Raw genomic sequence first — 115,343 nt, forward strand, 5'->3', positions numbered from 1 at the left:
CCTATTTTAAATAAACCGTTCGACTGACCTAAATACAGCCCTTTTATTTTTATAAAAACTGACCGGCCAATATCAAAAAATAAATGTGAATCTCTTAATTCCAATTCTATCTGCAAACCCTCTGTAGGATTACTCGATGCGTCTTGAAAATGAAGTACATTGAAAAAATTACCTGACTTGTCAGAAGAAACAACATATCCTTTAATAACCCAATCTTCTTGAACTTGAACAGTCTCGCCAGCGTATAAATTTTTTAGTTCTGATATACTTACAATACTGAAATCTTCATCAGAACAAACTAATTCAGGTTCATCAAAGTCTCTATTTTTTACACATGCGTTAAACACTAGCATAATGCTTAAAACATAGATTTTAAATAAATAATTGTTTTTAAAAATCATCTTTATCATATCAAATTTAGAAACTAAATGCCATATTTAAAAAGTAGGTTCTACCGAAACCATACCAATATTTTGGAGCAAAAGATGGGTTGCCACTAAAATTATCTTGCTTCAATTGACCATAATTTCCATTTCTACTTTGTTCATACCCACCAGTTCTAAAGGTGGTATCAAAGACATTGTTGACACTTGCGAAGACACTAAAATATCTCCCCTTCTTTAACCAAGACTTACCTCCAACTAGGTTTAATAAATAGAAATTATCTAACCTATTTTGTTTTAAAAGCTTTTGAACATTTTCATTAGTAGCATCTGGGAATCTTTGTCCCGTTTCTGGATCTATTAAAAAACTTTTAGTTCTGGTTATTGTTGAAATATTTGCATAATTATTGGCTAAATAATTAGCAGTCATGCTTACCCACCAATATTTTGGGTCTCTATATTCAATACCTACAGCAATTGCTTTTTGTGGCCCTTGAGCCAATTTATATCCTTTAATAGCAGACTGGCCCAAGAACTTTGAGCCAGAAACGTCAATTAAATCTTCACTAGCCCCAGCAGTATCAAAGTTAATTGTTACAAAAGGGTCACTAGCATATAGATACTTCGAAACCGATGTTACTAAAGATAATTTTACCGCGCTTGATAATTGATACTCTAAACCTAGTTCTGTTCCTAAATGCAACTTATCTAAATCGGTTAACACCTCTTGCACAAAATCTGAACCTATACCAGAATCAACGAAAAAAAAATTAACATCTGTACCATCTTGAAATCGCGTATAGAAACCTGTTAGTCTACCGGTAAGTTTTGGCATTCTAAGAAAATAATTTAAATCTATACTAGTAATTTTTTCACTTTGCAAATTAGGCACTACCGTATTATTCTCCCTTGGATTTATAAAGACATTTTGAAGCAACGGCGCCTTATTTATAAAGGCTGTATTAGCAGTAGCCCAATGTCTTCCTGTAATATTATAAGTTAACCCAGATTTGCCCGACCAATTTGAAAATTGTATTGGTTCGCTTTCTCCAAGGGAAGTATCCGGAAAGCGGTCATTTTGAAACAATCCATTTCTTTGATAATCTACTTTGCTGTATTTACCAGATATAAATGCATTTACTTTATCATAGTTTAAATTTAGTTGGGCATACATGTCCGTCATATTCCCTTCAAAATTATACTTGTAATTAAAATTATCGCCATTCTGTTTATTAACATTTCCAACAACATCGTTGAGTGTTTCAGAAAATGTGTCGATATCTCTGTGATATTGAGCACCAATCAAATCATCGATTATAGCATAATTTTCAGACGTTAAATGTTTATAGGTTAGTCCAAAATCAACCCTTAAATGACTATTAATATCAATGTTGGCATTTACCCTAGCTGTAAACTGATTATCTTTTGTTGTATCATCATACAAAACATATGCGGCTTCACCTTCTTGGCCTAAACTGGTATTAGCCTTAAATATATTGTCCCAATTCATTTGCGGATTTTGAATAAAACCTTCCTCAGCCAAAACCGCACTTTCAAAATTTGCCCCAATTGGACTATTCAAATAAAAACTCGGCAAATATCTATAGTAGGTAGGGTCAGGATTTGGAGCATTAAAATAACCCAACCTACTTCTTTTATAGATACCAGTTTGGTAAGCCAAGCCTGCCTTTATCACTAATCCGTTAGATTCATGATTATAATTCAATAAAAATAGTGGTTCCCGTATATTTCGCTCTCTAGAATTTCGAATTTTACCGTTTTGAAACCCCCAATATGGATTGTATCTATTTCCTTGAATTTTATACACTTCTTCGGTGATTGCAGAAGAACGACCTCTTCTGTTCGAGGCTACGATAGCAGTTGCAGATAGTGTATTTTGCTCATTTAGTAGATATTCAAAAGAGCTATATAGAGAGTATGAATCATATAAAGTTCCAGCGATGTAACCTTCCCTAGCCCATCTTCTAGAAGCCGAAAGTATATAGGCATATTTATCCTTTTTAAGTCCAGAATTGTATGTTGCCATAAGCCTACCACTATATGTTCTGTTCGATACAGATGATGATAGCCTAGTGCCAGGTCGTAATCCTGATGGACGTAAATCTATATTTGTATTTCCAAGAATACCACCAAAAGAGAAATCTGAAGCACTTAACCCATTAGCATATTGTTGATTTCTGATCACATCATTTAACCCTCCCCAATTATTCCATTGCGGTCTACCATCATACATTTTGTTCATGGGCATTCCGTTTAGATATACCTCTCCATATTGTGAATCATATCCTCTTACCCTAAAAAATGCTTGTCCGAAATCAAAAGCAGCTCTATTAAGAAAAATGTCTTTCGTAGATTGAAGCAATGCCAATGCATTTGAATTAACCTCATCATCAAGCAACTCATCGTCAGTAATGTTTACCAAATTAATAGTTTTCTCAAAAATTATATCACGCTCTAAATGTATTGTTCCTAAGTCTAAATTAACACCATCAAGAAAAATAGGTATTCGCTTGGTAACATAATCTTGTGCAGTAATATTTAAAATAAATTGTCCTTTCTTTGAAGTAGTTATGCTAAACTCTCCCATATCATTGGTGCCAATTGAAAAGACGCTTCCCTCAACCATTACTACTGCATTAGTAATTTTCTCACCATTGGTCGTCTCTTCAATAACTCCTGCAATAGTAGAATTGACCTGAGATTGTAGGATGCTAATTTTAAAAACAACTAATAAAAACAGTAAATGTTTTATCATTTAAAAGCTCACCGTATTGTTAATAAGCCATTAAGATACATTTTAAGAAATAATTAACGCGAAAATTCCGTATACTAGCTAATAATTAAGACATAATGCCCTCGATGAAGCTATTTCTATTCTATTTCTTACTTATCTCTCAAATAAGTTTATTTGCACAAGAGGCCGCTACTTATCAAATTAGAACCGTTGCCTTTTATAATTTGGAAAATCTTTTTGACACGAAAAATGATACATTAATTTTTGACGACGACCGGACGCCAACAGGGAAAGATCACTGGACGGAAGAACGCTACAAAGAAAAAATTACTCAGATGTCTAAAGTAATTTCTGAAATTGGTTCTACAGAAAACAAAACAGCTCCGGATTTAATTGGTGTTTGTGAAGTTGAAAACATAAGGGTCTTACATGATTTGGTTCACCATGATAATTTATCACAAACCAATTATGGAATTATACATTTCGATTCGCCGGATGAACGCGGTATTGATGTAGCGCTGTTATATAAAAAAGATGCTTTTATTCCTGTAAATTTTAATAGTCATCGACTTTTGCTTTTCGATTTAGCTGGAAAACGCAACTACACTAGAGATCAGCTTATCGTTGAAGGATTATTAGATAACGAAAAGATATATTTTCTAGTAAATCACTGGCCTTCTAGAAGTGGCGGTGAGGCCAGAAGCAGACCATATAGACTAGAGGCCGCTAAACTTAACAAACGCATTATAGACTCTGTAAGAAGGCAAGATATCAATGCTAAGATAATTAGTATGGGCGATTTTAATGATGACCCAATAGACCCTAGTTTTAAAAAAATACTAAACGTGCAGAAAAACTATAAGAATCTAGATTCACTTAGTCTCTATGGCCCTATGGAAAAACTTTTTAGAAAAGGTAAAGGTTCTTTGGCATATAGAGATAAATGGAACCTTTTTGACCAATTATATATGACCTCTAGCCTTTTAGATATGCAAAAACAAACGTATAGTTATTGGAAAGTAGGCATTTTCACACCCAGCTATTTAATGGATCCGAAAGGAAAATATAAAGGCTACCCATTACGAACCTATGCGGGAGGTAGCTATATTGGTGGATATAGCGACCATTTTCCCGTCTTTCTTCATTTGATTAAAAAAGTAAATTAATCCAATTCCTCAATTTCGATATTTTTCCACTTTACTTTTATACCGCCACCAGAATGTATTTGTAATAAAATAGCTCCTTCTCCTTTACCAATAAGCCTATCCTTTAAAGAAACCATTTCGACACCATTTACCCAAGAGGTTACTACTTTGCCGTCCACTTTAATTTTCATATGGTTCCATTCACCAAACTTTAATGCCTTGTCTTTTTCTAAGGGAGGTTTAATCAACCATTGTCTACCATAAGATTCATATATGCCGCCTGTGAACGCACCAGGAGGAGCAACTTCTACTTGCCAGCCACTTACAGTCGTACCATCTACCGTCGACCTAATAAAAACCCCGCTATTACCGTCTGCTTCTTGTTTAAAATCTAGATCAAGAATGAAGTTTTTATAATGCTTGTCTGTACCTAAATATCCATATTCTGCGTCAGGACCGCTTTCACAAATTAAAAGCCCATCTTCAACATACCAATTTTCAGTGCCATAAACAGACCAGCCTTCTAAGCTTTCACCATTAAACAATTCTTGTTTTTGAGCTAATAATGAGGCACTAAATAATAGCACCAATAATGTAGATGTAATTTTATTCATTGATAAATTTTAATTGATTAATTAAACCATTGTCCCCACGGTATTCTACTTAATATAAGCACTAAGCCAATTCCGTAGAAAATTGCGATACTTTTAAATTTTTTATCTCCTTCTACAAACTTCTTATGTCTGGACCAACCAATAGTTATTAAAACGATGGCTAAAATATTAATAAATAGATGCTCTACTGCAAGTAATCGAGCTGCCGAAGTTAAACCTCCCATTCCGAATTCTTGAATAGCACTTAATCCACTTGGCGAAACGAAATAAAGTAACAACCCAACCAACAATTGAATATGGCACAAAATCAAGGCAAAAAGACTTAATCTTAAATCTTTACCCATATTAAAAATTCTTTTACTCATTAAACCAGTTATTGCATTTGCAACAGCCAAAATCAATACCGCTAATGCGATATAAGCCAAATAAGAGTGTAAAGAGTGTACCCAAGTATACGCTAATCCTGTTTCTTCCATGATTTCATTTATTAAGATTTAAAAATAGTCAATTTTATGCATAAAAAAACCCTGCCAATTGGCAGGGTTTTGAATAATCTCGAAGAACTAGTTTAGAAGTTAAATCTAGCACTTAAGTTCCAAGTAGTACCAAAACCGAAGAAAACACGGTTGCTAGTATTAATACCATCATAAGTATCATCACCTGGTTGTGCGAAAATATTAGTATCAGATTCTGCGATATACGTTGTATCGAACAAGTTATTTACATTTAATCTGAAGCTTAAATTTTTATCATCGAATGGAATGCTATATGTTGCACCTGCATCTGCAAGACCAAAAGAAGGCAACTTCAAAGCGCCATCAGGACCTACATCAGTGGCGTCAAATTGCGCATATAAATTACCCGCAAAACGATATCCAAAATCAACATTTAAGTTATTAACTACATTATAATCAGCACCTATAAATGCAGTGAACTGTGCTGCATCACCAACTTTAACACCATCTAAGGCTAACGTTTCAACCTGCTCTACACCACCTATAATAATAGGAGCTTGATCATTATCAAAATAAGTAGCAGTAACATCATCTTTATATTCCCAGTTGCCAATTGACATCATACCAGTTAGTGCAAATTTGTCACTAGCTTGAAATCTACCATCAAACTCAATACCCGTGTGAACCTGAGTAATACCTAAAATATTAGCGGTACCACGAATTTCATCTGGCTGACCAGCATTAAAGGTTGCCCCGGTAGATTCAAACCTATCCTTCCAGCTTGTATAATACAAGTTTACATTTGCTCTAAACTTTGAACTTCTGTAACCATATCCTAATTCGAAGCCAGTGATTTTTTCATTAGTTAAATTTGGATTCAAGTTATTTCCAAAATTGATATAGACTGCATCAAATAATGGTTGTTTAGAATAATATCCTGCATTAGCAAAAAAGTTATTTCTTGCGTCTACGTTCCAGTTTACCCCACCCTTTACGTTTCCACCAAGAATATTTTCAAAATCAGTTTTTGCAGCTGGCACTTCATTAAAGAACTCTTCTCTTGCAAAACCTTGGTTAGATAATGCACCTTGAACGAAACCTGTGATATCTTCAGTAAAGTTATATTCAACTTGACCAAAAAGACCTAACCAATTTACCAAACCTGTATTGTAATAATCAATTTTTTCCTCATCATCAATGTTACCAAATACCCACCAAGGTTGGTTTGCATTATAAGTTTCAGAGAATAACTGATTTGGATTGTTTCTATTATCTGTTTCTTGATAGACATCTCCACCTAAACGATCATTCACTCTTCTATAGTGATACCCTTTATATTTTCTAAGATCAACACCAAAATCAATAGTTAAATCACTAGAAATACGGTTATTGAAGTTAGCCAAAATTCCATACCAGTTATGAGAATTCACAGAAGCCCTTCTTGAAATACCGTTAGTGTTATTTTCATTAGCATTTTGATCACTATTATTCACATATTGACCATTAATTTGCTCTCTTGGTGTATCACTGAAATCTGACACCAATTGACCACTGTTGTAAGCAATAATATCATCAACCCTTATTAAACCATCAGCAGTTCTAGGTAATGCAAATTGTCTTCTTCCATTAATTTCACCTATTTCACCAGTACCACCACCACGGCCAAAAGAAGCATATGTAGAGGTTTCTAAAGTAGTTTTCTCACTTAGCTTCCAGTTCCAGTTTAAACTGATAACAGGTTTGTGATAGAAATTACGACGAAAGCTATATTCCTCACCATTTCTATAACCCCAATCTTCGTTATATTTTCTGTTTGGCTCACCATCACCATCACCATAAAGAATTTGAGTGTCAATTGATGTAGCTCTACTTCTTTGGTTGTGCCATTGAGGAGCACCTGTAACCATAAACTCTAAACTGTGATCACCCGCAGTATAACCCAATCCCATAAAGAAATTATACCCTTCAAATTCAGTACCATCAGCATACATACTACCACCTGTTCTACTAATTAACATAGAAGCAGAAAACCCATTATCTAAAAGTCCGGAAGAATAAGAAGCTAATGTTTTAACATAACCATCGTTACCTACAGTTGCGCCTATTGCTCCACCTTCTGCATTTAAAGAAGTTTTAGTGACAACATTAATTGTACCACCAACAGATGATACTGCCAATTTAGATGATCCTAGACCTCTTTGAACTTGAATTGCAGACGTTACATCTGAAAGACCAGCCCAGTTACTCCAGTATACTTGACCGTTTTCCATATCATTTACTGGAACACCGTTTATCATTACCGCTGAGTTATTAGTGTCGAAACCACGAATATTTACACGTGCATCACCAAAACCACCACCTGATTTAGTAGCATATATAGATGGAGTAGTATTTAACAACTCTGGAAATTCTTGAGAACCTAATTTCAATTGAATCTCTTCTGCTTTAATGGTAGAAACTGCAACAGGAGTTTTACGATCCTTTGCAATATCTTGTACACCAGTTACAATAACACCCTCTAACTCTTCAGCATTAGGCTCCAGAACAATTGAACCAATATTACCTGAAGCAGTAAAAGAAATCTGTTTAGAATCAAATCCAATGTAAGACACTACTAAAGTTCCAGTTGCTGAACTTACGTTAATTGTGAAATTCCCATCAAAATCAGATGAAGTACCATTCGTGGTACCTTTTACCATTACGGTTGCACCAGGTAAAGGTGAGTTAGAATCACCATCTAGAACAGTACCAGTAATAGTTCCTTGTGAAAAAGCAGTTACGGTCATTAAAAATACCGCAATCGCAAAGTACATTTTTTTCATTTTTTCAAGTATTTGTTAGTTTTTAACTTGCTGCAAAAGTCTTCTAATTTTTGTCCTCTAGCGTTAAGATAACGTTAAATCAGCATTGCAAAAATACTTGAAAAAATGATATAATAGAACTGAAAATGAAATAGTTATCTCCTCTCTAAAGATCTTATCAAAACTCTAAATTATTTCTTAAAATATTGAAGAAGTCTCAGTGTTGAACTATCATGTGCTGAAATTTCTAAATTCTCAATATCATTAAGTATAGTTCCCGCTAGTTGTTTACCTAATTCCACACCCCATTGGTCATAACTAAAAATGTTCCAAATCACACCTTGCACAAAGATTTTATGTTCATAAAAGGCAATCAATGAACCTAAACTTCTTGGTGTTAATTTATCGATCAGCATCGTATTCGTTGGCTTATTACCTGTAAAAACCTTAAACGGTGCAAGTTTATCAATTTCTTTTTTCGCCACGTTTTTAGCTTCAAGTTCGGAAATCACTTCTGCCTTAGTTTTACCGTTCATTAAAGCTTCAGTCTGTGCAAAATAATTTGCCATCAATTTATTATGATGGTCCTTATCGCCATACAATGAGTTCTTGTACCCAATAAAGTCAGTAGGTATTAATTTGGTGCCTTGATGTATTAGTTGAAAAAATGCGTGTTGCGAATTTGTACCTGGTTCACCCCATATAATGGTACCTGTTTCATAACCAACGACATTACCAGCGCGGTCAACACTTTTACCATTGCTTTCCATTATACCTTGTTGTAAATAAGCAGAAAATCTACTTAAATATTGTGCGTAAGGAATTATTGCTTCAGTCTCCGCACCATGAAAATTATTATACCATACACTTAACAATGCCATTACAACGGGAATGTTCTCAGAAAACTCAGTTTCATTAAAATGTACATCAGCCTCATTCGCACCTTGTAATAGGGCATCAAAATTATCATAGCCAACCGCCAAAGCAATCGTTAGACCTACAGCACTCCATAATGAAAATCTACCTCCAACCCAATCCCACATAGGAAATACGTTTGCCGCATCTATTCCAAATTCAGCAATTTTTTCACTATTTGTTGATACCGCCGCAAAATGTTTGGCAATATCATCTTGAGTCGCGTACTTTAAAAACCACTTTTTAATAGTAGTAGCATTACTTAATGTTTCTTGCGTAGTGAACGTTTTCGATACTACAACAAATAAGGTTGTTTCTGGATCTAAGGTTTTTAGAACTTCATGAACATGATCACCATCTACATTACTTACAAAATGAATTGATAGATGATTCTTATAAAACTTTAAAGCTTCGGTCACCATAGCCGGACCAAGATCCGAACCACCAATACCTATATTTACTACATCGGTAAATTTTTTACCCGTGTACCCTTTTAATTCACCATGAATAACCTTATCGGTAAATTTTTTAATATGTTGCTTAACCTCATATACCTCTGGTATAACATTGACACCATCTACTAAAACCTTGTCAGATTTTTTAGCCCGCAATGCCGTATGTAATACTGACCTGCCTTCTGTTTCATTTATAATGTCACCATCATAATATGATTTAATTGCGCCTTTTAAATTAACCTCCTCTGCCAATTGAAGTAGCAACTGCATAGTTTCTGTAGAGATTCTATTCTTAGAATAATCAAAAAGAAAATCTTTCCATTGCAACGAAAACTTTTCCGCCCTTTTTGCATCCGAAGAAAAAAGATCTCTTAAATGTGAACCTTTAGTTTCTTGATAATGAGTAGTTAGCTTTTTCCAAACCTCAGTTTGAATTGGATTAATTTTGTTCAATGCCATCTTCTTGATTAAGTGTTAGTAAATCTTCTTCCCCTTCTAATAAAACCTTAGGGTATATAATACAATCTAACTGTTCTTTTAAAGGGGATATATAAGCGAAATATTCTTGTCTTAAAGTTTCATGTAAAGGTTCTGCCTGCGGTAGTTCTTCTCTTAAAGGATCCACTTGTTTTCCATTTTTCCAAAAGCGATAGCAAACATGAGGCCCTGCTGTACTGCCGGTCATTCCAATCCAACCAATTACATCTCCTTGACGAACAAACTGACCTTTTTTAACCTTTTGAGCTTTCATATGTAAATATTGTGTTGCATAAGTTCCATTATGCCTAATTTTAACATACTTACCATTACCACCCCGTCGAGTTGATTCTATAACCGTACCGTCTGCAGTTGCCATTATAGGAGTACCGATCGGTGCAGCATAATCCGTTCCTTTATGTGGCCTTATTTTGAAACCGTAATGTTTTATTCTTCTTTTAAGATTATATCTAGAAGACAATCTACCATATTCAACAGGCATTCTTAAAAATGTTCTTCTTAAATTATTCGCATCTTCATCAAAATAATCTACAATACTTTTTAGCGAATCATTCTCATACGCAAATGCATAAATGGGCTTTCCGTTATGTTCAAAAAAAGCCGCTTCTATTGGTTCTGCTCCTGCATAAATTGTATCGTTAATGTACTTTTCATTGTAGATTACCTTGAATTTATCTTTCTTTTGCAGTCTTGAAAAATCTATCGTCCAAGCATATACATTGGCTAGATTATGAGTTACATTATAATCTATACCTTGATCTAAAATTGCTTCTGACAAACTAGTTTCAATTACACCAGAGACTTCTCGGCGTACATATTTTACTTTTCTTTTGTCTGTATAAACTTTTACGCTATCTCTCATATCTATGACCGTATAGTTTATAGGGTCATTCTCATAGATGAATATTTGCGCTTGCGCAATAGTATCCTTCGATTTTAAAATAACATATGGTTTACCCACTCGTATTTTACGAACATCGAACGTGTCTCTATAATTCTCCGAAATAGTTGCTATTTTTGGGTAGGTAACTTTATTTTTCATCATTAATTCCCCAAAACTGTCTCCATATTTTATAGTATCTAACTGAACATTAAATTCATTTAGATTAAAGCCAAATTGTTCATTAACTATATCAACTTTTGGCACACTAATTTCTTGTGCTATGTCATTTTTCTGCTCTACACCATCTTTACAAGATGCTATAACAGTGAATGCCAATATTATGCCCCAATATTTCTGCATTACTTCATTATCGATTTATCTGGATTTAGCATATGTTCAACCCACTGCTTGCCCCAATTATTTAATTCCTTATCTGAATATAATTCTGGAAAGAATACAATCTTCTGAAAACTAGGCGGCAAATATTCTTTCCAATTTGTGCCTCCAGTTGCTTCAATATCACCAGACTCTCTTCTTAAATACCTATGAGCAGAACCCATATGCATTAATTGCCAATTGATATTAGCATTAACATCTAAAATCTTTAGTGCTTCAACCAATGACTTATTTTGTTTTAAGTCGTTAGGTAAATTTAGATATTTATGATAGATAGTTGTGCTTTTTACTTGCTTTGCTATTCTAATCAATCTAGGTGTATACCTATATTCAAATTGTTTTAAAGTGAGTGTCTTTTCACCGGTACTCACATCAGTTGCACCTTTTTTCCAATATATATGTTCATACAATTCTTCCACTGTATTCTCTGAAGAGTATTGAGCTCGTTCAGAAACATGAACCAAATTTTCTAAAGGTGTTGCGTAAATTTCAATCATTCTAAACTGTGCAGATTGAAAACCGCTTGCAGGAAGTAAAGCCATACGATATTGCAAAAACTGCTCACGCTCCATTCCTTTAATCATAATACTAAAGGAAGATATTAAGACAGTATAGTAACTGTTTATTCTTCTTACTTTTTCAATAAAAAAATCAAGATTTCCACTTTTATCGTCTACCAACTGCTTTTGCTCATGTAGGATCAATTTAAAATAGAGTTCAGTAATTTGATGGTACATGATGAAGATCTCTTCATCGGGAAAATGTGTTCTAGGAACTTGTAAGCTTAAAAGGGTATCTAAATGAATATAGTCCCAATATGTTAAATAACGTTGATATAATAAACCGTCTAAATAAGAGCTAAGATCTTGCCCAGAATTCTTATATTTTTCTTCAAGTTTAGATATTTGGGATTTAATCTTCTCTTTATCTTCCATTTATCTGCTAATCCATTATAATTTTAAACTGATGCTTTAGTCCGTTATATCCATCCAAATCGGCTTTTATCGCCCCTACCGCTAAATCTGCCTTAATCCTAATTGGAATTCTATTATCATCATTAGAAACCCAAAGAGACAAACTCTCTTGTTCTTTAAATACACGACCAGATTGTACTAAAGGCCTAAATTTTAGGCACTCTACCTTTCCGTATTTTGTATTGACAATCTCCTTGCCTAAATATTTAAGTTTAAAGTTAAAAACACCATCATCATCATAAAGCATTTTTAAGGTAATTGCTTTCCCCTCTTCAAGGTCTTCCGTTTTATAGTTGTTCCTTAAGAAGTAAAAAGCAGATATTAAATCTTGTATATTGTCCTGTAATGTAAAATTAAGCTTTTTCTTGTTTTTTCTATCATTAAGTTCAGCATTAGACTTCTTATGATCAAAGTTTATTTCAACGTCTTTCGTATAACCGCCTTCATTAATTTTTCTAATAAATCGATATGGTTTTCCGTCATTTTTATCAAAGTAACTTTCATAAGTATCATCAACTTTAAAAAACCAACTAGCAACACCAGTTGTCTCACCATGCCCAACAACATGATAGACTGGCTTCTCATTAATGGTCGCTGAATTAACTTGCAATGTGGCATAACTAGCATTCAAAAATCCATAATGCATTCTAAACTTTAACCACTCTCCTACGTTAAAAGCAGAATTTTCATTTTGACTTTGAGCAATAAAAAAAGAAAAAAGAAAGATAAGTATAATCGATTTTCGCATAGCCTTCAATTTAAAGTAAAAGTAGTAATTGATAGATTTCAATTACTATTGTTACAATATCTTAAACAAAATTTATTCCAAAGTATTGCACAAAAAAAGCCCAGTGTAAAAACTGGGCTTTTCCTAAATAACCAACCAAACTTTAAATTATGAAAAACCACTACTTAAAGTTGTAAGGGAACCACCCCTTAGCTGATGTAAATTTAAGGCACAATATCATTCCCAACGCACGGTTTAACTTACTTTAATGATAACCTTAACAGTTATTCACACTTCAATTTAATATTTGGGAAATTATTAAGAATTACAGGCAGTTTAGAAAACTATTATTCAACCTAGAACCAATAGCCTACACTCACGAAAAATTGTGATCTTTCAGTTTCTGGCGACCAAGAGTACAAAAGATTAACAGGGCCTAAAAACGATTCCCAACCATACCCAAATCCATAGCCCGAATATGTTGGTGCTTTGAACCAATCACCTGTTCTAAAAAGGTCGTCATCTACATTGGCAAAATTAGCTGTGAACAATGCGTGGTTTTTTTTTGCGAACTCAAAATCTAATCTTGCATATGCTTTAACAAAACTATTACCTGGCAGGCTTAAAAAATCATACCCAACAAATTGAGTGAAATTATTTATAAAATCTGTACCGTAGCCTCCAAGAACAAAATCATATGTTGTTACATTAGAGGTTCCCAATTTAAAACCCCCTTCAGTTTCTAGATTTAAGGATAGATTTTTTGCGAAAGGAAAGGCCACGCCCATTCTAGCTTTGGATACAGAGAAATCTTTAAAGTTATTATTAAAATCTGAGGATAAAACATAATAATGCATGTCACCGTTAAAATACAACCCTCTAGATGGAAAATACTTATCATCATAAGTATCTAGCTTTAACGACCCATATGCACTTACATAATTACTTTTCTCAAAATATGTTCGCCCATTGTCTGTAGTGGTGTTTATAGAAATATCAGCATCGGGTATATCACCAAATGTTCTAGTACTGTACTGCAAATGCTTAAATTCAGCACCAAGAGTAAAAGCAAATTCCTCTTTTATAACAGTTTGAATATATAACTGATTAGTAAAATCAGACACAGCAAGGTTTATCGTATTAATTCTCGAACTTGGGGTAACATCGAAATTGTCTCCTATAAGGTCAAAATCTATCTCCTGTTCAAAATCATTAAATCTAGAATTAATCCCAAAACTCCAATACGAACCCTTATCTACATAATATTCAAAATTGTACCTAATATTATCACCTAAAATCAAATCAAAAGACGCTACATCATCCTTAGATAATATTCTACGCTTGGTAAGATTAATTATAGCTGCACTTTTATATAAATCATCAAAATGAGCTCCTAATCTTAAAAAAGAGGTGTTGGGAGTTTCATCTAGGGGCAAAATTAAATCCTCACCATCATTTATATTTTTTAATAATTTATATTTAATAGTTTTAAAGTTACCTGTTGCCGCCAAATTACCAATACCTTGCTGTAATTTCTTAAAGGTTATAGATTCATCTAAATCAAACCTTAGCTTACCTTTTACATATCCTCTAGTATGACTTGTGTTGCCATCAATCAACAATCTGTTCACAGTTAGCTGCTGATTCGCATCGACGGCAGGTATTGGACTTTTATCTTTTTTAGATTTTGTCCCCAATTTCCTAAGCTCATCTATTTTTAAATTTGCAGCATCTACCCCTGTTTGAATAATAGCATTTAATTTATTGAATTCAATTACAGAATATTTTTCTATTTGTGGCTTTATATAGACATCGGTTTTTGCAGATTTTATTTTCATATCTGCCACTGTTCTATAATTATTAATTTGCAATAAAATTTCTGTCGCAGACAAAAGAGCCTCCCTTTCAGATAAATCATGCTGCACATCTACACCTATAATAATATCTGCACCCATCGCCAGAACCTCATCGATTGGATAGTTATTGACCACGCCACCATCTATTAAGACCTTATCGTTTATTACTGAAGGTTCAAACAGTGAAGGTAATGTTCCACTGGCCAAAATTGCTTCTGGCAAATAACCAGAATCTAAAACAACCTGTTTACCTGTTTCTATATCCGTAGCCACACAAACAAACGGAGTAGGTAATTCATCAAAGTCTTCAATATCTTTCACGTGATACAAAAGTCTAACCAATTCATTATATATATTTTGTCCACCTGAGTATGCAGGTGGAACGGAAACCTTAAAATTATTGAAAGGCAAGGTTAACGAATATCGCTCAGAGTCATCTTTTTCATAAAATGTTTTAGCACTTCTTGGAAGGTTATCTTGAATAAGCGTACCGAAATTAGTTGCGTTAAACATGGAATCTAACTCCGTAGCCGTATAACCGGCAGCATACAAAGCACCAACAATTGCCCCCATACTTGACCCTCCTATATAATCTAATTCTATACCAGCCTCCTCAATTACTTTTAAAGCACCAATGTGCGCCATTCCTTTTGCTCCACCTCCGCTTAACACTAAACCTATCTTTGGCCTTTCTTTATATGAATCTGTCTGCGCGATCAGGCACAAAGAGTTAAGCAACAATACTGTCATTACCATCATCACTTTGTTGAAATCGAAACTATTCTTTACGAAAAGACTCATATATTTTTTTTGCTTTTGAGACTCCAACTTCTTGGCTTAGGTTTTCTATAGTAGCCTCTTTTATGCGTTTAACAGATTTAAATTTTTTCAATAATTGTTGAGCTGTTTTTTCACCTACTCCATCTATACCCTCTAATTGGGAATTAATAGCCCCCTTACTTCTTTTATTTCTATGAAATGTTATACCAAACCTATGCGCTTCATTCCTTAAAAATTGTATAATCTTTAAACTTTCAGACTTTTTATCTAAATAAAGCGGAATCGGATCTTCTGGAAAATAGATTTCCTCTAACCGTTTTGCAATTCCTATTATAGCAATTTTTCCTCTTAACCCTAAAATATCAAGACTTTTTAACGCAGATGACAATTGCCCTTTTCCACCATCGATTACAATAAGCTGTGGAAGTGGCTGCATTTCTTCTTGTAACCTTTTATATCTGCGATAAACAACTTCTTCCATTGAAGCGAAGTCGTCTGGCCCGGTTACCGTTTTTATATTATAATGTCTGTACTCTTTTTTAGAAGGCTTACCATCTTTAAAAACAACACATGCAGCTACCGGATCGCTCCCCTGTATATTACTGTTATCGAAACATTCTATATGCCTTGGCTCTGCAGATAATCTTATATCTTTCTTCATTTGAGCCATAATCCTATTCGTATGACGATCAGGATCAATTATCTTAATCTGATTAAAGCGTTCTTGCCTAAAGAATTTGGCATTACGTTCAGACAAATCTAGTATACGTTTTTTATCTCCTAATTTCGGTACAGTAACTTTCAACCCCGCAGGCACAGCTAATTTAAAAGGAACATATAATTCTTTAGAATCTGATTTAAAACGCTCCCTAATTTCAACTATAGCAAGCTCTAGTAAATCTTCATCTTGCTCTTCAAGTTTCTTTTTTATTTCCATCGTATGCGACCTAATTATAGAACCATGGGCCAATTGCAAAAAGTTTACATAAGCGAAAGAATTGTCAGAAATTATACTGAATACATCAACATTACTAATCTTAGGATTAACTATAGTTGACTTTACCTGGTAGTTTTCCAGTACATCTATTTTGTCCTTAATTATTTGAGCCTCCTCAAACCTCATTTCCGCAGCCAACATCTTCATCTGCCCTTTAAAATAGGTAATTGACGATTTAAAATTTCCTTTTACAATTTGACGAATGTCTTCTATCTGTCGGTCATATTCTGCAATAGTTTGGTGGCCTTCACATGGGCCTTTACAATTACCTAAATGATATTCTAAGCAAACTTTATACTTCCCCGCATTTATTTTCTCTGTAGACAAATCATAATTACACGTGCGCAAAGGGTAAACACTTTTTATTAAATCTAAAAGAATTCTAACCGTTTTCATGCTAGTATACGGACCGTAATACTCTGACCCATCTTTTATAACTCGTCTGGTAGGAAAAAATCTTGGAAAACGCTCATTCTTTAAACAAAGCCAAGGGTACGATTTGTCATCCTTTAGTAATACATTATACCGAGGCCTTAACTCTTTAATCAAATTATTCTCTAGCAATAAGGCATCCGACTCTGTTGGAACAACAATATGCTTGATAGACCTTATTTTTTTTACCAACACCCGAGTCTTACCATACTCATGATTTTTATTAAAATAAGAGGAAACCCTTTTCTTTAAATTCTTTGCCTTGCCAACGTATAGAATACCGTCAGTACTATCATAGAATTGATAGACCCCTGGACTAGAGGGCAAAGAACTTAATTGTATGTTTAAGGGGATTTCAGACATATTTTTTCACTACTAATTTAGTCTATAAAAATCAGTTTAAATTACACTACAATACTATAATCAACAAACAAAATTCTGTAAAATACCCTTGTCACCAAAATTGTGAACATGACATTATTTTAATTAAATACCGCTATATCTTAAAATTATTAACCCTTATTTTATTGTATCGCCAATTCGCATTTGGAGTTGAAAATTTAATTCATTGAATATCAATAATTTATATAAAAATTGTTGTCCTAATATTTACTAGTATGTTAATTTTTATTAAAATATGTGCACTTAAACGATAAAAAAGTACTTTTCATAGATTGATATTAATTATTTTACTTATTTTTAACTCAATAACAACGCAGGTTAGTTCAATTTAATACTAGAATATCATGGAAAGCTATATAATTACCTTAGGAACATATCTTATTTTAATGTTATTCTTCAAAGTGTTTTTTGCTGTTGCAGGTAAAGATTAAATTAGTAACTACTAGAGCTAAAATTACTTCACAATGCTGAAGAAAGATTTACGCTTAAAATATTCAAGATTACGCAATTCAATTACCCCCCTTCTTTTAGACCAACAAAGTATAGCTATTGCAAATTCTGTTTTGCAATTACCCATATGGGAAAATCAATATTTCCACATATTTCTTCCTATTGAAAAAAACATAGAAATAGATACAGAAGGTATTATTTCTATTCTTCTTGGTTTTGATAAAAATGTTATTGTACCAAAAATTATTTCGAATACCGAATTAGAACATTACTTACTTACCGATAACACAAAATTCAAAACCAATTCATTAAATATACCAGAACCCGTTGATGGTATAACAGTACCTCCTAATAAAATTGATGTTGTTTTTATACCGCTTTTAGCATTCGATAAACTTGGTAATAGAATTGGATATGGCAAAGGTTACTATGACCGTTTTCTAAGTCAGTGTAAGACTAATGTAATAAAGATAGGCTTATCTCTTTTTGAGCCAGAAGATTTAATTGAAGATATCGTACCAACTGATATTCCACTAGATTACTGCGTTACCCCGAAAAAAACCTATACCTTTTAATATTCTTGATTCCTTAATGAATCATTTTCCAATTCGGTTGAAGTTTCATCTTCTTTGTGAAAGGCCTTTTTGTTAAAAACCAGTAGAATACCAACCCCAGTACTTATTGCAGTATCCGCAATATTGAAAACTGGCTCGAAAAATCTAAAGTTTTGTCCGCCAACTCCCGGCACCCAACTAGGCCATGTGGTATCTACCATAGGAAAATATAGCATATCGACCACCTTACCATAAAATAATTCACCATAAGGCTCCTCAGAAAAAAGAGTGGCAACCTGATTGTAGCTATCATTAAAAATGATACCATAAAATAAAGAGTCCAAAATATTACCTAATGCGCCAGCAAAAATCAAAGACACGGCCCAAATTAATGTAGAAGAAGCTTTTTTCTTAATTACATCAAAAAGCCAATACCCTATTCCAAAAATCGCAAACAATCTGAAAATTGTAAGCACTAATTTTCCCATATTATCGGAAATTGGTAAAATGTCACTCAACTTGGCTCCCCAAGCGGCGCCTTCATTTTCAATGAAAAGAATTTTAAACCAGTTCAATACATCTACTGATTCACCCAACACAAAATGGGTCTTTATATATATTTTACTCCATTGATCGATTATAAGAATCAATAAAATAAATAGTACAGATTTTTTAATATTCATAGGAGTAATTCAAAGAGCGCAAAAATATAAATATTATTCGGTTTTACTTAATTCTATATTTCCAGTTACCGTTTGTAGTTTATAAATGAATAATCCTTCAGGAATTGGATTAAATGAGACTATACCATATTTGCTGTTCGCATTTATTTGTGCAGATCTTGCGAATACACGGATAGATCCACTTTGCGTCTTTACATTGGCATTGCCCACAATATTATGCAACTCACATTCCCCGTCGGATAAGGAAACATCTAATTCCTTATATTTTCCTTCTAATATAACTCTTGAATTAGTTCCATACACTTCTAACTTCTTGAAGTAGGGAATAGTAATCTTCAAAAGAATTGAAACAACTTTATGAGCGCTTAATTTATCATTAGGATTTTCAAAACTTGGTGCAAACCCAGCCTCAATTAAAACAGTGGTACCGTTAGTGTTAACTTTTAAATCTAGATCTTGACTATACTCACCTTCAATTTCAGCTTCAATATTAATTTCATTGCCGTCACCTGTATGAAATTCAACCTTAAAACAATTAGCAGCATTCACTTGAACCAAGCTTATGTCATTTGCTCCTATCGTTCTATATAAATTCTTCTGCCCTTTTAGACTTAAGGAAAGCAAGAGTAAACAACAAACAAAACAAATCTTCAAAGTATAGTTATTAAAAAAACGCCTCTAAAGGCGTTTTAATTATGATTGCATGTTTTTAGCTTCAATGCTTAGCGTAGCGTGCGGCACCAGTTTTAACCGCTCTTTATTAATAAGTTTACCTGTAACACGGCATATACCGTAAGTTTTGTTTTCTATACGCAATAATGCATTTTTTAAATCACGAATAAATTTCTCTTGTCTAATCGCCAATTGCGTATTCGCTTCTTTGCTCATTGTCTCCGACCCTTCTTCGAAGGCTTTAAAAGTAGGTGACGTATCATCCGTACCATTATTACCATCGTTCATATAGGCGCTTTTCAAAAGTTCTAAATGACTTTTAGCCTTTACTATTTTATCTTCGATCAATACTTTGAATTCTGCCAAATCTTTGTCAGAATACCTTACTTTTAAATCTTCTGCCATCTTTTTAATATTTTTCAATATACAATTTAGTGTTCACCTCGTCAAAAGCAATTTCGACACCTTTGTTCAATTCTTCTTCAATACTTAATTCAGCCGTTAAAGTCTCTGTTTTAATATAATCTAAATTATCCATAATAGCTACTTCAACAAAACCGTCCTTTAATATTTTAATCGCAATTTTATCAGTCACTTCAAAACCTGAGTCTTTTCTCATATTTTGAATTCTGTTGACCAACTCTCTAGCGACACCTTCGTTTCTCAATTCTTCATTAATAGTTACATCTAACGCAACCGTCAATTTACCAGAGGTTGCCACCATCCATCCTTCAATATCTTGAGAAGTGATTTCTACATCCTGTAACTGTAAATTAATACTTTTATTTCCTAATTGGATTGTTAATTCGCCATCCTGCTCAATTTTTTGGATATCATTCTGAGTAAAAGCACCAACTTTCTGAGCGATTTCTTTCATTTCTTTACCAAACTTAGGGCCTAACGTCTTGAAATTCGGCTTTATACGCTTTACAAGAATACCAGAAGCATCATCCAGTAATTGAATCTCCTTTACATTCACTTCAGATTTAATTAATTCTGAAACCGCTTCTATTTCTTCTCTATCCTTATCGTCCAATACAGGAATCATTATTTTCTGTAATGGTTGACGCACTTTTATTTTCTCTTTCTGACGGATAGATAACACTAAAGAAGATATTATCTGTGCTTTCTGCATTTTCACCTCCAAGTTTTTATCTATTAGTGATTCGTCAGCAACCGGAAAATCTGCCAAATGCACACTTTCGAAACCTTTCTTCACGGTAGCTTTATTTAAATCTAAATACAAACGATCCATGAAAAAAGGAGCGATTGGAGCAGATAATTTAGCTACAACATCTAAACATGTATATAAAGTTTGATATGCAGCAATTTTATCTTGAGCATATTCGCCTTTCCAAAAGCGTCTTCTACACAAACGTACATACCAGTTACTCAAATTTTCTTGTACAAAATCTGATATTGCTCTCGCTGCACGTGTTGGTTCATAATCATCATATGCATTGTCCACAACTTTTATCAAGGAATTTAATTCAGATAATATCCAACGATCTATCTCAGTACGGTCAGCCATAGGTATATCGTCTTCGGCGTATGTAAAATTATCTAAATTAGCATATAGGCCGAAAAAGGAATACGTATTATAAAGTGTGCCAAAAAATTTACGCTTAACTTCTACTATACCTTCGGTATCAAACTTTAAATTATCCCAAGGGTTGGCATTGCTAATCATATACCACCTTGTAGCATCTGCTCCATGCTCGTTCATAGTCTCAAAAGGATCAACCGCATTGCCCAATCGTTTAGACATCTTTTTGCCTTCCTTGTCTAAGACCAGTCCGTTAGAAACTACATTTTTATAAGCAACAGAGTCAAATACCATAGTTGCAATAGCATGTAATGTATAAAACCAACCACGAGTTTGATCAACACCTTCTGCTATAAAATCTGCCGGAAATGTCTTTCCTTCATCTATTAAATCTTTGTTTTCAAATGGATAATGCCATTGCGCATACGGCATAGAACCACTATCGAACCAAACATCTATTAAATCGCTTTCTCTCTTCATTGGCTTACCTGAAGCAGAAACCAACGTAATCTGATCTACTATATTTTTATGTAAATCTATTTTATCATAGTTCTCTTCGGACATATCGTTCACAATGAAATCTGCATAGATATCTTTCTCTAAAACTCCCGCTACTACAGCTTTTATCATTTCAGATTTCAACTCTGCTACAGAACCTATGATTATTTCTTCCTTACCATCTTCTGTTCGCCAAATTGGCAATGGAATACCCCAATATCTAGATCGGGACAAATTCCAATCATTGGCATTGGCCAACCAATTACCAAATCTACCTTCTCCGGTAGCTTTTGGTTTCCAATTAATGGTTTGGTTCAACTCGAACATACGATCCTTAACATCGGTTACTTTTATGAACCAAGAATCTAATGGATAATATAAAATTGGTTTATCGGTACGCCAGCAGTTAGGATAACTGTGCACATATTTTTCAACCTTAAATGCCTTATTCTCTTCTTTTAATCGTATGGCTATCTCTACATCTACAGAGCGTTCAGGCGCTTCACCATCCTCATAATATTCATTCTTGACGTACTTGCCACCCAACTCCTTTAATTCAGGTCTGAATCTACCTTGTAAATCAACAAGAGGCACCAAGTTTCCATTTTCATCCAATACTAACATTGGTGGAATTTCTGGCACTGCTTGTTTGGCAACAAAAGCATCATCAGCACCAAAGGTCGGGGCCGTATGTACTATACCCGTACCATCTTCAGTAGTAACGAAATCTCCGGTAATTATTCTAAACGCATTTTCCGCATTTTCATACGGAAGTACATAATCTAACAACTGCTCATATCTGATTCCCAATAGATCTTCACCCTTAAATTCTTTTACGACGTAAAAAGGGATTTTCTTGTCACCCGCGGTATAATCTAATAATTCTGACTTATTAGAAACTTGCTTAAACTTTCCTGCGAATTGCTTTCCTACCAAATTTTTGGCAAGTATAACGTTCATCGGCTCAAAAGTGTATTGGTTATATGATTCAACCAATACATAGTCTATTTTAGACCCAACGGTCAATGCCGTATTCGATGGCAAAGTCCAAGGTGTAGTCGTCCAAGCTAAGAAATAAATAGTGCCTTCATTCTGTAAAAATTCAGGCAATGTTTCTTCTACCGCTTTAAACTGTGCCGTTACCGTTGTATCCGTTACATCTTGATAGGTGCCTGGCTGATTTAGTTCATGCGAGCTAAGTCCTGTTCCTGCTTTTGGCGAGTATGGCTGTATGGTATAACCCTTGTAAATTAATCCTCTTGAATAGATTTGTTTTAGTAACCACCAAACGGTTTCCATGTATTTGGATTTGTAGGTGATATATGGATCTTCCATATCTACCCAATACCCTACTTTTTCAGTCATGGAATTCCAAACATCGGTATACCGCATTACCGCTTTCTTACAGGCAGCATTATACTCCTCGACCGATATCTTAACTCCTATATCTTCTTTTGTAATACCCAACTCCTTTTCAACCCCTAACTCAATTGGTAGTCCGTGTGTATCCCAACCGGCTTTTCGCTTAACCTGAAAACCTTTCATGGTTTTGTACCTAGGAAATATATCTTTTATGGTACGCGCCATTACGTGATGTATACCAGGCATACCGTTTGCTGATGGTGGACCTTCATAGAATACATAACTATCCTTACCCTCACGGGTAGAAATACTTTTTTCAAAAATGTCATGCGCTGACCAGTAGTCAAGTATCTCTTCTGCGACCTTTGGTAAATTCAAACCTTTATATTCTGCGAACTTCATACGAAATGCTTATTGTACTGGATTTTTAAGGCTGCAAAATTATAAAATTTAGTTTTAATTTAAGTGAAATGACGACACTGATATACCTCTAACTAACTGATTAGATTAAATAAGAGCAAGTTTAACGTCTAAAAAGCAAGTTGAACCGTAAATAACATCAAACAATAACCATTTTAACGTAACACGATGAAAAAAGTAATTTTAGTATCATTAACAATTTTAGCACTAAGTATGTCATTTTCTTGTAGAGATACCGTTGATAAAGCTAAATCTGCAACTGAAGAAGCTGGCGCTGCATTAGAAGAAGCAGGAAAAGATTTAGAAGAGGCTGGCGAAGGTGCAATGGATGCCGCTAAAGAAGCAAGCGAAAATGCAATGGAAGCTGCTGAAGGTGCTGCAGAATCAGTAAAAGAAGCTGGTGAAAACGCAATCGATGCCACTAAAAAAGCAGGTGAAGAAGGTATAGACGCAGCAAAAAAAGCTGGTGACGATCTAAAAAAGGCAGTTAAAAACTAAATTTAATTACCCTATAATTTTAAAAGACCCGTATAAAACGGGTCTTTTTTTATTTAAAAATGATACCCTATTCCTAATATTAAATTTTTTCCCGGAGCTACAATACCAGATGAATATGTTCTATATCGCTGGTCTGTTATATTCTCTAAACTAGCAGTAGCTTTTAGGCGATTGGTAATATCGTATTGCGACCGAAAATTTAAGGTGTACCAAGAAGGAGCATAAGGATTACCGTTTTCATCTAAAGCATAGATATATTCTTTAGATTGTTCTGACATTGCGAGATCCTTATACTCAATTTCGCCATTATAATTCACAAATAAATCTGTTCGCAGTCTTTGGTTTTTCCATACAATATGAAAATCTCCAAAAGTCGGTGCTGCATGACGAGCAGGTGTTTCAGTGCCATCATCTTCCTCTTCTACACCTTCAGTTATGGTAAGGTTAGACGATAAAGACCATTGTTCAGTAAGGTATGCCTCTAAACCAAATTCAAAGCCATACACATAAGCCTTAGCCGCATTCTGTATTGCTTGCACATTACTAAGCTCGCCTCCATATTCAAATTCAGAAACACCATTGTAACTAAAATCTCGACGTACCAAAGCATCTACCAAATACGTGTAGTAAGCCGTTCCTTTCAAAATAAACTTATCGTTAATATTTCGTTGGATACCAATTTCAGCATTATACGCATATTCAGGCTCTAAATCTGGATTAGGAACTACTACCGACCCTGGCTCAGAATCAAATATCTTGCCTACATCATCTATATTTGGAGCTCTAAAACCAGTAGAACCATTTAAAGTGATTTGAAAATTAGCTCTTGGAAACCAGCTGAAACCTAAACTACCGGTTAATGCTCCCGTACTTAAATCTGCAGTCTCAAAAGGAAAATTATAATAGGTGCCATCAAAAACGGCATCTACCCAGACGTGGCTGTAACGCAAACCGGACATAATCGTGAAATTTGGTTTTGCTTTATATTCACCATTTACATAACCTGCCAAGCTTTGCCAAGTAGAACCATCTGGATATCTAGATGCAGCATCGGTTTTATTATCAGTATCGATATTTAAATCGAACCCATAAGACCTTACTTTGTTATATATATACTCTGTACCATAATAGAGTCTAAAATCACCCATCTTCTTATTTTCAAGATCAATATTCATATTCAAAGCATCAACTTTTTCCATCGTGGTATTTAAGACCACATCTTGAAAATCTCGATTACTTCTACTTTCTTCAAAATGTTGGTAAGCAAGTCCTAATTTTAATCCATCATAAAATTTTCCATTCCCTTTTTTTTGAAGTTGTGCATTGCCCATAAACCATTTTTGAGGTCCATAATACCATTTAGCCGAACGAAGTCCTAATCCATCACTTGTTGGCCTAATCAATCTGTCATATCTAGAATAATCTGAAGTTTCTGAATAGTATGCGCCAAGGTTTAAATCCCATTTCGTATTGGGTTTATAAAGAAACTTTTGCATTAGGTTTATTTGATCGTAGCCGGTAGGAATTTGTTTTTCAGGTGAGTCATTATTCACTAACTCATCTACGCCGTTAACTGTTCTAACATATGCATTTCGTAAATATGAATCAGGGCCATGTAAACCCATTCTTAAATCTTGAAAATTATTGTAGGTAATACTTGTTAAAGAGGACCAATCCTTTTTGCCAATATTAACATCAGCGTGCACCGTGTTTTCCATATTTGCAGACGCAAACCTATAATTGCCATTACCTTGTACCAAAAGACTATCGTTCTGACTTAAAATAGGCTTCTTGGTATAAAAATTCATTACCCCACCAATGGCATCACTACCATAAATAACCGACCCAGGGCCAAATATAACCTCGGTATTTTTTATAGTAAAAGGATCAATAGATATTACATTTTGAATATTCCCTCCTCTAAAAATTGCATTATTCATTCGAACCCCATCTACAGATAGTAATAGCCTATTAGTTGCAAAACCCCTAATCATAGGACTTCCACCTCCTAATTGACTTTTTTGCACAAAAATTTTACCGCTATTTTGAAGTAGATCTGCAGAAGATTGTGGCGATGAAAAAGCAATTGACCTTGCATCTAAAGAAATAATTCTATTAGGAATATCTCTTTTCTGTTGCTCCCATTTAGAAACTGACATTACAACTTCATCCAATTGCTGGGCCTTCATAATCAAATACACCTTTTGACCCTGTCTCCTAATTTGCTGTATGGTTGATTTATACTCCTCATAGCCTAAGTGTCTTAAAATCAGACGCTCTTTATCAGTGAAAATTGAACCGTCGATTACCCCGTCAAAATTTGATAATGCGATTTTCGACTTATCTTTATTAAAAACGGCTACGTTTGAGATTACCTCACCACTATCCGCATCTAAAACAGTTATCTCTTGGGCATGACTAAACAAAGTCATCAAAAAAAATACGGCAAACAGAAATTTATACATATGTATTGAAAACTTCATTTAACACGGCAAGTGATTTTGGTTTCCTGAAACCTTGTAAGTGTAATTCAAAATAAAGTATCAGGGATTTCAACAATTCTTGGCGGTTGGTTTTTTTCATCTTTACGTTGTGTATAGTATCAAAATTTATGCCCAAGAAGGTCTTGAAATAATAAATATTTTCACCTCTCAACATCGGATTTAATGATTCTACCGAAACAAATTCACCTTCTAACAAATCAAAATATGGCTTATCTATCTGATACACATCAGGATAAAACCCTAAAAATTTCGTGATTGATAACATAAAAAATAAATGAAAATTAGCAATATCCTTATGTATATCCAACCACTGTAATGAAGCTTCTAAAAATTCGAATAATTCTTCGTTTCGTTCTTCTTCCCGAATACTATTCACCAAAAGCTCTGCTAAAAATAGGGTCATAGCATTTTTAGCCATATCTGCGTAAAGGGATTGATAATGATAGTAAACCTTAGCTTCGTGTAGTGTTTCTAATGTACCTTTATTTCTATGGTTTGCGACAATTTCTAATTGTGTTAAAGGTTGAAAATAAGCGGTCTTTAATTTCCCCTTTTTAGATGATAACACACCTCGCAACAAATAGGATTTTATACCGTCTGAGGCGGTAAATACTTTAACGATAAGACTCGTGTCGCCATATTTTAATGCAGAAAATACTATCGCTTTTGTTGTTACCTGCATAATAAACCATCTAATTCAACAAATATAATAGTTTGCATATTGGTTACGATATAACCCACAAAAAATGCGAGGCTCTAAAATAGAACCTCACATTACAAATTATACACTAAAATATTAGTTATCCGTTAAGAATCAAATAACCCCTTGGGCAAGCATTGCATCGGCAACTTTTACGAAACCAGCAATATTGGCTCCTTTAACGTAGTTACAGAATCCATCCTCTTCTTTACCGTATTCGATACAAGAATCATGAATGTCTTTCATAATATCTTTAAGACGCTCATCAACCTCTTCACGGGTCCAGCTAATTCTCAGTGAATTCTGGGACATTTCTAAACCTGATGTTGCAACACCACCAGCATTAGATGCTTTACCTGGTGCAAACAATATTTTTGCATTATTAAATTCATGAACAGCATCTGCATTACAAGGCATATTTGCACCTTCTGCAACACACATACATCCATTTTTCAATAAATTTTTAGCATCCTCTTTATTCAACTCATTTTGAGTTGCACAAGGTAATGCAATATCACATTTAACATTCCAAGGAGTTTTACCTTCATGAAATTCTGCAGAATCATATTTATCTGCATACTCAGAAATACGTCCTCTTCTATTATTTTTAAGATCCATTACAAAAGCTAGTTTTTCATCATTTAAACCATCTTTATCGTATATATATCCACTAGAATCTGAAAGAGTTACCACTCTAGCTCCTAGTAAAATAGCTTTTTCTGCAGCATATTGAGCAACATTTCCTGAACCAGAAATCACAACGGTTTTACCGTCGAAAGTTTCATTTTTGGTCTTTAACATACTTTCGGCAAAGTACACAGTACCATAACCTGTTGCTTCTGGTCTAATTTTAGAACCACCCCATGACAGACCTTTTCCTGTAAGGACACCGGTAAACTCATTACGTATCTTCTTATACATACCAAATAGGAAACCTATTTCACGAGCACCAACACCGATATCTCCTGCAGGTACATCTGTATTTGGACCAATATGTCTATTCAATTCTAACATAAAGGCATGGCAAAAACGCATTACCTCATCATCAGATTTACCTTTAGGGTCAAAATCAGAACCACCTTTACCACCACCCATAGGCAATGTGGTAAGACTATTTTTAAAGACTTGTTCAAAAGCCAAGAATTTAAGAATACTCGCATTTACAGTTGGGTGAAAACGCAAACCACCTTTATAAGGGCCAATTGCAGAATTCATTTGTATTCTATACCCACGGTTTACGTGTATTTCACCATCATCATCTACCCAGGCTACTCTAAAAGAAATTAAACGCTCAGGCTCAACCATTCTTAAAAGAATATTCTTACCATTATATATCTCTTGTTTTGCGATATAAGGTATTACCGTTTCTGCTACTTCTTGTACCGCTTGTATGAATTCAGGTTCGTGACCGTTTCTGGCGGTAACCTCATCCATAAATACTTTTATTTTATCGTCCATAAAGCTATTTACACTTAGTTAAATTATTGATTTCAAAATATAACGGCAAAATTATGGTATTTATGTAATTTGATTGCTTATTTTTTTTAAAATCGATAAAATTTGTTGTTTTAGCAACAAAGAGCCGATTCTTAATGTTTAAAATATAACGAATTACGCTTTATCCTATTGCTTGCTCTAAATCTGCTATTAAATCTTCCGAATCTTCTATTCCTACACTAAGTCTTATTAGCGCATCTACTACTCCACTTTTTTCACGTTCTATTTTAGGTATGCTCGCATGAGTCATACTCGCTGGATGACCAGCTAAACTTTCAACACCACCTAATGACTCTGCTAGAGTAAAAACTTTTAAACGCTCTACAATCTTAATAGCATCTTCATAGTTACTCCCTTTTGGCACAAATGAAATCATTCCACCAAAATCTTTCATCTGTTCTTTTGCTACTGAATGATTAGGATGATCACTGAAACCAGGCCAATACACTTTTTCAACTTTAGTATTATCCTTAAGATACTCAGCTACTGCTCTTCCATTTTCACAATGGCGTTGCATTCTTACATGCAGCGTTTTTATTCCTCTTAAAACCAAAAAGCTATCCATTGGTCCACAAACTGCACCACTTGCATTTTGTATGAAATAAAGCCTATCTGCTAGTTCCTTATCTTTTACCACCAAAGCTCCAACCACGGTATCACTATGACCACCAAGATATTTAGTTGCTGAATGCATTACAATATCCGCCCCTAATTGCAGTGGCATTTGCAAGTATGGGGTTGCGAAAGTATTATCGACCGCTAAAAGAATTTTCTTATTATTAATTAACTTTACAACTGCTTTTATATCTATGATATTCATCATAGGGTTGGTAGGTGTTTCAACCCAAATCAATTTAGTTTTTGAATTCATTTTGTCACGAATGGCATCGGTGCCTTGCATGCCAACAAAATGAAAAACGATTCCAAATTTCTCAAATATCTTTTTAAATATTCTATAAGAACCCCCATAGAGGTCATTTGTAGAAATAACTTCATCACCTGGTTCTAATAACTTTATGACCGCGTCTATTGCCGCAAGACCACTACCAAACGCCAAACCAAATTCACCATCTTCGATACTTGCTAAAGCATTTTCCAAAGCAGTTCGGGTCGGGTTCGCACTTCTCGAATATTCATACCCTTTATGACCACCAGGGGTAGTTTGCGCATAAGTTGATGTTTGATAAATAGGTGGCATTACCGCCCCATATGCCTTATCTGGTTGTTGACCACCATGAATGGTCTTTGTATTAAACTTATAATTTTTAGCGGCCATTTTTAAAGTATTTAGTACACAAATGTATCGTTATCTTTTGGAGAATACAATGAAGGTGTATTTTTACATGAAATCTTATTTTTCATGAAATTAAAGCTATTCTACCTACTAATATGTATTTCTCTTATTGCTTGTAATACTGAGGAATCTCTCACATTTGAGACACTAACGATATCTAACGATACCTGTGAGAATTGCACTTCAGTATCTATTGAAATTCCAAAAGCATTAGGTCAAATTAAATTAAGTGAGACCATTAATACCGCCCTACAAGAAGAGATTATTGCATTGTTGAATTTTGATGAAGAAAGTAATGCCCAGACTATTGAGGGAGCTACTGAAGCATTTGTAAAGGATTATGAAGAACTGAATGACAAATTTCCGGAAGAATCTATGCCTTGGGAGGCTAAAATAAATGGCACGATAATTTTTAAAAATAAGGATGTATTAACCATTAAACTGGAATCATATATGTACACAGGTGGTGCACATGGCTACGGCACCAATCGATATTTGAACTTTGACAAAATAAATGAAGTGGAATTAGACCGCCAAGAATTATTCAAAAATGAAGATGAATTCAAAGAATTCACAGAAACTATATTTCGAAAACAAGAAAATGTACCAGCAGACGCAACCATAAATAGTACTGGTTTTATGTTTGAAACGGAAAATTTCTATTTGCCAGAAAATATAGGCTATACTGATAAGGGCCTATTACTATTTTACGAGCCTTACGAAATTGCCTCTTTTGCCGATGGCCCCATCATATTGACCATTCCTTATAATGATGCTAATAATTTTTTAAAGATTTCGGTAAAGCCTTAACCAACCTTTCTTAACAATAGAATGATTGCCCCAATATGTAAGCCTTCATGAAATAAATTAAATGCAATCGCATCATCAATGTTTTTAAGCGTTACCCGCGCACTTGTGGTATACTCTTTATAATTTTGAAATAGCTCCGTATCATAATCTTCTTTTAACCATTCTATTGTAGAGATTAAAAAATCTGCCACCATCATAATCTCCTCATCGGTCGCCGTACCATCTGGGATTGTCCCTTTCATAAACTTAGCTACCAATTCATCGGGCACACGCATTTGAAGTCCGCTAAGTTTGTATTGTAAAATTTGCTGAGTGACTACAGTGTGCGCTATATTCCAAAATATATTATTATTGAAGCCTTCTGGTATCTTAAGAAGTTTTTCTTTTGGAGTTTTTGTTAGTATCGCATGTAAGTTTCTTCGATTCTGTAAGGTGATTTCAAATAAATTCTTAGGCATTATTTCACATTTAAAGGAGCATAAAAATAGTACAATTAACGGGAAATAAGTTTCTTTGTAAACCTTAAAGCCGATATCAAATTTGTGATTTACACCATTTTTAGGTTTAAAAATCAATTAAAGCAATACCGCAAAGCATGAAAAAAATATATCACCTAAGCACTTGTTCTACTTGCCAACGAATTATTAAGGAATTGCAACCACTTAATGATTTTAAATTACAGGATATAAAATCTGAACCCATTACGGAATCTCAGTTAGAACAAATGCATTCTCTATCTAATAGCTACGAGGCATTGTTTAGCAAAAGAGCCATATTATATCGTGAGCGAAACTTAAAAGAGCAAAATCTTACCGAAGATGATTACAAGTCTTTAATTTTAGAACAGTACACTTTTTTAAAGCGTCCGGTAATAATGGTAGACGAACAAATATTTATTGGCAATAGTAAAAAGGTTGTAGAGGCCGCTCAAAAGGCCATTCATTCGTGAATAAACGTCTACTAGCTATAATCGCTGCAATTGGGGCCACAACTATTTATGGTATAAACCATACCATTGCAAAAGGCATAATGCCACATTATGTACAACCTTTTGGTTTTATTATTTTAAGGGTTCTGGGTGCTGCAATTTTATTTTGGCTCATATCTCCTTTTGGCCCTAAAGAGAAAATCGATCGCAAAGATTATTTAAGAATGATTGTTTGCGCCTTTTTAGGAATGGGTTTAAACATGCTGGTTTTCTTCAAAGGACTTTCACTATCTACACCCATTAATAGTGCCGTTTTAATAACCACTACTCCTATAATTGTTCTTGTCTTATCGGCAGTAATTCTAAAGGAAAAAATTTCAAGCAGAAAGATATTGGGCATCGGAATAGGTCTTTTAGGTGCTTTAGGCCTTATTCTATATGGATCTGAAGTACGCCAAGATGCACCAAATATACCTATGGGAAATTTCCTTATTTTTCTTAATTCTATGTTTTATGGCTCCTATTTAGTTGTTGTAAAAGCATTAATTACGAAATATCACCCATTTACCTTTATGAAGTGGTTATTCTCATTGGGTATCCTTATCTGTTTACCTTTCGGATTAGAAGAATTTATGCAGATAGAGTGGAGCACCCTACCATTCGAAGCCTACCGCGGAATCGTTTTTGTAATTTTAGGCACTACATTCTGTACCTATCTTTTTAACATTTTTGCATTGACCCACCTAAAGGCTTCGACACTAAGCGCCTTTGTTTATGTTCAACCATTGGTTGGTATCGGGTATGCCATTATTACCGGCCAAGACAACCTCACCTTAGTGAAAATCGTTGCAGCATCATTTGTGTTGGTAGGCGTATATCTTGCCAGCAGACAACCAAAGAGATTTTACACAAAAAAATAGCACAACCTTAAAGGTTAAATCCTAATAAGTTAAATATGTGAATTTCTAGCTTTCTCAAGATGCGTTTGTATTGCCTTTACGGCCATTTCTTCATCTCTATGATGCATAGCTGAGACTAAATTTAAATGCTCTTGCATTATTAATTTCAATGGTCTCACTAGACCTACAAGATCCATGAACGGTAATATTTTGGCAGTCTTAAACAATTCATACAACATTCTATTTCCACAATTTTTGGCAATATATTCGTGAAAATATCTATCTATTTTATGAAAAACATATGCATTTTGTGGTCCATTCTCGAACGGAACCAAAAGATTTCGCAAATCGTCAATTCTCGACTGTGAGGCATTACGTGTAAATAGTTTTACGGTCATTGTCTCTAAGGCAATTCTGCAATCGAACATTTCAGAAATATCATGTTCACAAAGCTCACGAACGGTTAGGCCATTAGAAAGCGTACCTACCAATAAAGATTCTTCTCGCAATTGTAGCAATACCACTGGTATGGTATCATCTTTAATATTAAGTGCATGAGACAATCTATGCTGCGTAATTAACTGACCTGGCGCCAATTTCTTGGTAACAATCAATTTCTTCACTTTCCCATATGTCTCTTGAAATAATTCTTCTGGCAAGCTGACCATTTCGTAAATATACTAAAATAGCTTTATCAAAATATAATTAAAATTTTATAAAGAAATCGATTACAATTCAGTTGCTAAATCACAATATTAGCCTTTTATATTTTTAGGATGTCTAGCAAATTTGCGTGAATCTTCTTTAGTAAGAACTCTAAAACCCTTCGCTTTTTCTACTCCATTAAATGATTTTAGAAATTCATTCGTTAAGCCTGTCAGCTTTCTAGTCTTTAAATCCATCCATGCACCCATCATTTCACAATGGGCAATATTCTCCCCTTTATGATTATAAAAATTATGATGAAATTCAAAAAATTTGCAATCCTCACTCATTCCCATTATTTCCAATGACACTTTAATAGGTTTGCCTATAAATGCTTCCTTAAAATAATACAAATGCTCATAAAACGCAACAGGTCCTATTTCATGAACTTCCATTGTTTTATGGTCAAAACCTAATTCCATCAAATATGAAATACGTGTATGGCTCATAAAATTAATATATGCTGAATTTGCCAGATGACGATTTGCATCCACGTCACTCCATCTTATTTCAAAATCTTTCAAGTACATCTTCTGCTTTTTTTACTATGCATGCATAATACCCCATAAAAATAACATAGTTTTGAAACGTAAGAGATAAAGAACATGGTTTTTTATACTTATTTTTAATTCGAGTCGAAAAAATTTATTTCAAAATGTCAAACAAGCCTGCTTTCATTAAAGAATTATCATTACCTATAGTTGCCGCCCCCATGTTTTTAATATCTGGACCGCAATTGGTAATAGAATGTTGTAAAAATGGTATTGTTGGCACTTTTCCCGCTTTAAACCAACGCTCAAGCGAAGGTTTTGAAGAATGGTTGATCGAAATTAAATCTAAATTAAAGGAATTTGAAGAGCAGACTGGTAAAAAAGCGGCACCATTTGGTGTTAATTTAATCGTGCACCCTACAAACCCACGGTTAGAGGCCGATGTTAAATTATGTGTCAAACATAAAGTACCATTAATAATTACCTCTTTAGGTGCGGTGTCTGAAGTTGTCGATGCCATTCATAGTTATGGTGGTCTCGTTTTTCATGATGTTATTAAAAAGCGTCACGCAGAAAAAGCTGCTGAGGCTGGGGTTGATGGGTTAATTCTAGTTGCTGCAGGGGCTGGTGGTCATGCAGGCACAATAAACCCAATGACTTTAGTTGCTGAAATAAAGAAATTCTTTCATAAAACTATTTTGCTATCTGGATGTATCAGTACTGGTAGAGATATTGCATCGGCATTGCAGATGGGTGCAGATTTAGCTTATATGGGAACTCGTTTCATTAATACAAACGAAAGCAAGGCTACACCAGAATATCGCCAAATGATTATTGATGCTGGCGCTAGTGATGTAGTATATACTGCTGCAATTTCTGGAGTTCACGCGAATTTTCTCGGAGCTAGTTTAAAAGCTGCCGGAATAACCGAAGAAGATCTTAAAAAGGACCGAAAAATTGATTTTGGCAAAGAATTGGATACCGAGGCAAAAGCATGGAAAACCATTTGGTCGGCAGGCCAAGGTTCTGCTCTTATTACAGATAGCCTACCTGTAGCTGAATTGGTATCACATTTAAAGTCAGAATTTAAAGAGGCTATAGAAGGGCAAATAAAAGTGCTTGAACACTATCCAAAATAAAATTTATAATACAGTTTTAGTGCCTTTGGTTTATTTTAAAATGCAGATTGACCATTAACTATTTCAAAATATCTCATAGAAATTGTAATGCCCTTACTTAACTCGACATACAATCCACCCCTATTTTTTAAAAACGGACATTTGTCGACGATTTATTCCGGCTTAATTCGAAAAATTGAGCCTCTAGAACAAATAAGAATACGGCTAACTTTACCCGACACTGATTTTCTAGATTTGGATTGGAGTTATTCAAAAACTCCAACTAAAAAACTAGTGCTAATTATACATGGCCTTGAAGGAAGCTCTAAACGCGCTTATATACAAGGAAGTGCCAAAGCATTAACCGAATCAGGTTTCGATGTCTGTGCCATTAATCTTAGAGGTTGCAGTGGTACAATGAATAATTTGTATCGATCATATCATTCTGGCGCTACTGAAGATTTACAATCAGTCATAGACCATGTACTTCTACTAGACAAATACTCCTCTTTATTTTTACACGGATTTAGTCTCGGTGGCAATCTGCTACTAAAGTATTTAGGTGAAGAGCGTATACTGCCTAAAGAAATTAAAGGTGCAGTAGCTATTTCTGTACCCTGTCAATTGGCAGATTCACTTGATCAGTTATTACAATTTAAAAATTTTCTATACGCGAGAAGATTTAAGGGTAATTTGGTTGAAAAACTTAAGTTGAAAAAACAGTCATTTCCAGACCTGATATCAGATTTGGACATTGAAAAAATAATAACATTGAAAGATTTTGATGATATTTATACAAGCAAAGCACATGGGTTTAAAGATGCTATGGATTATTATGCGCAATGTAGTAGTCTTCAATTTTTAAACACTATTGAAATACCTACCCTAATAATTAACGCTGAAAATGATACATTTTTGGGAGAGGCTTGCTATCCAATAGATATTGCCAAACAACATAAAACCTTGTTTTTAGAAGTTCCGAAATACGGTGGGCATGTTGGTTTTTATGGTCCTGACAATTTTACGTATGCCGAGCGTCGTACTTTAGAGTTTTTTTTAAATTGTCATTAATCTCTGATAAACATTTTAAAAAAACAATGTATCACAATACTATTGTTAAAAATCTCTTTAAAGTTAAATTGTACATTATTTAAAGATAGCGCTACACGCAAAAATCCCTATCTTAGTCGTTCAATTGACTCACAACATTTAAATTATAAACGTATGCGTAAATTATTTACTTTATTAGCTCTTAGCACCATTATCATTAGCTGTGGCGAAAAGAAAGAAGAAAAAAAAGAAGGTTTTGAAATGAACAGAGCCAAAAAAGAAGTTAAAGCTGAAACAGCAAGTGAAGGTGTACCTGTTGACCTTGATAACAAAGGAGTAGGTCCAATAACAGATGTCACATTTTCTGATGCTATTAACGAAGAAATGGCTGCGGCAGGTAAGGAAAAATTTCAAGCAATTTGTACGGCATGCCATATGGCAGAGCAACGTATGATCGGGCCAGCATTAAAAGGTGTCTTCGAACGTAGAAGTCCAGAATGGGTTATGAACATGATTATCAACCCAGATAAAATGTTGAAAGAAGACCCTATTGCAAAAGCATTATTGAAAGAATACAATAATGCCATCATGCTTAATCAAAACTTAAAAGAAGAAGACGCTCGTAATTTAGCAGAATACTTACGTACGCTCTAAGTTAATTTATACACATTATAAAAAAAACCCTTTCAATAGCTTGAAAGGGTTTTTTAGTTATAAACACATTTCTATATCTAGATTTAATAATTAAAACCAATCTTTAATTTTACAAATAAATCGTATAATTGAGCAAATTACGTAGTGTAGGTTTTAGCCGGTTTTTTCGACCAAGAAGATATAATTTGAAATTAAAAATCTAATGCAAAACGATAAAATAAAGATTGATATAGTTTCTGATGTTGCATGTCCTTGGTGTTATGTTGGTAAAAAAAGATTAGAAAAAGCAATTAAACAATGGGATGGTATTCCAATAGAAATAGAATGGCATCCATTTCAACTAGATCCCAATATGCCAAAAGAAGGTTTGGATAGAGATACTTATTTAACCAATAAATTTGGAAGCTTAGAAGGTCCGCTAGAAATGACAAAACATTTAGAAAAAAGTGGAAAGGAAGAAGGCATTACTTTTAACTTCGGACAAGAATGGCTTGCAGTCAACACACTTCAATTACACCAACTATTACATGTAGCTGGTGAAGAAGGATTTAAAGATGTATTGAAAGAGCGTTTAATGAAAGCTTATTTTGATGAAAACCTTCACTTGAATACCATTGATGTATTAAGCTCAATAATGGCTGAATATAATTGGTCTACCGAAAAGACAAAACAAGTTTTAGATGATGACAGCATCGCGTATGCAGTTAAACAAGAGATCGCTCATTATCAACAGCGTGGTGTCAATAGCGTACCCTATTTCATTATTAATGACAAATATGGTATTAGTGGTGCACAGCCGGCATCGGCATTTTTAAATGCATTTCAACAAGTATCAACATTAAATATCATAAGTAAAGGTAATAGTTGTAATCCGGCAACTGGAGTTTGTTAACCTTGCACTAAAAAGATAGACGTTATTCGATATTAAATTTTGAACATTAAAAAGCAAGAACTATGAAATCATCATTTTCTGAAATAATAAAAGGAGATACACCTGTATTGGTAGATTTTTTTGCTGACTGGTGTGGGCCATGTAAATCATTGGCCCCAATTCTTAAAGACGTAAAAAGTGATTTAGGAGACTCAATAAAAATTATTAAGATAGACGTTGATAAGAACCAAACATTAGCCACGCAATATCAGGTTAGAGGAGTGCCTACCATGATTTTGTTTAAAAATGGCAAACAAGTTTGGAGACAATCGGGCGTAGTACCTAAACATGACCTTTTACAAATTATTAAAACTTCTTAATAAAATTTCAAACAAACTGGACTAGGCAAATCAACTTGGCTCACAAAACTTAGGGTTCCATTCTCTGGATTCCTATTAAAAACAACAATATTGTTACTTCGTTGATTTGCTACAAGTACGTATTTTCCTGTTGGGTCAATTGTGAAATTTCTAGGCCAGTCTCCCTTTACAGATTCTCTACCTAATAGATTCAGTTTACCGGTTGCTTGATCAACCTTAAAGATAACTATGGTATTTTCTCCCCTATTTGTACCATAAAGAAACTTACCATCTGAAGATAAATGAATATCGGCACAAAAACTTTCACCCTCAAAATTAGAGGCTGTGGTTTCCTGATTTTCAATTGCATAGTACTTTTCGTCATCCAAACCAAAAACCGTAATGGTTGAATTCAATTCATTTATTACGTAAATAAACTTTTCATCCATAGAGGTAACAAAATGTCTTGGACCTGCACCTTCCGCTTGAACTAGTTCTTTCTGTTCGCTTGAAGAAAATTGACCATCAGTTTTACTGTATTTTTTAATTCTATCCAATCCTAAATCAGACACAAATAATTCGTCATTTATAAATTCAGCCATATGGGCATGAGCCGTCTTGGTCGTATCTAAAATCTTATGGTCTATAATTTGAGGTGAAGGATTAAGGTTACCATTATCTGTAGCATTATAAACTGCAACATTTCCTCCTGTATAATTTGCTACTGCCACCATATTGCCACTTTCACTAACGCCAACATAACAAGGATTAGCACCATAGGTAGACTTTACATCTACTTCTGTAAGTACTGTATCTTTAATCCTAAACGTGGTAATTGAGCCATCATCTTCTTTAAAATCATCAACCTCGCTAACTGCATACATGGTATTCTTATCAGGTGACAAAGTTAAATATGAAGGGTTTTTAATAGCCGCAGCTAAGATCTTATTCTCTAACAGTCCTGTTTCAAGATTGAAGTTATACCTATAAATACCTTCACTCCCATTATTCGTATATGTACCAACAAATAGAATCTCTTCCTTATGTATTTCCTTCATCTTACAACTATTTACCAGGCTCAATACTATTCCTAAAACAACAACTAAAGATTTGTATTTCATATTCTAAAAATAAGCACATTTTAATTCTGTCTAATACTAAACGCCAAATATTATACCTACACAAATGATATTGAATACTTTTATTTAAAAATAATTGTAAATATTAGTATTTAGCTTCTAAAAGCATTGTAAAATCTATAAGGTCTAATGTTTTCTTATGAGTAGCTTCTAAAATTACAGGAGGCGCAACACCGGCCTCAGCAGCTTGTTTCCAACGTAACGCGCAAAGGCACCACTTATCACCCGCTTTAAGTCCGGGGAAATTATACATTGGCTTAGCAGAACTTAAGTCATTTCCTTGTTCTTTAGAGTATTCTAGAAATTCTGTTGTCATAACTGCACAAACCGTATGCGTCCCAGAATCCTCTGTATTGGTTTTGCAGAAGCCATCTCGATAAAAGCCAGTTAAAGGCCCATAACAACAAGAAATCAAATTTGTTCCTAAAACATTAAGGGGCATAGTTTTGCATTTTAAAAAGCAAGTAGTGCTAACATAAAGATAATATTCTTACTTATCCCAAAAGACTGCTAATACTCTATTTTCATTCTGTGATACAATTTAACAAATTACTAAAGATCCTATCAACTTATTCTAATTATACGGTTATTTGTTGACTACTTATTCTCGAATCGAATTAAAATGATAAACAGTATCATATTTAGTATCGTGTAGAATAATGATGGAAAAGACAATAAAAATGAATCCTTGATTTTAATTCTTACCATAAACCCAAAAGCCATTAAAATAGCTAAACCTAAGCTTGCCAATATTGCCCAGTTTTCAAAAAACAGCCCTATAAAAAGACCTACCGAGCCTAATAATTGCAGTATACCGACCAAAACTCTAAATTTATCTAAATCATACCGTTTAAATTCAAGCACCATAAAATTTGAATACAAACAACTAACCCCAAAAAAAAGGAATGAAATACCTGAAAAAACAATTATTACATTGGTAACCCACAAATATTCCTTAAAATCAGAGAACAATATATTCACTTTAATATATTTTGTTTAATTTTATTTCAAATATATTAAACAATATGGATTTTATTATCATTTTAGCCAAAGTAATTATTTTCGTAGCCATCATTAATGTTTGGTTCTTTCGATTCAATAAAAAAACGAAATATAGAGGAGGAGACGCTTCTTCAATGAAGGCTGAGTTTGCGAATTACGGACTGCCCGAATCAATGGTTTACATTATCGGAGGACTCAAAGTTATAAGTGCCTTTGGGTTAGTGCTTTCAATATGGTTTCCACAATTTGCACTACCAGCCGCGGCAGTTATGGCCATTTTGATGGTCGGTGCAATTATTATGCACCTTCGTATAAAAGATGATTTTATAAAATCGATTCCCGCATTATTGTTTTTACTGCTATCCCTGCTTATTATAAATTACTCCTTTTCAATCCTTTAACAAATTGAGTATTATTAAAAAACAGTAAACACGTTATAAAGACCAAATCTGGTTAAATTTTATCTGCCAGTACTTTATACGTTGGATCTTCCATGACATTAACGTCTATAATTTCTTCTGCGTTCTCTAATAAACGAATACAATCATTACTTAAATGGCGTAAATGAACTTTCTTACCAACCTTGGCATATCTTTCCGTAATCTTATTTAAGGCCTCAATACCACTCATATCGGCAACCCTACTTTCTTTAAAATCAATTATAATTTCGTTTGGATCATTTACGACGTCGAACTTTTCGCTAAAAAGTGTTGTAGACCCAAAAAATAAGGGGCCGTATATCTCGTAATGTTTTACTCCATTCTCATCGATATGCTTTCTTGCCCGTATTCTCTTCGCATTCTCCCAAGAATAAGCCAGTGCAGAAATTACCACACCTAAAAGTACTGCAACGGCTAAATTGTGTGTTACTGCAGTAATTAAGGTTACTAAAATCATTACAACAACATCTGAATTTGGCATTTTTCGAAAAGTCTTAAAACTAGCCCACTCAAACGTACCAATGGCAACCATAAACATTAACCCGACCAATGCGGCCATTGGTAAACGTTCAATAACACTAGACCCGAACATAATGAACACCAACAACATTACTGCTGCTGTTATACCAGATAATCTTGCTCTAGCACCAGAAGATGTATTAATTAAACTTTGACCGATCATTGCACAGCCACCCATACCCGATAAAAATCCGGATAGAATATTAGCAGACCCCTGCGCTATACATTCTTTATTACCATTACCTCTTGTTTCGGTAATCTCGTCTATTATGTTCAATGTTAGTAAACTCTCAATTAAACCAACACCAGCAACAATTGCAGCATACGGAAAGATTATTTTAAAAGTTTCAAATGTCAATGGAATCTGTGGGATGGATAATGGTGGAAATCCACCTTTAATAGATTCTCCTTCTCTCATGGTATCTGCAACTGTCAAAGTATCGATTCCAAAGCCTATAACAATTGTAGAGACTATAACGATGGCTACCAATGAGGATGGTATTGCTTTGGTGAGCTTAGGTAGCCCCCAAATAATAAGCATTGTAAGAAGGGTAAGACCTAGCATCATTGCCATGTTCATGCCCGTTAACAAATTATCGGTTCCTTTTTGATAGAAGTTCGGAAATTGAGCCATGAATATAATAATGGCCAAACCATTAACAAAACCGAACATTACCGGATGGGGTACTAGACGTATAAACTTTCCTAATCGTAAGACTCCGGCTAATATTTGTAATATACCTGCGATTATGACCGTAGCAAAAACATAATTCAATATAGTTTCAGGTTCAATACCCGGGAAATTGCGTTTTAATTCTAATATCAACCCAACAAAAATTACGGCAACAGCACCCGTTGCTCCAGAAATCATTCCAGGTCTACCTCCAAAAATTGAAGTGATTAGGGCAAGTACAAAAGCTGCATATAGTCCCGTTAAAGGAGAGAAACCGGGGATAAGGGCAAACGCAATAGCTTCTGGAACCAAAGCTAAGGCTACCGTGAGTCCAGATAGAATTTCTGTCTTATAATCTACTTTTTGTTTGAAATCGAATAAATTAAATATCTTCGCCATGCACCTTTACTTTTAAAGGGCGCAAATTTAAGGCTTATTGTTCTGCAAAAGAATCAATTACTAGAAAAACCCCATTAAATCCCAACCTCAATTATTCAAAAACTCACTTTGCCCAATAGTCAACTACAAATACTTTTTCTAAATGTGGCCGAAGACTAGCTACAAACTCTTGATGTTTTGGATGTGGAGTATATATACTATCTCTATCTTTTTTTGAATTGAATGTAATCATATAACAATGGGTAAAATCTTGATGAAAGTTTTCAGGACTATCGTTTAAGCCCCATTCAAAATCTTTAATTACTGAAATGTGATCTGGTAGGGCATTAAAATTATCATTTAACTTTTTTACATCTGCTTCACTAGCATCATCATTGAATTTAAAAATCACGATATGTCTTAATAGGTCTTTATTCTGTTTTTTCATTTTAAACAATTCTTTTTTTTGGGGTTCTATTTCTTAAATTAAATCGTCTTGATTGTATGCCTATAGAAAAAGCTATCTTAAATAAAAGACAATCCATTTTTTGTTTGTATTAAAAACGCATCTCAATTAAATCATACTTATTTTTCAAATGGTGGTAATTATAGAATCCCTCCCATACTACCTCCATCGACCTTTATAGCAGCCCCATTTGTTGCAGAAGAAAGATGACTTGCCATGTAGGTAATCGTATTTGCAATTTCATCAACCTTAGCGAATCTTTGCAATAGCGAAGAAGTTCTCACTTCAGTAAAAAACGAGGTTTCAATTTGAGCTTTTGTTTTTCCTTCTTTTTGAGCGGCATTTTCTAAGAATTGCTCAGCTCCTTCAGACAAAGTAGACCCTGGAATTATCGTATTTACGGTTACACCGGTCCCTTTAGTGAGTTGTGCTAAACCCCTAGATACGGCCAGAATTGCAGCTTTTGTCATACTATAGGAAATTAAATCATCAGGCACCAAAGTGGCACACTCACTTGAAATAAATAAGATGCGGCCCCAATTCTTAGTCAACATTTGGGGTAGTATTCTTTTAGATAAGCGCACTCCGCTCATTACATTAACTTCAAACTGTTGCTGCCAATCTTCATCTTTAGTTTCAAAAAACGACTGTGACGAATAAATACCAACATTATTAACAAGAATATCAATCTCAGAAAGTTTGCCCAATTGCTTTTCTATCTGCTGTATTTTTCCAAAATCAACACATAGTCCTGAAATAGTATTATCGGGGAATTCTCTTTGTAATTTTTGCACTGCTTCTTGTAGTTTGGTTTCTGTTCTGCCATTAAGAACAATATCAGCTCCTTCTCTAGCTAAAGCTCTAGCCGCAGCATAACCAATACCAGCAGTTGACCCTGTTATGAAAGCTGTTTTTCCTTGTATTTTTAAATCCATTTTACCTTATCTATTCTAATTCGCTATGCCCCATGTACTAAACAACCACCATAAAGCAAGTACAAGACCTATTAAAATTACCGTTAAAGTTGCATCAGAAGACCATTTAACTTTTGGTCGTTCTGAACGCCTCTGAAATGTTACTAACTCTAACATTGCCACAGGTTGTGGCTGACCCATTTTACTTACGACCATTAATATCACAGCACACAAAATGAACAAGAATAGCGCAAAGTGTAAGAAATTAATACCTAAAAAGATACCTAAAAAAGACCCTTCGTTTACTTGAATAGTTCCTTCATTACTTAAAAACTCGGCTACTAGTCTAAAAACTCCAACTGCGAATCCTACCCATAAAGACACAATAGCGCCTTTAGCGTTTATCCATTTGTAAAATAATCCAAAGAGAAAGACTGCTGCAATTGGTGGTGAGATATAGGCTTGCACACTTTGTAGATAGTGAAAAATACCCCCACCCATTAATGATTTCATAAAAGGAATCCAACCAAGGCTTACAATAACTAAAACAACAGTAGCAATACGTCCAAAACTAACAAGATCTTTTTGAGTAGCCATAGGCTTATACTTTTGATAAAAATCGATTGTCAATAACGTGGAACTCGAATTAAACGCAGATGAAAGCGAACTCATTAATGCAGCCAATAGTCCGGCTATGGCTAAGCCTTTCAAGCCTGAGGGCAAAAATCCATTTATCATGGCAGGAAGAGCTTGATCTGCATTTTCCATTGAAAAATCAATAGCTCCTTCTTGCAATAGAGCGTATGCGATCACACCTGGAATAAAAAATATAAATACGGGAAGTAATTTTAAATACCCAGCAAATAAGGCTCCCTTTCTTGCGTTGTTCACATCTTTTGCAGAGAGTGTGCGCTGCACGATATATTGATCTGTACACCAGTACCAAACCCCTAAGATCGGAGCGCCGAAGAGCATGCCCGTCCATGGGTATTCAGTATCAGCCATTGGTCTCCATAGATTAAAAAACTGCTTTGTAGGTGGGTTCCCTTCATGGGCAGATGCAGTAGTGATAACATCAATCATATGATTCCATCCACCTAAAGCATATAAACCGAATGCGGTAACCGCAATGGTGCCAATTAATAATATAAACGCTTGTACCATATCGGTATAAATCACAGCCTTTAGACCGCCCAATACCGTGTAGAAACCAGTTGCAACTACAGTAATTATAGCGCCAGTCCAAAAAGGGATTCCGATAGTTTCAAAAACCAAGGCCCCTGCAAATATGATTAACGAAATTTTTGTAATCACATAGGCTAAAATTGAAATAACAGAAAGATAACTACGACAGGCCTTAGAATATCTTTTTTCAAGAAACTCGGGCATTGTATATACTCCCGTTCGAAGATAAAAAGGCACAAATACCCAGCCTAGTAGTATTAATACCAGCGATGCTATAATTTCAAAATTCGCCATTGGCATATTACCCCGCGCCCCAGCTCCTGAAACGCCTAAGATAATCTCTGATCCGATATTTGAAGCAAAAAGCGAGGCTCCTATAACCAACCATCCAGAGTTCCTTCCGGCCAAAAAATAATCAACAGCGCCTCCTGATTCTGATTTGTTTTTTGACGCCCATCGGGCAATCCATAATATAATTCCAAAATAGATAAGTATAATGGCAATATCTAAAATGCTTAAAGTTGATAACATATTGTTTTTGGTTTGATTGGTTGTTTAATTTTTATAATTGTATTGTAAATTCTACCAATCTTTTAAACCAAGTAAACGCTCACCTAAGTCACTCAATTTAGCGGTATCATATTTGGTCTGTTCCCAATTTCGCGGATCTCCAGGAAATGCATAACCCTCGGGTGCAATCCTTTTTTCCCATGAATTAATGCGCCAGTTTTTAAGTTCTTTATTTTCTGGTTCTGCAGGCATCATAGAAATATATTGGGCTATACGAACTTTATCTTTAGATTTATTTGGCCGAATACCATGTGGCTCAGTACTGTTGAAAATCAGCAAATCACCCGCCTGCATTTTCACCTTTACAATTTTATCTTCTAAACCATCTAAACTAGGTTGAAAATGGTCCCTATCTTCTGGCTGTGTAAGTTTCCATGAATCATAATTACGGTATAACCATGGTATACATTGAAACCCGCCCATATTTTCATCTTCTTGATCAGCTAGCGCCAATACACCTTGTACATTTTGCGGCTTGGTTTCTGGATCATAATCCCAGTGAATAAATCCTTTTTTTTCTACCCCTGGCGGCAAAGGAAAATTTAAATTAGCCCTGTCAATGGTTACCCATAACTTTTCTGTTCCCCAAACATCTACAAAAGCATCATAAACCCTTTGCGTTTGTCTATTATTCCATAAATGTTGATGGTTATAAACTTCCACCATTCCTGTGCCTGTCAATTCTTTCATTTTCATTTCAGCGCGGGGAGAAGCGTACCATGTCGTTGGATCGTTAGGTTTTTTTTCATCAAACTCCCAAAGAAAATCGGCTGTACGCTTTGCTTGTTCTTTAGATACAGCACCTTTTATAACTATGTAACCATTCTCTATCCAAAACTGCCAATCTTCTTCACTCAGCACACGTAAAGGCTGACCATTAGAACGATTATTCAATTTTTGTTTGCTACTTGTTGCAGTAGATGGATTTCCCGGTATATCATTGTGCGCTTTATTACCTTGCTCTATTTTATTTTCGGTCTGTTTCATAGTAGTTAAATTTTAAGTTTAAAGTATTGGATAAAACTACAGAGCATTTAAAACTCAAACTACCGTTATATTGACCATAATTTGAACGATATTGATTTAATAAGGTCGTTTGCTTTAATTTATACGTAATTTTGTTACATTTAACCCATGAAGATTGAACTAGAGACTATCGATCCTGAATCTAAAAGTCCGTTTAGACTTTTGCACGACCCAAAGTTGAGCCATCTATTTTATTGGCATTTTCATCCTGAATATGAGTTGGTCTATATTGAAGGTGCAAATGGAACTCGACATGTTGGGGATCACATTTCTGAGTACGAAGAAACCGACCTTGTTCTTATAGGTTCGAATATTCCTCACTTGAATTTTGACTATGGGGTGAAGACAACTTACAGAGAAGAAGTTTTACATATAAAACCTTCATTTAAAAATACCTTTGTTGAACCCATACCTGAATTGCAAAGCTTGAACCGTTTACTTGACTTATCAAGATATGGACTTGCATTCCACGGAGAAACTAAGAAAGTGGTTGGCGAATTATTAAAGGAACTTCATAAGCTTAAACCTTTTGAATATTTCATGGCCATCATGAATATTCTCAAAAGATTGTCTCAGAGCAATGAGTTTGAACTGTTACATAAAAAACCTTACAAAAATAGATATAGCAAAAAAGAGCAAAGTCGAATTCGTGATATTTATGCTTTAATCGATGAACGATATCAAGGTAAAATTTCTGTAGATGAAGTAGCGAAATTCTGTAATTTGACAAAACCAGCTTTTTGCCGCTATTTCAAAAAAGCAACAGGAAGCACATTTATAGAATTCTTGAATCAATATCGTATTAGTCAGTCTAAACGAATGTTGCTTACGGGTAAAAATGTTAGTGAAACATGTTTTGAATGCGGATTTGAAAGTCTATCCTATTTCAATAGAACGTTCAAGAAAGTTACAGGTGAGAATCCTTCGGCATTTAGAAAACGATTACGTACTAATAATATCTAAAATTTAGATAAAGAAAGTTTTTGAATAGATTGGGGACAAATAAACTAGAAACAATAAATCTTATGCATAACAATTCATTTAAGCTTTTATCGATATTCCTAATTCTATTGGTTTCTTTGTCTTTTTTTGAAACCAAAGCACAAGATGATTCAAACCCTAAATTGGTGGTTGGAATTATTATTGATCAAATGAGAGCAAATTATCTTTATAAATATCAGGAAAGGTATGGTGAAGATGGATTCAAAAGATTAATACGTAATGGATTCAATTATAAAAATGCAAATGTCAATTATATCCCTTCGGAAACCGCGCCAGGTCATGCTTCAATTTATACCGGAACCACCCCTTCTTATCATGGTATAATCGGTAACTCTTGGTTCGAAAGTGAAACTAATGCAGTAGAAGGAAATGTATCTGATAAACTAGAAAAAATAGTTGGATCTGTAAATGACAACCCATATGGAGTATCTCCCAATAAGTTAATGACATCAACCATAACTGATGAATTAAAAAAGACAAGCAATTTTAAATCAAAAGTAATAAGCGTATCCATCAAAGATAGGGGAGCTATTTTACCAGGCGGAAAATCTGCAGATGGTGTTTATTGGCATGATTGGGAATCAAGCCCTGGCTATTTTGTAAGCAGTAGTTTTTATATGGAAACGCTACCCAATTGGGTCAATAAGTTTAATCAACTGGAAAAATCAGACGCTTATTTAAACGAAACATGGAATACCCTTTACCCCATTGAAACATATACATTAAGTACGCCAGATGATAATACATATGAACCTTCACTAGGCGGAAAAATTAGTCCAACATTTCCTTACAATTTTAAGACTATGAGGGAAAAGTATAGAGATAAGGGAAGTGAATTTCAATTATTATGGATTTCCCCAAAAGGGAACACTTTACTTACAGAATTTGCCATTACCGCAATACAGGAAGAAAAGTTAGGTAAAGATAATTACACCGATTTTTTGAACATTAGCTATTCTGTACCAGATGTTATTGGCCATACCTTTGGACCACAATCTGTGGAGATGGAGGATATCTATTTAAGATTAGATAACGAAATCGCCACACTTTTAAAGGCATTGGACACCAAAATTGGAAAGGAAAACTACACCTTATTCCTTACTTCAGATCATGGAGCTATGGAAAACGTGTCGTTTTTAAATGATCATAAGTTGGATGCTGCAATTGCACGAACTACTAACGATGCAAGAAACTTAGAAGCATTTTTAGATACGAAGTATGGAAAAGCCTCATGGATAACTGCTGTACATGGCAATAACTTGTATTTAAATAAAGTTACTATTGACGAACAAAAGTTAACCTTACCATTAATTCAAAAAGAGGCTGCAGATTACTTAATGACCTTACCAGAAGTTTCTTTTGCACTTACCGCAGATGACCTTCAAACCCACGTTTATGAGGAAGGAATTCGAAAAACCATTCAAAATGGTTATCATGTAAAAAGATCTGGTGATTTGATCATAAGCTATTCCTCTGGAACCATAATCCATCCAAATTCCAATATTGATATTGAAATGGTCAATGGCACAGTACATGGATCTAGTTATTCGTATGATACACATGTACCCCTAATATGGATTGGCAAAGGTATTAAGAGCGGTGAATCTGTTAGGGCGGTGAATCCGATAGATATTGCGCCAAGTTTATCCATGTTCCTGAACATACCTTTACCTAGCGCCTCCCAAGGTAATCCACTTACTGAGTTATTTGAAAATTAAAATTGATTAAGCTTTATTTGGTTCTAGACTTATCTAAAATTTCTGATTTGAATTTGGCAGGATCCGATATAATATTGAAGAACTCTAAAATATATTTTTTACTTATTTGAAATTCGTCATCATTTTCAAAGTAAGACTTATGATCTTCCATTATTGCCATCATATTTTCCTGATTTTGCAGGAATTCGTCCCTAATCAATTCCATTGTAGCGCCCGATCTTTGAAAACCTCTATACAAGCGTTGTGTGACCGACTCTAATGGCAATACCAACCCATCTATTTGAGAAACAACGGAATAACTAACATCACATAATCCAGACATATCAAAATCATAAGGTATGGGTATAGAATGCCCATTCAAAAACAAAAGCTTTTGATTATGCTGATAGCCTGTTGAGTAGTCGGTATTACCAATCATATATTGAAAAAAGCTATTTCTTATTGAGTTTAAAGAATCTTGTTGCAATGGGTGTACATTTCTTTTCATGGTTTTACCACCAAAACGGTCTTCTAATACATCCATATCCTCAATAAAAAAAGCTTTAATTCTATGCTCTTGTACTTTTTTCCCTTTTGGTTCACTTAGAGTAAAATCTAGAAGCCGGGTCTTAAAATGATAAGGAGAAACAACCTCATAGAGCTTATAGGCCAATAACTCCTTTATGACATTGTCGTTGGTATTTTTCTCTTTTAAACAGGGCAGCACCAATTTTAATTCCTTATTCCCTTTGAACAATGTCTTTTTTGTATGCTCTTTTTTTAATTTTATTTTTACCGGTGAAAAATAACAGTTCTTTCGCCTGAAATTTCCCCTTGCCCTAACCCTTACTGGTAAAGACCTTAGTGAGTCTTTATCTAAATATGCAAGATTCACATCTAAATAAGTACTATCATTGGTAAGTTTTTTGAGATCTCGATTACTATAGATCATCTGAACTTCTAAAACAGATGTTGATTTAAACAAGTTAGAAACCTTTCCTATTTTTTTACTTTTTTCATCATTTTGACTAAAACATGAAATAGATATAAAAAAACATATCGTGATGAGTCTTAAATTAGTTTGTATCTTTCCCATAATAAATTTACTTTACGTGTAAAGTATTAAAAATTAAGCTATTAAACTCTATCTCGCCTCCTTAAATTATAGAACACTATTGGTTACGGTGATTTCTTTGATCTCTGTGTTTATCTGTTATCGCTTTAATGTTTTTTTTAAAGTGGATTTAACTCTCCTCAGTATTGCAATTATTTTTCCATTGGTATTTACGATTAGAGGTTCTTTTAGAAGAAGGGAAAAGGCATTGGAACATTTAAGTCAATACCGAAGTGCTATGAAAACACTTTATTATTTTATTACTACCAGCACATTGTCAGAAAATGAAGAGGCTAGTTTAAAATTATTATTAGAAAATATAGAAAACAAGACCTTATTGCATCTCAAAAGTCAACAAGGTGATATCAAAAATTTAGATAATGAGGTCAATAAAGTATACAACTTTATTCACTCTAGAAGAGAAACTACACCAAAAGGATTAAAAGACAAACTTTTCAAATATTTGTGTGACCTGCACGAAGCAATTGATAATTTGAACGGTATTCATGTACATAGAACACCCGTAAGCCTAAAAGCTTATTGCAAAGTGTTTATCTACATTTTTCCGCTAATCTATTCACCTACTATCATATATAATATTGGTATAGAATATAATCCTTGGGCTGTATATTTCGTGGTCGTTCTAACAGAATTCATACTTATTTCACTTTATAATATTCAAGATGATTTAGAATATCCTTTTGACGATAAAGGTTTAGATGATATTAAATTAGACCATTTTAAAGTATTGAGGTAGTCTAAACAAAAAATCCCTTATCCAATTAAGGATAAGGGATTTTTAAGACAACCAACTTAAAAACTATTTTAACTTCTTCCTTTTTACATTCATTGTAGGATTGGAAGATTTAATTCTTTTTTTACTCTCATCACCTTTTGCAGATTTTAAATACTCTTGATATCCCCTGCCTCTAAATTCATAGGTAGTTCCACTATCTGGGTGATATAATTCTATTGTACTATCGTTAATTACGTATAATTCAAAATAATCATCACTAAAGAAATCATAGTCTAAAGTCAAAGCTTTTAAAGTATTATCTCCCTGCACATCATACACTTCATAATCCCCCTCAAAATCCCAATGTAAATTAGAAATACTTGTGCCGGGCATGTCTAAGGACGACCTAAAAAAGTTAGGTAAAAACTGTAAGTAATTCTCATCATCAAAATTATTTAAAGCTCCGGTCTCACTTGTATATATTTTCTCCCATGCATCGTATTCTTGAATGAAATAATTGATGTTATCATAAAAAACCATATCATAGTCGAAGGTATTTGTCTGATATCCTTTTAGAAAATAAGAGGTGTCACTTCTGGCATCATATAATTCTATTGTATTTCTATTTATAGCAAATACTTCCAAAGCCCAGCGTCCATCAATATCATGGTCTATATCTACAATACCTCTTAGAGTGCCATATGTTCCAACATCTATACCATAACCTCCTCCAGTTTTACCTATTCCAACAATATTATTATTGGCGTAAAGCACACCTCGATCAAATGAAACTGTAAAAGCTCTTTGTAAAAAAGGGACCTCACCATTACCTTGAGTTGCATTTATGTCTATATACCATAAATCAAAACTTTGTAAAACTTGATCTGTATTAAAAGCAGATTCTTCAATAAAATCATCTTCTATGATTACATCTGCATAACAAGAAACCATTAATGTGGCCAAAAGAAAATAACCTGTAAGTAGTTTTATTGTTTTCATATGATTTTATTTTAAGATTACTAACATAGAAACAATCACCATGCCAAAATTTATAAAACACTGATGCATAGCTAATGATGAGCACACAAATTATTGGTAAATTTGTACCATGGAAAAGGATGCGAAATTTGCAGTATTAGGTGGTGGTAGCTGGGCTACCGCTATTGTAAAGATGTTGACCAACAACCAAGAAAAGGTAGGTTGGTACATGCGTAATTCAGATGCTATTGAACATATAAAAACTCAAAAACACAATCCAAATTATCTTACTTCGGTTGAATTTAAAACTGAACAACTATTCTTGACAGATGATATTGACGACGCAGTAAATTTTGCAGATGTTTTAATCTTTGCAGTACCTTCTGCATTTTTAGTCAGTGAATTAGAAAAGCTTAAATCTCCTTTAAAGGATAAAATTATATTTTCTGCCATAAAGGGTATTGTGCCGGAATCAGGTTTGATTGTCGGCGAACATTTTCATGAAATCTATAAAATTCCTTTTAAAAATATAGGTGTTATAACCGGACCATGCCACGCTGAAGAAGTTGCTATGGAAAGGCTTTCATATTTGACCATTGCATGTGCTGATAAGGACAAGGCTGAATTAATTGCTAAAAACTTATCGAGCAACTATATTAAAACCAATATCAGTAAGGATATTATTGGTACAGAGTACGCGGCCATGTTAAAAAATATTTATGCTATCGCAGCCGGTATCGCTCATGGATTGGGTTATGGTGATAATTTTCAAAGCGTATTGATGAGCAATGCCATTCGGGAAATGAAACGCTATACAAAACGCATTCACAATATTGACCGAAACATTAATAAGTCTGCCTATTTAGGAGACCTTTTAGTGACCGGATATTCCATCTTTAGCAGAAACAGAATGTTCGGCAATATGATCGGTAAAGGGTATACCGTAAAAAGCGCTCAAATGGAAATGAGTATGATTGCAGAGGGATATTACGCTGCAAAAAGCGCTTATACTATAAAAGAGGGTTTTAGGAAAAAGGTAAAGACACCTATTATTGATGCCGTTTATAAAGTACTTTACGAAAACAAAAACCCTAAAAAAGTGTTTCTCGATTTGACGGATAAGCTCGATTAATCTCTAGTAAGCGAAAAGTCAGAATGCTCTTTTAATTCAGCTTCTAGAGTCATTCTCCAACCTTGTACTATTTCATCAGATACACCAAAACTATTTTGGAACTCTTTTAAGATGGGTTTCATTAAGGTACGTATACTATCAATGTCAAAATACAACCTACCAGTTCTACGGATAAAGAAATCCATAGGGTTTTGAACCATTTCATAATCAATACCAAAAGCAAGTTCTGCTTTTGCCAAGCGAACATATTTATCTTTCTCGACAATTTTTGCGTAATTATCTAGAATTATCTCTGTTTGCTTCCCGTAATTGGTCACTAAAAACCAAGCATCGTATTCAGTAAATTTATCTCCTTTGATTCTATCGTATATTTCGGCGATGTATTTTTTTACATGCTTAAACTTTTTAAAATCATCATTACCACATAAGAATATTTTCTCAGTGTAGCACTCTTTCAGCTTAGTATCATATTCCTCTTCCATTCTTTTAACAATACGGTCAACTACACGTTCGGCCATTTTTCTATAACCGGTTAATTTACCCCCAGCAATACTGATTAAACCAGTCTCAGAAACAAAAATCTCATCTTTTCTCGACAATTCAGAGGCAGATTTACCTTCCTCGTGTATTAATGGACGTAGACCTGCCCAAGACGAAACAATATCTTCCAGTTCTAAATTAATGTCTGGAAACATATTATTTACGGCAGAAATCAAATAAATAGCATCAGCTAAATTTGTTCGTACATTATCTTTACTGTCATTATAATTAGTGTCTGTTGTACCTACATAAGTAACCTTACCTCTTGGAATGGCAAACATCATTCGACCGTCTGGTATATCAAAATAACAAGATTGTTTTACCGGTAATTTCTCATAAGGAAAAACCAAATGCACACCTTTAGTAAGGTGTAATTGTTTACCCTTTTTAGAATTATTTAAACTTCTTAATTCGTCTACCCACGGACCAGCAGCGCTGATTACAAACTTAGATTTAATGGTAAATTCTTTACCCGTAGTTTCATCAGTAGCCTTTACACCTGCAACCTTTTCTTTATTATAAATAAACTCATTCACCTTCGCATAATTTAATGCCTGAGCTCCAAAAAGTAAACTTGTTTTAATATTCTCAATAGTTAAACGTGCATCATCTGTTCTATATTCTGCATAATAACCTGCACCATTTAGAATTTTTTTTGGCAAAAGAGGCTCCAATTTCATGGCTTCCTTCTTTTCTAACATTTTTCGTTTATCATCTCCTGTTACCTGTGCCAAAATATCATAAACCTTAAGGCCAATTGAAGTTAGCCATTTACCATATGAACCATTTTCAATTAAGGGTAATAACATTTTTTCGGGCAACACCAAATGTGGGGCTAGTTTGTGAACAATAGCACGTTCAGAACCAACTTCTTTAACCAACCAAAAATCAAACTGTTTTAAATATCGAAGACCACCATGTATTAATTTAGTTGATTTACTACTGGTACCAGAAGCGAAATCTCCTTTTTCAAGCAAGGCAACTTTCAAACCACGTGAGGCAGCATCTAAAGCTATACCACCACCAGTTATTCCACCGCCAATTACTATCAAGTCAAATTCTTCTCCTTCTAAATTATCAATCGTTTTTTGACGTTCTAAATTGGTAAATTTTATGTTCTTCATCGGTGGATTTCTATATAAATGTAAAATCTAATTTTAAATTGAAATTTAGAATACTATCCATACAGGATATCATTCGGTCCATATCAAAGATATAGGGAGGATTTCACTAAACTTAGCTCGATTAATTATTTAATTGTAAAATTTGATGTCTAAGAATCACTCCTCTTCCCATCCTTTACATCTTTCAACCGCTTTTTGCCACTTTTTATATAAGCGTTTTCTTTTCACCCTATCAAAAGTGGGTTTAAAAATTCTGTTCATCGGTCGGTTTTCATCAATATCAGACTGTTTCCAAAAACCAACTTGAATACCTGCTAAAAATGCAGCGCCCATTGCTGTTGATTCTATAATCTCTGGTCTGTGAACTTCAGAATCTAATATATCGGCCTGAAATTGCATTAAATGATTATTGGCACAAGCACCACCATCTACACGAAGATTTTTTAATTGAATGCCCGAATCATCTTCCATAGCCTTTAAAATATCCTTGGTCTGATAGGCAAGTGATTCTAATGTCGCCTTGGCAATATGCGCTTTGCCCGTATCTCTTGTAAGACCAAATATGGCGCCTCTTGCGTACATATCCCAATACGGAGCACCTAAACCCGCAAAAGCAGGAACTACATAAACAGGATTTTCGCCTTCTATTGAATTAGCTAAGTCTTCAGTTTCTTTAGCATCTTCAATTAATTCTAAACCATCTCTTAACCATTGTATAGCGGCACCTGCTATGAAAACACTTCCTTCCAATGCATAATTCACCTTACCATCTAATCCGTAGGCAATGGTTGTCAATAGTCCGTTATTTGAAAATTGCGGTTCTTCTCCTGTATTCATCAACATAAAACAACCCGTACCGTATGTATTTTTTGCTGAGCCCTTCTTAAAACATCCTTGTCCAAAAAGTGCTGCTTGTTGATCGCCTGCGATACCCGCAATCGGTATTTTAACACTATCATATTCAAAATAACCAAAATCAGCTGCCGATGGTTTTACCTCTGGAAGCATAGTTTTCGGTATGCTCAACGCTTTCAGCATCTTATCGTCCCATTTTAAATTTACAATGTCATAAATCATTGTTCGAGATGCATTCGTATAATCTGTGTAATGGTTATGTTCTTTTGTCATATTCCAGACCAACCAAGTATCTATGGTCCCCATTAATAAATCGCCCGCTTCAGCTTTCTTCTTAGCACCTTCTACATTATCTAAAATCCACTTAACCTTGGTACCCGAAAAATAAGAATCGATTACCAGCCCAGTGGTTTTCTTAACATGTTCAGTAAGTCCGATTTTTTTAAGATGCTCGCAAATATCCGCAGTTCGTTTGTCTTGCCAAACAATGGCATTATAGATTGGCTCACCAGTATTTTTATCCCAAACCACTGTTGTTTCTCTTTGGTTTGTAATACCAATACCCAGTATTTCTGATGGTTTGACCTTCTCTTTCTTCAAGAGTTCTTGCAAAACTTCCATTTGTGAGGAAAGTATTTCTTTTGGGTCATGCTCAACCCATCCAGATTTTGGAAAAATTTGCTTGAATTCCTTCTGAACCATCCCTTGAATAGCACCTGTATGGTCTACCAATAATGCCCTAGAGCTTGTAGTTCCTTGGTCTAATGATATAATAAATTGCCTTGACATTTGAGTATAGTTATTTTTCTAAATATAGCGGATTTAAAACTATTTCAAAAAGGAAATAATTTAACAGATGAAAGAATAAGTTAAACCAATTCAGGAATCAGAAATCTTAAAGTGAAGAATATTCTAGGCTATATAGAGGAGAAAACCAAAGACAAACATGGGCTACCGTTTTTTATTTTATATACTCTTTTTCTAAAAAGTAACTGACAATAGCCTCTTTCATAAGAACAGTTTGCTCACCGGCCTTTAAAGGAGGTAGTTCTTCATTGATAGTGTAATGCGGCCATCCATCTTCATCAAAAAAACTAAACTCATAAAATCCGTAAGGCTCCAAAAGTCTGCAGATTGCAATATGCATTAAATCTAGCTTATCGTCTTTCTTATATGTTCTATGGTATTGTCCTAGTTCTTGAACTCCAACCAAATATATGATTGCATCTAGTTCTAAAGGGTCTCCATCCGAAAACTTTAAAGAAAGCTTTTCGACCAAATAATCCCATCGTTCTTTTAATTGTATATCCCTTGCCATATTATTTATGTCTTGCTGTACTTATATTTAGACATTTCAAAGGTACAAATCAAAGTTCTATATTTGTTAAAACACTTCACGAATGGGGCTTTTAGATATACTTCTTGGAATACCTTTAATTTGGGGCTTATGGAAAGGCCTAAAAAATGGTCTTTTTATGGAAATAGCCTCAATAGTTGCATTAATTGCCGGTATTTATGGAGCTATTCATTTTTCGTACATCACCGGAAATTATTTATCTGAACACTTAGAATGGGATGAACGTAATATGAGTATTATCGCCTTTGTAATCACCTTCGTACTTATAATAATTATCGTTCACTTAGCGGGTAAACTATTAACAAAAGTTGCAAACTTTGCCATGTTAGGTCTTTTAAATAAAGTAGCAGGAGGCATTTTTGGCATCTTAAAGGTTGCGATTCTTTTGGGTGCTGCCTTCATTTTTTTTGATAGAATGGACAGTACATTTAATCTATTGGACGACGAAACAAAAGAGCAATCTATTTTATATCAACCTATTAAGGATATAGGAGCTTTAATTTTCGATAATGTTCTTAAGACCGAAGTGTTGCTAAAGGAGCCTTCTGATGAACCTATTTCAATATGATCTTATAATACACTAATCTTACTTTTTGCACACTTTATCGAATAAGCTTTTTTGTTTCTAGACTGCACGTTTTTTTTCAATAATATTACTATATCGACACCCCTTCGATAGAGAACTTAGAACATTCTCCTCTTACTTACCTACTGCGCTAAGCCGAAAGGCTATAACAAAAAGACACTATATGAAAATGAGATTGCTTTATGCGGTCCCTGTGTTTTTATTGCTTTTTCTTGATTCTTGTACAAGCGACTCTATTGAAGAAACGTCTATATTAGAAGCAGAAAATGTTATAACTATAGAGCAGGACCTATTGGATATTGTAAATGAGCACAGGTCAACTTTAAACACTAATGTTCTAGAGTTTAGCGATATAGCCTATAAATACGCCAACATTCATACCGATTACATGATTGCCAAAGGCAGTATTAGCCACGATAATTTTAGCTCTAGGGCTACTAATATCAACTCTGAAGTTGAAGTTGAAATGGTAGCGGAAAATGTAGCAAAAGATTATCAATCGGCAAAAGATGCTTTTCAAGGTTGGTATAACAGTGGTAGTCATAAGAAAACAATGGAAGGCGATTTTACGCATACCGGTATTAGTGTAAAAAAAGATGAACAAGGTAATTACTATTTTACCCAACTTTTTTATAAGCAATAAGTAAAAATTTATCCCCAACTAAGTTTTTAAACTGAAAAATCACCACGTTAAGCATGGTAATTTTAGCTTAACTAGGTTAATGTGTTTTGTTTTAAGGATAAAGTGAGAAAAATCATATTAAATGCATTCTTTTACGATGAAATCCAAAGTGCATTTAATCGAGAAGGGCCCACAATAACTTATTTTACAGCTTAACGAGTTTTTTATAACCTCTATGGATATTCCTCTTCTTTAAACAACCTATGGGAGTACTTTTGGAGTATTATTAAATAAAAAATGTTTCCCAGCATGAGATTAGCATTACCGACAATAGCATTAATTATTACATTTTTATCTTCTTGTTCTAAATACGAAAACTTTGTAGGTTTCGAAGAAAGTACTGATGACTTAACATCTAAAGTTACCTTTGTTTCATCGGACGCTCATAATACCATTGAAGCAGAACTTTTTGCAATGATCAATAACTATAGAACTAGTATTGGTTTAAATGAAATGGAGTTTGAAAGCACTACATATTATTATGCAGGTCTTCATACCGATTACATGATTGAAAATGGCACTACCAGTCATGTAAAATTTGGTGAACGAGCAGAAAACATTTCGAAAAGAACAGGAGCCGTTTTTGTAGCAGAAAATGTTGCGAAAGATTATGATACCACAACAGATGCTTTTGAAGCTTGGTTAGATAGCCCAGGGCACAGAAAAAACTTGGAAGGCAATTTTGATTATTCAGCTGTAAGCATAAAACGAAATAGCAATGGAGACCTTTACTTTACTCAGGTGTTCTTTAGATAGTCAATTATAACTTATTATTAAATGCCTTTGTTTTTCAAAGGCATTTTTTATGCTTAAGTTTTAGGTAAGAGGCAACGGTTTATTTAACTTTCAGATAAAATTAATTAAATGAGTATTAAAGCACCTTTCAATCTAAACAAATGGATCGAAGATAACAGAGCGTTACTTAAACCCCCTGTAGGCAATAAAAATCTTTATAAAGATTCAGGCGATTATATAGTAATGATAGTAGCTGGGCCAAATGCTAGAAAAGATTATCATTATAATGAAACAGAAGAACTTTTTTACCAGTTAGAAGGGAATATAGAAATTCATATTCAAGAAGATGGTAAAAAACGAACAATGCAATTAGGGCCAGGTGATATGTATCTGCACCCCGCCAAAGTGCCTCATTCACCTGTTCGAAAAGAAGGATCTATCGGTTTGGTCATTGAGCGAAAAAGAGCAGATATGAATGTTGATGACGGCCTTTTATGGTTTTGTGACAATTGTAATCACAAATTATATGAAGCTTATTTTACTCTTCATGATATCGAAAAAGATTTTCTATCCCATTTTAAACATTTTTACAGCTCAAAAGAATTAAGAACTTGTAACAACTGTGGCACTGTAATGCCTGTAGACGAACGTTTCATTGCTAAAGAAGAATAATGTTAGCCGCAAAGATAATTACCGCATTTGTTGCACTGATGCACATTTATATTCTATGGATGGAAATGTTTGCATGGACCACCAAAGGAAGAAAAGTCTTTAAAAATTTTCCTCAAGATTTGTTTGAACCTACAAAGCAAATGGCCGCCAACCAAGGTCTATACAACGGTTTTTTAGCTGCAGGCTTAATTTGGTCTTTAATAATTGATGACCCAGTTTGGTCAGGTAACGTTGCCCTTTTCTTTTTGGGCTGTGTTTTCGTAGCAGGATTATATGGTGCCATTTCGGTCACTAAAAAGATTTTCTATATTCAGAGTGTTCCCGCATCTATAGGAATTATACTATGGAGTATCATAAAATTTTCATTGTAGGCTTTTGGTTGGCATAAAGCATAATATTCTTCGTATTTTTGTAATAAATCTAACAGAAACCGCATAAAAAGTTATAAAATGTCAAAAATAGCAGCAGATTTTGGAATACATGATGCCCTAAAAAAATTGGGAATCAAGGATGTTAATGAAGGTACCTCAACAGGTTCTAACAATTTTTCATCAGGAGATATCATTTCATCATACTCCCCGGTAGACGGTTCATTAATCGCAAAAGTGAAAACAACCACTAAAGCTGATTATGAAAAAGTCATGAGCACAGCTACCGTTGCTTTTAAAGAATGGAGAACAAAGCCGGCACCGTTACGAGGTGAAATTGTAAGACAATTTGGTGACAAACTAAGAGAACTAAAAGAGCCATTAGGTAAACTGGTTTCCTATGAAATGGGAAAGAGTTACCAAGAAGGTTTAGGTGAAGTTCAAGAAATGATAGATATCTGTGATTTCGCAGTTGGTCTTTCTCGTCAATTACACGGACTAACAATGCACTCTGAAAGACCTGGCCATAGAATGTACGAACAATATCATTCTTTAGGTGTGGTCGGTATAATTTCTGCATTCAATTTTCCAGTTGCCGTTTGGGCATGGAATACGGCATTAGCTTGGATTTGCGGCGATGTTTGTGTTTGGAAACCATCAGAAAAAACACCACTATGTGGTATTGCCTGTCAAAATATAGCTTCTTCAGTACTTAAAGCCAATAATTTACAAGAAGGTATTTCTTGCCTTATTAATGGTGACTACAAAGTTGGCGAGCTAATGACACAAGATAACAGAATTCCATTAGTATCTGCTACCGGTTCTATTCGTATGGGTAAAATCGTTGCACAAGCTGTCGCAGCGCGTCTTGGCAAATCATTATTAGAACTTGGTGGTAACAATGCCATTATCGTAACTCCAGATGCTGATTTAAAAATGACGGTTATTGGCGCTGTATTTGGTGCTGTAGGCACGGCTGGCCAACGTTGTACTTCGACCCGTAGATTGATTATTCATGATTCAATGTACGATAAAGTAAAAGACGCAATAGTTGCTGCGTACCAACAATTAAGAATTGGAAACCCATTGGACGAAAACAACCATGTTGGTCCATTAATTGATACCGATGCTGTTGCACAGTACAAAAAAGCATTAGAAAAAGTAGTTGCTGAAGGTGGTAAACTAATTGTGGAAGGTGGCGTATTAGAAGGTAAGGGTTATGAGAGTGGCTGCTATGTAAAACCAGCTATTGCAGAAGCAAAGAATAATTTTGAAATCGTACAGCACGAAACTTTTGCTCCTGTTTTATATCTTTTAAAATACTCTGGAGACGTTGAAAATGCAATTGCTATACAAAATGGTGTTGTTCAAGGTCTTTCATCAGCAATAATGACCAATAACCTTCGTGAGGCTGAACATTTTCTTTCTGCATGGGGAAGTGATTGTGGAATAGCTAATGTTAATATAGGTACTTCAGGTGCAGAAATTGGTGGAGCCTTCGGTGGTGAAAAGGAAACCGGTGGTGGTCGTGAAAGTGGTTCAGATGCTTGGAAAATTTACATGAGAAGGCAGACCAATACTATTAACTATACTACAGAACTACCATTAGCCCAAGGTATAAAGTTCGATCTATAACATAAACTTCATTTCCTTTGTATGTTCATGCATTAAGCTGATTTCCATTCGATGATTCGGGAGACCAGCTGCCGTGTAATAGGGCTTGAATGCCCAATATCACAAACATGCAAAGGAAATTTATTATAACCTTTATTTTTTTCTTCATTGATATAGTATATTATCCTCAACATTAAACTACCAATATTTTTTACACCTTCTTTCTAAATTTGTACAGCTTTACATGAATATTGTATAATCGGAATCTTTGCATATCTAATTTAGGCATAAAAAAATCCTGTCGACATTAACGAAGACAAGATTTTTTAACCAACTAACTCAAAACTTTAAAACCGCATACTCAATGCCCAAACGTTGTGGGGAGAAATACACCTTTTAAATATTTACGCAAATTGCAAATAAAAGTTGTTCCAAATCCTACAATTTTTATTATCAAACCATATGATTGTATAGTTGGCATACATTTAAGTATAACTGGAAATTCACATAATCATTGACTGTAAGGTAATTAGGTGGTAATGTTTTAACATTTTTAAGATTTTTTTAATACATTGTACGTTAAATACTAACATATTTTACAATGACAAAAACAACAACCAATTTATTATTGATGTTGATTACCATTGTAGCTGGCACATTCTTTTACACAACCTGTTGTAGTGAATGTCATAGAAGAAGGCTTAGATAAAAACAGAAGAACCGTAATTACTTTAAATTAAAACATACACTAATCCTATAAAAAAGTAAATCATGAATTTTGAAAATATGAATATTTGGTACTGGGTAATACCGGCTTTAGTTGGAATCATCTGCGGTATATTGGGCTATCGTATTGGCAAAGGGTCTACGAAAGCGAAGGATAATTCTACCGAAATATTGAACCTTAAAACAAGTAACAGCAAATTAAAGGCTGATTTAGATGCCTGTAACCAAAAAGTTATGAAGAACGCACCAAGTTCTCCAAGCACAAATCTAGGTGTATCTGCCGCCTCTTTTGCTGCTGGCGCTGCAACAAGTAAGGCTATAGCATTCGATGCCTCTGCTGCAAAAGCTGTATTTGGCAAGAACATTAAACAAGATGATTTAAAATTGGTAGAAGGTATCGGACCAAAAATTGAAGGCATGTTCAAAGATCATGATATAAAAACATGGAAAGCGCTTTCTGAAGCGAGTCTTGCCGAATGTCAAAAAATACTGGATACTGGTGGAACTAGATATAAAATTCACGATCCAGCTTCTTGGCCAATGCAATCTAAAATGTGTTACGAAGGCAGATGGGAAGAATTAGCCAAATGGCAAGAAGAGCACAAACACGGTAAATTATAATTTAATGCACAATCAAAAAAAATCCCGATCATAACTGATCGGGATTTTTTAATTTTATAATGCTCCGTTTGCTTCCACCCATTTAAAATGGTATTGATCTTGTGGAAACTTCATGCGTTCTGCAATTCTTTCCAATCTTGCAGGTAACTTGATTAAATATTCACGAGCTTTCTCGGCTTCTTCATTCAATGACCGTATTCCTTCTAATTCCCAGAAAGCATTCAATTTACTCAAAATATCAACATAATCTTGTGCTGTATAAACCCCTAAACGTTGTGCACAATTTGAGAAGTTTTCAAAAGCTGAACCTATAGTACCGCCAGATTCTCTTAAAAAATGCGCAGGCATTACAATTTTTTTCTTCATCATTTCCGCAAAAGCAATCATCATACCTGAAGGATCTTCGCTAAAAATAGTCTTCACAAATTCTCTATACGCCAAATGATGTCTCATTTCATCACCTGCTATTATAGTACACATTTTACCTAAAAGGACATTTCCTTTCTTTTTAGCCATTTGACCAACCCGCTTATGCGAAATGTTAGTAGCCAATTCTTGAAATGAGGTATACACAAAGTTCTTATATGGGTCACGATCAGTACCGATATCAAAACCATCTGAAATTAAATGTTGGGTAGTTAATTCTACTTCTCTCATATTTACCCTTCCAGATAAGTAAAGATATTTATTCAACACATCTCCATGCCTATTCTCTTCTGCAGTCCAAGCGCGTACCCATTTTGCCCAACCATTAGTTTTATGATCCCCATGTTGGTCAATACCAACAACATCCATCAACCAAGATTCATAGGTTGGTAAGGCCTCTTCTGTAATTGTATCAGCTACCATGGTAACCCAGAAATCGTATCCTAAATCTTTAGATTCTTCTCGCAGTTCTTTTACTTCCTGTAAAAAAGTATCTTTTTCAGAATTAGGTAAAAAATCTGTTGGTTGCCATATATTCTCAGGCTTTATTAGGAAAGATTCCATAAAGCCCTCCACCTGTGGCTCTAATGCCTGCATCACTTCTAATCTTATATTCTTAATCGGCATAATTTGATTTTTATCAAAGTTCGTTAATAAAACAACTCCTTTTTATGTAAAGTTAATGGTTTTCTCAGTTTCTGCCCTTTTCATTGGGATAAAACATATAAACAGGGTCACTTTGCCAATATTTTTTAGTGTTTATATCAAATACCGTTAATGGACCTTTGAAGGCTGCCCCAGTATCAATATTCCAAACATTTGCTGCATTTTGCGGAGTAGTTTTTCCTATTCGAGTTACTGGCGTATGCCCAATATAAATTTCTGAGTAATTTTTAAGCCTTTTTGGATAATGAATATGTTCTTGGTCCAATTCTTTATTTAATGAAAGAGCCAATTCCCATAAAGTGCGATCCCAATAAAAGGTCTTCTTGAAATATTCGAATTCTATCCCTTTTAAATTAGTAAAACCAGCATGTAAAAACAACCTATTTTCTGTATCTAGATGATAATTCTCTAAGCTTTCATAAAACTTTAGATGCATACTTTTGGCTTCTTCAGTAATGTTAACATAAGAATTCATAGTTGCTTCACCACCATGCATAAACCAAGTTGGGTTGTCACCTGCGCCTGTCAACCATTCATAACAAAGTTCATCGTGGTTACCCCTTAGAAAGACGCAATTATATTCTTCTTTAAGCTGTATTAGATAATTTATGGTTTCAACGGCTTCACTCCATCCGTCAATATAATCTCCTAAAAAAACTAGGGTATCTTTATTAGTAATTGTCGCTTTTTGAAGTACTTGTTTCAAAGCTTGTAATCCGGAATGGATATCACCTATGACCAGTGTTCTTTTTAAACTCATTTAGCAAAAATCGCAAATACTGCTATCACCACAAGGATAAAAAGCACTAAAAAAAAGATTTTCCAAAATGAATAAGGTCTATTGCCACTTAATACACCTGTTTGGCCATTGATATAGAAATTATATTCCTTACCATCATATTTATATGAACTAAGGTATATTGGAAGTAATATATGTTTGAATTTTTCATCTGATAACTTAATATCGGTATTTGCTATTCTTTGGGTGTCGCCTCCAATGTCTCTTCGAATCCAATTATAAGCAATATTCTTAGCCTCTTGAAAAGATTTATGATGACCGTCCTTCAATGAAACGGTATATTTCTCGGTTACAAAACCCGACAGATATTTTGAATTAAAAACAATTAAACCTTTAAGGTTCCAAAATCCAACTTTAGCCGGAATTTCTTTTCTCTTTTTCTCAGAAGCATTTATAAGGATATCGTCTACAAAACCATCAACATTACCAGATACATAGGTCCATTTAGTTTTTCTTACCTGTCTTGTACGTTTACCCTTATCACTATTATAGGTTTGAGTCTCATAATAATAATCACCCCTTTGCCCCTGATAAGAAGCAAACAGATTCGCATCAAAAGTCCAATAAGGTAAATAAAGTCCATGTAGCCCTTCTGGATCAAGGGCAGCTTTTTTTAGATTATCAGGCGCAAACCATATTTTGTTTACCCAATCTTTAAAAATAGAATGAGCTTTTTTTGAATCAAGTTGAAATGGCACTAATGCCCCAGGTAAAATCCATCCTTCTTTTTCAATGTCTTCACGAATTAATGGCTCACCACAATAAACACAATTAAGCGATTTATAATTTTCTTCTACATGCTGATTGGCACCACAATTTTTACAATGTAAGAGCTCAATAGTTTCTGTATAGGCATTCTCACCAACAATTTTTAAGTAATGTTCTAATTCAAGTTCCTCAAAACTACTTTTAGATTGTTCAATGAATTCTTCATACCCACAATATTCACATGTAAGTTGATGTGAGCCAGGTTTAAATTTTAACTCGGCACCACAATTGGGACATGCTTTTTTATATTCCGATTTCTGAATATCGTCCATAGTTCGTATCCCTTATAACAAAAGAGCGTATATTTCCGCTTTTAAAAACGTTATGCTGTTGGTAATGGAGGTGGAGTATTACCTCCTAAAAACGATTTAAGCTCCTCTATTTCTTTTAACTCCGTCCAACTGGCCATACCTTGTTTCCAAATTAGCGAATCTCTATTAATTATTCTACTAGCGAACAGTTCTTTCAATTTCTCATAGGGAACCGGCCCCAATTGTTGACCGCTTACTGCATAAAAATACACAACTTGAGCAGGAACTGGTGGCGGAGCTTGTGGCTGTGTTGCTTGACCGCCGAATGGTTGCGTACCTGGCTGACCCATCATACCTCCCATTTGTTGTGCCAATACAAAGCCCATACCCATACCCATACCTGCACCTGCAGTACCACCTTCATTTTTAGCGGCCAATTCCATCGCTTTCGCAGCTTTAAATTGTGCTAATTTGGCCATGTCTAACTTATCTAACCGGCTATATTCAAAAATTTCTTTTTTCAATTCTTCCGGCATCGATACATTTTCGATGTAGAATTTCTCTAACTCAATACCAACCCTATTAAATTCAGGCTGCATTACCACTTGGCACGTTTCTGAAAGCTCACTCGTATTTGCCGCGTACAATTCAATCGGTAAATTAGCTTCACCAACCGTATCGGTAAAGCGAGTAACGATTAAACTTTTTAAGTGTTCGTTAATTTCATAATTAGTGAAATTACCATCAGTACCCACTACATCTATGATAAATTTACCTGAATCATTAATTCTAAAGCTATAGGTTCCAAAAGCTCTTATTTCAACTAAACCGAACCTATCGTCGCTTAACATAAATGGGTTTTTCGTTCCCCATTTCTCATCGGTAAACAAGCGGGTATTTACAAAATAAACCTCAGCTTTAAATGGACTGTCGAAACCGTATTTCCACCCTTTTAAGGTAGTAAGAATAGGAAGGTTTTTTGTGTTTAATGTGTATGTTCCCGGTTTAAAAACATCTGCCAATTGACCTTCATTGATAAATACTGCGGTTTGCCCCTCGCGAACAATTAACTGCGCATTATTCTTAATTTCATTTTGATAACGTTCAAAGCGGTGAACAATGGTTTCATTATTAATATCTAGCCATTCGATTATATCAATAAATTCGTGACTTAGTTTCTGTTTAATTTCATCAAATATGCTCATGGTCAGAATGTTTTTTTAAATATGTAATTCAAGATATGGATTTCATCCTCAGACCCAAAAAAAGAACCGTTTTAATTCTAAAAAACAATCTGTTAACTACCAAAATTTAATAATTCCTTAAGATTATTTAGGAAGTAGAAACAAATTCTAATTAACTTAGGATTTCTAATTTTCATTTAGATTTATGAAAAAGATATTTTGCATTGGCGAATTGTTAATTGATTTTGTTGCTGAAAACCAAGGAAAAGATTTAACAAAAGCAAAGGAATTTTCAAAAAAAGCAGGCGGCGCTCCTGCAAACGTTTCTTGTGCTATTAGTAAATTAGGCGGTGACAGTGTATTTATTGGCTGTGTTGGTAACGATCCGTTCGGCACCTTTTTATTACGGATCTTAGAAGATGAAAAAGTGGACATTTCGTTAGCACAAAAATCTGATACATTTACCACATTAGCTTTTGTTTCCTTGGATGAAGACGGTGAACGTGATTTTGTTTTTAGTCGTGGGGCAGATAGAGAACTTGCCTATGATTCGTCTCATAAATCTTATTTCAAAAACAACATCATACATTTTGGTGCTGCTACCGCTCTTTTAGGGGGCCCTTTAGAAGAAGCCTATAGTAGATATTTATTTGATGGACTTACCAAAAATGCTTTTATAAGTTTTGACCCAAATTATAGAGTAGACCTCTGGAAAAATAAAGTTGATAGTTTTAAACGTAAATGTGAATCTTTCATTGAAAAATCACATCTCTGTAAATTTAGTTTAGAAGAAGCTCAACTTCTGTCGGGAAAAGAAGATGTAAAAGAAGCTTGTAAAGTACTTCATGAAATAGGTACTGAAATTATCGTTATTACACTAGGTAGTGAAGGAACATGGTTAAGCACCAAAAAATTTCAAAAAACCATACCCAGTATTAAAGTAACTCCGAAAGACACCACTGGCGCAGGCGATGCATTTATTGGGTGTCTATTGCAACAAATTGCCGAACATTCTAGTATTGATGCGTTGTTGGCAGATGAAAGCATCCTTACAAACATGGTAGCTAGGGCGAACAAAGCTGGCGCTATAACCACCACTAATTTTGGCGCAATTGAATCCTTACCTACATTACAACAATTAGATTCTTAAAATGAACCAAGCTGAACTACACCGCTTATTGGCCTCAAAAAGTCAAATAAAAAAAGGCGCGTTACCGTTAAAATCTTTATACGACCAAAGATTGTCAACCAATCTTACCCTTATTAAGACTCAATTTTTTTCATTATACAAAGACACTGAACATAAAGCATATTTTTTTAAGCTTTTAGATCAATTAGAGCATCTTTTTAAAGAACGGCCTACTGAATTAAAACAGCAGGACATAGAACGATTACATTCTGGGAATTGGTATCAAAGTGAGAAAATGATGGGTATGCAGCTATATGTAGACCGGTTTAATAAAGACATCAACGGTCTAAAAGAGAAGTTGCCATACTTTGAAAATCTTGGAATCAATTTTCTGCACTTAATGCCAATCACTACCCGACCTTCTGGTGAAAATGATGGTGGTTATGCGGTGAATAGCTATCATGAAATTGATAGCAAATATGGCACCAAGGATGACTTTCTTGCTTTGACTAAAAAAGCTAGGGAGAAAAAAATGTTCTTAATGCTAGATTTTGTCGTTAACCATACTTCCGATGAATTTGAATGGGCCCAGAAAGCAAAAAATGGAAGCCTGCATCATCAAAATTATTATTACACTTTTTCTGACCGACTTATACCAGATGAGTTCGAGAAAACATTACCAGAAATATTCCCTCAGTCGGCACCAGGTAATTTTACCTATAATGAGGAAATGGAAAAATGGGTAATGACCTGTTTCAATAATTACCAGTGGGATTTAAACTATAGAAATCCTGAAGTGTTTATTGAAATGTTAGGCAATTTAATGGCCTTGGCTAATTTAGGGGTAGATGTTATCCGTTTTGACGCCCTTGCATTTTTATGGAAAAAATTAGGCACACTTTCTCAAAACCTACCAGAAGCCCATACTCTTATTTCACTCTTTAGAATGTGCCTACAAGTTATCGCACCAGGGGTTATTCTACTGGCAGAAGCTATTGTTGCTCCAAGAAATATTATTAAATATTTTGGTGAAGATATCACAGAAGGCAATGAATGTGAAGTTGCCTATAATGCCTCTTTAATGGCATTATTATGGAATTCAATTGCCACCAAAAAAGCCTCTTTAATGCTAATGAGCTTAACCGAGATCCCTAATAAACCTAACGATGCTACTTGGATTAATTATATAAGATGCCATGATGATATCGGCCTTGGTTATGATGATGATTTTGTACGCTCGATGGGTTCAGACCCTACTGCCCATAAACAATTTATACTAAATTATTATACCGGTAAATTAGAGTGGTCACCGGCAAAAGGATTAATGTTCATGTACAATCCCAAAAACGGAGATGGCAGAATTACCGGTAGTGCAGCTTCATTATTAGGACTGGAAACCGCATTGGAACTGAAAAATAAGAATATCATTGATTACGCCATCGCTAAAATTCTAATGATGCACGGTATAATTTTGACCTATGGAGGAATTCCTATGATATATGCCGGTGATGAAATTGGCACATTGAATGACTATACATACGAGCAAAACGATGACCATGTAAATGACAACCGCTGGGTAAATAGACCTATGCACAACTGGGATGTTGTTTCTGAATTGAAAAAAATAGATGATATTCCGTCTGCGATTATTTATCAAGGTTTAAAAAAAATGATTCGCTTGCGAAAAGAACATGACATTTTTCAAGATTTAAATGATGTAAAAATACATGGCTGTCTTAATCAACATATTTTTGTCTATGAAAGAACCAATGGAAACGAAAGCATTTGGGTATTATCTAACTTCAATGAGGTTTCCGAAACATTGGATATCGGCTGGTTACTTTCAATTGGAATTCACGCTGGTAAGAACTCGATTGATTTACTAACAGGAAAATCCTTTGAGCTTATTCACAATGAGTTGCCCTTGAAACCTTTTCAACAGCTTTGGATTGTGAATATCTAATTATACTTCACCTTCCTAAGAACTCGAAGCGCCTCTTTCAACGAATCATTTATATCTGGATATTTAGGTTTTAAGATTTGTCTAGCCTTTTCCATTTGATGTTTAGCTTCCTCAAAACCGTTTAAGTAACAAATAAGATAAGAATCTGCTAAGTATTTTAAACTCCTAACCTCAGCTGGTGTTAAAGCTGCACTACTACTCGTTTTTACCACTAAAGCATTATTGTTTGAGTAAATTTTTTCTAGTTTTCCCCTATTATATTTTGGCGGATTAAACAGTAAATTGCTATTAATTTGATAGGTGCCATTCTCACTAAAGTAGATGACCACTTTTTCTAAAGGGTAATATTTTTGCTTAGACCCAAGTCCTAACTCAACAAACTCTATTATAGTAAAAGAATTATCATCAATACTTATTTTAACCTCATCTAAATTTGAATAGAATAATTTCACCTGTTCATTGATCAACTCAATATCTACTCTATAATAATACGTTTCGCCATTAACTACCTTTTTTTTGCCTGCCCAACAAACTACAAATTGCTCTTTAAAAACCTTATAGTCACTTTCTAAATCTTTATGCCTATGATTTAAAAAGTCTATTACGCCATCTAATGTAAGCTCAATATTATTCTTGGCATGTTGTTCTATTGTCGCTACAGCGTCCACATTAATGTTCTTCAGTTCAATATCGTAGGCTTTTGGCAAACTTATACTGCCTTCTCTAAAGAAAACTGAGCCCCCATAATATTTCCAAATGTTTTTTCTTAATGAACATAATTTTCCGATAGACTTTATGGTTACCAGACCCACAACCTTACCATCTGGTAAATTTGGAAATGGAATATTTTCATAAGATATACGAGGGGGATTATCTAAATAAGCATTGACTAAATTTTGAATCTTGCTATCATCAAAAAAATCAACTCCTACTATATTGTTATCCTCATCTTCAACACCAACAACAATAAATGAATTGTTCGTAGGGTTGCTATTGGCCAAAGCACAAACATGCTTTAAAAATTTTGCCTTACCCTCTTTTTCACCAATATTAATGAAGCGCTTTTTATCGTAAAAACTATTCTCGTCGTTATGTGCGAGTAAGTTTTTTACCAATAAGCGTTTATTAATCATTTTATGGGAGTTTGACTATTCCTGTTTATACAATTTTACAATTATTAAGTTTTGTTTACAATAGTTGAAGAAGCCTGTGCGGTGGGCATAACTACTAAATCGGCGATATTCACATGATAAGGTCTAGTCACTACAAAATGAATTATATCTGCAATATCTTCTGGTTTTAGTGGCTCAAAACCTTTGTAAACATTTTCTGCCCTGTCTTCATCACCCTTAAATCGTACATTACTGAACTCGGTTTCCACTAGGCCAGGGTTTACAGCACCTACGCGTATACCGTACGGGTTCAAATCTATTCGCATTCCTTGGTTTATTGCATCTACAGCATGCTTACTTGCGCAATAGACATTCCCTTTTGGGTAAACTTCTTTACCTGCAGTGGAACCAATATTAATAATATGGCCCGATTTTCGTTCTACCATTTGCGGTATCAAAGCTTTAGACACATACAACAAGCCTTTCACATTAATATCTAGCATGGCATCCCAGTCATCAACACTACCTTCTTGAATGGTATCTAAACCGTGGGCGTTACCCGCATTATTTATTAAAATATCAATTTTAGCAAAGTCTTTTGGTAATGAGGAAATCGCTTTTTGCACCGAATCTTTCTCTCGAATATCAAAATTTAAGGTGTGGACTTTCACTTCCTTACCAAGTTCTTCTTTTAGGGCATCCAATCTTTCTTGGCGTCTGCCACACAAAACTAAATCTATCCCGTTTAAGGCAAAATTAATCGCTGTAGCCTTACCTATTCCGCTAGTAGCTCCTGTAATAAATGCTGTTTTTTTCATTTTTATTTTTTAATTACGCAACTTCATGTCCTTCTTTCGCTTCTAATAATATAAACCAATCTTGCAATTCCATTTCAATGTTAACAGCTTCCATAGCCATTTTCAATCTTTTCAGTGTTGCAGTACCTACCACTGGATGAATCTTTGATGGGTGTTTTAAAATCCAAGCTAGTAATAATTGGTCTTCAGTAGCATTATATTTTTTGGTTAAAACGCTCAGCACATCATTGATTCTCTTGTTCGATTGAGATACTTCCCTAAAATAATTACCTAATGGACTCCAACTCATAGCGAGCCTATCATGAATGATACAATCATCTAAAGTCCCGTCGTTCATTACCTCATTAGATGATAATGAATATTCTACTTGATTGGCATCAACCTTAATTTCTTTTTCTATTAACTTAATCTGTGACGGCGAGAAATTTGACACGCCAAATTGTTTGATTTTTCCCTCTTTCTTTAATTTTCTTATTGCCTCTGCTATTTCTGCCGGATTCATTAATGGGCTAGGCCTATGTAATAGAAGTAAATCTAAATATTCAGTCCGTAACATTTTTAATGACCTTTCTACAGACCAAATGATGTAATCTCTATTGTAATCGTAATGCTTTACTTTATTTACTCTGTCTTTAGCATCAAACTGAATGCCGCATTTACTTATAAATTGAATATTTTCTCTTTTAATAACGCTTTTAGCAAATGCTTTACCGAATTGTTCCTCGTTGGTATAATCGCCATAAATATCTGCATGATCGAATGTCGTGATATTGTTTTCTAAGCAATGATTCATCAGCTCAATCATTTCTTTGGTGGAATGTTGTTTTCCCCATTTTCCCCAGGTCATAGTACCAGCGATTATTCTCGAATATTTCAATGTATTGTTCATAGGTTAATGAATTTAAAAAGAATTCCCTTAAAAGCTTCATAAAAATAAGGGGTTTTCGCATTTTTTAACCTATCATTAACAGCTACTGAATGAATAAATTTTCAATTTGCATGACTGTTAAAATTTGTAGCGTTAACAATTAATAATATATAGTTTTAAATGGAAGAAAATACCTCAATTGACATTAGTGCCGTAAATGAGAAAATAGCTCAAGAAAGTGCTTTTATCGATTTATTGATGCTTGAAATGAATAAGGTAATTGTAGGCCAGAAATATATGGTCGAAAGATTATTAATCGGTCTCTTGGGACAAGGACATATTTTATTGGAAGGTGTTCCTGGTTTAGCAAAAACACTAGCGATAAATACACTTTCGAAAGCAGTTAAAGGAAGTTTTAGCAGAATACAGTTCACTCCAGATTTATTACCTGCAGATGTTGTAGGAACAATGATCTATAATATGAAGTTGAACGACTTCTCTATAAAGAAGGGCCCTATTTTCGCGAATTTCGTTTTAGCCGATGAGATAAACCGTGCGCCTGCAAAAGTACAGTCTGCTCTTTTAGAGGCGATGCAAGAAAAGCAGGTGACTATTGGTGATGAAACTTTTATTCTAGACAAGCCCTTTTTAGTAATGGCCACTCAAAACCCTGTTGAACAAGAAGGAACATATCCACTTCCTGAAGCACAGGTCGACCGTTTTATGCTGAAGACAGTTATCGATTATCCGAAAATCAACGAGGAACAATTGATTATGCGTCAGAATTTATTAGGCAACTATGAAACGGTAAATGCGGTAGTATCCATAGAACAAATACTAAGTGCTCAAAAAGCTGTTCGCGAAGTATATATGGACGAGAAAATTGAAAAATATATTCTTGATCTTGTTTTCGCTACTAGATATCCTGAAAAATACAATTTAGAAAGCTTAAAGCCTCTAATTAGTTTTGGTGCTTCACCAAGGGGAAGTATCAATTTAGGTATCGCTGCTAAATGTTATGCCTTTATAAAAAGAAGAGGTTATGTAGTGCCAGAAGATGTTCGTGCTATTGTACACGATGTTCTTAGGCATAGAATTGGAATTACTTACGAGGCAGAAGCCGAAAATATCACCTCTGTAGATATTATAAATAAGATCGTAAACGAGATAGAAGTACCATAAAGTTATTTTGCAGTTATCAGTTTGCGATTGATGATTTTATTTCAGTTGCATAATTTTCAATGCTGATTCCTGATTAGTTAACTACTGTTTGAAAAACAAAATGGATACCAAAGAGCTACTCAAAAAAGTACGGAAAATAGAGATTAAGACGCGACGTCTATCCGACCATATATTTGGTGGGGAATATCACTCTACCTTTAAAGGTAGGGGCATGACGTTTAGTGAAGTAAGGCAATATCAATTTGGTGACGATGTTAGAAATATTGATTGGAACGTTACCGCTCGTTACAATGAACCTTATATAAAAGTTTTTGAAGAGGAACGAGAACTCACAATGATGCTCATGGTCGATATAAGTGGCTCAGAGCTTTTTGGAACTACCAATCAGTTTAAAAACGAAATTGTTACCGAAATATCGGCGACATTAGCATTCAGTGCTTTAAATAATAATGATAAAGTCGGCATCATTTTATTCTCTGATCAGATTGAACTTTTTATACCACCAAAAAAAGGTAAAACACACGCCCTACGTATTATACGTGAATTGTTAGAATTTAAACCTAAAAGCAATAAAACAGATATTGCACAGGCATTGAAATTCTTGAGCAGCGTAATGAAAAAGAAAGCTATAGTTTTTGTGCTTTCTGATTTTATTGATGATGGGTATGAAAAAACACTGAAAATTACAGGTAATAAACATGACCTAACAGGAATACGAGTTTTCGATGAACGTGAAGAGTCAATACCTAATCTAGGTATGATACAAGTTGAAGATGCTGAAACTGGAAAATTACAATTAGTAAATTCCCAATCTAAAAAAGTACGAAATGCCTATGCAGAATTTCATAGAGAACGCGTTACGTATTTTAAAGAATCGTTTACTAAATCTGGCTGTGGAACATTAGATTGTAGGGTAGATGAAAGTTATGTAAAAAAATTATTGGGTTATTTTAAAAGAAGAGGTTGATACGAATGATTTATTTTACTTGTATAATTAAAAAAGGCATTTCGAACTTACGGCGAAGCATGCCTATTTTTGTATTTCTTATTTTTATCATTCAAGGTTTTGCGCAAGAGAGACCCACTGTAAGTACTGAAATAGACACTACACATATTAAAATAGGTGAACAGGTACATTGGACAGTAACCGTTGATATTGACACCACATCTACAGTTATTTTTCCTGAAGGGCAAACTTTTTCTCCGTTAGAAACTGTAGAAGCGTTTGCGACCGATACCACTAAGAAAAAAGATCGCTTAACATTACAAAAAATATACGCACTTACTCAATTCGATTCTGGGGCATATAAATTACCCTCTCAACGAATTGAAATAAACGGAACGGGTTTCATGACCGATTCTATGTTGATTAATGTAGCCACCATCCCTGTAGATACTTTAAATCAAAAAATGTACGACATTAAACCGCTGATTAATGTTGAGAAAAGCAATATCGAATTTTGGAAATATGTACTCATAAGCATTTTGATTCTACTTGTATTAGGAGCTCTTTTCTATTGGTTTGTATTACGAAAAAAACCATTAACAGAAGAGGAGAAAGTAGCACTTTTACCACCTTACGACAGAGCGTTATTAGAACTTAAACGTTTAGAAAATTCTAAATATTTAATTCAAGACGAGTATAAACAATACTATTCTGAGCTTACCTCTATTGTTCGTTCATATTTAGAGGAAGATGCGCATGTTTCCGCATTAGAAAGTACCACAGGTCAGCTAATTGAAAAATTAGAACTTTTAAAAGATGCGGGCGAGTTAAAATTGGACGATGATACCATTAAACAATTTCAACAAATATTACAGACGGCAGATTTAGTGAAATTCGCTAAAAACAAACCATCGACCTCAATTGCCGAGCAAGACAGAAAGATGGTAGAACAAATTGTGGTTAAAACCCATGACGCCCTTCCAGAACCAACCGAAGAAGAATTATTAGAGCAAGCCGAATACCAAGAGGAACTTGAACGTAAAACGAAAAGGAAAAAGATAAAGGTTGCTATTGTTTCTTTTGTCGCCATTTTACTTATAGGTACCACTATAGCTGGTATAAAATATGGTTTTGGCTATTTAAAAGATTCCGTTTTTGGACATCCAACCAAAGAATTATTAGAAGGTGAATGGGTACGCAGCAGTTATGGTTTCCCTCCAGTTCAATTAGAGACACCCCAGGTTTTAGTACGACAAGAAGTTAAGCTACCACCAGAAGCAAAAGCAGCAATCGCAGACATGCAAGCATTTGGATATACTAGTCCTATTGGTTTATTTACCGTGGGTACCACTTCAATAACACTTAATCAGCAAGACGCTGAACCTGATTTCGAAAAAACGATTGAACAGATACTTTCCAATTTTGAAGGTCAGGGAGCAAAAAATATTATCACTAAACAAGAAGAATTCTCCACCATTAGTGGGATAAAAGGGGTTAAGGTTTTTGGAAATGGCAAGTTTATTGTGCCTAATTCAAAAGAATTGATCAATGGTAAGTATACTGTATTACTTTTTGGCGGCAAAGGCTTTCAACAATACATTATTCTTTCTTGGTTAGAAGATGACACATATGCCCAAGAAATAGTTGACCGAATTTTGGCATCGGTAGAAGTTAAAACAGAATCATAAATGTTCGAGAATATATCATTTGCAAATCCTGATTTCTTTTGGCTGTTATTAATACTGCCATTAGCTATTGTGTGGTATATCTTTAAACAAAAGGAAGAGACTGCTTCGCTTCGTATTTCTAGTGCAAAAGGTTTTAGCTACAAAAGCATTTTGCCAAAATTAAAACCTGGCCTTTTTATACTAAGACTATTGGCTCTTGGTGCTATTATTATTGCTATGGCAAGACCGCAAACAGAAGATATTTCTACTAGAACCAAAACAACTAAAGGTATTGATATCGTTATAGCTATTGATGTGTCTTCTAGTATGCTAGCACGAGACCTTAAGCCAAACAGACTATCTGCCCTTAAAGATGTTGCGGCAGATTTTATCAAGAAAAGACCAAATGACCGGATTGGACTTGTTGTTTATGCAGCTGAAAGTTATACCAAAACACCGGTTACCACTGACAAATCAATTGTACTAAACGCCCTTTCTGAAATTACTTATGGTCAATTGGAAGATGGTACTGCCATTGGTATGGGGTTAGCTACCTCAGTAAACAGACTTAAAGAAAGTACCGCAAAAAGTAAAATTATCATTTTGTTGACCGATGGTGTTAACAATTCTGGTTTTATAGAACCTCAAACAGCGGCTGACTTAGCTATTGAATATGGCATAAAAACCTATACTATTGGTTTAGGCACAAATGGTAATGCACTGACACCTATTCAATATAATTCAGATGGATCTTATAGGTATGGTATGCGCCAAGTTGAAATAGATGAAGAATTACTAAAAGATATAGCACTGGCTACCGGCGGTAGATATTTTAGAGCTACAGATAATGAGTCGTTAGAAGAAATCTATGACGAAATCAATAAATTGGAAAAAACGGAGATAGAAGAATTCAAATATTACCGATACGAAGAGAAATTTAGACCATGGGTTTTATTGGCAGGTACGCTCCTATTAGTAGAATGGATTTTAAGAAACACGCTTTTTAGAAGTTTTGTATAATATGGTACAGTTAGACGAAAAAATATATTTCTACTTGCTTATTATCATACCGGTGATAGTGGCACTGTTTCTGTTGGTTTTAGTGTGGAAGAAGAAAACACGAAAGAAATTTGCGAACACCGAGCTATTAAAAAGATTGACGCCTAATCGTTCTTCTAACAAGGGTGTAATAAAGCTTATGGTATTAATTCTTGGATTGGCATCTTTAATTGTTGGTCTAGTAAACCCTAAGATTGGCACAAAATTAGAAACCGTAAAAAGAGAAGGGGTAGATATTGTTTTTGCAGTGGATGTTTCTAAAAGTATGCTGGCAGAGGACATTGCTCCAAATAGAATTGAAAAGGCAAAAAGATTAGTATCAGAAATTATAAATCAATTGGCAAGCGACCGTATTGGCATAATAGCTTACGCAGGTCAGGCCTATCCTCAATTACCCATAACTACAGATTATAGTGCTGCAAAGATGTTCTTACAGGGCATGAATACCGATATGCTAACTTCACAAGGTACAGCTATCGACCAAGCGATTGAACTTGCAACGACCTATTATGATGATGCCGAACAAACCAATCGGGTATTGTTCATTATTTCTGATGGCGAGGACCATTCTGAAGGCTCTACATTAGATGCGGTAGAAGATGCTGTTGATGAAGGCATCACTATTTATACTATTGGAGTAGGAAAAGAAAAAGGAGCGCCTATTCCAATTAAAAGAAATGGAATATTAGAAAGTCTAAAAAAAGACAATCAAGGTGAAACCGTGATTACCAAACTAAATAAGGAGGTTCTTATTGATATTGCAAGTGAAGGTAATGGTCAGTATATTGATGGCTCAAACACAGATGCTGCTGTAGAAATTATTAAAAATGAATTGTTACAAATGGATAAAAAGGAATTTGAGGCCAAACAGTTCGCAGAATATAAGGACCAATTTCAATGGTTTATTGGAGCAGCATTGTTGCTTCTCTTTTTAGATATTTTTATCTTGGACCGTAAGACCAAGTGGTTAAAGAATCTTAATTTGTTCAATGAGAAAAGACATGAATAAAATAGGCATCGTATTTTTATTCGCTTTTGTGTGCTTGTCTACTTTTGCACAAGAAGCTGACGTGAAAGAAAAAGAGAAGGCATTAAAATCTTCGACCAATCTGACATGGGATGGCAATAAAGCATTGTCTGAAGATAACTTTATCGCCGCTGAAGTAGATTATAGAAAGGCAATCGCAAAGAGTCCTGATAATAGCGTTGCTCCTTATAATTTAGGAAATGCCTATTATGCCAATGAAACGTATAATGAAGCTTTTGGCAGATTTAAAGAGGCTGGCGAGGCATCAACATCAAAAGAGGAAAAACATAAGGCCTATCATAATATGGGAAACGTTTTTATGAAGCGTAAAGATTACTCTAAAGCAGTAGAAGCGTACAAAGAAGCTTTAAGAAATGGCCCAACCGATGAAGAAACAAGATACAACCTTGCCTTGGCAAAAGAACTTTTGAAAAAAGACAAAGAGGAGAAAAAACAAAATCAAGACGATAAGGATAAAGACAAAGAGAAAAAAGACCAGGAGAAAAAAGACGAGGGAGAAAACGAGGATAAGAAAGATAAAGGAGACGAAGGTGAGAAGGGTGATGAAGGCGATCAGAATGAAGAGAAAAAAGACGAGAACAAAGAAGGTGAAGGCGATAATAAAGAAGATCAAAAGAAAAACCCTGAGCAAGGTGACAATCAACAAGAACAACAGCAACCTAGGCCCAATCAACTTTCAAAACAACAGGTTGAAAACTTGTTAAGAGCTATGCAAAATGCAGAAAAAAAGGTTCAAGACAAAATTGATGCCAAGAAAGTAAAAGGTGCTAAGATTAAAAATGAAAAAGATTGGTAGACTCAAAGTCCATAACTAAACTTACGTTAGTACTAACGGTATTTCTATCATCATTTTTGATGATGGCGCAAGATAATGATGCTGTAACTTTTGAAATGAAACTGAGCAAACCTAAGCTTGGTTTAAATGAAAGGCTTAGGGTAGACTTTGTCATGAACCGTGATGGTGATAATTTTAATCCGCCAGATTTTTCAGGGTTTAAAGTAATCATGGGGCCATCACAGTCAATCAGCTCATCATGGATTAATGGGGTTAGAAGTTATTCAAAATCTTACTCTTACACACTTTCACCAACCGCAAAAGGTAAATTCACCATTAAGCAGGCCACAATTGTTATTGGTGGCGAAACCTATAAATCGCTTGCAAGCGAAGTAGAGGTGACTGCTGCAGTAGATAAACCGAGTGATCAAATGACCGCAGATGATGTAGCTGATGAGAATCTACATTTAGTAGCAGAAATTTCTAAGACCGACCCGTTTTTGAACGAAGCTATTACGGTCATCTATAAATTATATGTTAGTCCAAATATTAGCGTATCGAATTATCAACCTTTAGACAATCCTACCTACAATAATTTCTGGAGTCAAGATATTAAAGTTTCTGCTCTAAGTGCCCAAAACGGAACTTATAAAGGCAAGCCTTATCGATATGTAATTTTAAAACGTGTTGTTCTCTATCCTCAAAAATCTGGAAAATTGGATATTGAACCTCTTTCTCTTGATGTTACCGTAGATGTGCCAACAGGAAGACGCGATTTTTTCGGACAAAGAATGTATGCCCAAACTAATAAAACAGTATCTGCGGGCAATAGAACTATTAACGTAAAGCCATTACCATTGGCCAACCAACCGTCTAATTTTAATGGAGCGGTAGGAGATTTTGATTTTGCCGTTACAACCAGTAAGAAAAGTTTAAACGCTACCGAATCTTTACAAGCAACCGTTGAAGTAAACGGAAAAGGAAACCTTAAGCTTTTTAAACTTCCTGAACTTGAATTACCAAGTGCCTTAGAAGTCTATGAGCCAGAATTTACCGAAGGGGTAAGAACAACACTGGCCGGTATGCAGGGTAAGGTTAGTAATCAATACACCATTGTACCTTCATTTAGGGGAAAATATCCAATTGCTCCGTTAAGTTTTAGCTTTTTCAATCCAATAACCGAAAAATATACGACATTAACTTCAGATGAAATTGTCATTAGCGTATTAGAGGGCCCGTTGAGTGCAGATAGCAATTCGACAACTTCCACAAATAGTTCAAAACAATCTGTTATAGCAAGTAAAGATCAGTTTAATTTCATAAAACTGACCCCAAACCTAACTAGCAAATCAATTTCTTATTTTTTCGGCTCTACATCATTCTATCTTTGGTTATTATGTCCACTTTTGTTAATTCCTTTGGCCATTGTATTCAGAAAGAAAAGAGACGCCATTGCTGGCGATGTAGCCGGTAATAAAATAAGAAAAGCGAATAAATTAGCTAGAAAATACCTTTCTGCAGCCAAGAAAGAACTAGGCAATAAAGACTCTTTCTATGTTGCTTTAGAAAGAGCTCTACATAATTATTTGAAAGCAAAATTAAAGATTGAGACTTCTGATTTCAGTAAAGATAAAATTGTCGAATTATTACATAAAAAAGAAATAGAAACAAATACCATACAAGGCTTTATAGCATTATTAGAAAATTGTGAAGCGGCAAGATATAGTCCTTTTTCCGATGTGCAAATACAGGCCGATTATGAAACAGCAAGCGAGGTAATTTCCCAAATGGATAAACAATTATAAGCATGTTCAAAAATCTAACTATATTTTTTAGCCTTTTTACATTTCTAATGTGCACTGCGCAGAACAATAAATTGTTCGACGAGGCTACAACTGCATATAATTCTGGTGAATATGAAAAAGCTATAGGCTTCTACACCGATATTCTAGATAATGGTGAGCACTCAACTGCGGTCTATTTCAATTTGGGTAACTCATTTTATAAGCTTAACAAAATAGCTGAGAGCATTTATTATTACGAGAAGGCATTATTGTTATCACCGAATGATGAAGAAGTAAAAACCAATCTTAGCTATGCTCAGAATATGACTCTAGATGCCATTGATACAATGCCCGTAACCGGATTATCTAAACTATACAAAAGTGTAACGGGTAAATTAACATTCGACCAATGGGCTTATTTTGCTATTGCCTTCATGTTCCTATTTGTTCTTTTGTATATACTTTTTTATTATGCTAACTCATCTACTGCTAAACGGTGGTCATTCATTGGCAGTATACTTGCCTTATTTATCTGTTTCATTGCAATAGTATTTGCATTTATACAGCAAAGTGATTTTAAAGATTTACAACCTGCTATAATTTTTGCAGAAGAAAGCTCCATAAAATCTGAGCCAAATGTTAACAGTCAACAGGTTTTTGTAATACATGCCGGTACTAAAGTGAACATTCTAGATCAATTAGATGAATGGAACAAAATAAAGCTGGCAGATGGCAAAACAGGGTGGGTTCAAAAAAATGCATTGAAATTGTTAAAGGATTTTTAACAATGTTTAAACCTTAGAATATTATCTTCGTCATTGATCGAGGTCAATGAAATATATAGCACGCATAACTTTATTACTATTATGGCTTTTTGCAGTTACTGCGCCAAGCATAATTACTTTATGCGATATTGACAACCCTATTGTTGTGACTAACATCAATGAAGAGGAACAACAAGAGTCGGGCAAAAAATCAATAGGTGAAGAAAAATTTGTAAAAGTAAATTCGCTAGATTTTTCAATGATTGCTATTTATGAAAATATAATAAGATTAAACCATCACATTATTGGTTGTTTTGACCTTTCGTTAGAAGTTTTATCTCCCCCCCCTGAACATTATAGCTAGTCTTTATAGTTTTTTATTCAATTGACTAATCTGTCCTATTTAAAACAAAATAGTACACAATCATTTAATTTACATGTTCAAACATATTAAAAACGATATTCCAGCGAGTATCGTAGTATTTTTCGTTGCACTACCCCTTTGTTTAGGTATTGCTCTAGCAAGTGGAGCTCCTTTATTTTCAGGATTAATCGCAGGTATTATTGGAGGTATATTCGTAGGTGCCATGAGTGGCTCTAAAATAGGCGTAAGTGGGCCGGCAGCAGGTTTAGCCGCGATTGTATTAACAGCTATTGGTACCTTAGGTGGTTATGAAAATTTCTTAGTAGCCGTGGTTTTAGGAGGCATAATTCAAATTATTTTCGGTTTCTTAAAAGCAGGAGTTATTGGTTATTATTTTCCATCTTCTGTAATCAAAGGAATGCTTACAGGAATTGGAATTATAATAATTCTAAAGCAAATACCTCATTTTTTCGGCTATGACCCCGATCCAGAAGGTGATTGGGCATTTTTTCAAGTAGATGGCAAAAATACATTTACTGAAATTCTAGACACCTTAAATAACATAAGTCCAGGGGCTACCTTGGTAGCGATTATAGGTTTATCTATACTTTTATTATGGGATAAGATCCTCTCTAAAAAAGGGAAGATTTTTCAATTGGTTCAAGGGCCTTTGGTAGCGGTAGCGGTAGGTATTCTTTTTTTTATACTAACTCAAAACAGTGAGGTTCTAGCAATCTCACCAGACCATTTGGTAAGTGTACCTGTACCTGAAGACATAGACTCATTCTTAGGTCAATTTAGCTTCCCGAACTTCAGCGCTATAACCAACCCACAAATTTGGATTACTGCATTTACGATTGCTTTGGTGGCAAGTTTAGAAACTCTGCTATGTGTAGAAGCTACCGATAAATTAGACCCACATAAAAATGTTACGCCAACTAATCGAGAGCTATTAGCTCAAGGTGCAGGTAATGTTATTTCAGGTATGATAGGTGGTTTGCCTATTACCCAAGTAATTGTTAGAAGTTCTGCGAATATTCAATCTAATGGTAGAACAAAACTTTCTGCAATTATTCACGGTTTTTTATTACTTATTTCTGTAATTCTTATTCCTACCTTGTTGAATATGATTCCTTTATCAGTTTTGGCAGCAATACTTTTTATTGTAGGTTACAAACTAGCTAAACCTGCGCTTTTCGTGAAAATGTATCGCCTTGGCTGGAAACAATCTATCCCATTTTTTGTTACTGTGCTTGGTATTGTTTTTACCGATTTATTGATTGGTATAAGTTTAGGCTTGGCAGTAGGCATCGTGGTCATTCTTTTAAAAAGCTATCAAAACTCTCACTTTCTTCATATTGAAGATAAAAGTAACGGTAAACACAAAATAAAAATGACTTTAGCAGAAGAAGTTACTTTTTTCAATAAAGGTGCAATTTTAAAAGAGTTAGATAGTCTACCAAGAGATACATATTTAGAAATAGATATTCTAAAAACCAGATATTTAGATAATGACATTATTGAAATTTTAGATGACTTTAGCTTTAAAGCTAAAGAACGAAACATAGACATAAAGTTAGTATCAAAAAGGGGTATTGTAGAAAACCCACCAAGCTTTGTTGGTTTCTTTGAAGAAAGACCAAAATCGAAATTAAGCTTAAGCTAAAACCATTATGGTTTATTTAAATTAAAAAAGATGAAAAAAAATAATTATAAAATTGTAATCTTCACCGATCTAAAAGAATCTTTGAGTAATACTTTGAAAAGTACTCTAAGTCTTGCTAAAATGATTAAAGGTGAAATAGGGCTTTTTCATGTAAAAAAAGCCTCTGATGTAGTTACAAAAGAAAGTCAACTATCTGCCATCAGATCTATTAACAATGAATATATTGATATGGATAAAAAAATTAAATCCATAGTGCAATCATTTTCAAAAGATTTTGGTGTACCCATTACATATTCTTTTGCTATTGGTAACCTAAAAAATGAAATAGCCAATTATATTGATGTACATAAACCGGATATCGTTGTTTTAGGTAAAAAAAAGAGTAACGTATTTAATCTGGTTAGTGACAACCTTATACAATTTGTATTGAACCAGCACAAAGGACCAGTATTCTTAACGGATGAAAAGAATGTTTTAGAGCTTAACAACGAATTGAGTTTTGGCATCTTAAATGATAAGGAACAATCTTCGGTAAATGATTTTACTGAAGGGTTATTATCCAATTCTCAAAAACCATTAAAATCATTTAAGATTGTTGAGAATTCCGATGCTTTAAAAACAAATCAAACCACTAAAAAAAGAAAAGAAGTAGAATTTATTTTTGAAAAGAACGATAACTCTATTCGAAACCTATCTAACTACATTACTAAGAGCAACATAAGTCTTCTTTGTGTTAATAGATCAAATGATAAAAGAAGTAAAAATGATTCGATTACCCCAAACATTAGTGATGTTATCGACACATTAAAAGTTCCTCTTATTTTAATGGGACAATCTAATAATACATTATAAAATAATTATTATAAATAAAAATATATGAAAGCACATACTAAGGAGACACAGTCAACAATGACACCTGAGAAAGCATTGAATTTCTTGAAAGAAGGCAATCAGCGTTTTCAAAATAATTTAAAAGCTAACCGAAATCTTCTAGAACAAGTTAATGATACAAGCGAAGGGCAATTTCCTTTCGCTACCATTTTAAGCTGTATCGACTCAAGGGTTTCAGCTGAATTAGTGTTTGACCAAGGATTAGGTGATATTTTCAGTATTAGAATTGCAGGTAACTTTTCTAACGTAGATATTTTAGGCAGTATGGAATTTGGTTGTAAACTTGCCGGTACAAAATTGGTTGTAGTTCTAGGTCATACGAGCTGTGGAGCAATAAAAGGAGCCTGTGACCATGCCAGATTGGGTAATTTAACTGCCTTAATCAATAAGATAGAACCAGCAGTAGATGCCGTAACCGAGCCAACAGATGAAAGTCAAAGAAATTCTCAAAATCTTGAGTTCGTTGATAAAGTTGCTGAAAAAAATGTGCTTTTAACAATCGATAATATACGTCAGAATAGCCCTGTTTTAGCAGAAATGGAAGATAATGGCGAAATTAAGATAGTTGGTGCAATGTATGACATATCTACAGGTGAAGTAGTTTTCTATTAATAGCTTGATATAATTTATTTTAAAAAGGGCGATGACCGTATCGACCTTTTTACAGTATTAGTGTAGAATTAGCACTATTTTGTAAAGAAATTTACATCATGAACCTAGATACTGTTTTTGACAATAACGAAAAATGGATAGCTGAAAAATTGGAAACTAATCCTGATTATTTTGAGCAGCTTGCGGTGGGTCAAAATCCTGAACTATTATATATAGGCTGTTCAGATAGCAGGGTAACTGCAGAAGAAGTTATGGGTGCAAAACTTGGCGAAGTTTTTGTTCATAGGAATATTGCCAATATGGTCATCAGTATCGACCTAAATGTTTTATCTGTAGTAAAGTATGCTGTTGATTATTTGAAAGTAAAACATATTATTGTTTGTGGGCATTATGCATGTGGTGGAGTCAAAGCCGCTATGCAATCGGCAGATTTAGGGGTGTTAAATCCTTGGTTGCGAAATATACGTGATGTATATCGTTTGCATAAAGAGGAACTAAACGCCATTGAAAACGAAACAAAGAAATATGATAGGCTCGTAGAGTTAAATGTAAAAGAACAATGTGTAAACCTTATTAAAACAGCTACAGTACAAAAAGCATTTCGCGACCATGGATTAAAGGTACATGGATGGATATTTGACGTACATACTGGAAAATTAATAGACCTTAAAATAGACTTTGAAGGCTATCTTAAAAACATTATGGAAATCTATCATTTAGATTAACCAAAATTCCTCAGGTGAAACCTGAGCTAATCGAATAGCACTAATTCTTATTTCATGAAGAAACTTTTTTCAAATTTTAAAGGGGATTTATTTGGTGGTATAACAGCAGGTATCGTTGCATTGCCATTAGCACTTGCCTTTGGAGTAAGCTCAGGAATGGGGCCAAGCGCTGGATTATATGGAGCAATTTTCATAAGTTTTTTCGCGGCACTTTTTGGCGGCACAAATACTCAGATTTCAGGACCTACAGCTCCAATGACAGCAGTAAGCATGGTTGTTATTGCTGGTATAGTAGCAATAAATGACGGAAGTATCGAAAAAGCATTACCCGCTATTTTAATTGTATTCCTATTGGCAGGATTAATGCAAATTGGACTTGGCCTAATTGGTGTTGGAAAATACATTCGATACATTCCCTATCCGGTTGTATCTGGTTTTATGACAGCTATTGGTGTGATTATTTTAGTGACGCAAATTCTACCTGCAATTGGTTATTACCCAAAAGAAGATGCTGATTTTGTAAACAAATATAAGCCTATGGCTGAAGAGATAATTTTAGATAATATCTTAAAAGAAGAGGCAGGGGAAGGTATTTTGGTACTAGAGGATTTTAAAGAGACCATAAAAAGAGCAGAACAAATTACAGAAGCTGACATGCTTAAAGAAGCTCAAACACTCGCAAAATCTGAAGCTTCTGGGGTCATTGGAGCTATAAAAATATTTCCAAGGGCTTTAAAAAATATCAACTGGCTTGAATTAATTCTAGCATTATCTACGATTATCATTATCTACGGATTTAAACGCATTACCACAACTATACCTAGTGCATTGGTAGCGCTGGTAGCCGTTTCGGGTGTGGCTTATGGTTTTGGATTAGACTACAGACCAATAGAACAAATACCTAGCGGATTTCCATTACCTAATCTTGGTATTTTTACTCAATTTGAATTGAGTTCTGTCACCCCCTATATATTTACCGCTCTTACACTGGCACTTTTAGGTGCAATTGATTCTCTTCTAACTTCGGTAGTTGCAGATAACATGACCAAAACAAAACATCGACCTAACAAAGAATTGGTTGGACAAGGAATAGGTAATAGTATTGCAGCCCTTTTTGGCGGTATCCCAGGAGCCGGAGCTACAATTAGAACGGTAGTAAATATTAATGCAGGGGGTAAAACTAAATTGTCCGGTATGGTTGCCGGTGTATTACTTTTAATTGTTCTATTAGCATTAGGCCCTGTAGCATCGCAAATTCCTGCAGCTGTACTTGCTGGTATTTTGGTTACAGTTGGTATCGGGGTTATGGACTATAAAGGCCTAAAGGCAATACCTAGTTTGCCGAAAGATTTGAGTTTAGGTCCTATAAAATTTAGCTCAGAGGTGGTAATCATGTTGGTTGTTCTTGTACTCTCTTCCATATGGAATTTAGTATATGCCGTTGGTGTAGGCCTTGTGATAGCTTCATTGATGTTCATGAAAAAAATGGGTGATTTAACTGCAGAACGATCCGACGTTAAAACACTAGAAAAGGAAGTAAATTGGCCAGATGAGGCTGCATTTCCTAAGAGTTTGCAAGAAGAAGTTTTTATTAAACATTTGAAAGGACCTCTGTTTTTCGGTTCAACAAGTGAATTTCAGCAAATGGCCGACCAAATTCCTAGAACTGCCTCTACGGTAATTATTAGAATGGGTCGTATGCAATACATGGACCAATCTGGTCTTTATACGTTAGAAGATGTATTGATCAGCCTTAGAAAATCTGGCATTAACATATTGTTTGTAGAAGTTTTAAAACAACCTAGGTATATGATGGAGCGTGTTGGACTTATTCCTGATTTGATTCCCAATGAGCATATCTTTGAGTCATTTGATGAATGTCTTACATGGGTGAAAGCGAATGTAAAAGATAAATACCCTTCGAACTAAACCATCAAAACTGATAAAAACATATTCTACCTGTTTTAAAAGTTTTAAATTTGCCGCTTTAATCAACATGTATGATTGATAAGATAAAGGAACAGATTTCTGAAGTGAATGCTTTTACAACTGATAATTTATCAGATGTAGAAACGTTTAGAATTAAATATTTAGGTAAAAAAGGAATTCTAAATGACTTTTTTGCCGAGTTCAAGAATGTTCCAAATGAACAGAAAAAAGAATTCGGTCGAACGATAAACGAATTAAAGCAGGCTGCAACCGAAAAAGTAGAAACTTTAAAAAATACGCTAGAGAACAGAAACTCTGATGAAAAGGTGTTCGGTGATTTATCTCGACCAGGAAACCCTATTGAACTTGGTTCACGCCACCCTATTTCTATTGTAAAAAATCAGATAATTGATATCTTTTCAAGAATTGGGTTCAACGTATCAGAGGGCCCGGAAATAGAAGATGATTGGCATAATTTTACCGCACTAAATTTGCCAGAATATCATCCGGCACGAGATATGCAAGATACTTTCTTCGTTCAGACCGATCCAGATATTCTGTTACGCACCCATACCTCATCTGTTCAAGTACGCTATATGGAGAATAACACACCTCCTATTCGGACTATATCTCCAGGTAGAGTTTATAGAAATGAAGCAATTTCAGCAAGGTCGCATTGCTTCTTTCATCAAGTAGAAGGTTTATATATTGATAAGGATGTTTCTTTTGCCGATTTAAAACAAACATTACAATATTTTACTACAGAACTATTCGGAAAATCGAAAATTAGACTAAGACCATCTTATTTTCCATTTACAGAACCAAGTGCAGAAGTTGATGTTTATTGGGGTTTAGAGACAGAGACCGATTATAAAATGACTAAAGGCACTGGTTGGTTAGAAATTATGGGTTGCGGTATGGTAGACCCTAACGTTCTTAAAAACTGTGGTATCGATCCAGAAGTGTATTCTGGTTTTGCCTTTGGTATGGGCATTGACCGTATAGCACTATTGCTTCATCAAATTTCAGATATTCGATTGTTGAGTGAAAATGATTTGCGTTTTCTAGAGCAATTTAGAAGTGCTCTTTATTAGTAGATTGTGAAAAAAGATATTGAGATACCTGTTGCTAAGAATGTTTATGTTGCCATTGTTCGTGAATGGAACGAAGAATTTTTGGACAAGGACTGGAATGCCTATATCATTAACGGCCGAACCACCCCAATAGAATTGACTATGGTTGTCTCAAAAGGATATGAAGGTAATTGTAAAACCTCTATTATGAGGCATTCTATTGGTGAGGTAGCAGCTAAATCGTATAAGAAGATTGAGGTAGTTCAAGAAGATGTACTAACATTGAACAATGAATTCTACGTCACATATTATGCGGAAAATAAATTATTTGAAAAACGATTTCTTTTCGAACAGAATAGTGTGAAAGAAAGTAATCTTGTTACCATTCCTATTTTGGATAAGGACGGAATCTACGCGAAATAAACTGCCCATTAAATACATTTTTTTAGATTCTTGGTTTTCCCCAAGACCCTCCAATAGCAAAACCCAGTTAAACACAAAGAACGTTATACACTTAAAAAATAGGCTGATTATTTATTTTTAGTAGGTAATTTATGGTTCAATAATACCCTAACAAAATTTTAACGCTTCTAAAAACAATTAAGTTCTTTTAGTTTGTTTGTTTCCGAACTAATAGTACCTTTGCCTCTTCATCATTAAACTCATGAGTAAAGAAGAGATAAAAAATAAGTTAATAGAAGAGCTTGGTGTTCATTTTGAAACTGAGTACGATATACCGCCATTAGCTGCTAGAATATTTGCAAACTTGGTCCTCACTGAGGAAGATGGTCTTACCTTTGAAGATTGTCTTCTTAAAAGAGGAGCTAGCAAAAGTTCAATATCAACTTCCTTAAACCTTTTACTTCAAATGGATTTTGTAAAATATTTTACAAAGCCAGGAGATAGAAAGAGGTATTTTAAAGTTGCTGAAAAAAATACTTTCTTCATCAAAAAGTTAAATCGCTCATTAAATCAACTGGAAAGGGAAAGCGATATGATTGATAAAATCACATCGTATAATAAGCAGTACCGTCCAGAGAAATATCAAGAAAATAAAAAGAAAATCACAGTTTATGGTAAGTGTATTTCAGACATGACTACAAGCCTTAAAACAACTATTGAAGAATTAAAAAAACAACAACAATAATAATTTTTTATCAGTTTAGTTCGTTTTTTACCGAATATTCTGAATTAACAAAACCTTAGTAAGGCCCTATAAATATTTTAATACAAATAACATCCAAATAAAATGAAAAAGTTATCAATTATAGGGATCATAAGTGCTACCCTTCTTTTGAGTTCCTGCTTTGGAACATCAGATAAAACAGCGCAAGGAGCTACTGTAGTGACGCCACCAAGTTTAAAAGTAGGTGAATTAAAAAAACAAAATCTTACTGTCTTTACTGAATTCTCCACTACACTAGAAGGCAAACAAAATGTAGAAATATGGCCAAAAGTATCTGGTTTTGTACAGGAGGTTTATGTAGAAGAAGGTCAGAAAATTAAAAAAGGTCAACTTCTATTTAAATTGGAAACTCAAACTTTAAATCAAGATGCCAATGCTGCAAAAGCAACCGTAAATGTTGCAGAAGTTGAGGTGAGCAAACTTAAGCCGTTAGTTGAAAAAGGTATTATTAGCGAAGTACAACTTGCGACTGCAAAGGCAAAACTAGAGCAAGCTAAGGCAAGTTACCAGAGCGTTGCATCAAATATTGGCTACGCTCGTATTACAAGTCCAGTTGATGGGTATATCGGTGTAATCCCTTTTAAAATAGGTGCTTTGGTTAGTTCTGCTATGGGCAAGCCATTAACTACCGTTTCTGACATTAGCGAAGTACGTGCCTACTTTTCTTTGAACGAAAAAGAGCTTTTAAAGCTAAAAGAGTCTTTGCCAAAAAATGATAAAAATATTATGGATATTGAAAAAGCCCCAAAAGTTACGCTAGTTATGATTAATGGTGAAGAATATGCTGAGCCTGGTAAGATTGCTATGATCAATAATATCATTAACAGTACTACAGGCAGTGTTACCGCAAGAGCTGATTTTGACAATAAAAGCAATTTGTTAAGTAGTGGTAGTACTGGTAAAATTAAAATTCCTACCATATATACGGGTGCATATGAAATTCCTCAAGTGGCCACAGTAGATCTTCAAGGAAAGAAATTAGTTTATGTTCTAAACGATGATAATACCGTGACTACCATGCCTATTAATATAGTAGCGAACACTCAAAAAGGCTTTATTGTTGAAAAAGGAATAGAAGAAGGTACGACCATTGTTCTTGAAGGTGTAACTAAAATTAAAGACGGAATGACCATTAGTCCGGTTAAGTAATAATCCGAAATTCAATCTAATAGATAACAATGTTTCAAAAATTTATAGATCGTCCAGTACTTTCTACGGTAATATCGATTATCATAGTTATTCTAGGTATTTTAGGTTTAACGACACTACCTATTGAACAATATCCTGAAATCGCACCTCCAACAGTACAGGTTACAGCTTCATACACAGGAGCAAACGCAGAGACAGTACTTAATAGTGTAATTACACCACTTGAGGAACAAATTAATGGTGTAGAAGGCATGTTATACATGACGTCTAACGCGAGTAACGATGGTGCTGCTACCATAAATGTATTTTTTGAACTAGGTACAGATCCAGATATTGCGGCAGTAAACGTACAGAACAGAGTAGCTCGTGCCAATAGTGTTTTGCCTCAAGCTGTAGTACAGACCGGTGTAATAACCCAAAAATCGCAAACTAGTGCACTTATGTTCTTCTCATTGTTTTCTGACAATGAAAATTACGATGCCACATTTGTTGAAAACTACGCAAGAATCAACTTAGTACCCAAATTACAACGTATAAAAGGGGTTGGTAACGTTACAGTCTTTGGTGCCAAGGATTACTCTATGAGAATATGGTTGAACCCAGATAAAATGGCAGCTTACAACCTTATGCCATCAGATATTCAAAATGCACTTAGAGAACAAAATCTTGAAGCGGCTACTGGTAAAATTGGCGAAAATGCCGATGGTGTTTATGAATACGTGTTGAAATATAAAGGACGTCTTTCTGAAGTAGCCGAATATGAGGATATCATTATTAGAGCTCAAGAAAACGGACAGTTCTTACGTGTTAAAGATGTTGCGGAAGTTGAATTGGGTGCCTTCAATTATGGCACTAAAAACGAAGGTATGGGTAAACCCGGTACCGTTCTTGGTATATTTCAAACATCTGGTTCTAATGCAAATGATATTATTAATTCCATTCAGACCATTTTAAAAGAAAGTAAGCAAGATTTTCCTAAAGGGATGGATTATGTGATTCCTTTTAACACTAAAGATTTCTTGGATGCTTCTATCGAGCATGTGGTACAAACCCTTATTGAAGCATTCATATTGGTATTCATTGTAGTATTCTTATTTCTTCAAGATTTTAGGTCTACTTTAATACCGGCCATTGCAGTACCTGTAGCGATTATAGGCACGTTCTTCTTTCTCTCGTTATTTGGTTACTCCATTAACATGTTAACGCTTTTCGCTATGATACTGGCCATTGGTATTGTGGTCGATGATGCCATTGTAGTAGTTGAAGCGGTTCATGCCAAAATGGAAGATGGTGCTACGAACGCAAAAACTGCCACTAAATCGGCAATGTCTGAGATTTCTGGAGCCATTATATCGATTACCTTGGTAATGTCTGCCGTATTTATTCCAGTTTCGTTTATTAGTGGTTCTTCAGGGGTTTTCTACCAACAATTTGGTATCACCCTAGCGATTGCTATTCTTATTTCGGCAGTGAACGCCTTAACCTTGAGTCCTGCTTTGGCAGCACTATTCTTAAAGCCACATAATTCATCCGAAGAACATAAAAAAGGAATTACAAAACGATTCTTTTCCGCTTTCAACACTGGTTTTAATGCTATTACCGAAAAATATGTTGGATCAGTAAAATTCATCGCCAATAGAAAATGGATTACGATAGTATCACTAGTAATCTTTACGGCAATTACCGTTTTATTATTTAAGACAACACCTGCTGGATTTATTCCTAATGAAGATAGGGGCCTTGTTTTCGCCGATATTAGCTTACCACCAGGTACGACGTTAGAACAAACGCAACTAACAGTAAAGAAACTTGACTCTATATATGCTTCAATGGATATCATAGAAGCTAGAATGAATATTACCGGTTTTAGTCTATTAAACAGGGTAAATGGTGGTTCTTATGCTTTCTCTGTACTTAGACTTAAAAACTGGAGTGAAAGAACAGACCCATCACAATCTGTAGATGCAGTGGTCGGCAGTCTTTTCGGTAAAACCGCTGGCTTAAAAGATGCGAAAGCATTCTTCTTTACACCACCCAGTGTTCAAGGTTTTGGTAACTCTACAGGTTTTGAGATGAACATACAGAGTAAAGATGCCGATGATTGGCAAACTGTGGGCCAGACCACGAATGATTTTTTGGCTGCATTAAATGCCAGGCCTGAGGTACAATATGCTATAACTCAATTCAACCCAAACTTCCCGCAATATGAAGTGCAGGTAGATGTTGAGAAAACTAAAACTGCGGGCTTAGCCGTTACAGATATTTTTAGCGCAATGCAAGGGTATTATGGAGGTTTGTATACTACTGACTTTAACAAGTTTGGCAAGCAATACCGTGTTATGATTCAGTCAAAACCTAAAGACAGGGCAGATGAACAATCGCTTAATCATATTTTTGTGACCAACGGAAATGGTGAATCGGTTGCTGTATCTCAGTTCGTTTCATTAAAGAAGATTTATGGACCTGAAATCGTTAGTAGATTCAACCTTTTAAGTTCAGTCAAAATTAATGGTACCATGAACCCTGGTTATTCTACCGGTGATGCAATTAAAGCTATTGAAGAAGTTACCGCTCAGGTTTTACCTACTAATTACACTTACGAATATTCAGGGCTTACTAAAGAAGAAAACGGTACAGGTAGCCAAACTATCATCATATTCATACTCAGTCTGGTATTTGTTTATTTCTTATTAAGTGCTCAGTATGAGTCGTATATATTACCTTTTGCCATACTTCTTTCATTACCCGTAGGTATTGCAGGTGCTATAGCATTTATAAATTTAGCAGGACTTGAAAACAACATATACTTTCAGATTGCTTTAATCATGTTAATTGGTCTACTTTCTAAGAATGCTATTCTTATTGTGGAGTTCGCCCTTCAACGCAGAAAGCATGGTATGTCTATACTAGAATCGGCTTTAGATGGCGCTAAGGCCCGTATTAGACCTATTTTGATGACTTCATTTGCCTTTATTTTTGGTTTATTGCCGCTTGCATTATCGACAGGTATTGGTGCGATAGGCAATAGGTCTATTGGTATGAGCGCCGTTGGTGGTATGTTAATAGGCACCATATTCGGGGTATTTGTAATACCGGCATTATATGTCATTTTTCAAACATTACAAGAGCGAATTACTGGTACTCCACAAGAAACAATTGAAGAATCAAAGAATTAGAGAAATCATGAACAAATTCATAACTTATAAACTTATACTGGTAGCTACACTTCCGCTTTTGCTGTCGTCTTGTTTCACAGCAAAGACATACCAGCGACCAGAAGTAGAAGTTGAAAATCTGTATAGAACCGATAATTTACCACAAGATAGTGTGTCCTTTGCATCAGTTTCTTATAAAGACCTTTTTACTGATTCACATTTAAAAACGTATATACAAAGGGGACTTGACAATAACCTTGATATTCGAATCGCATTACAAAGTATTGCAGCTGCCGAGGCATATGTTAAACAGGGTAAGGCAGGATATTTACCTATCATAAATGGTACGGCTACCGCAACAAGAACGGCAAGAACTAGTGAAAATGGACAATTCGGAAGCTTCTTCACACAGCCTTTTAATCAATATGAAACTTCAGGAACTGTTTCTTGGGAAGCTGATATTTGGGGTAAAATTAGAAGTACTAAAAGGGCAAGTGATGCAAGCTACCTTAAAACTATAGCGGCTCACAAAGCTGTAAAAACTAGTCTTGTGGCACAGATTGCCATAACCTACTATCAAATATTGGCCTTAGACAAACAGATTTCGGTAACAGAGGAAACTATAGAAAACCGTTCTAAAAGTGTAGAGACTATTAAAGCTCTTAAAGAAGCTGGGCAAGCCAACCAGGTTGGTGTAGATCAAACTGCAGCACAACTTTATAGTGCGCAAGGTCAATTATTAGACCTTAAAAACTCATTGTATCAAACAGAGAACACCTTTAGTATTTTATTGGGTGAACAACCGCAGTCATATGCACGAAGTACGTTAGATGAGCAGTCATTGGCAAATGAAATGAAACTTGGTGTGCCGGCCCTTTTACTTCGTAATAGACCAGATATCATACAAGCGGAATATAGTTTAGTCAATAGTTTTGAAATGACCAATGTTGCTAGAAGTAACTTTTACCCATCAATTAAACTTTCGGCACAAGGCGGACTTCAAAGTTTGGAGCTTGATAATTGGTTAGATTCGAGCTCTATTTTCGCCAATCTTGTAGGCGGACTTACGCAACCCATTTTAAATGGCAGAAAGATAAGAACTACTTATGAAGTAGCTAAAGTACATCAAGAACAATCTTTATTAAGCTTTAAAAAAGCGCTTTTAACCGCTGGAAAAGAAGTATCAGAAGCGTTGTATGATTACAACAATTCTGTTGAAAAGGAAGTTTTTGTAGCCAAACAAGTGGCAGCCTTAAAAAGAGCTGAAAGTAATTCTGAAGAATTATTGAATAACGGGTACCTAACATATTTAGACCTTTTAACCGCTAGAGAAAATTCCTTAAACGCAGAACTTAACTTGATTAAAAACAAATTCACACAATTGTCTGCTACGGTAGAACTATATCGTTCTCTTGGAGGTGGATGGCAATAAAGATTTGTAAACGATACATGAAGGTAAAAGACTGAATTTAAAAAGGGTAAGACTAATTGAAGTAAAAACTTAATGCTTACCCTTTTTTTAAGTAAATGAATAACCAAAGCGCAATAAATTAAGAAATAAGTATACTTTGAAAACACGATAATTTAAATGCCTACCATGCCTTAAAAGGCTTTTTACTTAATTGAGAATTATAATATTTAACCTCACCTGTAACTTCTTTGCCTAACCAATCAGGTTTTTGAAACCTTTCATTTTCAGTATTCAATTCTATTTCAGCTACAGTTAATCCTTCATTAGCACCATAGAATTCATCAACTTCATACACATGATTGCCTGAGACAATTTCATATCTGCATTTCTCAAGAATTTCTTTTTCGCATAACTCCAGCAAATTATCGGCGTCTTCTACAGAAATCTCTTTTTCCCATTCAAATCTAGAAGTTCCCGCTTCGTTAGATTTGCCTTTTACGGTAATGAATCCTATATCACCTTTTATTCTTATTCTAACCGTTCTGTTGGCATCGGTATTTAAAAACCCTTGAACTATTCGTGTTTTAGACTTTGCAAAAGACTTATAAGAATCTGATTTTACCAAAAATTTACGCTCAATTTCTATCATATGATTAGATGCATCTACTATCCTTAAACTAAGATAAGTCTTAAATTTGCTTATGCCCAATGAAATGCCTTTACGGAAAATTATCCACGTCGACATGGATGCCTTCTATGCATCGGTTGAAGAATTGGATAATCCTGATTTAAAAGGAAAACCATTGGCTGTTGGTGGTAGCGAAAAAAGAGGCGTTGTTTCTGCCGCCAACTACGAAGCTCGTAAATTCGGAGTACGAAGTGCCATGAGCGGTTATATTGCTAAAAAAAATTGTCCGCATATTACGTTTGTAAAACCAAGGTTTGAGCGATATAAAGAAATATCTAAAAAAATTAGGTCCATCTTTTTCGAGTATACTGATTTGGTCGAGCCTTTATCTCTTGATGAAGCTTACTTAGATGTTACAATAAATAAAAAAGGGAATCCTTCAGCTACCCAATTAGCAACTGAAATTCGGCATCGCATTCTGGAAGAAACAGGATTAAATGCATCCGCAGGAATATCTATAAATAAATTCATTGCTAAGGTAGCTAGTGATATTAATAAGCCCAATGGACAAAAAACTGTAAGCCCTGAAGAAGTAATTTCATTTTTAGAAGCTCTCGATATTCGTAAATTTTATGGTGTGGGTAAGGTTACTGCCGAAAAAATGTATCAATTAGGCATTTTTACGGGTAATGACCTTAAGACAAAACCTATTGAATTCTTAACAGAAAAATTTGGGAAGAGTGGTAGCTACTATTATAATGTGGTTAGAGGAATTCACACAAGTGAGGTTAAACCTCATCGTATTCCGAAATCTGTAGGTGCAGAACGTACATTCAATGAAAACTTAAGTAGTGAAATTTTCATGTTAGAGCGTTTAGAACATATTGCTGAAGAGCTAGAACGCAGACTTAAAAAAGCTACTATTGCCGGTAAAACTATTACGCTTAAAATAAAATATAGTGATTTCACCCTAAACACCAGAAGCAAAACAATACCTTATTTTATTGCTGATAAAACGCTAATATTAGAAACTTCAAAAGAATTATTGTATCAAGAAGAGTTGCAAAACTCAGTTCGCCTATTGGGTATTTCGCTTTCTAACTTAAATACTGATAATAAGGCTCTTAAAAAGATTGATGATAAATCAATATTGGTGCAATTAAAGTTCGATTTCTGAGTAATCAACCCTCAATTGATCACTTTTATCTAAAAATTACAAATGTTAACAAAAATTAACTGCATTTACTTGTACAGACCATTTCACTAGAATAATTTTGACACCGTAAATGAAAAAGAGTTTTTTAAAGTTTCTTCTTTCTATTTGTATACTTTTATCTAGTGTATACAATCCTCTATTTGCTAACATCAATTCAGGAGAAATTTCATTACACAGCACTGAACAACAGTTTGCTATATCAACACATTCAAATTTGGTTAATAGTGTTCAAAATCAGAATGCTACAATTAAAGGCTCCCTTGATAATGTTGACAAGGTTCTAGAAATAGATGCTACTGAAATTGAGGAAGAAGAAAGTGAACATTCTTTTATCAAAAAACGAGGAGAGTTTTATTACACTTCAACAACATTCTATCTTTTATCTCTATTATTCTTATTTAGTTTCTTCACTAATAACAATAGATTTCAAAGGCTATTTACTCATTTTTCTTATGTAAATAGGCGCTTCGTCTTATTTCAAGTATTTCGTTTATAATTTTTTAGGCAATTTCTTATTGCCCATAGTACCACTTCAATTGGACTTGTTAGATATAAAATTCTAAAGTCCTAAAATCTATGCGTTTTCGCATTTCTATAAACTAATAGTACCAATCATTTTAATTTAAAAGTTATGACCAAGAGAACTCTCCTGTTCGCTTCAGTGTGTGCCTTGTTTTTGTATACGAGCTGCGAATCAAAAAAAGAGAAAAAGGAAGAACACGCCAAATTCCTAGTTACCAGTCCTATTAAAAAGGATACATCAATTACAAAAGATTATGTAAGTCAAATACACTCTATTCGCCATATTGAAGTAAGGGCTCTTGAAAGGGGCTATTTAAAACAAATTCATGTTGATGAAGGCCAATACGTTAAAAAGGGCCAGCAGATGTTCAACATTATGCCCAACATTTACGAGGCAGATTTACAAAAAGCAAGAGCAGAAGCAAAAGTTGCAGAAATTGAGCTACAAAATACTCAGTTATTATTAGATGGTAATGTTGTATCAAAAAACGAGTTGGCTATGGCCAAAGCAAGTTTTGACAAAGCTAATGCAGAGGTTGCATTAGCACAGACCCATTTAGGATTTACAAATATTCGTGCGCCATTTGATGGTATTATGGACCACTTACATGTACGCGAAGGGAGTCTTTTAGATGAGGGTGAATTATTGACCACCTTATCAGACAACTCACAAATGTGGGTTTATTTCAATGTGCCAGAAGCTGAGTACTTAGATTATATCATCAGTACCGATAAAGACACCAAAAAGGAAGTTGGTCTTTTAATGGCCAACAATAAGCCATTTAATCAAGTGGGTATTGTTGAAACTATAGAAGGTGAATTCAACAATGCAACAGGTAATATCGCGTTTAGGGCAACTTTTCCTAATCCTGATAAAATACTAAGACACGGTGAAACTGGCAGTATTATTATGACGACTCCTTTAAAAGATGCATTGATTATTCCGCAAAAGGCAACTTTCGAGATCTTAGATAAAAAATTCGTGTTTGTTGTTGACAAAGACAATGTCGTAAAACAACGTGAAATCTTCATTGGTGCTGAAATGTCAAACTTATTTGTTGTAACCAAAGGTCTTACTGAAAAGGATAGAATTATTCTTGACGGTATACGTATGGTTAAAGACAATCAAAAGATAGAATCTGAGTTTGTATCACCTAAGAAAGTGCTGTCAAGTTTAGACCTATACACAGAATAACAAAATCCAAATACATTAAGATATGTTCAAAAGATTTATACATAGACCAGTATTGGCTATTGTTATTTCGGTAATTATAGTTTTTACAGGATTATTGGCAATCAAACAATTACCAATATCCCAGTTCCCTGAAATTGCCCCTACAACGGTGAATATTTTCATCGCTTATCCGGGTGCAAGTGCAGACGTGCTTATTAATTCAACAATTATTCCCTTAGAAACCGCTATTAACGGTGTACAAGGAATGCGATATGTTGCTTCAGATGCTACAAGTGCTGGAGAAGGAACCTTACGTATCATTTTTGAACCCGGTACGGACCCTAACCAAGCGGTAGTAAGGGTAAAGACCAGGGTAGATCAAGTGATGCCCAACTTACCCGAGTTGGTTCAGATGGAAGGGGTAGTAATTACTCCTGTACAGCCCAGTATGTTAATGTATATAAACCTCTACAGTAATAATGAGGACGACAACGAATTGTTCTTGTATAACTACGCTTATACCAAGATTGTTCCAGAAATACAACGTATCAATGGTATTGCAAGTGCCCAAATATTAGGAAGCCGAAAATATGCCATGCGTGTTTGGCTAAAACCTGACCGTATGCGTGCTTATAATGTTTCTGCAGAAGAAGTGATGGAGGCTATGCAAGAACAAAGCATAATCGCAAGACCAGGTAGATTGGGTGGTAGTTCTGGTAAAAAATCGCAATCATTAGAATATGTACTTACCTATGAAGGGCGATACAATGAGCCTGAACAGTATGAAAACATTATCGTTAGAGCGAATGAAGAAGGTGAAATTCTAAAGTTGAAAGATGTAGCAGATGTTGAATTGGGTAGTGAATTCTTTGATATTTACTCCAATTTAGATGGGCATCCTTCTGCATCTATGATTCTAAAGCAGACTGTAGGTAGTAATGGTAAAGATGTTATCGATGCGGTAAAAGTTAAATTAGAAGAACTAAAAGTAGATCTTCCTCCTGGTTTAGAATATCAAGTAAGTTATGATGTATCGAACTTTTTAGATGCCTCTATCGATAAGGTATTACACACACTTAGAGATGCATTTATTCTTGTGGCCATAGTTGTATTTCTTTTTTTAGGAGATTGGCGTTCTACGTTAATACCTATTATAGCGGTACCCGTTTCTTTAATCGGATCATTCTTTGTAATGCAAATGTTCGGGTTATCAATTAACCTAATTACCCTATTCGCATTGGTATTGGCTATTGGTATTGTTGTAGATAACGCAATTGTAGTCGTAGAGGCCGTTCATGTAAAAATGGAAGAAGAAAACCTATCACCATACAAAGCCTCATCAGAAGTTTTGGGTGAAATTGGTGGTGCCATTGTCGCGATAACCTTGGTAATGGTTTCGGTATTTATTCCTATTTCATTTATGTCTGGTCCTGTTGGGGTTTTCTATAGGCAGTTTTCTATAACTATGGCAGGATCAATTGTAATTTCGGCTATAGTTGCCTTGACCCTTACCCCTGTTCTTTGTGCTATGATGTTGAAAAACAATCATGGTAAGCCAAAACGTAAATCTCCAATTGATAAATTCATTGACTGGTTTAACAAGGGATTTGAGCGACTTACAGGAAGTTATGTAAAGCTTTTAAATAAAATTGTTGCAAGAAGAATGGTAACCTTTGGTCTTCTCATCGCTTTCTGCGCAGCCATATTTTTTACCAATGAATCACTTCCTGCTGGGTTTATACCCAATGAAGATCAAGGTATGATCTATGCAATTATTCAAACACCACCAGGCGCAACTTTAGAGCGTACTAATGATGTTGCTAGAAAATTACAGAAAATATGCGAAGAAATGGAAGGTGTGGAATCAGTTTCCTCATTGGCCGGTTATGAAATCATGACAGAAGGTAGAGGTTCAAATGCTGGTACTTGTTTGATCAACCTTAAACCATGGGGCGAACGTGAACACTCTGTACACGAAATAATGGAAGAGCTTGAAGAGGAAACAAAAGATTTAGGGGCTATAATCGAATATTTTGAACCTCCTGCAGTACCTGGTTTTGGTTCTTCTGGCGGATTTTCTATGCGTCTCCTAGATAAAACTGAGAACACCGACTATCATGTATTCGAAAAAATCAATAACGATTTCATGAAAGCTCTAGGCGAGCGCGAAGAATTAACAGGTCTATTTACTTTTTACTCTGCTAATTATCCTCAATACGAATTGAAAATCAATAATAAGATTGCCATGCAAAAAGGTGTTAGCATTGGTAAGGCAATGGAAAACCTAAATATTTTAATAGGTAGTACCTATGAACAAGGTTTTATTCGTTTTGGTAGATTCTTTAAAGTATATACGCAGGCCGCACCTGAATACCGAGCACTGCCTTCAGATTTAGAAAAATTGTTCGTGAAGAATGAAGAAGGTGAAATGGTGCCTTATTCCGCATTCATGTCTATGGAGAAGAAACTTGGCCCTAATGAGATTACCAGATATAACCTTTATAATTCTGCTGCTATTAACGGTCTACCGGCTAAAGGTTTCACAACTGGTAATGCCATTAACGCCATTAAAGAAGTAGCCAAAGAAACGTTACCTAGAGGTTATGATATTGCTTGGGAAGGATTATCGTATGACGAGGCCAACAGAGGTAGCGAATCATTATATATTTTTATAGTGGTATTAATTTTCGTTTATTTCGTGCTTGCCGCTCAATATGAAAGCTTTCTACTTCCTTTCGCTGTAATTCTTTCTTTACCAGCTGGTATATTTGGCTCATTCTTACTCTTAAAAATGACAGGATTGGCAAACGACGTTTACGCCCAAATTGGTGTAATTATGCTCGTTGGTCTTTTAGGTAAAAATGCGGTTTTAATCGTAGAGTTTGCTGTTCAAAAACAAAGACAAGGAGCAACTGTTTTAGAAGCTGCAATAGAAGGGTCTAGAGCAAGGTTTAGGCCAATTTTAATGACATCGTTTGCATTTATTGCAGGGTTAATCCCTCTAATAGTTGCGTCAGGTGCCGGTGCCATAGGTAACCGAACTATTGGTGGTTCTGCCCTTGGCGGTATGCTTATCGGTACAATTTTCGGGGTAATAGTAATTCCTGGACTGTACTTTGTATTTGCAAAAATTGCCGAAGGACGCAGTCTTATTAAAGATGAATCATCCGAGCCTATTTCTGAAGAATTCATGAGAGCTAGTGAAGGGGATAGCAAGACCAAACAAGCAATCAAAGAATTAAAGTCAATGATTAAAAAACTAACCAAAAGAGAAAACAATGATTAACATTATAAAATTCTTTATGAAGCACGGTAAACTGCTTTTGGTGCTATTACTAGGCGTTGGTGTTTTTTACTCTTGTGTTCCTACAAAAGAACTTAAACAAGAAAATAAAAACCTACCATCGCAGTATGCACAACAATCGACTGATACCACTAATAGTGCAATTATTCAATGGAAATATTTTTTCAAAGATGATTACTTGATAAAGCTTATTGATACAGCATTGGTTAATAACCAAGAGTTGAACATCATGTTGAAACAAATTGATGTAGCTCAGAATGAAGTTAAATCTAGAAAAGGTGAATACTTACCTTTTATTACTTATGGCGCAGGAGCCGAGGTTGAAAAAGTTGGTGAGTATACCCGTAATGGTGCTGTTGAAAAAAATCTGGAAATAAAGGAAGGGGAAGAATTTCCTGAGCCACTAACGGATTACTCTGCAGGAATTTTTGCCTCATGGGAGCTTGATATCTGGAAAAAACTGCGTAATTCTAAAAAAGCAGCTGTTCTAGAATATCTTTCAAGTATTGAGGGTAAGAATTTCATGGTAACTAGAATCATTGCAGAAATTGCAGATTCTTATTATGAGCTTTTAGCACTAGATAATCAGCTAGCATTTATCGAGCAAAATCTAGAATTACAAGGGAATGCCCTTAAAATGGTTAGATTACAAAAAGAAGCTGCCCGTGCTACAGAACTTGCTGTTAAAAGGTTCGAAGCAGAGGTCTTTAAAAACCAAAGCCATAAGTTTGAGGTACAACAAGAAATTGTTGAAATGGAAAACAAGCTCAATTTTTTAATTGGGCGTCAACCTCAACACATTGCTCGTAATTCTGCAGGTTTTATCGAAACAGAGATGGATACTATTTACTCAGGAGTACCTTCACAATTACTGCAAAACAGACCTGATATTAGACAAGCGGAATATGAATTGGAAGCAGCCAAGCTTAACATCAAAATCGCTAGAGCAAATTTTTATCCTAGCATAGGTATAAAAGCTGGCATTGGGTTACAGGCTTTTAATCCGAAGTATTTATCGGCTACTCCTGAATCGCTTATGTATAGCGCTATGGGTGATATCGTGGGGCCTTTAATAAATAGAAATGCAATAAAGGCAAACTACAATACGGCTAATGCAAAACAAGTACAAGCTGTTTTTGAGTTTGAAAAAGCAATTTTGAATGGCTATATAGAAGTTGTGAACCAGCTTTCTAAAATGGAAAACCTAAAAAAGAGTTATGATTTAAAGGAAAACCAAGTGAAGGCTTTGACAGAATCTATTGATTTATCTACTCGATTATTTCAATCTGCAAGAATTGAATACATTGAAGTGTTGTTAACGCAACGTGAAGCTTTAGAATCAGAAATGGAGCTAGTGGAAACTAAAAAAGACCAGTTAATGGCAAGGGTAAATGTTTACCAAGCTTTGGGAGGTGGATGGAATTGATAATCTTGTTTTTACTTTTTAATTAATACATAAACCCTAATAGAGAAATTCTATTAGGGTTAGTTTTTATACAGCCATTCAACCCTAAACAGACCATTTAAACATAAGGTAATCCCCAATTTAAAGTGCTTTCCTAGAGTTTATGTTCAACTTTTTAAGTATAATGTAAGTTATTACCTAAGTTATATTAAACATTTGTGTTAATCATCGCTTAACATTATTGCTATTTTAATGGTTTTTTTAATTTTATGACAAATTGCTGTGAAAAAGAAAATTTATTTATTACTCTAAACTAGATTGCATGATAGATTTAAAAGATTACGACAACGCCGTAATCAAGTTTAGAAAAAGTTTAAGCTATAACATTTTACCCGTGCTTTCATGGGATTTCTACGCCGAAAATCTTGAAAGTATATATAAATCTGAAGAGGACATGAACGCTCTTATGAGTTTAGGGTCATTGAATTCTTGGAATATAGATACTGAAGCATTAGATGAGAGATTGAAGGCCAATAAGAATGTTGTAGTTGTAACCGACACTAATTTAAATATTGTTTTTGCCACAAAAAATATTTGGGAGATGAATCAATATCACCCAAATGAAATTTTAGGTAAAAAGCCTAAGATGTTTCAAGGCAGTAAGACTTCAAAATCTACTCTAAAAATAGTCTCTGAAGCGGTTAAGTCAAATAAGCCTTTCGAAGTTACCATAGTTAACTATCGTAAAGATGGTTCTACCTATAACTGTTGGATTCAAGGTCAACCAGTTTTTGACCAAAAAGGAAAGGTGGTTAATTTCATTGCCTTTGAAAAGGAAGTTGCTTAATGAAATAATAAGACAAAAAAGGGGGCACTTTTCAGTGCCCCCTTTTTTTCATTTATTTATATCGACTAAATATCGCCGGATTCTATCTCAGTTACTCTTAATGTATTAACCATTCCTTTATCTTTCATAGGCATCGCCGCAAGACTGATTAACATATCGCCAACTTCTATATAGCCTTTTTTGAATGCCATACGGTTTACATCATCAATCGTATCATCTGTAGAAACATTCTTGTCATAATAAAAAGCTTTCACTCCCCATAAAAGGTTCAATTGAGTAAGTATTCTTTTATTAGATGTAAATACAAGTATGTGTGCACTTGGTCTCCATGCCGAAATTTGAAAAGCGGTATAACCGCTATTGGTCAAGGTGGAAATTGCCTTTGCCTTTATTTCATTTGCCATTAATGCTGCATGGTAACAAATAGATTTGGTTATAAATCTTTTTGTACGAACATGCGGTGGATCTTGAGGCACATGAATTAAATCTGAACCTTCAACACTTTGTAAAATACTTGACATTTTTTCAATTACTTCAACAGGGTAATTACCCACCGAAGTTTCACCAGATAACATAACAGCATCTGCACCATCCATAACCGAGTTAGCAACATCATTAACTTCTGCTCTAGTCGGCGTAAGACTGGTAATCATTGTTTCCATCATTTGCGTTGCAATAATTACCGGAATCCTAGCTTTTTTGGCACGTAATACCAATTGCTTCTGAATTAAAGGAACTTCATGTGCAGGTACCTCAACACCTAAATCTCCACGAGCAACCATCAGTCCATCACAATACGCTACTATCTTATCGATATTCTCAACCGCCTCTGGCTTCTCAATCTTTGCAATAATTGGAATTTTATGGGCAGAATGTTTATTGATAATATTTTGAAGATCAATCAAATCTTGACTGAAACGAACAAACGAAAGGGCGATCCAATCCACTTCTAGTGAAATTGCAAATTCGGCATCCTTAATATCCTTTTTTGTAAGCGCTGGTAAAGAAATATTAGTGTTAGGTAAGTTAACTCCTTTCTTAGATTTTAACGGCCCACCTTGTATAACTTTAGCCAGTACTTCATCTTCGCCATTAGTTTTCACTACTTCGAACATTAGTTTACCATCATCCAATAGAATGCGTTCCCCAGCCTTAACATCTCTAGGGAATTCTTGGTAGTTCATGTAAACTCTTTCAGCAGTACCCTCAAAAGGTTTACCGGTAACAAATGTTATTTCATCACCAGGACTAACGACTACATCGCCTGCCATTACACCTACACGTAGTTTAGGACCCTGTAAATCTGCTAAAATGGATGTATTTGTACCCATTTCTTCATTCAATTCACGTATCATTTTAACACGTTCCGTTACATCATCATAATCGGCGTGAGAAAAATTTATTCTGAAGACATCTACTCCTGCATTGATCATGCTCCTGAGTACCTCTTTCTTGCTAGTTGCAGGCCCTAAGGTGGCTACAATTTTCGTCTTTTTTACAGTTGGCATTTTTAAAATATTAAATTATTCTTCGATTTTAGTTTTTCCGTACTTATTTCATACGCTGCCATAACCCTTGGCAACATAAGTATATTTTTTATTAACGAGTTTGTATCGAATTCCTTCTCCGTTTCTATTTTCAATAGATAATCAACATCCTTATATTCAGGTATAAGCCTTGGTTTAGAAAATGTTGTTTCGTTATGGAATAAATCATTATTGGAAATCAGTTCTTGTTCACTGCCGTGGTTAGCGACCAACACCCAATACATGTCATGAAATTCATCATCCCATTCAAAAATTGGAAATAATTTATTTTCATCAAGATTAAAATCTTTTCTTGTTCTTACAAATTTTGCTTTAACAAATTGATTTAATCCATAGACTAAAGCATAATCGTCTAAAGTAGTATGTAATGCTATTAGGATAAAAGATTCATCATAAAAATCATCGTTTATTTTATAAATAGCTGCCATACTCCAAGAAAAGCGTAAATATAAAACTAATAAGCTTTAAAGCCTAGTTTCACAAATTGATATAAACATTATAAAAGTTATTAAAATGTTAGCATTTTAGCATTTTGGCTGAAGATTAATTCTCCATCTTGCTCTGAAGTGCAAAGAATGCTCTTTTTGAAGCTCTCTCTTCTGCCTTCTTCTTTGAAGTTGCCCTGGCTTTTGCTACCACATTACCTCCAATAGAAAGTTTAACTGCAAAATGTTTTAAAGCATCATTTCCTGTATCATCATAAACATCGAAATCAAAAGTTTTCTTTTGCTTTTGACACCATTCAATGACTAAACTCTTATAGCTTATAACCCTACCTTCTAATTGCTCAATATCCACATAGGGCTCTATCACCCTCTTTTTAATAAACTTATCACAGTAATTATACCCTCTATCTAAATAGATCGCACCTACCAGAGCTTCAAAAACATTACCATGAATATTTTGGCCGAAGTGCGATTTAGGGATTCTACTTTCTACAAAATTAATTAACCCCAAATCTTTACCAAGCTCATTAAGGTGTTCTCTACTTACTATTTTAGAACGCATTTTGGTAAGATAACCCTCATCACCCTCGGGAACTTCATTATAAAGATGCTTGGAAATTATAGTACCCAACATAGAATCACCTAAGAATTCTAATCGTTCATAATTCATAGCATTTCCCTTTTCATCCTTTTTATTCATAGACCTATGTAAAAAGGCCTTCTTATAGAATGATAATGTTTTGGGTTTGAATCCTAAAATTTTGGTGACCCCCAAAAAAAAATCCCCATCCTCTTTAGGATGGGAATTAAATAAGTTTGTGGGAAAAGACATAAAATTATTAATCTAATTTTTTAAAAACCACACATGCATTATGGCCACCAAAGCCAAATGTATTACTCATCGCCACTCTAACATCGCGTTTCTGCGCTTTGTTCAAAGTGAGGTTTAAAGTAGGGTCGATATTTTCATCTACCGTAGTATGATTTATTGTTGGCGGCACTATACCATGTTCCATTGCCAATATTGAGGCAATGGCTTCAATAGCCCCTGCAGCACCCAATAAATGCCCTGTCATAGATTTCGTAGAATTGATATTTATATTTTTTGCGTGCTCACCAAATACTTTGGTAATCGCTTTTAATTCTGCTACATCACCAAGTGGTGTAGAAGTACCATGAGTGTTTATGGCATCTACATCTTCTATGGATAGACCAGCATCTCTTAAACAGTTCTCCATTACTCTTACCACACCTATTCCATCAGGGTGAGGTGCCGTCATATGATAAGCATCACTTGACATTCCGCCACCTGCTACTTCAGCATATATTTTTGCTCCTCTAGCAATTGCATGCTCATATTCTTCTAGAACCAATGCGCCAGCGCCTTCACCTAAGACGAAACCGTCCCTGGTTGCATCAAAAGGTCTTGAAGCCGTTTCTGGACTTTCATTTCTAGTCGATAAAGCGTGCATTGCTCCGAAGCCACCCATGCCTGCAATGGTAACTGCAGCCTCACTACCTCCTGTCACGATTACATCGCAATGTCCTAAACGTATATAGTTTAAGGCATCTATCATAGCATTGGCCGAAGAGGCACAAGCAGAAACAGTAGTATAATTTGGCCCCATAAAACCATGCTTTATGGAAATGTTTCCTGGTGCAATATCTGCAATCATCTTTGGAATAAAGAAAGGATTGAATCTAGGAGTACCATCTCCATTTGCAAAATTCATTACTTCATTCTGAAAAGTTTCCAAACCTCCAATCCCTGCTCCCCAAATAACTCCAACACGAAATTTATCGACTTTTTCTAAATCTAATTTAGAATCAAGAATGGCTTCGTCAGATGATATAAGTGCATATTGTGCAAATCTATCTAGTTTACGGCCTTCCTTTCTGTCAAAATGATCGTCGGTGCTGTAATTTTTCAGCTCACATGCGAATTTAACTTTGAACTTTTCTGTATCGTAATAGGTTATTGGTGCAGAGCCGCTTTTACCGCTTATCAATGCATCCCAATATTCCTCAATATTATTACCTATTGGGGTAAGTGCCCCCAAACCTGTAACTACAACTCGCTTTAACTGCATTTAACTTATTATTTGTTTAAATCTAAACCAAGCGTAAATTAAAAAAAATTATCCATGCGGAGCATTTACCACATGGATAATTTGAATTCTATTTAAGAATACATGATTTTACTTCGCTTCTTCTATATAGCTGATGGCTTGACCAACAGTTGCGATATTTTCGGCTTGATCGTCTGGAATTTGAATATCAAATTCTTTTTCGAATTCCATTATCAACTCTACTGTATCTAATGAATCTGCGCCTAAATCGTTAGTAAAGCTAGCTTCGGTTACCACTTCGTTTTCATCAACTCCTAATTTATCAACGATGATAGCTTTAACTCTTGATGCAATGTCTGACATAATAATATTTGTTTTAAAAATTTAAATTGTAGGCAAAAATAAAAAACTTTGGTTTAATTACACTAATTGTCGTTAAAATGTATTGTAATTTAATAAAATTAAATACAAGTGCTGTAATTTTACCATATTTATATTTTGTTTCGGCAACGTTGAAAAAGGGTATTGAAAGAGGTGAGTTAATAGAACTATAAATGATAATCGTTTTTTCTAAATCCTGACAAGCTTCTTGTTTACTATTTTTGCTCCGAACTTAATTAGTTGTTTTTGCTCTCTTTTAAAGACCATTTCTATTGAAAACCAAACAAATTATTCTTTTTGCCTCAGGTTCTGGGTCGAATGTCGAAAACATTGCCAACTATTTTAAATTCAGAAAGGACGTTACTATATCCTGTGTACTTACCAACAAAAGCGATGCCAAAGTCATTGAACGTTGTAATAGACTTGGAATAAATGCACTTTATTTTAATCGACAGGCCTTTTCAAAAAGTGATTTCGTTTTAAAAATGTTACAATCACTTAATCCAGATCTTATTGTCTTAGCAGGATTTCTTTGGAAAATACCTGAATCTATAACCAATGCCTTTCCAAATAAAATCATCAATATTCATCCTGCCTTATTACCTAAATATGGTGGCAAGGGTATGTACGGAATGAATATTCACAATACTATTAAAGCAAATAACGAATCAGAAACGGGCATTACCATACACTATGTAAATGCTCACTATGATGAGGGCGCCATAATTCACCAAGAAAAAATTATCATTGATAGCAAGGATACCGCAGAGGATATTGCCTCTAAAGTACATCAATTAGAATACGAGTTTTTCCCAAAAGTTATCGACGATTTATTATTTAAAAAGTAATGGCCAAAAAAGGAAAGTTCTATGTAGTCTGGAAAGGTAAAAAACCAGGCATTTTTGATTCTTGGGCAGCATGCAAGGCTGCTATTACTGGTTATGCAGGGGCAGAATACAAATCTTTCGAATCTTTTGATGTTGCAAAGAAAGCCTATAATGGAAATTATGCTGATTATAAAGGAAAGAAGAAAATAGCATCGACCCTATCAAAAGAAGAACTATTAAAAATTGGCCTGCCTAACTATCATTCTATTTCTGTTGATGCAGCCTCAAGCGGTAATCCAGGAGTTATGGAATACCAAGGGGTAGACACCAAAACCCGTAAAAAACTATTCAGACAAGGGCCTTTTCCTCAAGGCACTAACAACATTGGTGAATTTTTAGCTATTGTACACGGACTCGCATTTTTGAAAGAACGTAACAGTGACCGAATTATTTATACCGATTCGAGAACTGCCATGAGCTGGGTTCGTAAAAAAAAATGTAATACCAAACTAGCTGAATCAGCGAAAAACAAAGACCTTTTCGAACTCATAGGAAGAGCTGTTGATTGGCTTAAAAAAAATCAATATAATACGTTAATTGTAAAGTGGGAAACAAAGGCATGGGGTGAAATTCCTGCTGATTTTGGCAGGAAATAAATTTAAGTTAAATTATGACAATGATTAAACTTAAAAATTGTTTTCTTATTCATAGTGCAAAACACCCTTTTTACTGTGCACTATTTTTGTTTTTGTTTTCCTTCAATTTAATTGGTCAAGAAAAGTCGGTTTCTGACTCAATAAAAAATGACATACTAGCAAAATATAATGGATTTGAAACAACTCCTACAAACCCTCTCCTACAATCTAAATTTGATTCCCTTTTAATAGCGTTAGGAATTGAGCAGAAAATTTTTTTTGTCACTACAGAAGAACCCTTATTTGAATACATTTGGATGATTGCAAGTAATCGAAATGACTATAAAGCCATAACTATTCCAAATAAACCACCTTCTTTCATTTTTAATAAAACTACTTCTAATTTTAATGCATTGAACTTTTTACATGCTATTGGGCATCATGTAAACAATGATGGTGATGGGAATACAATAGACCTAGTGGAAAAAGAATTAGAAGCAAATAGCTTTACTGGTTATTTTATGAATAAAATGGGCTATAGTAAGAATACTTATACCTTATATCTTAAAAGCGACGAAAAACATTTAGAACCAGCAATAGCACTCAATAATATAGACCAAAATCTGCTAAATTCTGCTTTTAAAGATGGTTGGGAAACATACGCAATAGAACAAAGCTTACATGTCGATGAAAATAACCTTGAAATTTATAAAGCCAATAAAAAGTATGTGGACTCTCTAATTCTTATTGCAGAAAAGAATTTTGACACTGATTATCTAGTTAGTGCTAATCATTACTCTAAAGCGTATCAGTATAGCAACGGTAAAAAAATATCAACCTTATATAATGCATATGATCAATTTTTAAAAGCGAAAGAGCTTGATAAGGCGCTATTGTATGCCAATTTACTTTTTAAAAATAGTGCTAGATTTTTAAACATCAAAAGCTATAAACAATTATTCAATGATATAGCAATGATCTATGAAATTAAAAGAGATTATGAAAATGCTCTAAAATTTCTAGACATTGCCCATACTTTAGATATTAAGAATACAAATCTATTAGATAGAAAGTCTTTAATTATCAGTAGGCAATCTAACCCAGAAGCACTAATCAACACATTAATCGAACGCATTAAAATTGGATCAGTATCAACAGATTTATATTACAAATTAGCTGGTGCATATAAAGCTAACAAACAACCCTTAGAAGCAATAAAATACTACAAAAGGATTTTAGCGATGTCCCCAAAACATATAAATGCTAGATTAGAACTAGCCAAGCTTTATATTGAAGAAGGGGTTGACATAGTCAATATTCTAAATTTAACTGATTTGTCTAAAAACCCAAGTTTAGATATTAAAAAATCAATAAAAACTAAAAAAACCTTATGGGATAATGCAAAAAATGTTCTTAAAGAAGGGTTAAAAACAAATCCAAAAAACCCATACTTAAAACAAGAACTGAAAAATTTAAAAACCTTAAAACGAACAAAACCTATAACCTTACATTACAATTTCTAGTAATGAATATATAAAAGAACCTTTTATTCAATACAGAAAAAGCCAACAATAGATATGCCAATATGATGTTTATTTCCTTTATCAAATCCGTATATTTGCAGCTTAAATTTTTACATTTTTATGGATAAACTTTTAATAGTTGGAACTGTAGCTTTTGACGCCATTGAAACACCATTTGGTAAAACAGATAAGATATTGGGCGGTGCAGCGACCTTTATAGGTTTGGCAGCTTCACAATTTGATGTAGATTCAGCCATTATCTCTGTGGTAGGTGATGATTTTCCTCAAGAATATTTAGATTTATTGACCGATAGAAAAATCGATATATCTGCCCTAGAAATTGTAGAAGGAGGTAAAACTTTCTTCTGGAAAGGGTTATATCATAATGATTTAAATACCAGAGACACCTTAGCAACAGAATTAAACGTACTGGCAGACTTCAAACCTGTAGTTCCAGAAAGTTACAATGATGCCGATGTTGTCATGTTGGGCAATCTTCACCCAATTGTTCAATTAGATGTAATTAATCAACTAAAAAAGCGACCAAAAGTTATCATTTTGGACACCATGAATTTTTGGATGGACAATGCTTTAAATGATTTAATGGAGGTTATTAAACAAATAGATGTTTTAACCATTAATGATGAGGAAGCCAGACAGTTGACTGGAGAGTACTCATTAGTTAAAGCTGCCCAAAAAATATTTACAATGGGCCCTAAATATGTAGTAATAAAAAAAGGAGAACATGGAGCTTTATTATTTCATGAAGACCAAATCTTTTTTGCCCCTGCACTACCTTTAGAGGAGGTTTTTGACCCTACTGGAGCCGGTGACACATTCGCAGGAGGATTTGCGGGCTATTTAGCTGCCAGTGAGGATAGTTCTTTTGAAAATATGAAGAAAGCTGTTATACATGGGTCTAATTTAGCTTCGTTCAGTGTTGAAAAATTCGGCACGGAAAGAATGCTCCAATTAAATCATAAGGAAATTACAGAAAGACTGCATCAGTTTAAAAGATTGACCCAGTTTGATATTGAATTACAATAAACCCCTAGCCCCAAATTATTGGGGTTTTTTTAATACCAAAAAGTAATGAGTGACGCTATTAAGCATGAATGTGGTATTTCTGTAATACGGCTATTAAAGCCATTAGAGTATTACAAGGAAAAGTATGGAACAGCATTTTATGGTGTAAATAAAATGTATTTAATGATGGAGAAACAGCACAATCGAGGTCAAGATGGTGCAGGTTTCGCAAGCATTAAATTAGATGTCAAAGCAGGCGAGCGATACATGAGCCGTGTTCGTTCTTGCCAACAGCAACCGATACAGGATATTTTTGCCCAAATCAATGATCGCATTAATAAGGAGTTAAAAGAACATCCTGAATACGAAGATGATGTTGCATTGCAAAAAAAGTATATTCCTTATATAGGTGAATTACTTTTAGGACATGTACGGTATGGTACTTTTGGCAAGAACAGCATTGAAAGTGTTCACCCCTTTATAAGGCAGAACAATTGGATGCACCGTAACCTTATTGTTGCTGGTAACTTCAACATGACCAACGTACATGAATTGTTCGACAATTTAATTCAGTTAGGGCAGCATCCTAAAGAAATGGCTGATACCGTCACTGTGATGGAGAAAATCGGTCATTTTTTAGATGATGCAGTTGCCAAACTATACAAGCAAATAAAAAAAGAAGGTTATACAAAACAACAGGCTTCCCCTATCATTGCCGAACGTTTAAAGGTTTATAAAATATTACGAAGAGCAGCGAAGAATTTTGACGGCGGTTATGCTATGGCCGGTTTGTTAGGTCACGGTGATGCCTTTGTATTACGCGACCCAAGTGGAATTAGACCTGCTTATTATTATAAAGATGATGAGGTTGTCGTAGTTGCATCAGAAAGACCAGCTATACAAACTGTATTCAACGTGCCTTATGAGGAAGTAAAAGAACTTGATCCAGGTGCGGCTATCATCATAAAGAAAAATGGAACTAGTTCTATTAAACAAATTCTAGAGCCGAAAGAACGAAAAGCATGTTCATTTGAACGCATCTATTTCTCTAGAGGTAGTGACAAAGAAATTTATCAAGAGAGAAAAGCATTAGGTAAATTAGTTTTTCCTCAAATTCTAGAAGCTATCGATGAAGATATCAAGAATACGGTATTTTCATATATCCCGAATACAGCAGAAACTTCTTTTTACGGAATGGTAAAAGAGGCACAAAACTATTTGAACAAGAAAAAAGAAGAACAAATACTAGAATTAGGACCAAATATTACCGGCGAGCAATTACATGAAATTTTAGAGGTTCGACCACGCATTGAAAAAGTTGCCATTAAGGATGCCAAACTACGAACCTTTATAACACAAGACAGCAGTAGAGACGATTTAGTTGCGCATGTTTATGACATATCATATGGTTCTGTAAATAAAGGTGACAATCTCGTAATCATAGATGATAGTATTGTTAGAGGCACGACCCTTAAAAAAAGTATTTTAAGAATATTGGACAGACTATCACCAAAGAAGATAGTCGTTGTTTCATCTGCGCC

At 34.6% G+C, this 115,343-nt stretch carries 104 protein-coding genes (2 of these 104 running past the window's edge); 56 read left to right on the plus strand and 48 right to left on the minus strand.

Translation table 11 applies throughout. The features are described 5' to 3' along the window. Positions 1-353, minus strand: the 5' portion of a protein-coding gene (locus AACZ41_RS01015) for a DUF5689 domain-containing protein (RefSeq protein ID WP_339625601.1). 970 nt of this gene lie to the left of the window's left edge; 353 of the gene's 1,323 nt are visible here — the first part of the coding sequence; it begins with the start codon at positions 351-353; the stop codon falls past the left edge of the window. Between the two features lie 64 nt (positions 354-417). Next, the gene (locus AACZ41_RS01020) at positions 418-3,159 is read right to left on the minus strand and encodes a TonB-dependent receptor (protein ID WP_339625603.1); all 2,742 of its coding nucleotides are present in this window, start codon (positions 3,157-3,159) and stop codon (positions 418-420) included. Positions 3,160-3,263: 104 nt separating this feature from the next. On the opposite strand from AACZ41_RS01020, the gene AACZ41_RS01025 reads away from it, so the two are divergent. After that, complete coding sequence (locus tag AACZ41_RS01025; protein ID WP_339625605.1) at positions 3,264-4,304, plus strand: endonuclease/exonuclease/phosphatase family protein; 1,041 nt, start codon at positions 3,264-3,266, stop codon at positions 4,302-4,304. On the opposite strand, the gene AACZ41_RS01030 is transcribed toward AACZ41_RS01025, so the two are convergent. The 9 genes from AACZ41_RS01030 to uvrC all read right to left on the minus strand — a co-directional run bounded on the left by AACZ41_RS01030 (position 4,301) and on the right by uvrC (position 17,429). Continuing rightward, positions 4,301-4,897, minus strand: coding sequence for a DUF1080 domain-containing protein (locus AACZ41_RS01030; protein ID WP_339625607.1), 597 nt, complete (start codon positions 4,895-4,897; stop codon positions 4,301-4,303). The genes AACZ41_RS01025 and AACZ41_RS01030 overlap by 4 nt on opposite strands. A gap of 17 nt (positions 4,898-4,914) precedes the next feature. Next, positions 4,915-5,373: a hypothetical protein gene (locus AACZ41_RS01035; RefSeq protein ID WP_339625609.1), complete on the minus strand. Its 459-nt coding sequence runs from the start codon at positions 5,371-5,373 to the stop codon at positions 4,915-4,917. Positions 5,374-5,465: 92 nt separating this feature from the next. Beyond that, entirely contained in the window at positions 5,466-8,174 is a 2,709-nt protein-coding gene (locus tag AACZ41_RS01040) for a TonB-dependent receptor (RefSeq protein WP_339625611.1), read from the minus strand. A 170-nt stretch (positions 8,175-8,344) separates the two neighbouring features. Further along, positions 8,345-9,982 carry a glucose-6-phosphate isomerase gene (gene pgi, locus AACZ41_RS01045; RefSeq protein ID WP_339625613.1) on the minus strand — a complete coding sequence of 546 codons (1,638 nt, stop codon included), beginning with the start codon at positions 9,980-9,982 and terminating at the stop codon, positions 8,345-8,347. Then, a complete protein-coding gene (locus tag AACZ41_RS01050) occupies positions 9,963-11,264 on the minus strand; it encodes a peptidoglycan DD-metalloendopeptidase family protein (protein ID WP_339625615.1) in 1,302 nt (433 codons plus the stop codon). Before AACZ41_RS01050 ends, pgi begins: the two co-directional genes overlap by 20 nt. After that, entirely contained in the window at positions 11,264-12,235 is a 972-nt protein-coding gene (locus AACZ41_RS01055) for a tryptophan 2,3-dioxygenase family protein (RefSeq protein WP_339625617.1), read from the minus strand. Before AACZ41_RS01055 ends, AACZ41_RS01050 begins: the two co-directional genes overlap by 1 nt. A 7-nt stretch (positions 12,236-12,242) precedes the next feature. Beyond that, positions 12,243-13,022, minus strand: a complete 780-nt coding sequence (locus tag AACZ41_RS01060) for a DUF3108 domain-containing protein (RefSeq protein WP_339625619.1) — start codon at positions 13,020-13,022, stop codon at positions 12,243-12,245. Between the two features lie 335 nt (positions 13,023-13,357). Beyond that, positions 13,358-15,658, minus strand: coding sequence for a patatin-like phospholipase family protein (locus AACZ41_RS01065; protein ID WP_339625621.1), 2,301 nt, complete (start codon positions 15,656-15,658; stop codon positions 13,358-13,360). Next, positions 15,636-17,429 carry an excinuclease ABC subunit UvrC gene (gene uvrC, locus AACZ41_RS01070; protein WP_339625623.1) on the minus strand — a complete coding sequence of 598 codons (1,794 nt, stop codon included), beginning with the start codon at positions 17,427-17,429 and terminating at the stop codon, positions 15,636-15,638. The genes AACZ41_RS01065 and uvrC overlap by 23 nt, the downstream gene beginning before the upstream one ends. Positions 17,430-17,932: 503 nt before the next feature. Between uvrC and AACZ41_RS01075 the strand changes: the two genes are divergently transcribed. Then, positions 17,933-18,493 carry a 5-formyltetrahydrofolate cyclo-ligase gene (locus AACZ41_RS01075; RefSeq protein WP_339625625.1) on the plus strand — a complete coding sequence of 187 codons (561 nt, stop codon included), beginning with the start codon at positions 17,933-17,935 and terminating at the stop codon, positions 18,491-18,493. Here the strand turns inward: AACZ41_RS01075 and AACZ41_RS01080 are convergent. The 4 genes from AACZ41_RS01080 to ileS form a co-directional block, all read right to left on the minus strand. Next, positions 18,490-19,155 carry a lipoprotein signal peptidase gene (locus tag AACZ41_RS01080; protein ID WP_339625627.1) on the minus strand — a complete coding sequence of 222 codons (666 nt, stop codon included), beginning with the start codon at positions 19,153-19,155 and terminating at the stop codon, positions 18,490-18,492. The two genes, AACZ41_RS01075 and AACZ41_RS01080, sit on opposite strands and share 4 nt — an antisense overlap. Positions 19,156-19,188: 33 nt before the next feature. Further along, complete coding sequence (locus tag AACZ41_RS01085; protein WP_339625629.1) at positions 19,189-19,779, minus strand: DUF4097 family beta strand repeat-containing protein; 591 nt, start codon at positions 19,777-19,779, stop codon at positions 19,189-19,191. Positions 19,780-19,848: 69 nt separating this feature from the next. Beyond that, positions 19,849-20,232: a TraR/DksA C4-type zinc finger protein gene (locus AACZ41_RS01090; RefSeq protein ID WP_091621127.1), complete on the minus strand. Its 384-nt coding sequence runs from the start codon at positions 20,230-20,232 to the stop codon at positions 19,849-19,851. Between the two features lie 4 nt (positions 20,233-20,236). Next, a complete protein-coding gene (ileS, locus tag AACZ41_RS01095; protein ID WP_339625634.1) occupies positions 20,237-23,635 on the minus strand; it encodes an isoleucine--tRNA ligase in 3,399 nt (1,132 codons plus the stop codon). Between the two features lie 186 nt (positions 23,636-23,821). Here ileS and AACZ41_RS01100 point away from each other — a divergent pair, with 186 nt between their 5' ends. After that, a complete protein-coding gene (locus AACZ41_RS01100; protein ID WP_339625636.1) occupies positions 23,822-24,151 on the plus strand; it encodes a hypothetical protein in 330 nt (109 codons plus the stop codon). A 53-nt stretch (positions 24,152-24,204) separates the two neighbouring features. Here AACZ41_RS01100 and AACZ41_RS01105 read toward each other — a convergent pair whose 3' ends face one another. From AACZ41_RS01105 to AACZ41_RS01120, 4 genes are all read right to left on the minus strand, one after another. Beyond that, a complete protein-coding gene (locus tag AACZ41_RS01105) occupies positions 24,205-26,583 on the minus strand; it encodes a TonB-dependent receptor (protein WP_339625638.1) in 2,379 nt (792 codons plus the stop codon). Between the two features lie 25 nt (positions 26,584-26,608). Beyond that, on the minus strand, positions 26,609-27,337 hold the full coding sequence (recO, locus tag AACZ41_RS01110) for a DNA repair protein RecO (protein ID WP_339625640.1): 729 nt from the start codon (positions 27,335-27,337) through the stop codon (positions 26,609-26,611). A gap of 132 nt (positions 27,338-27,469) precedes the next feature. Further along, the gene (gene gdhA, locus AACZ41_RS01115; protein ID WP_339625642.1) at positions 27,470-28,813 is read right to left on the minus strand and encodes an NADP-specific glutamate dehydrogenase; all 1,344 of its coding nucleotides are present in this window, start codon (positions 28,811-28,813) and stop codon (positions 27,470-27,472) included. A 160-nt stretch (positions 28,814-28,973) separates the two neighbouring features. Next, positions 28,974-30,128, minus strand: coding sequence for a cystathionine gamma-synthase (locus tag AACZ41_RS01120; RefSeq protein WP_339625644.1), 1,155 nt, complete (start codon positions 30,126-30,128; stop codon positions 28,974-28,976). Between the two features lie 84 nt (positions 30,129-30,212). Here AACZ41_RS01120 and AACZ41_RS01125 point away from each other — a divergent pair, with 84 nt between their 5' ends. Further along, entirely contained in the window at positions 30,213-30,956 is a 744-nt protein-coding gene (locus AACZ41_RS01125) for a DUF3298 and DUF4163 domain-containing protein (RefSeq protein ID WP_339625646.1), read from the plus strand. On the opposite strand, the gene AACZ41_RS01130 is transcribed toward AACZ41_RS01125, so the two are convergent. Further along, positions 30,953-31,414, minus strand: coding sequence for a DinB family protein (locus AACZ41_RS01130; RefSeq protein WP_339625648.1), 462 nt, complete (start codon positions 31,412-31,414; stop codon positions 30,953-30,955). The two genes, AACZ41_RS01125 and AACZ41_RS01130, sit on opposite strands and share 4 nt — an antisense overlap. A 137-nt stretch (positions 31,415-31,551) precedes the next feature. Here AACZ41_RS01130 and AACZ41_RS01135 point away from each other — a divergent pair, with 137 nt between their 5' ends. After that, positions 31,552-31,905 (plus strand): ArsC/Spx/MgsR family protein, encoded by a 354-nt coding sequence (locus AACZ41_RS01135; protein WP_339625650.1) that lies wholly within the window; start codon positions 31,552-31,554, stop codon positions 31,903-31,905. Then, positions 31,902-32,804, plus strand: a complete 903-nt coding sequence (locus AACZ41_RS01140; RefSeq protein WP_339625652.1) for a DMT family transporter — start codon at positions 31,902-31,904, stop codon at positions 32,802-32,804. Before AACZ41_RS01135 ends, AACZ41_RS01140 begins: the two co-directional genes overlap by 4 nt. A gap of 29 nt (positions 32,805-32,833) precedes the next feature. Here the strand turns inward: AACZ41_RS01140 and AACZ41_RS01145 are convergent, their stop codons facing one another. Next, entirely contained in the window at positions 32,834-33,451 is a 618-nt protein-coding gene (locus AACZ41_RS01145; protein ID WP_339625654.1) for a GntR family transcriptional regulator, read from the minus strand. Between the two features lie 87 nt (positions 33,452-33,538). Next, positions 33,539-34,018, minus strand: a complete 480-nt coding sequence (locus tag AACZ41_RS01150) for an acyl-CoA thioesterase (RefSeq protein ID WP_339625656.1) — start codon at positions 34,016-34,018, stop codon at positions 33,539-33,541. 125 nt (positions 34,019-34,143) lie between these two features. Here AACZ41_RS01150 and AACZ41_RS01155 point away from each other — a divergent pair, with 125 nt between their 5' ends. The 5 genes from AACZ41_RS01155 (at position 34,144) to trxA (ending at position 38,052) form a co-directional block, all read left to right on the plus strand. Next, positions 34,144-35,118: a nitronate monooxygenase gene (locus AACZ41_RS01155; protein WP_339625658.1), complete on the plus strand. Its 975-nt coding sequence runs from the start codon at positions 34,144-34,146 to the stop codon at positions 35,116-35,118. Positions 35,119-35,259: 141 nt separating this feature from the next. Beyond that, complete coding sequence (locus AACZ41_RS01160; RefSeq protein WP_339625660.1) at positions 35,260-36,168, plus strand: alpha/beta fold hydrolase; 909 nt, start codon at positions 35,260-35,262, stop codon at positions 36,166-36,168. Positions 36,169-36,321: 153 nt separating this feature from the next. Then, a complete protein-coding gene (locus AACZ41_RS01165) occupies positions 36,322-36,801 on the plus strand; it encodes a cytochrome c (RefSeq protein ID WP_091621160.1) in 480 nt (159 codons plus the stop codon). A gap of 202 nt (positions 36,802-37,003) precedes the next feature. After that, entirely contained in the window at positions 37,004-37,693 is a 690-nt protein-coding gene (locus tag AACZ41_RS01170) for a DsbA family oxidoreductase (RefSeq protein WP_339625662.1), read from the plus strand. A 62-nt stretch (positions 37,694-37,755) separates the two neighbouring features. Next, positions 37,756-38,052, plus strand: coding sequence for a thioredoxin (gene trxA, locus AACZ41_RS01175; protein WP_339625664.1), 297 nt, complete (start codon positions 37,756-37,758; stop codon positions 38,050-38,052). On the opposite strand, the gene AACZ41_RS01180 is transcribed toward trxA, so the two are convergent. The 3 genes from AACZ41_RS01180 to AACZ41_RS01190 form a co-directional block, all read right to left on the minus strand. After that, positions 38,049-39,089, minus strand: coding sequence for a lactonase family protein (locus AACZ41_RS01180; protein ID WP_339625666.1), 1,041 nt, complete (start codon positions 39,087-39,089; stop codon positions 38,049-38,051). The genes trxA and AACZ41_RS01180 overlap by 4 nt on opposite strands. Positions 39,090-39,255: 166 nt before the next feature. Further along, entirely contained in the window at positions 39,256-39,612 is a 357-nt protein-coding gene (locus AACZ41_RS01185) for a DUF2237 domain-containing protein (RefSeq protein WP_339625668.1), read from the minus strand. A gap of 155 nt (positions 39,613-39,767) precedes the next feature. Continuing rightward, positions 39,768-40,151 (minus strand): DoxX family protein, encoded by a 384-nt coding sequence (locus AACZ41_RS01190; protein ID WP_339625671.1) that lies wholly within the window; start codon positions 40,149-40,151, stop codon positions 39,768-39,770. A 44-nt stretch (positions 40,152-40,195) separates the two neighbouring features. Here AACZ41_RS01190 and AACZ41_RS01195 point away from each other — a divergent pair, with 44 nt between their 5' ends. Beyond that, complete coding sequence (locus AACZ41_RS01195) at positions 40,196-40,573, plus strand: DoxX family protein (RefSeq protein WP_339625673.1); 378 nt, start codon at positions 40,196-40,198, stop codon at positions 40,571-40,573. Positions 40,574-40,625: 52 nt separating this feature from the next. Here AACZ41_RS01195 and AACZ41_RS01200 read toward each other — a convergent pair whose 3' ends face one another. The 5 genes from AACZ41_RS01200 to AACZ41_RS01220 all read right to left on the minus strand — a co-directional run bounded on the left by AACZ41_RS01200 (position 40,626) and on the right by AACZ41_RS01220 (position 46,304). Continuing rightward, the gene (locus tag AACZ41_RS01200; RefSeq protein WP_339625675.1) at positions 40,626-42,203 is read right to left on the minus strand and encodes a SulP family inorganic anion transporter; all 1,578 of its coding nucleotides are present in this window, start codon (positions 42,201-42,203) and stop codon (positions 40,626-40,628) included. 103 nt (positions 42,204-42,306) lie between these two features. Next, positions 42,307-42,630, minus strand: coding sequence for a Dabb family protein (locus AACZ41_RS01205; RefSeq protein WP_339625677.1), 324 nt, complete (start codon positions 42,628-42,630; stop codon positions 42,307-42,309). A gap of 158 nt (positions 42,631-42,788) precedes the next feature. Further along, positions 42,789-43,583 carry an SDR family oxidoreductase gene (locus AACZ41_RS01210; RefSeq protein WP_339625679.1) on the minus strand — a complete coding sequence of 265 codons (795 nt, stop codon included), beginning with the start codon at positions 43,581-43,583 and terminating at the stop codon, positions 42,789-42,791. A gap of 15 nt (positions 43,584-43,598) precedes the next feature. Beyond that, entirely contained in the window at positions 43,599-45,278 is a 1,680-nt protein-coding gene (locus AACZ41_RS01215) for a sodium:solute symporter (protein WP_339625681.1), read from the minus strand. A 51-nt stretch (positions 45,279-45,329) separates the two neighbouring features. After that, positions 45,330-46,304 carry a phytanoyl-CoA dioxygenase family protein gene (locus AACZ41_RS01220; protein WP_339625683.1) on the minus strand — a complete coding sequence of 325 codons (975 nt, stop codon included), beginning with the start codon at positions 46,302-46,304 and terminating at the stop codon, positions 45,330-45,332. Positions 46,305-46,451: 147 nt separating this feature from the next. Between AACZ41_RS01220 and AACZ41_RS01225 the strand changes: the two genes are divergently transcribed. Both AACZ41_RS01225 and AACZ41_RS01230 read left to right on the plus strand, forming a co-directional pair. Next, positions 46,452-47,306, plus strand: coding sequence for an AraC family transcriptional regulator (locus tag AACZ41_RS01225; RefSeq protein ID WP_339625685.1), 855 nt, complete (start codon positions 46,452-46,454; stop codon positions 47,304-47,306). Positions 47,307-47,368: 62 nt separating this feature from the next. Continuing rightward, a complete protein-coding gene (locus tag AACZ41_RS01230) occupies positions 47,369-49,063 on the plus strand; it encodes an alkaline phosphatase family protein (protein WP_339625687.1) in 1,695 nt (564 codons plus the stop codon). A gap of 13 nt (positions 49,064-49,076) precedes the next feature. Here the strand turns inward: AACZ41_RS01230 and AACZ41_RS01235 are convergent, their stop codons facing one another. Continuing rightward, on the minus strand, positions 49,077-50,138 hold the full coding sequence (locus AACZ41_RS01235; RefSeq protein ID WP_339625689.1) for a hypothetical protein: 1,062 nt from the start codon (positions 50,136-50,138) through the stop codon (positions 49,077-49,079). Positions 50,139-50,280: 142 nt separating this feature from the next. Here AACZ41_RS01235 and AACZ41_RS01240 point away from each other — a divergent pair, with 142 nt between their 5' ends. After that, on the plus strand, positions 50,281-50,913 hold the full coding sequence (locus AACZ41_RS01240; protein ID WP_339625691.1) for a hypothetical protein: 633 nt from the start codon (positions 50,281-50,283) through the stop codon (positions 50,911-50,913). 63 nt (positions 50,914-50,976) lie between these two features. Here the strand turns inward: AACZ41_RS01240 and AACZ41_RS01245 are convergent, their stop codons facing one another. After that, positions 50,977-51,891, minus strand: a complete 915-nt coding sequence (locus AACZ41_RS01245) for a nicotinic acid mononucleotide adenyltransferase (RefSeq protein WP_339625693.1) — start codon at positions 51,889-51,891, stop codon at positions 50,977-50,979. A gap of 109 nt (positions 51,892-52,000) precedes the next feature. On the opposite strand from AACZ41_RS01245, the gene AACZ41_RS01250 reads away from it, so the two are divergent. Beyond that, entirely contained in the window at positions 52,001-53,002 is a 1,002-nt protein-coding gene (locus tag AACZ41_RS01250) for an NAD(P)H-dependent glycerol-3-phosphate dehydrogenase (RefSeq protein ID WP_339625695.1), read from the plus strand. Here AACZ41_RS01250 and AACZ41_RS01255 read toward each other — a convergent pair. The 3 genes from AACZ41_RS01255 to AACZ41_RS01265 all read right to left on the minus strand — a co-directional run bounded on the left by AACZ41_RS01255 (position 52,999) and on the right by AACZ41_RS01265 (position 56,839). Beyond that, the gene (locus tag AACZ41_RS01255; protein WP_339625697.1) at positions 52,999-54,666 is read right to left on the minus strand and encodes a glycerol-3-phosphate dehydrogenase/oxidase; all 1,668 of its coding nucleotides are present in this window, start codon (positions 54,664-54,666) and stop codon (positions 52,999-53,001) included. The genes AACZ41_RS01250 and AACZ41_RS01255 overlap by 4 nt on opposite strands. Before the next feature lie 156 nt (positions 54,667-54,822). Beyond that, a complete protein-coding gene (gene glpK, locus AACZ41_RS01260) occupies positions 54,823-56,310 on the minus strand; it encodes a glycerol kinase GlpK (protein ID WP_339625699.1) in 1,488 nt (495 codons plus the stop codon). Between the two features lie 172 nt (positions 56,311-56,482). After that, complete coding sequence (locus tag AACZ41_RS01265) at positions 56,483-56,839, minus strand: hypothetical protein (RefSeq protein WP_339625701.1); 357 nt, start codon at positions 56,837-56,839, stop codon at positions 56,483-56,485. A gap of 82 nt (positions 56,840-56,921) precedes the next feature. Here AACZ41_RS01265 and AACZ41_RS01270 point away from each other — a divergent pair, with 82 nt between their 5' ends. From AACZ41_RS01270 to AACZ41_RS01300, 7 genes are all read left to right on the plus strand, one after another. Continuing rightward, complete coding sequence (locus tag AACZ41_RS01270) at positions 56,922-57,446, plus strand: CvpA family protein (RefSeq protein WP_339625703.1); 525 nt, start codon at positions 56,922-56,924, stop codon at positions 57,444-57,446. Between the two features lie 181 nt (positions 57,447-57,627). Continuing rightward, on the plus strand, positions 57,628-58,107 hold the full coding sequence (locus AACZ41_RS01275; RefSeq protein WP_339625705.1) for a CAP domain-containing protein: 480 nt from the start codon (positions 57,628-57,630) through the stop codon (positions 58,105-58,107). A gap of 288 nt (positions 58,108-58,395) precedes the next feature. Further along, positions 58,396-58,902 carry a CAP domain-containing protein gene (locus tag AACZ41_RS01280; RefSeq protein ID WP_339625707.1) on the plus strand — a complete coding sequence of 169 codons (507 nt, stop codon included), beginning with the start codon at positions 58,396-58,398 and terminating at the stop codon, positions 58,900-58,902. A gap of 108 nt (positions 58,903-59,010) precedes the next feature. Further along, positions 59,011-59,553, plus strand: a complete 543-nt coding sequence (locus AACZ41_RS01285) for a 3-hydroxyanthranilate 3,4-dioxygenase (protein WP_339625709.1) — start codon at positions 59,011-59,013, stop codon at positions 59,551-59,553. Further along, the gene (locus AACZ41_RS01290) at positions 59,550-59,924 is read left to right on the plus strand and encodes a DUF1304 domain-containing protein (protein WP_339626932.1); all 375 of its coding nucleotides are present in this window, start codon (positions 59,550-59,552) and stop codon (positions 59,922-59,924) included. The genes AACZ41_RS01285 and AACZ41_RS01290 overlap by 4 nt, the downstream gene beginning before the upstream one ends. 78 nt (positions 59,925-60,002) lie before the next feature. After that, complete coding sequence (locus tag AACZ41_RS01295) at positions 60,003-61,556, plus strand: aldehyde dehydrogenase family protein (RefSeq protein ID WP_339625711.1); 1,554 nt, start codon at positions 60,003-60,005, stop codon at positions 61,554-61,556. Positions 61,557-62,306: 750 nt separating this feature from the next. Then, on the plus strand, positions 62,307-62,882 hold the full coding sequence (locus AACZ41_RS01300) for a hypothetical protein (RefSeq protein ID WP_339625713.1): 576 nt from the start codon (positions 62,307-62,309) through the stop codon (positions 62,880-62,882). A gap of 54 nt (positions 62,883-62,936) precedes the next feature. Here the strand turns inward: AACZ41_RS01300 and AACZ41_RS01305 are convergent, their stop codons facing one another. From AACZ41_RS01305 to AACZ41_RS01320, 4 genes are all read right to left on the minus strand, one after another. Then, positions 62,937-63,935, minus strand: a complete 999-nt coding sequence (locus AACZ41_RS01305) for an acyl-ACP desaturase (protein WP_339625715.1) — start codon at positions 63,933-63,935, stop codon at positions 62,937-62,939. Between the two features lie 64 nt (positions 63,936-63,999). Then, positions 64,000-64,734, minus strand: a complete 735-nt coding sequence (locus AACZ41_RS01310; protein ID WP_339625717.1) for a metallophosphoesterase family protein — start codon at positions 64,732-64,734, stop codon at positions 64,000-64,002. After that, positions 64,731-65,813 carry a DNA helicase PriA gene (locus AACZ41_RS01315; RefSeq protein WP_339625719.1) on the minus strand — a complete coding sequence of 361 codons (1,083 nt, stop codon included), beginning with the start codon at positions 65,811-65,813 and terminating at the stop codon, positions 64,731-64,733. The genes AACZ41_RS01310 and AACZ41_RS01315 overlap by 4 nt, the downstream gene beginning before the upstream one ends. Positions 65,814-65,863: 50 nt before the next feature. Beyond that, on the minus strand, positions 65,864-66,997 hold the full coding sequence (locus AACZ41_RS01320) for an SPFH domain-containing protein (RefSeq protein WP_339625721.1): 1,134 nt from the start codon (positions 66,995-66,997) through the stop codon (positions 65,864-65,866). Positions 66,998-67,181: 184 nt separating this feature from the next. Here AACZ41_RS01320 and AACZ41_RS01325 point away from each other — a divergent pair, with 184 nt between their 5' ends. Next, positions 67,182-68,126, plus strand: a complete 945-nt coding sequence (locus AACZ41_RS01325) for a carbohydrate kinase (protein ID WP_339625724.1) — start codon at positions 67,182-67,184, stop codon at positions 68,124-68,126. Between the two features lies 1 nt (position 68,127). Further along, positions 68,128-70,068 carry an amylosucrase gene (locus AACZ41_RS01330; protein ID WP_339625726.1) on the plus strand — a complete coding sequence of 647 codons (1,941 nt, stop codon included), beginning with the start codon at positions 68,128-68,130 and terminating at the stop codon, positions 70,066-70,068. Here the strand turns inward: AACZ41_RS01330 and AACZ41_RS01335 are convergent. The 3 genes from AACZ41_RS01335 to AACZ41_RS01345 are packed head-to-tail and all read right to left on the minus strand — an operon-like array spanning position 70,065 to position 72,887. Next, positions 70,065-71,201 carry an ATP-binding protein gene (locus AACZ41_RS01335; protein WP_339625728.1) on the minus strand — a complete coding sequence of 379 codons (1,137 nt, stop codon included), beginning with the start codon at positions 71,199-71,201 and terminating at the stop codon, positions 70,065-70,067. The two genes, AACZ41_RS01330 and AACZ41_RS01335, sit on opposite strands and share 4 nt — an antisense overlap. A gap of 44 nt (positions 71,202-71,245) precedes the next feature. Beyond that, complete coding sequence (locus AACZ41_RS01340) at positions 71,246-71,998, minus strand: SDR family NAD(P)-dependent oxidoreductase (RefSeq protein WP_339625730.1); 753 nt, start codon at positions 71,996-71,998, stop codon at positions 71,246-71,248. Positions 71,999-72,011: 13 nt separating this feature from the next. Continuing rightward, positions 72,012-72,887 (minus strand): aldo/keto reductase, encoded by an 876-nt coding sequence (locus AACZ41_RS01345; protein WP_339625732.1) that lies wholly within the window; start codon positions 72,885-72,887, stop codon positions 72,012-72,014. Positions 72,888-73,046: 159 nt separating this feature from the next. Here AACZ41_RS01345 and AACZ41_RS01350 point away from each other — a divergent pair, with 159 nt between their 5' ends. From AACZ41_RS01350 to AACZ41_RS01445, 20 genes are all read left to right on the plus strand, one after another. Then, positions 73,047-74,048 (plus strand): MoxR family ATPase, encoded by a 1,002-nt coding sequence (locus tag AACZ41_RS01350; RefSeq protein WP_079511363.1) that lies wholly within the window; start codon positions 73,047-73,049, stop codon positions 74,046-74,048. Positions 74,049-74,148: 100 nt separating this feature from the next. Next, positions 74,149-75,015, plus strand: a complete 867-nt coding sequence (locus tag AACZ41_RS01355; RefSeq protein WP_339625735.1) for a DUF58 domain-containing protein — start codon at positions 74,149-74,151, stop codon at positions 75,013-75,015. A gap of 59 nt (positions 75,016-75,074) precedes the next feature. After that, the gene (locus AACZ41_RS01360) at positions 75,075-76,682 is read left to right on the plus strand and encodes a hypothetical protein (protein WP_339625737.1); all 1,608 of its coding nucleotides are present in this window, start codon (positions 75,075-75,077) and stop codon (positions 76,680-76,682) included. After that, positions 76,683-77,681, plus strand: a complete 999-nt coding sequence (locus AACZ41_RS01365) for a VWA domain-containing protein (protein WP_339625738.1) — start codon at positions 76,683-76,685, stop codon at positions 77,679-77,681. A 1-nt stretch (position 77,682) separates the two neighbouring features. Beyond that, positions 77,683-78,729, plus strand: coding sequence for a VWA domain-containing protein (locus AACZ41_RS01370; RefSeq protein ID WP_339625740.1), 1,047 nt, complete (start codon positions 77,683-77,685; stop codon positions 78,727-78,729). Next, entirely contained in the window at positions 78,710-79,564 is an 855-nt protein-coding gene (locus AACZ41_RS01375) for a tetratricopeptide repeat protein (protein WP_339625742.1), read from the plus strand. The genes AACZ41_RS01370 and AACZ41_RS01375 overlap by 20 nt, the downstream gene beginning before the upstream one ends. A 59-nt stretch (positions 79,565-79,623) precedes the next feature. Next, positions 79,624-81,348 carry a BatD family protein gene (locus AACZ41_RS01380; protein ID WP_339626934.1) on the plus strand — a complete coding sequence of 575 codons (1,725 nt, stop codon included), beginning with the start codon at positions 79,624-79,626 and terminating at the stop codon, positions 81,346-81,348. A 2-nt stretch (positions 81,349-81,350) separates the two neighbouring features. Beyond that, positions 81,351-82,112: a tetratricopeptide repeat protein gene (locus tag AACZ41_RS01385; RefSeq protein ID WP_339625744.1), complete on the plus strand. Its 762-nt coding sequence runs from the start codon at positions 81,351-81,353 to the stop codon at positions 82,110-82,112. Positions 82,113-82,158: 46 nt separating this feature from the next. Further along, the gene (locus AACZ41_RS01390; RefSeq protein ID WP_339625746.1) at positions 82,159-82,455 is read left to right on the plus strand and encodes a hypothetical protein; all 297 of its coding nucleotides are present in this window, start codon (positions 82,159-82,161) and stop codon (positions 82,453-82,455) included. 73 nt (positions 82,456-82,528) lie between these two features. After that, positions 82,529-84,121, plus strand: a complete 1,593-nt coding sequence (locus AACZ41_RS01395) for a SulP family inorganic anion transporter (RefSeq protein ID WP_339625748.1) — start codon at positions 82,529-82,531, stop codon at positions 84,119-84,121. 30 nt (positions 84,122-84,151) lie between these two features. Beyond that, positions 84,152-84,973 (plus strand): universal stress protein, encoded by an 822-nt coding sequence (locus AACZ41_RS01400; RefSeq protein WP_339625750.1) that lies wholly within the window; start codon positions 84,152-84,154, stop codon positions 84,971-84,973. Positions 84,974-84,997: 24 nt separating this feature from the next. After that, positions 84,998-85,624, plus strand: coding sequence for a carbonic anhydrase family protein (locus AACZ41_RS01405; RefSeq protein ID WP_339625752.1), 627 nt, complete (start codon positions 84,998-85,000; stop codon positions 85,622-85,624). A 98-nt stretch (positions 85,625-85,722) separates the two neighbouring features. Beyond that, on the plus strand, positions 85,723-86,349 hold the full coding sequence (locus AACZ41_RS01410; RefSeq protein WP_339625754.1) for a carbonic anhydrase: 627 nt from the start codon (positions 85,723-85,725) through the stop codon (positions 86,347-86,349). A 54-nt stretch (positions 86,350-86,403) separates the two neighbouring features. After that, positions 86,404-88,278: a SulP family inorganic anion transporter gene (locus AACZ41_RS01415; protein WP_339625756.1), complete on the plus strand. Its 1,875-nt coding sequence runs from the start codon at positions 86,404-86,406 to the stop codon at positions 88,276-88,278. Between the two features lie 71 nt (positions 88,279-88,349). Then, positions 88,350-89,372 (plus strand): phenylalanine--tRNA ligase subunit alpha, encoded by a 1,023-nt coding sequence (gene pheS / locus AACZ41_RS01420; protein WP_339625758.1) that lies wholly within the window; start codon positions 88,350-88,352, stop codon positions 89,370-89,372. Positions 89,373-89,378: 6 nt separating this feature from the next. Further along, positions 89,379-89,774 (plus strand): hypothetical protein, encoded by a 396-nt coding sequence (locus AACZ41_RS01425; RefSeq protein ID WP_339625760.1) that lies wholly within the window; start codon positions 89,379-89,381, stop codon positions 89,772-89,774. Between the two features lie 241 nt (positions 89,775-90,015). Next, on the plus strand, positions 90,016-90,498 hold the full coding sequence (locus tag AACZ41_RS01430; RefSeq protein WP_339625762.1) for a transcriptional regulator: 483 nt from the start codon (positions 90,016-90,018) through the stop codon (positions 90,496-90,498). Positions 90,499-90,600: 102 nt separating this feature from the next. Next, the gene (locus tag AACZ41_RS01435) at positions 90,601-91,686 is read left to right on the plus strand and encodes an efflux RND transporter periplasmic adaptor subunit (protein WP_339625764.1); all 1,086 of its coding nucleotides are present in this window, start codon (positions 90,601-90,603) and stop codon (positions 91,684-91,686) included. Between the two features lie 29 nt (positions 91,687-91,715). After that, a complete protein-coding gene (locus AACZ41_RS01440; RefSeq protein WP_339625766.1) occupies positions 91,716-94,862 on the plus strand; it encodes an efflux RND transporter permease subunit in 3,147 nt (1,048 codons plus the stop codon). Positions 94,863-94,869: 7 nt separating this feature from the next. Further along, positions 94,870-96,273: a TolC family protein gene (locus AACZ41_RS01445; protein ID WP_339625768.1), complete on the plus strand. Its 1,404-nt coding sequence runs from the start codon at positions 94,870-94,872 to the stop codon at positions 96,271-96,273. A 160-nt stretch (positions 96,274-96,433) separates the two neighbouring features. Here the strand turns inward: AACZ41_RS01445 and AACZ41_RS01450 are convergent, their stop codons facing one another. Further along, positions 96,434-96,901, minus strand: a complete 468-nt coding sequence (locus AACZ41_RS01450; protein WP_339625770.1) for a CYTH domain-containing protein — start codon at positions 96,899-96,901, stop codon at positions 96,434-96,436. Positions 96,902-96,953: 52 nt separating this feature from the next. On the opposite strand from AACZ41_RS01450, the gene dinB reads away from it, so the two are divergent. The 6 genes from dinB (at position 96,954) to AACZ41_RS01480 (ending at position 105,348) form a co-directional block, all read left to right on the plus strand. Further along, the gene (gene dinB, locus AACZ41_RS01455; protein WP_339625772.1) at positions 96,954-98,057 is read left to right on the plus strand and encodes a DNA polymerase IV; all 1,104 of its coding nucleotides are present in this window, start codon (positions 96,954-96,956) and stop codon (positions 98,055-98,057) included. A gap of 109 nt (positions 98,058-98,166) precedes the next feature. Beyond that, a complete protein-coding gene (locus tag AACZ41_RS01460; protein ID WP_339625774.1) occupies positions 98,167-98,592 on the plus strand; it encodes a hypothetical protein in 426 nt (141 codons plus the stop codon). 135 nt (positions 98,593-98,727) lie between these two features. Then, a complete protein-coding gene (locus AACZ41_RS01465) occupies positions 98,728-99,813 on the plus strand; it encodes an efflux RND transporter periplasmic adaptor subunit (protein WP_339625776.1) in 1,086 nt (361 codons plus the stop codon). A 22-nt stretch (positions 99,814-99,835) separates the two neighbouring features. After that, positions 99,836-103,078, plus strand: a complete 3,243-nt coding sequence (locus AACZ41_RS01470; protein ID WP_339625778.1) for an efflux RND transporter permease subunit — start codon at positions 99,836-99,838, stop codon at positions 103,076-103,078. Continuing rightward, complete coding sequence (locus AACZ41_RS01475; RefSeq protein ID WP_339625780.1) at positions 103,071-104,522, plus strand: TolC family protein; 1,452 nt, start codon at positions 103,071-103,073, stop codon at positions 104,520-104,522. The genes AACZ41_RS01470 and AACZ41_RS01475 overlap by 8 nt, the downstream gene beginning before the upstream one ends. 301 nt (positions 104,523-104,823) lie before the next feature. After that, the gene (locus AACZ41_RS01480) at positions 104,824-105,348 is read left to right on the plus strand and encodes a PAS domain-containing protein (RefSeq protein ID WP_339625782.1); all 525 of its coding nucleotides are present in this window, start codon (positions 104,824-104,826) and stop codon (positions 105,346-105,348) included. Positions 105,349-105,413: 65 nt separating this feature from the next. On the opposite strand, the gene pyk is transcribed toward AACZ41_RS01480, so the two are convergent. The 5 genes from pyk to AACZ41_RS01505 form a co-directional block, all read right to left on the minus strand. Then, the gene (gene pyk, locus AACZ41_RS01485) at positions 105,414-106,856 is read right to left on the minus strand and encodes a pyruvate kinase (RefSeq protein ID WP_339625784.1); all 1,443 of its coding nucleotides are present in this window, start codon (positions 106,854-106,856) and stop codon (positions 105,414-105,416) included. A gap of 2 nt (positions 106,857-106,858) precedes the next feature. Continuing rightward, complete coding sequence (locus tag AACZ41_RS01490; RefSeq protein WP_339625786.1) at positions 106,859-107,323, minus strand: IPExxxVDY family protein; 465 nt, start codon at positions 107,321-107,323, stop codon at positions 106,859-106,861. A gap of 115 nt (positions 107,324-107,438) precedes the next feature. Further along, positions 107,439-108,173, minus strand: coding sequence for a ribonuclease III (gene rnc, locus AACZ41_RS01495; RefSeq protein WP_339625789.1), 735 nt, complete (start codon positions 108,171-108,173; stop codon positions 107,439-107,441). A gap of 7 nt (positions 108,174-108,180) precedes the next feature. Continuing rightward, positions 108,181-109,431 (minus strand): beta-ketoacyl-ACP synthase II, encoded by a 1,251-nt coding sequence (gene fabF / locus AACZ41_RS01500; protein ID WP_339625791.1) that lies wholly within the window; start codon positions 109,429-109,431, stop codon positions 108,181-108,183. A gap of 108 nt (positions 109,432-109,539) precedes the next feature. After that, the gene (locus AACZ41_RS01505; RefSeq protein WP_008269813.1) at positions 109,540-109,773 is read right to left on the minus strand and encodes an acyl carrier protein; all 234 of its coding nucleotides are present in this window, start codon (positions 109,771-109,773) and stop codon (positions 109,540-109,542) included. A gap of 290 nt (positions 109,774-110,063) precedes the next feature. On the opposite strand from AACZ41_RS01505, the gene AACZ41_RS01510 reads away from it, so the two are divergent. From AACZ41_RS01510 to AACZ41_RS01530, 5 genes are all read left to right on the plus strand, one after another. After that, entirely contained in the window at positions 110,064-110,639 is a 576-nt protein-coding gene (locus AACZ41_RS01510; RefSeq protein WP_339625793.1) for a phosphoribosylglycinamide formyltransferase, read from the plus strand. After that, positions 110,639-111,274 (plus strand): ribonuclease H family protein, encoded by a 636-nt coding sequence (locus tag AACZ41_RS01515; protein WP_339625795.1) that lies wholly within the window; start codon positions 110,639-110,641, stop codon positions 111,272-111,274. Before AACZ41_RS01510 ends, AACZ41_RS01515 begins: the two co-directional genes overlap by 1 nt. A gap of 20 nt (positions 111,275-111,294) precedes the next feature. Then, entirely contained in the window at positions 111,295-112,776 is a 1,482-nt protein-coding gene (locus AACZ41_RS01520; protein WP_339625797.1) for a tetratricopeptide repeat protein, read from the plus strand. A gap of 120 nt (positions 112,777-112,896) precedes the next feature. After that, positions 112,897-113,823 (plus strand): PfkB family carbohydrate kinase, encoded by a 927-nt coding sequence (locus tag AACZ41_RS01525; protein ID WP_339625799.1) that lies wholly within the window; start codon positions 112,897-112,899, stop codon positions 113,821-113,823. Between the two features lie 45 nt (positions 113,824-113,868). Next, positions 113,869-115,343: the 5' portion of an amidophosphoribosyltransferase gene (locus tag AACZ41_RS01530; RefSeq protein WP_339625801.1), read on the plus strand. The gene runs 424 nt beyond the window's last position; the window shows 1,475 of its 1,899 coding nt (coding positions 1-1,475); its start codon is at positions 113,869-113,871; its stop codon lies beyond the right edge, outside the window.

Source organism: uncultured Maribacter sp., assembly GCF_963974015.1.
Lineage (GTDB): Bacteria > Bacteroidota > Bacteroidia > Flavobacteriales > Flavobacteriaceae > Maribacter.

Bases quoted from the DNA above. Each gene is read 5' to 3' on its own strand.
- AACZ41_RS01020 (WP_339625603.1), bottom strand. From the start codon at position 3,159: ATGATAAAACATTTACTGTTTTTATTAGTTGTTTTTAAAATTAGCATC.
- AACZ41_RS01025 (WP_339625605.1), top strand. From the start codon at position 3,264: ATGAAGCTATTTCTATTCTATTTCTTACTTATCTCTCAAATAAGTTTA.
- AACZ41_RS01030 (WP_339625607.1), bottom strand. From the start codon at position 4,897: ATGAATAAAATTACATCTACATTATTGGTGCTATTATTTAGTGCCTCA.
- AACZ41_RS01035 (WP_339625609.1), bottom strand. From the start codon at position 5,373: ATGGAAGAAACAGGATTAGCGTATACTTGGGTACACTCTTTACACTCT.
- AACZ41_RS01040 (WP_339625611.1), bottom strand. From the start codon at position 8,174: ATGAAAAAAATGTACTTTGCGATTGCGGTATTTTTAATGACCGTAACT.
- pgi (WP_339625613.1), bottom strand. From the start codon at position 9,982: ATGGCATTGAACAAAATTAATCCAATTCAAACTGAGGTTTGGAAAAAG.
- AACZ41_RS01050 (WP_339625615.1), bottom strand. From the start codon at position 11,264: ATGCAGAAATATTGGGGCATAATATTGGCATTCACTGTTATAGCATCT.
- AACZ41_RS01055 (WP_339625617.1), bottom strand. From the start codon at position 12,235: ATGGAAGATAAAGAGAAGATTAAATCCCAAATATCTAAACTTGAAGAA.
- AACZ41_RS01060 (WP_339625619.1), bottom strand. From the start codon at position 13,022: ATGCGAAAATCGATTATACTTATCTTTCTTTTTTCTTTTTTTATTGCT.
- AACZ41_RS01065 (WP_339625621.1), bottom strand. From the start codon at position 15,658: ATGAGTCTTTTCGTAAAGAATAGTTTCGATTTCAACAAAGTGATGATG.
- uvrC (WP_339625623.1), bottom strand. From the start codon at position 17,429: ATGTCTGAAATCCCCTTAAACATACAATTAAGTTCTTTGCCCTCTAGT.
- AACZ41_RS01075 (WP_339625625.1), top strand. From the start codon at position 17,933: ATGCTGAAGAAAGATTTACGCTTAAAATATTCAAGATTACGCAATTCA.
- AACZ41_RS01080 (WP_339625627.1), bottom strand. From the start codon at position 19,155: ATGAATATTAAAAAATCTGTACTATTTATTTTATTGATTCTTATAATC.
- AACZ41_RS01090 (WP_091621127.1), bottom strand. From the start codon at position 20,232: ATGGCAGAAGATTTAAAAGTAAGGTATTCTGACAAAGATTTGGCAGAA.
- ileS (WP_339625634.1), bottom strand. From the start codon at position 23,635: ATGAAGTTCGCAGAATATAAAGGTTTGAATTTACCAAAGGTCGCAGAA.
- AACZ41_RS01100 (WP_339625636.1), top strand. From the start codon at position 23,822: ATGAAAAAAGTAATTTTAGTATCATTAACAATTTTAGCACTAAGTATG.
- AACZ41_RS01105 (WP_339625638.1), bottom strand. From the start codon at position 26,583: ATGACTTTGTTTAGTCATGCCCAAGAGATAACTGTTTTAGATGCGGAT.
- recO (WP_339625640.1), bottom strand. From the start codon at position 27,337: ATGCAGGTAACAACAAAAGCGATAGTATTTTCTGCATTAAAATATGGC.
- gdhA (WP_339625642.1), bottom strand. From the start codon at position 28,813: ATGGACGATAAAATAAAAGTATTTATGGATGAGGTTACCGCCAGAAAC.
- AACZ41_RS01120 (WP_339625644.1), bottom strand. From the start codon at position 30,128: ATGGCCGCTAAAAATTATAAGTTTAATACAAAGACCATTCATGGTGGT.
- AACZ41_RS01125 (WP_339625646.1), top strand. From the start codon at position 30,213: ATGAAATTAAAGCTATTCTACCTACTAATATGTATTTCTCTTATTGCT.
- AACZ41_RS01130 (WP_339625648.1), bottom strand. From the start codon at position 31,414: ATGCCTAAGAATTTATTTGAAATCACCTTACAGAATCGAAGAAACTTA.
- AACZ41_RS01135 (WP_339625650.1), top strand. From the start codon at position 31,552: ATGAAAAAAATATATCACCTAAGCACTTGTTCTACTTGCCAACGAATT.
- AACZ41_RS01145 (WP_339625654.1), bottom strand. From the start codon at position 33,451: ATGGTCAGCTTGCCAGAAGAATTATTTCAAGAGACATATGGGAAAGTG.
- AACZ41_RS01150 (WP_339625656.1), bottom strand. From the start codon at position 34,018: ATGTACTTGAAAGATTTTGAAATAAGATGGAGTGACGTGGATGCAAAT.
- AACZ41_RS01155 (WP_339625658.1), top strand. From the start codon at position 34,144: ATGTCAAACAAGCCTGCTTTCATTAAAGAATTATCATTACCTATAGTT.
- AACZ41_RS01165 (WP_091621160.1), top strand. From the start codon at position 36,322: ATGCGTAAATTATTTACTTTATTAGCTCTTAGCACCATTATCATTAGC.
- AACZ41_RS01170 (WP_339625662.1), top strand. From the start codon at position 37,004: ATGCAAAACGATAAAATAAAGATTGATATAGTTTCTGATGTTGCATGT.
- trxA (WP_339625664.1), top strand. From the start codon at position 37,756: ATGAAATCATCATTTTCTGAAATAATAAAAGGAGATACACCTGTATTG.
- AACZ41_RS01180 (WP_339625666.1), bottom strand. From the start codon at position 39,089: ATGAAGGAAATACATAAGGAAGAGATTCTATTTGTTGGTACATATACG.
- AACZ41_RS01185 (WP_339625668.1), bottom strand. From the start codon at position 39,612: ATGCCCCTTAATGTTTTAGGAACAAATTTGATTTCTTGTTGTTATGGG.
- AACZ41_RS01195 (WP_339625673.1), top strand. From the start codon at position 40,196: ATGGATTTTATTATCATTTTAGCCAAAGTAATTATTTTCGTAGCCATC.
- AACZ41_RS01200 (WP_339625675.1), bottom strand. From the start codon at position 42,203: ATGGCGAAGATATTTAATTTATTCGATTTCAAACAAAAAGTAGATTAT.
- AACZ41_RS01205 (WP_339625677.1), bottom strand. From the start codon at position 42,630: ATGAAAAAACAGAATAAAGACCTATTAAGACATATCGTGATTTTTAAA.
- AACZ41_RS01210 (WP_339625679.1), bottom strand. From the start codon at position 43,583: ATGGATTTAAAAATACAAGGAAAAACAGCTTTCATAACAGGGTCAACT.
- AACZ41_RS01215 (WP_339625681.1), bottom strand. From the start codon at position 45,278: ATGTTATCAACTTTAAGCATTTTAGATATTGCCATTATACTTATCTAT.
- AACZ41_RS01220 (WP_339625683.1), bottom strand. From the start codon at position 46,304: ATGAAACAGACCGAAAATAAAATAGAGCAAGGTAATAAAGCGCACAAT.
- AACZ41_RS01225 (WP_339625685.1), top strand. From the start codon at position 46,452: ATGAAGATTGAACTAGAGACTATCGATCCTGAATCTAAAAGTCCGTTT.
- AACZ41_RS01230 (WP_339625687.1), top strand. From the start codon at position 47,369: ATGCATAACAATTCATTTAAGCTTTTATCGATATTCCTAATTCTATTG.
- AACZ41_RS01235 (WP_339625689.1), bottom strand. From the start codon at position 50,138: ATGGGAAAGATACAAACTAATTTAAGACTCATCACGATATGTTTTTTT.
- AACZ41_RS01245 (WP_339625693.1), bottom strand. From the start codon at position 51,891: ATGAAAACAATAAAACTACTTACAGGTTATTTTCTTTTGGCCACATTA.
- AACZ41_RS01250 (WP_339625695.1), top strand. From the start codon at position 52,001: ATGGAAAAGGATGCGAAATTTGCAGTATTAGGTGGTGGTAGCTGGGCT.
- AACZ41_RS01255 (WP_339625697.1), bottom strand. From the start codon at position 54,666: ATGAAGAACATAAAATTTACCAATTTAGAACGTCAAAAAACGATTGAT.
- glpK (WP_339625699.1), bottom strand. From the start codon at position 56,310: ATGTCAAGGCAATTTATTATATCATTAGACCAAGGAACTACAAGCTCT.
- AACZ41_RS01265 (WP_339625701.1), bottom strand. From the start codon at position 56,839: ATGGCAAGGGATATACAATTAAAAGAACGATGGGATTATTTGGTCGAA.
- AACZ41_RS01270 (WP_339625703.1), top strand. From the start codon at position 56,922: ATGGGGCTTTTAGATATACTTCTTGGAATACCTTTAATTTGGGGCTTA.
- AACZ41_RS01275 (WP_339625705.1), top strand. From the start codon at position 57,628: ATGAAAATGAGATTGCTTTATGCGGTCCCTGTGTTTTTATTGCTTTTT.
- AACZ41_RS01280 (WP_339625707.1), top strand. From the start codon at position 58,396: ATGAGATTAGCATTACCGACAATAGCATTAATTATTACATTTTTATCT.
- AACZ41_RS01285 (WP_339625709.1), top strand. From the start codon at position 59,011: ATGAGTATTAAAGCACCTTTCAATCTAAACAAATGGATCGAAGATAAC.
- AACZ41_RS01295 (WP_339625711.1), top strand. From the start codon at position 60,003: ATGTCAAAAATAGCAGCAGATTTTGGAATACATGATGCCCTAAAAAAA.
- AACZ41_RS01300 (WP_339625713.1), top strand. From the start codon at position 62,307: ATGAATTTTGAAAATATGAATATTTGGTACTGGGTAATACCGGCTTTA.
- AACZ41_RS01305 (WP_339625715.1), bottom strand. From the start codon at position 63,935: ATGCCGATTAAGAATATAAGATTAGAAGTGATGCAGGCATTAGAGCCA.
- AACZ41_RS01310 (WP_339625717.1), bottom strand. From the start codon at position 64,734: ATGAGTTTAAAAAGAACACTGGTCATAGGTGATATCCATTCCGGATTA.
- AACZ41_RS01315 (WP_339625719.1), bottom strand. From the start codon at position 65,813: ATGGACGATATTCAGAAATCGGAATATAAAAAAGCATGTCCCAATTGT.
- AACZ41_RS01320 (WP_339625721.1), bottom strand. From the start codon at position 66,997: ATGAGCATATTTGATGAAATTAAACAGAAACTAAGTCACGAATTTATT.
- AACZ41_RS01325 (WP_339625724.1), top strand. From the start codon at position 67,182: ATGAAAAAGATATTTTGCATTGGCGAATTGTTAATTGATTTTGTTGCT.
- AACZ41_RS01330 (WP_339625726.1), top strand. From the start codon at position 68,128: ATGAACCAAGCTGAACTACACCGCTTATTGGCCTCAAAAAGTCAAATA.
- AACZ41_RS01335 (WP_339625728.1), bottom strand. From the start codon at position 71,201: ATGATTAATAAACGCTTATTGGTAAAAAACTTACTCGCACATAACGAC.
- AACZ41_RS01340 (WP_339625730.1), bottom strand. From the start codon at position 71,998: ATGAAAAAAACAGCATTTATTACAGGAGCTACTAGCGGAATAGGTAAG.
- AACZ41_RS01345 (WP_339625732.1), bottom strand. From the start codon at position 72,887: ATGAACAATACATTGAAATATTCGAGAATAATCGCTGGTACTATGACC.
- AACZ41_RS01350 (WP_079511363.1), top strand. From the start codon at position 73,047: ATGGAAGAAAATACCTCAATTGACATTAGTGCCGTAAATGAGAAAATA.
- AACZ41_RS01355 (WP_339625735.1), top strand. From the start codon at position 74,149: ATGGATACCAAAGAGCTACTCAAAAAAGTACGGAAAATAGAGATTAAG.
- AACZ41_RS01360 (WP_339625737.1), top strand. From the start codon at position 75,075: ATGCCTATTTTTGTATTTCTTATTTTTATCATTCAAGGTTTTGCGCAA.
- AACZ41_RS01365 (WP_339625738.1), top strand. From the start codon at position 76,683: ATGTTCGAGAATATATCATTTGCAAATCCTGATTTCTTTTGGCTGTTA.
- AACZ41_RS01370 (WP_339625740.1), top strand. From the start codon at position 77,683: ATGGTACAGTTAGACGAAAAAATATATTTCTACTTGCTTATTATCATA.
- AACZ41_RS01375 (WP_339625742.1), top strand. From the start codon at position 78,710: ATGAGAAAAGACATGAATAAAATAGGCATCGTATTTTTATTCGCTTTT.
- AACZ41_RS01380 (WP_339626934.1), top strand. From the start codon at position 79,624: ATGATGGCGCAAGATAATGATGCTGTAACTTTTGAAATGAAACTGAGC.
- AACZ41_RS01385 (WP_339625744.1), top strand. From the start codon at position 81,351: ATGTTCAAAAATCTAACTATATTTTTTAGCCTTTTTACATTTCTAATG.
- AACZ41_RS01390 (WP_339625746.1), top strand. From the start codon at position 82,159: ATGAAATATATAGCACGCATAACTTTATTACTATTATGGCTTTTTGCA.
- AACZ41_RS01395 (WP_339625748.1), top strand. From the start codon at position 82,529: ATGTTCAAACATATTAAAAACGATATTCCAGCGAGTATCGTAGTATTT.
- AACZ41_RS01400 (WP_339625750.1), top strand. From the start codon at position 84,152: ATGAAAAAAAATAATTATAAAATTGTAATCTTCACCGATCTAAAAGAA.
- AACZ41_RS01405 (WP_339625752.1), top strand. From the start codon at position 84,998: ATGAAAGCACATACTAAGGAGACACAGTCAACAATGACACCTGAGAAA.
- AACZ41_RS01410 (WP_339625754.1), top strand. From the start codon at position 85,723: ATGAACCTAGATACTGTTTTTGACAATAACGAAAAATGGATAGCTGAA.
- AACZ41_RS01415 (WP_339625756.1), top strand. From the start codon at position 86,404: ATGAAGAAACTTTTTTCAAATTTTAAAGGGGATTTATTTGGTGGTATA.
- pheS (WP_339625758.1), top strand. From the start codon at position 88,350: ATGATTGATAAGATAAAGGAACAGATTTCTGAAGTGAATGCTTTTACA.
- AACZ41_RS01430 (WP_339625762.1), top strand. From the start codon at position 90,016: ATGAGTAAAGAAGAGATAAAAAATAAGTTAATAGAAGAGCTTGGTGTT.
- AACZ41_RS01435 (WP_339625764.1), top strand. From the start codon at position 90,601: ATGAAAAAGTTATCAATTATAGGGATCATAAGTGCTACCCTTCTTTTG.
- AACZ41_RS01440 (WP_339625766.1), top strand. From the start codon at position 91,716: ATGTTTCAAAAATTTATAGATCGTCCAGTACTTTCTACGGTAATATCG.
- AACZ41_RS01445 (WP_339625768.1), top strand. From the start codon at position 94,870: ATGAACAAATTCATAACTTATAAACTTATACTGGTAGCTACACTTCCG.
- AACZ41_RS01450 (WP_339625770.1), bottom strand. From the start codon at position 96,901: ATGATAGAAATTGAGCGTAAATTTTTGGTAAAATCAGATTCTTATAAG.
- dinB (WP_339625772.1), top strand. From the start codon at position 96,954: ATGCCCAATGAAATGCCTTTACGGAAAATTATCCACGTCGACATGGAT.
- AACZ41_RS01460 (WP_339625774.1), top strand. From the start codon at position 98,167: ATGAAAAAGAGTTTTTTAAAGTTTCTTCTTTCTATTTGTATACTTTTA.
- AACZ41_RS01465 (WP_339625776.1), top strand. From the start codon at position 98,728: ATGACCAAGAGAACTCTCCTGTTCGCTTCAGTGTGTGCCTTGTTTTTG.
- AACZ41_RS01470 (WP_339625778.1), top strand. From the start codon at position 99,836: ATGTTCAAAAGATTTATACATAGACCAGTATTGGCTATTGTTATTTCG.
- AACZ41_RS01475 (WP_339625780.1), top strand. From the start codon at position 103,071: ATGATTAACATTATAAAATTCTTTATGAAGCACGGTAAACTGCTTTTG.
- AACZ41_RS01480 (WP_339625782.1), top strand. From the start codon at position 104,824: ATGATAGATTTAAAAGATTACGACAACGCCGTAATCAAGTTTAGAAAA.
- pyk (WP_339625784.1), bottom strand. From the start codon at position 106,856: ATGCCAACTGTAAAAAAGACGAAAATTGTAGCCACCTTAGGGCCTGCA.
- AACZ41_RS01490 (WP_339625786.1), bottom strand. From the start codon at position 107,323: ATGGCAGCTATTTATAAAATAAACGATGATTTTTATGATGAATCTTTT.
- rnc (WP_339625789.1), bottom strand. From the start codon at position 108,173: ATGTCTTTTCCCACAAACTTATTTAATTCCCATCCTAAAGAGGATGGG.
- fabF (WP_339625791.1), bottom strand. From the start codon at position 109,431: ATGCAGTTAAAGCGAGTTGTAGTTACAGGTTTGGGGGCACTTACCCCA.
- AACZ41_RS01505 (WP_008269813.1), bottom strand. From the start codon at position 109,773: ATGTCAGACATTGCATCAAGAGTTAAAGCTATCATCGTTGATAAATTA.
- AACZ41_RS01515 (WP_339625795.1), top strand. From the start codon at position 110,639: ATGGCCAAAAAAGGAAAGTTCTATGTAGTCTGGAAAGGTAAAAAACCA.
- AACZ41_RS01520 (WP_339625797.1), top strand. From the start codon at position 111,295: ATGATTAAACTTAAAAATTGTTTTCTTATTCATAGTGCAAAACACCCT.
- AACZ41_RS01525 (WP_339625799.1), top strand. From the start codon at position 112,897: ATGGATAAACTTTTAATAGTTGGAACTGTAGCTTTTGACGCCATTGAA.